Origin of the sequence: Vibrio sp. 2-Bac 85 (assembly GCF_037546705.1) — a bacterium.
GTDB lineage: Bacteria > Pseudomonadota > Gammaproteobacteria > Enterobacterales > Psychromonadaceae > Psychromonas.
Genome location: NZ_JALAAB010000005.1, coordinates 173,015 through 253,844 on the forward strand (window position 1 = coordinate 173,015; position 80,830 = coordinate 253,844).

Annotated in this window: 68 protein-coding genes, 1 pseudogene and 1 riboswitch (1 of these 70 only partly in view); of the genes and pseudogenes, 31 read left to right on the top strand and 38 right to left on the bottom strand. The window is 37.3% G+C overall.

Annotated features, from left to right (window positions below; all coding sequences use genetic code 11):
• Window positions 1-930, bottom strand: a pseudogene (locus tag MT390_RS07800) (pyridoxal phosphate-dependent class III aminotransferase); it reaches 1,958 nt to the left of the window's first position.
• Window positions 931-1,442: 512 nt separating this feature from the next.
• Between MT390_RS07800 and MT390_RS07805 the strand changes: the two are divergent.
• The 3 genes from MT390_RS07805 to MT390_RS07815 all read left to right on the top strand — a co-directional run bounded on the left by MT390_RS07805 (window position 1,443) and on the right by MT390_RS07815 (window position 4,919).
• Window positions 1,443-2,177, top strand: coding sequence for a response regulator (locus MT390_RS07805; RefSeq protein WP_499440502.1), 735 nt, complete (start codon window positions 1,443-1,445; stop codon window positions 2,175-2,177).
• Window positions 2,177-3,610 carry an ATP-binding protein gene (locus MT390_RS07810; RefSeq protein ID WP_166370179.1) on the top strand — a complete coding sequence of 478 codons (1,434 nt, stop codon included), beginning with the start codon at window positions 2,177-2,179 and terminating at the stop codon, window positions 3,608-3,610. The genes MT390_RS07805 and MT390_RS07810 overlap by 1 nt, the downstream gene beginning before the upstream one ends.
• Before the next feature lie 67 nt (window positions 3,611-3,677).
• Window positions 3,678-4,919, top strand: a complete 1,242-nt coding sequence (locus MT390_RS07815) for an ABC transporter substrate-binding protein (RefSeq protein WP_499440503.1) — start codon at window positions 3,678-3,680, stop codon at window positions 4,917-4,919.
• Between the two features lie 420 nt (window positions 4,920-5,339).
• Here the strand turns inward: MT390_RS07815 and ptsG are convergent, their stop codons facing one another.
• The 9 genes from ptsG to MT390_RS07860 all read right to left on the bottom strand — a co-directional run bounded on the left by ptsG (window position 5,340) and on the right by MT390_RS07860 (window position 16,462).
• The gene (ptsG, locus tag MT390_RS07820; RefSeq protein WP_499440504.1) at window positions 5,340-6,746 is read right to left on the bottom strand and encodes a PTS glucose transporter subunit IIBC; all 1,407 of its coding nucleotides are present in this window, start codon (window positions 6,744-6,746) and stop codon (window positions 5,340-5,342) included.
• 515 nt (window positions 6,747-7,261) lie between these two features.
• The gene (gene dbpA / locus MT390_RS07825; protein ID WP_499440505.1) at window positions 7,262-8,650 is read right to left on the bottom strand and encodes an ATP-dependent RNA helicase DbpA; all 1,389 of its coding nucleotides are present in this window, start codon (window positions 8,648-8,650) and stop codon (window positions 7,262-7,264) included.
• 217 nt (window positions 8,651-8,867) lie between these two features.
• Window positions 8,868-10,568, bottom strand: coding sequence for a S1 family serine peptidase (locus MT390_RS07830; protein ID WP_499440507.1), 1,701 nt, complete (start codon window positions 10,566-10,568; stop codon window positions 8,868-8,870).
• Window positions 10,569-10,718: 150 nt separating this feature from the next.
• Entirely contained in the window at window positions 10,719-11,066 is a 348-nt protein-coding gene (locus MT390_RS07835; RefSeq protein ID WP_166370173.1) for a putative quinol monooxygenase, read from the bottom strand.
• A gap of 389 nt (window positions 11,067-11,455) precedes the next feature.
• Window positions 11,456-11,914: an NfeD family protein gene (locus tag MT390_RS07840; protein WP_499440508.1), complete on the bottom strand. Its 459-nt coding sequence runs from the start codon at window positions 11,912-11,914 to the stop codon at window positions 11,456-11,458.
• A 2-nt stretch (window positions 11,915-11,916) separates the two neighbouring features.
• Complete coding sequence (locus MT390_RS07845; protein WP_299659677.1) at window positions 11,917-12,852, bottom strand: SPFH domain-containing protein; 936 nt, start codon at window positions 12,850-12,852, stop codon at window positions 11,917-11,919.
• Between the two features lie 420 nt (window positions 12,853-13,272).
• Window positions 13,273-13,839: an elongation factor P-like protein EfpL gene (gene efpL, locus MT390_RS07850; protein ID WP_299659679.1), complete on the bottom strand. Its 567-nt coding sequence runs from the start codon at window positions 13,837-13,839 to the stop codon at window positions 13,273-13,275.
• Between the two features lie 23 nt (window positions 13,840-13,862).
• Window positions 13,863-14,189, bottom strand: coding sequence for a TusE/DsrC/DsvC family sulfur relay protein (locus MT390_RS07855; protein WP_499440509.1), 327 nt, complete (start codon window positions 14,187-14,189; stop codon window positions 13,863-13,865).
• Between the two features lie 80 nt (window positions 14,190-14,269).
• The gene (locus MT390_RS07860; RefSeq protein WP_299659684.1) at window positions 14,270-16,462 is read right to left on the bottom strand and encodes an FUSC family membrane protein; all 2,193 of its coding nucleotides are present in this window, start codon (window positions 16,460-16,462) and stop codon (window positions 14,270-14,272) included.
• Between the two features lie 281 nt (window positions 16,463-16,743).
• Between MT390_RS07860 and folD the strand changes: the two genes are divergently transcribed.
• Entirely contained in the window at window positions 16,744-17,598 is an 855-nt protein-coding gene (gene folD / locus MT390_RS07865) for a bifunctional methylenetetrahydrofolate dehydrogenase/methenyltetrahydrofolate cyclohydrolase FolD (protein ID WP_499440511.1), read from the top strand.
• Window positions 17,599-17,695: 97 nt separating this feature from the next.
• Here the strand turns inward: folD and trxB are convergent, their stop codons facing one another.
• Together trxB and rne are read right to left on the bottom strand one after the other, a co-directional pair.
• Entirely contained in the window at window positions 17,696-18,646 is a 951-nt protein-coding gene (trxB, locus tag MT390_RS07870) for a thioredoxin-disulfide reductase (protein ID WP_182691896.1), read from the bottom strand.
• A 169-nt stretch (window positions 18,647-18,815) separates the two neighbouring features.
• Window positions 18,816-21,914 carry a ribonuclease E gene (gene rne, locus MT390_RS07875; RefSeq protein WP_499440513.1) on the bottom strand — a complete coding sequence of 1,033 codons (3,099 nt, stop codon included), beginning with the start codon at window positions 21,912-21,914 and terminating at the stop codon, window positions 18,816-18,818.
• Window positions 21,915-22,244: 330 nt separating this feature from the next.
• Here rne and rluC point away from each other — a divergent pair, with 330 nt between their 5' ends.
• The 3 genes from rluC (at window position 22,245) to MT390_RS07890 (ending at window position 24,977) form a co-directional block, all read left to right on the top strand.
• Window positions 22,245-23,183 carry a 23S rRNA pseudouridine(955/2504/2580) synthase RluC gene (rluC, locus tag MT390_RS07880; RefSeq protein ID WP_166370155.1) on the top strand — a complete coding sequence of 313 codons (939 nt, stop codon included), beginning with the start codon at window positions 22,245-22,247 and terminating at the stop codon, window positions 23,181-23,183.
• 1 nt (window position 23,184) lies between these two features.
• A complete protein-coding gene (locus tag MT390_RS07885) occupies window positions 23,185-23,829 on the top strand; it encodes an HAD-IA family hydrolase (RefSeq protein WP_499440515.1) in 645 nt (214 codons plus the stop codon).
• A gap of 170 nt (window positions 23,830-23,999) precedes the next feature.
• The gene (locus MT390_RS07890; RefSeq protein ID WP_499440517.1) at window positions 24,000-24,977 is read left to right on the top strand and encodes a glycosyl transferase family protein; all 978 of its coding nucleotides are present in this window, start codon (window positions 24,000-24,002) and stop codon (window positions 24,975-24,977) included.
• A gap of 114 nt (window positions 24,978-25,091) precedes the next feature.
• Here MT390_RS07890 and MT390_RS07895 read toward each other — a convergent pair whose 3' ends face one another.
• From MT390_RS07895 to MT390_RS07905, 3 genes are all read right to left on the bottom strand, one after another.
• Window positions 25,092-26,036, bottom strand: coding sequence for a CsiV family protein (locus MT390_RS07895; protein ID WP_499440519.1), 945 nt, complete (start codon window positions 26,034-26,036; stop codon window positions 25,092-25,094).
• A 21-nt stretch (window positions 26,037-26,057) separates the two neighbouring features.
• Window positions 26,058-29,537, bottom strand: coding sequence for a transcription-repair coupling factor (gene mfd / locus MT390_RS07900; protein ID WP_499440521.1), 3,480 nt, complete (start codon window positions 29,535-29,537; stop codon window positions 26,058-26,060).
• A 78-nt stretch (window positions 29,538-29,615) separates the two neighbouring features.
• The gene (locus MT390_RS07905) at window positions 29,616-30,173 is read right to left on the bottom strand and encodes a PilZ domain-containing protein (protein WP_166370145.1); all 558 of its coding nucleotides are present in this window, start codon (window positions 30,171-30,173) and stop codon (window positions 29,616-29,618) included.
• 356 nt (window positions 30,174-30,529) lie between these two features.
• On the opposite strand from MT390_RS07905, the gene MT390_RS07910 reads away from it, so the two are divergent.
• The 3 genes from MT390_RS07910 to lolE are packed head-to-tail and all read left to right on the top strand — an operon-like array spanning window position 30,530 to window position 33,673.
• A complete protein-coding gene (locus MT390_RS07910; RefSeq protein WP_499440523.1) occupies window positions 30,530-31,756 on the top strand; it encodes a lipoprotein-releasing ABC transporter permease subunit in 1,227 nt (408 codons plus the stop codon).
• Window positions 31,749-32,432 carry a lipoprotein-releasing ABC transporter ATP-binding protein LolD gene (gene lolD, locus MT390_RS07915; RefSeq protein WP_499440525.1) on the top strand — a complete coding sequence of 228 codons (684 nt, stop codon included), beginning with the start codon at window positions 31,749-31,751 and terminating at the stop codon, window positions 32,430-32,432. Before MT390_RS07910 ends, lolD begins: the two co-directional genes overlap by 8 nt.
• Window positions 32,432-33,673: a lipoprotein-releasing ABC transporter permease subunit LolE gene (gene lolE / locus MT390_RS07920; protein ID WP_166370139.1), complete on the top strand. Its 1,242-nt coding sequence runs from the start codon at window positions 32,432-32,434 to the stop codon at window positions 33,671-33,673. The genes lolD and lolE overlap by 1 nt, the downstream gene beginning before the upstream one ends.
• A 308-nt stretch (window positions 33,674-33,981) precedes the next feature.
• Here the strand turns inward: lolE and MT390_RS07925 are convergent, their stop codons facing one another.
• From MT390_RS07925 to trhP, 12 genes are all read right to left on the bottom strand, one after another.
• A complete protein-coding gene (locus MT390_RS07925; protein WP_028867605.1) occupies window positions 33,982-34,638 on the bottom strand; it encodes a Bax inhibitor-1/YccA family protein in 657 nt (218 codons plus the stop codon).
• A gap of 253 nt (window positions 34,639-34,891) precedes the next feature.
• Window positions 34,892-35,644, bottom strand: a complete 753-nt coding sequence (tpiA, locus tag MT390_RS07930; RefSeq protein WP_166370137.1) for a triose-phosphate isomerase — start codon at window positions 35,642-35,644, stop codon at window positions 34,892-34,894.
• A gap of 253 nt (window positions 35,645-35,897) precedes the next feature.
• Window positions 35,898-36,839: a tRNA 2-thiocytidine(32) synthetase TtcA gene (gene ttcA, locus MT390_RS07935; protein ID WP_499440528.1), complete on the bottom strand. Its 942-nt coding sequence runs from the start codon at window positions 36,837-36,839 to the stop codon at window positions 35,898-35,900.
• Window positions 36,840-36,928: 89 nt separating this feature from the next.
• Window positions 36,929-38,776 (bottom strand): EAL domain-containing protein, encoded by a 1,848-nt coding sequence (locus MT390_RS07940; protein ID WP_166370133.1) that lies wholly within the window; start codon window positions 38,774-38,776, stop codon window positions 36,929-36,931.
• 242 nt (window positions 38,777-39,018) lie between these two features.
• On the bottom strand, window positions 39,019-39,828 hold the full coding sequence (locus MT390_RS07945; protein ID WP_205962976.1) for an ATP-binding cassette domain-containing protein: 810 nt from the start codon (window positions 39,826-39,828) through the stop codon (window positions 39,019-39,021).
• A complete protein-coding gene (locus tag MT390_RS07950) occupies window positions 39,801-40,811 on the bottom strand; it encodes an oligopeptide/dipeptide ABC transporter ATP-binding protein (protein WP_166370131.1) in 1,011 nt (336 codons plus the stop codon). The genes MT390_RS07945 and MT390_RS07950 overlap by 28 nt, the downstream gene beginning before the upstream one ends.
• Window positions 40,811-41,701: an ABC transporter permease subunit gene (locus MT390_RS07955; protein WP_166370129.1), complete on the bottom strand. Its 891-nt coding sequence runs from the start codon at window positions 41,699-41,701 to the stop codon at window positions 40,811-40,813. Before MT390_RS07955 ends, MT390_RS07950 begins: the two co-directional genes overlap by 1 nt.
• Window positions 41,688-42,662 carry an ABC transporter permease subunit gene (locus MT390_RS07960; RefSeq protein WP_166370127.1) on the bottom strand — a complete coding sequence of 325 codons (975 nt, stop codon included), beginning with the start codon at window positions 42,660-42,662 and terminating at the stop codon, window positions 41,688-41,690. Before MT390_RS07960 ends, MT390_RS07955 begins: the two co-directional genes overlap by 14 nt.
• Window position 42,663: 1 nt before the next feature.
• Entirely contained in the window at window positions 42,664-44,268 is a 1,605-nt protein-coding gene (locus MT390_RS07965; RefSeq protein WP_499440530.1) for an ABC transporter substrate-binding protein, read from the bottom strand.
• 306 nt (window positions 44,269-44,574) lie between these two features.
• A complete protein-coding gene (locus tag MT390_RS07970) occupies window positions 44,575-45,909 on the bottom strand; it encodes an MATE family efflux transporter (RefSeq protein WP_499440532.1) in 1,335 nt (444 codons plus the stop codon).
• A complete protein-coding gene (locus tag MT390_RS07975; RefSeq protein WP_499440533.1) occupies window positions 45,906-46,157 on the bottom strand; it encodes a YfhL family 4Fe-4S dicluster ferredoxin in 252 nt (83 codons plus the stop codon). Before MT390_RS07975 ends, MT390_RS07970 begins: the two co-directional genes overlap by 4 nt.
• Before the next feature lies 1 nt (window position 46,158).
• On the bottom strand, window positions 46,159-47,532 hold the full coding sequence (gene trhP, locus MT390_RS07980; RefSeq protein WP_499440534.1) for a prephenate-dependent tRNA uridine(34) hydroxylase TrhP: 1,374 nt from the start codon (window positions 47,530-47,532) through the stop codon (window positions 46,159-46,161).
• Window positions 47,533-47,768: 236 nt separating this feature from the next.
• On the opposite strand from trhP, the gene proQ reads away from it, so the two are divergent.
• The 3 genes from proQ to MT390_RS07995 all read left to right on the top strand — a co-directional run bounded on the left by proQ (window position 47,769) and on the right by MT390_RS07995 (window position 52,135).
• Window positions 47,769-48,398 carry an RNA chaperone ProQ gene (gene proQ, locus MT390_RS07985; RefSeq protein WP_166370117.1) on the top strand — a complete coding sequence of 210 codons (630 nt, stop codon included), beginning with the start codon at window positions 47,769-47,771 and terminating at the stop codon, window positions 48,396-48,398.
• A gap of 11 nt (window positions 48,399-48,409) precedes the next feature.
• Window positions 48,410-50,404, top strand: coding sequence for a carboxy terminal-processing peptidase (gene prc, locus MT390_RS07990; RefSeq protein WP_499440536.1), 1,995 nt, complete (start codon window positions 48,410-48,412; stop codon window positions 50,402-50,404).
• A gap of 69 nt (window positions 50,405-50,473) precedes the next feature.
• On the top strand, window positions 50,474-52,135 hold the full coding sequence (locus MT390_RS07995; RefSeq protein ID WP_499440538.1) for an AMP-binding protein: 1,662 nt from the start codon (window positions 50,474-50,476) through the stop codon (window positions 52,133-52,135).
• Window positions 52,136-52,425: 290 nt separating this feature from the next.
• Here MT390_RS07995 and MT390_RS08000 read toward each other — a convergent pair whose 3' ends face one another.
• On the bottom strand, window positions 52,426-53,166 hold the full coding sequence (locus MT390_RS08000; RefSeq protein ID WP_166370111.1) for a UDP-2,3-diacylglucosamine diphosphatase: 741 nt from the start codon (window positions 53,164-53,166) through the stop codon (window positions 52,426-52,428).
• Between the two features lie 6 nt (window positions 53,167-53,172).
• On the bottom strand, window positions 53,173-53,667 hold the full coding sequence (locus tag MT390_RS08005; protein ID WP_499440540.1) for a peptidylprolyl isomerase: 495 nt from the start codon (window positions 53,665-53,667) through the stop codon (window positions 53,173-53,175).
• A 128-nt stretch (window positions 53,668-53,795) separates the two neighbouring features.
• On the opposite strand from MT390_RS08005, the gene cysS reads away from it, so the two are divergent.
• Window positions 53,796-55,199 carry a cysteine--tRNA ligase gene (gene cysS / locus MT390_RS08010; protein WP_499440541.1) on the top strand — a complete coding sequence of 468 codons (1,404 nt, stop codon included), beginning with the start codon at window positions 53,796-53,798 and terminating at the stop codon, window positions 55,197-55,199.
• A 202-nt stretch (window positions 55,200-55,401) separates the two neighbouring features.
• Here the strand turns inward: cysS and MT390_RS08015 are convergent, their stop codons facing one another.
• The 6 genes from MT390_RS08015 to MT390_RS08040 all read right to left on the bottom strand — a co-directional run bounded on the left by MT390_RS08015 (window position 55,402) and on the right by MT390_RS08040 (window position 61,936).
• Entirely contained in the window at window positions 55,402-55,599 is a 198-nt protein-coding gene (locus MT390_RS08015; protein ID WP_240923570.1) for a DUF2496 domain-containing protein, read from the bottom strand.
• Window positions 55,589-56,158 (bottom strand): primosomal replication protein PriC, encoded by a 570-nt coding sequence (gene priC, locus MT390_RS08020; RefSeq protein WP_166370105.1) that lies wholly within the window; start codon window positions 56,156-56,158, stop codon window positions 55,589-55,591. Before priC ends, MT390_RS08015 begins: the two co-directional genes overlap by 11 nt.
• Window positions 56,143-56,925, bottom strand: coding sequence for a TSUP family transporter (locus MT390_RS08025; protein ID WP_499440543.1), 783 nt, complete (start codon window positions 56,923-56,925; stop codon window positions 56,143-56,145). The genes priC and MT390_RS08025 overlap by 16 nt, the downstream gene beginning before the upstream one ends.
• Window position 56,926: 1 nt before the next feature.
• Window positions 56,927-58,984, bottom strand: coding sequence for an ATP-dependent DNA helicase DinG (gene dinG / locus MT390_RS08030; RefSeq protein WP_499440544.1), 2,058 nt, complete (start codon window positions 58,982-58,984; stop codon window positions 56,927-56,929).
• 327 nt (window positions 58,985-59,311) lie between these two features.
• Window positions 59,312-59,947, bottom strand: a complete 636-nt coding sequence (gene narL, locus MT390_RS08035; RefSeq protein ID WP_166370099.1) for a two-component system response regulator NarL — start codon at window positions 59,945-59,947, stop codon at window positions 59,312-59,314.
• A 297-nt stretch (window positions 59,948-60,244) separates the two neighbouring features.
• Window positions 60,245-61,936, bottom strand: a complete 1,692-nt coding sequence (locus MT390_RS08040; RefSeq protein WP_499440545.1) for a histidine kinase — start codon at window positions 61,934-61,936, stop codon at window positions 60,245-60,247.
• A 64-nt stretch (window positions 61,937-62,000) separates the two neighbouring features.
• Window positions 62,001-62,153: riboswitch (molybdenum cofactor riboswitch) on the top strand.
• Between MT390_RS08040 and moaA the strand changes: the two genes are divergently transcribed.
• The 14 genes from moaA to modC all read left to right on the top strand — a co-directional run bounded on the left by moaA (window position 62,138) and on the right by modC (window position 73,410).
• Window positions 62,138-63,121, top strand: coding sequence for a GTP 3',8-cyclase MoaA (moaA, locus tag MT390_RS08045; protein ID WP_499440567.1), 984 nt, complete (start codon window positions 62,138-62,140; stop codon window positions 63,119-63,121). It overlaps the preceding riboswitch by 16 nt.
• Window positions 63,122-63,287: 166 nt before the next feature.
• The gene (napF, locus tag MT390_RS08050) at window positions 63,288-63,770 is read left to right on the top strand and encodes a ferredoxin-type protein NapF (RefSeq protein WP_166370093.1); all 483 of its coding nucleotides are present in this window, start codon (window positions 63,288-63,290) and stop codon (window positions 63,768-63,770) included.
• The gene (locus tag MT390_RS08055) at window positions 63,767-64,042 is read left to right on the top strand and encodes a chaperone NapD (RefSeq protein WP_299659815.1); all 276 of its coding nucleotides are present in this window, start codon (window positions 63,767-63,769) and stop codon (window positions 64,040-64,042) included. Before napF ends, MT390_RS08055 begins: the two co-directional genes overlap by 4 nt.
• Complete coding sequence (gene napA / locus MT390_RS08060) at window positions 64,039-66,534, top strand: nitrate reductase catalytic subunit NapA (RefSeq protein ID WP_166370089.1); 2,496 nt, start codon at window positions 64,039-64,041, stop codon at window positions 66,532-66,534. Before MT390_RS08055 ends, napA begins: the two co-directional genes overlap by 4 nt.
• Window positions 66,535-66,648: 114 nt before the next feature.
• Window positions 66,649-67,116, top strand: coding sequence for a nitrate reductase cytochrome c-type subunit (locus tag MT390_RS08065; RefSeq protein ID WP_499440547.1), 468 nt, complete (start codon window positions 66,649-66,651; stop codon window positions 67,114-67,116).
• Window positions 67,117-67,131: 15 nt separating this feature from the next.
• The gene (locus MT390_RS08070; RefSeq protein WP_028870390.1) at window positions 67,132-67,707 is read left to right on the top strand and encodes a NapC/NirT family cytochrome c; all 576 of its coding nucleotides are present in this window, start codon (window positions 67,132-67,134) and stop codon (window positions 67,705-67,707) included.
• Window positions 67,708-67,891: 184 nt separating this feature from the next.
• Window positions 67,892-68,701, top strand: a complete 810-nt coding sequence (mobA, locus tag MT390_RS08075) for a molybdenum cofactor guanylyltransferase (protein WP_499440548.1) — start codon at window positions 67,892-67,894, stop codon at window positions 68,699-68,701.
• A gap of 255 nt (window positions 68,702-68,956) precedes the next feature.
• Window positions 68,957-69,475, top strand: a complete 519-nt coding sequence (moaB, locus tag MT390_RS08080; RefSeq protein WP_499440549.1) for a molybdenum cofactor biosynthesis protein B — start codon at window positions 68,957-68,959, stop codon at window positions 69,473-69,475.
• Window positions 69,475-69,957: a cyclic pyranopterin monophosphate synthase MoaC gene (moaC, locus tag MT390_RS08085; protein WP_166370079.1), complete on the top strand. Its 483-nt coding sequence runs from the start codon at window positions 69,475-69,477 to the stop codon at window positions 69,955-69,957. Before moaB ends, moaC begins: the two co-directional genes overlap by 1 nt.
• A gap of 9 nt (window positions 69,958-69,966) precedes the next feature.
• Complete coding sequence (locus MT390_RS08090; protein ID WP_499440551.1) at window positions 69,967-70,215, top strand: MoaD/ThiS family protein; 249 nt, start codon at window positions 69,967-69,969, stop codon at window positions 70,213-70,215.
• Entirely contained in the window at window positions 70,216-70,665 is a 450-nt protein-coding gene (gene moaE / locus MT390_RS08095; protein WP_499440553.1) for a molybdopterin synthase catalytic subunit MoaE, read from the top strand.
• A gap of 126 nt (window positions 70,666-70,791) precedes the next feature.
• Complete coding sequence (gene modA / locus MT390_RS08100; protein ID WP_499440555.1) at window positions 70,792-71,616, top strand: molybdate ABC transporter substrate-binding protein; 825 nt, start codon at window positions 70,792-70,794, stop codon at window positions 71,614-71,616.
• Complete coding sequence (modB, locus tag MT390_RS08105) at window positions 71,616-72,302, top strand: molybdate ABC transporter permease subunit (protein ID WP_499440556.1); 687 nt, start codon at window positions 71,616-71,618, stop codon at window positions 72,300-72,302. Before modA ends, modB begins: the two co-directional genes overlap by 1 nt.
• On the top strand, window positions 72,295-73,410 hold the full coding sequence (gene modC, locus MT390_RS08110) for a molybdenum ABC transporter ATP-binding protein (protein ID WP_499440558.1): 1,116 nt from the start codon (window positions 72,295-72,297) through the stop codon (window positions 73,408-73,410). The genes modB and modC overlap by 8 nt, the downstream gene beginning before the upstream one ends.
• A 74-nt stretch (window positions 73,411-73,484) precedes the next feature.
• Here the strand turns inward: modC and MT390_RS08115 are convergent, their stop codons facing one another.
• Together MT390_RS08115 and ubiU are read right to left on the bottom strand one after the other, a co-directional pair.
• Window positions 73,485-74,363, bottom strand: coding sequence for a U32 family peptidase (locus MT390_RS08115; protein ID WP_299668953.1), 879 nt, complete (start codon window positions 74,361-74,363; stop codon window positions 73,485-73,487).
• Window positions 74,364-74,392: 29 nt separating this feature from the next.
• The gene (ubiU, locus tag MT390_RS08120; RefSeq protein ID WP_499440559.1) at window positions 74,393-75,388 is read right to left on the bottom strand and encodes a ubiquinone anaerobic biosynthesis protein UbiU; all 996 of its coding nucleotides are present in this window, start codon (window positions 75,386-75,388) and stop codon (window positions 74,393-74,395) included.
• A 290-nt stretch (window positions 75,389-75,678) separates the two neighbouring features.
• Between ubiU and ubiT the strand changes: the two genes are divergently transcribed.
• Together ubiT and MT390_RS08130 are read left to right on the top strand one after the other, a co-directional pair.
• Window positions 75,679-76,215: a ubiquinone anaerobic biosynthesis accessory factor UbiT gene (gene ubiT, locus MT390_RS08125; protein ID WP_499440561.1), complete on the top strand. Its 537-nt coding sequence runs from the start codon at window positions 75,679-75,681 to the stop codon at window positions 76,213-76,215.
• Between the two features lie 121 nt (window positions 76,216-76,336).
• On the top strand, window positions 76,337-76,630 hold the full coding sequence (locus MT390_RS08130) for a YkgJ family cysteine cluster protein (RefSeq protein WP_166370437.1): 294 nt from the start codon (window positions 76,337-76,339) through the stop codon (window positions 76,628-76,630).
• Between the two features lie 154 nt (window positions 76,631-76,784).
• On the opposite strand, the gene epd is transcribed toward MT390_RS08130, so the two are convergent.
• Window positions 76,785-77,801 (bottom strand): erythrose-4-phosphate dehydrogenase, encoded by a 1,017-nt coding sequence (gene epd / locus MT390_RS08135; RefSeq protein WP_166370061.1) that lies wholly within the window; start codon window positions 77,799-77,801, stop codon window positions 76,785-76,787.
• A gap of 604 nt (window positions 77,802-78,405) precedes the next feature.
• Here epd and MT390_RS08140 point away from each other — a divergent pair.
• Window positions 78,406-79,983 carry a BCCT family transporter gene (locus MT390_RS08140; RefSeq protein WP_166370059.1) on the top strand — a complete coding sequence of 526 codons (1,578 nt, stop codon included), beginning with the start codon at window positions 78,406-78,408 and terminating at the stop codon, window positions 79,981-79,983.
• Window positions 79,984-80,830: the final 847 nt, after the last annotated feature.

An 80,830-nucleotide genomic window follows, 5' to 3' on the forward strand; every position in this document is an offset into this window, starting at 1 on the left:
GCCGCCAATGGCTTTAGACAAGATAAGTACATCAGGTTCAATACCTGATTCTTCAAACGCAAAGTGGTCACCACTGCGGCCAATACCACATTGAATTTCGTCAAAAATCAATAAAATGCCATGTTCAGTTGCAATACGACGCAATTCTTGTAGCCATTTTTTGGGAGCGGGTAATACGCCACCTTCACCCTGAATTGGTTCAACGATGATGGCAGCAGGTTTAGTGATACCTGATTCATCATCACATAAGACAGATTCAAGATAACGAATGCTTTGCGCAGCGCCTTCCTCACCACCTAAACCAAATTTACAACGGAAGTTGTATGGGAAAGGCATAAAATGTACGTCTGACATTAATCCAGTGCGACGACTTTTAGAGCTTAAGTTACCCGTTAAAGATAAAGAACCATTAGTCATACCATGGTAAGCACCGTGAAATGAAATCATGGTATTACGCTTGGTGTATAACTTAGCTAGTTTGATAGCGGCTTCTACTGCATCAGCGCCAGATGGTCCACAAAATTGAATACGCGCTGTTTTAGCAAAGTTAGTCGGTAGAAATTGCATCACCGCTTTGATGAATGCATCTTTGCTAGGTGTTGTTAAATCCAATGTTTGGTAAGGCACACCAGCATTGATTTGGTTAATCAATACTTGGTTGATTTCACTGTGGTTGTAACCTAAGGGTAATGCACCAGCGCCCGCTAAACAGTCTAGATATATTTGTCCTTTAGTATCCTCAATAATCGCACCACGGCCACTTTTGATAGCAATAGGTAAACGTCTAGGATATGAACGAACTTCAGATTCATAATGTTCTTGGCTTAATAACATTTCATCTGGTGTTAAGTCATACGGTGTTGTAATAACAGGGACTTCTAGTTCGTTTGTTAATTTGCACTCCGGTGCTAAATTAAGGACGTTTTGCATTATACGCTCCACTAATTGGAAATAAATAAAGTACGAAAATTGGTTTATCAGCAGATAAACAGAATTGTGTAAATAAGGTATAGCAATAAATTTAATTACGAATATACGTTGCACTACAAGATTTTAAGCGTCTTAGCTCAAGGTTCTACTGTGCGTCCAGGATACTGTAATAAGTATTGATTTTGAGGTGTGAAATAACGATTCAAAGGTTCAGATGAGTCAATGTAAGTGTGTTGCATTGTTTGAGCCTCCGTGTTTGGTTAGTCGTTATAATAAAATAGGTTGAGTGTTAAAACGCGCGCATTTTATCATCCATTTTTGCTATAGCAAGGGTAAAAACTAACTAAAATTAACCTTTTTTATTAACATACTGATTAATAATTATATTTTTTATATAAAGTGTAAAAAATAAACACTTTAAACGCACTCGAGGTTTCCTATCTTTAACACTACCCAATGTTGGGTTATTTGGGTATTCTTCGCACATAAATAGTAATAAAGTGGGGGTAATAGTGAGTAACATAAAACAGATATTAGTCGTTGATGATGATCAAGATATTAGAGAATTATTAGCACAGTACCTTTCGAAAAATAGCTTTGATGTGATCACCGCTGCGGAAGGCATTGAAATGGATTCGTTATTAACACAACATATACCAGACTTAATTATTTTAGATATTATGTTACCAGGTGATGATGGATTTACGCTGTGTCAACGCATCCGTCAGCATTCGAATGTACCGATTATAATGCTCACTGCAAACTCCGATGAAATGGATAGAGTATTAGGTTTAGAAATCGGTGCAGATGATTATATTGCCAAGCCTTTTAGTCCTCGTGAATTGTTAGCACGTATTAAAGCGCTATTAAGACGCACTCATTTTTCTCAACAACAAAATAATGAGCAAAAAAATCAAGAAAGTAAGCGTTTCTATTCTTTTGCTCATTGGCAATTAGATACACAACAGCAAGTGCTAATAGATGACCATCAAAATGTATTCACATTAACTGGGGCGGACTTTCAATTGTTAATGTTATTTATTCACAGTAACAATCAGCCTATTTCTAGAGACCAAATCTGCCAAGCATTACATGGTCGAGATGCCTTTGCTAATGAGCGTGGTATTGATGTCCATGTCAGTCGTTTACGACATTTTTTAGGTGATGATGCCAAAGCACCGAATATAATTAAAACCGTGCGTGGTAAAGGTTATCTATTTATTGCACCGCTCAAAAGTGCTGATTAATGTCGATGTTTAAATTGTTTTTTCGCTCACTTATATCGCGCATGTTATTACTGACGATTTGCTCTGTTGTCGCAGGGCAAGCTATTAGCAGCTTTTTTTGGGTTCACCAATTCTCAGAGAGTGAAAAAAAATCGGTGATTGCTAATGCTCAACATCTCGCTGAAAGTGCGCTAAGTACCGTCGTATTTTTTAATGATTTACCCCTTAAATATCGTCATCTTGTGCTCGAGCAATTGCGGGGCATGGGAGGGAGTCGTTTTTTTGTTTCTCTGAACAGTGAAAAAATAGATATTAATCCTATTCAAGACAGCAAATTAAAAAGGCAAGTCATTGCAACCGTTAGTGAAGTATTAACAACGGGTATCGCTGGTGATAAGAATTTGGAAATTGAATTCTCGTCTCCAGATGATTTACACGTATTAAAGAATGATATTCTATTAAAGGATCTGCCTCCGTCATGGGGCGCTTATTCGCTCATTATTCCTACTGCTGAGCCTCCTATATTGGTGTTGCAAATAGAAGTAGAAAGTAATGAGTGGCTATATCTTGCCGCTATTTTACCTCCTCCTTATTTACTTTCGGATAATCAGTTGATCTCAGCGCAACAGATTTTGACCCTGTTCTTTACAACATTATTATTATTGTTATTTATCTATTTATTATTTAGGCAACAAACTAAACCCTTACAGAAATTAGCGAAGGCTGTCTCTGTAATGAGTATTGACCTAGACCAAGCGCCACTTAAGGAACACGGGGCCACCGAAATCGTTGATGCAACACGTGCTTTTAATCGTATGCAACAAAAGTTACAACGTTACATACAAGATCGCGAGTTGTTATTTCGCTCTATTTCACATGATTTAAAAACGCCCATTACTCGTTTGCGATTGCGTGCCGAATTATTAGATGATGAGCAACAAACAGAGCGCTTTAACCATGATTTAGACGATTTAGAGATACTGGTAAAAGGCGCGATACAAAGCGTTCAAGACACAGATATTCATGAAAATATTCAGTATGTTGATGTGCTTAAGTTATTATTACAAATTAGTGAAAATCGTAGTGAAAAAATCGTGATCCAACCGGCTAGTATTTCTCCTTATCAAGGCAAACCTTTAGCGTTAAAACGTTGCTTATCTAACTTAATTGAAAATGGCGTTAAATATGGCGGCAAGGTTAATGTGCAAGTGATTGACAGTGATGAAAAATTAGAAATTATTATTCAAGATAATGGGCCTGGTATTCCAGAGCATGAACTAAAAACCATCTTTCAACCCTATAAGCGCTTGCATAATGATGACCAAGGACATGGACTTGGACTGGGTATTGCGCGTAATATTATTCATGCTCATAATGGTGATTTACATCTGATCAATCGTGAGCAGGGCGGGTTGGAAGTTGTGATTATCTTCCCGCGCAATTACAAAAAATAAATTGAATGGTCATCTGACCCTAACTTAAAACGCTGGGTGAAAATAGCAATTGCGATTAATGAGACAAATGAAACTGAAAAAAATACTGCCGTTAATTCCTCTATTGTTGAGTATGCCAAGCAATGCAAACTCTTTGGAGGTATTGCACTGGTGGACTGCTCCCGGTGAGTTTGAAGCACAAAAGGTGCTGAAGCAGGCATTAGCAAAACAAGGCATAAGCTGGCAAGACTTTGCGATTGTAGGGTCTGGCGGCGGCAGTGCGATGCGAGTATTACAAATGCGTGCATTATCCGGTAATCCACCCGATGCAGCGCAAATCAAAGGTCCTGACATTGCTGAATGGTCAAAAATAGGCATGTTAAAAGAAGTTGATAATATTTTAAATAACAAATTATGGGACAAAAATATTCCAGATGTGGTGAAGCAAACTATCACCTATCAAGGCCACTATATGGCATTGCCACTGAATATTCATCGCGTCAATTGGTTGTGGTTAAATAAGGCTATTTTTGATCAACTTAAGCTCTCTCCCCCTACTACATGGGATGAGTTCTTTAGTATTGCAGATAAAATCCAAGCGGCAGGTTATATTGCACTGTCTCACGGCGGTACAAGTTGGGAGGATAATTTATTATTCGAATCGGTTGCGTTGTCGATCTTAGGGGCTGAAAAATACAAACGTGCTTTTGTAGAGTTTGATGAATCGATTCTTATTTCCTCTGACATGATCGACGCGTTTAGATTGTTTAAACGGTTACATCAATATGTCGATAAAGGTATGGTCGGTAAAAATTGGGAAATTGCCAGTCAAATGCTTACCGATAAAAAAGCTGGCATGTTATTCATGGGTGATTGGGCAAAAGGCTTATGGCACACTTCTGGTAAAGTGGCTAATGAGGATTACTTGTGTGTGGATGTCCCTGAAAGCAAAAACTTGTTTAGTTACAATATTGACAGCTTTGTTTTCTTTAAAAAGCAACATCAAAATGGTGATAATTTAAATACGGAAATATTAGCAAATACACTTCTCTCAGAGCAATTACAGCGTGATTTTAATATTGATAAAGGTTCTATTCCAGTGCGAACGGATATTGATATTAGTGATTTTGATGCCTGTAGCCATAAATCATACAGTGACTTTAAACAGTCCGCTTTAGTCCCTTCTTTTTCTCAAAATATTGCCACAAGCAGCTTTTTACAAAGTGAAATGAGGAAAGTGATCAGTACTTATTTTAAGAGTGACAATCTCAGCGCAGAACAAGTAACTAAACAATTAGCGTTAGCCATTAGAGCCGTTAATAAAAAGTAAGATAGACTTATTAAGCTCGTGACTGTTCAATATGGAAAAACAAGTTAGTCGAGAGACGAACAGATTCAAGCATCAAGTTGAACATATAACGGGCTAAATCGAGTTTTCATTCCTATCTATAACAAAAACTATAACAAAAATCTATAACAGCCTATAGCTACCAATAACACTAACCAATAACAAAGCTAAGGTTCATTTTAACAAGCATAAATGACTAGCTATTTGCTTTGCTTAAATTGTTATTTGGCATTGTCTAAATGTCCGAGCTAGGCCTTGAATAATGCATATGAGTAGTAACTGAAATAGATATAAGCCATAGAGGACACAAAGAGATAAAATCCATAAATAAAACCAATAGACAAAAAAATAGGCATCTCGAAGATGCCTATTTTATATTGGGTAGAAACTTGTGCCTTAAGGTTATTTACCTAAGTAAGCTTCCATATCTGTTTTTAAGTTATCTGATTTAGTACCAAAGATAGCTTGTACACCATTACCAGAAACGACCACTCCAGCAGCACCTAGTTTTTTAAGACCAGCTTGGTCAACAAGAGCAATATCAGCAACACTAATACGTAAACGTGTGATACATGCATCTAAGTTAACGATGTTTGCTTTACCGCCAAATGCAGTAACTAATGCAGAAGACATTTCTTCATTGTTTAATTTAGCCGTTGTAGCTTGTTCTTCATCTTCACGACCAGGTGTTTTTAAGTTCATTGCACGGATCACGATGCGGAATAAAGAGTAATAAATAGCAGCGTAGATAAGACCAACAACAACAAAGTAGATAAGTTTTTGTGAGTTAGCTGAAAGTACTAAGAAATCGATTAAACCATGTGAAAATGATGTACCGTGAACCATACCTAACAGGTTAGTTACAACAAATGCTGAACCAGCTAGTAATGCATGAATTGCGTATAATACGGGTGCAACAAACATGAATGAGAATTCGATTGGTTCAGTAATACCTGTTAAGAATGATGTTAACGCAGCGGATACCATGATACCCATTACTTTTGCACGATTTTCTGGTTTTGCAGAGTGTGCAATAGCAATCGCAGCGGCTGGTAAACCAAACATTTTAAACATGTAACCGCCAGCTAATTGACCAAAGCCATTACCAGCTGCACGTGAAGCATCATCAGCAGACAAGTAACAAGTTAAAATGCCGTTTAATTGCTCACCGTTTGAGTTAACACAAGAACCTGCTTCGAAGAAGAAAGGTACATTCCAGATATGGTGTAAACCAAATGGAATTAATGAACGCTCAACTACACCGTAGATACCAAAAGCTACCGTTGGATTTTGGTTTGCAGCCCAGTGAGAGAATGAAGCAATGCCTGCGCCAATTGGAGGCCAGATAATCGATAAAATAGCACCCATGATAATTGCCACAAAACCAGTCATAATCGGTACAGCACGTTTACCAGCAAAGAAACCTAAGTAATCAGGTAATGTGATGTTGAAAAAGCGATTATACATCGCAGCAGCAATACCACCGGCAACAATACCACCCAATACCCCTGTGTTCGCGCCTGGTGCTAATGTTTCAATAGTTTGCATCATGATGTAATAACCAACTGCAGCAGCAAGACCGGCTACACCATCATTTTTAGTAAAACCAAGTGCTACACCAATAGCAAATAGTAACGCCATGTTACCAAATACTGCGCCACCTGCTTGTTCCATCAATTGTGATACAACATCAGGTAGAATACTAAATTTAGCAGCACCTACGCCTAATAAGATACCTGCGATAGGTAACACTGATACAGGAAGCATTAAAGACTTCCCTACTTTTTGTAAATTCCCAAATATATTCATAGATTACTCCAAGGTGGTTAAGTTTTGATAAAATATCTGTAGTGATATTTGATGACGGGAGTGTAGCGATCGAAATGCAAAATAAATGTGTAAATGATCACATAAAATAAGAAGTTACGTTTACTTACATTGTAGATGGTGCTGTTGCAATATGTTACAAATTAAAATTTGAAACAGCCTTTTTTATAGTCTAGGGATATCGCAAGTTAATGATGTTTATTGCTGCAGAAAGTGTTTATAAACAAGTCATATTTGAAGAGAGTGGCTGAAAGTAATTATAGGAGAAAATTTAGGGGTTATAGGTTATAGGATTAGATAAGCCTCTAAATATTTCCCGCTTAGAGGAGGCATAGACTAAACGGGAAATTTATTTTTAAGACGCTAGATTCGTATAATTACTTTATTCCAGTAAAAATATCACAAGTCGTTAATTTTAAATGAAAAAAATTAATCACTACATGATATTTCTAGCGTGGTAATCGGTAATCGGTATTGGGTAATTGATAATTGCTAAGTTAGCCTCTTACTACCATTACACGGAACTTTCTGCCTTTTAGTTTTCCTTCGCTCAGTTTTTTAAATGCAACCTTTAGTAATGCTCGGTTGACTGCAACATAAGACCAGTTATCGGCAACGTAAATTTTACCAACTTGTTGTCCGGTAATACCATCTTGGCCAGTTAATGCACCCACGATATCACCTGGGCGAATTTTTTGTTTTTTCCCACCTTCAATACGAATTGTGATCATCTCTGATGGTGGTGGTGTTACTTCAAGTAAAGAGGCATCGGGTAGCGGGCTAGCACTGATATTACGGTCTAGAATATCTTCTAATAACTTAATACGGTAATCATCTTTATTGCTAAAGAAAGTAAAGGCTAATCCTTTGCTACCCGCACGACCCGTGCGACCAATACGGTGAACATGTACTTCTTGGTCATGAGCAACATGGAAGTTGAATACCGCACTTAAATTGTCAATATCCAAACCACGAGCAGCAACATCGGTTGCGACTAAAATGCGTGCACTTTTATTGGCAAAGCGTATTAATGCTTGGTCGCGATCTTTCTGCTCTAAATCACCATGTAATGCAATGGCACTATAGCCTCGGTTAGCGAGTTCTTCAGCAACTTCAGTCACTTCTCGTTTTGTATTACAAAACACAACAGTAGATTCAGGTTGGTGACGATTTAATAACAAACGTAACGCGATCATCCTTTCTTGGTTATTTTGTACCGAATAAAATGTTTGCTCGATGATGTTATTATCGTGTGTGGTTGCAACAGTTACTTGCTTTGGTGCATTCATAATACGCTGTGCAATTTTTTGTATCTGCTCAGGGTAAGTGGCACTAAATAGGAGTGTTTGGCGTTGTTTCGGGCTGTGCTCTATGATGCTATCAATGGCGTCTTGAAAGCCCATTTCTAACATTCTGTCCGCTTCATCAAGAACTAATACGCTAACATGCTCAAGGTTTAAAGAACCTCTGCTTAAATGATCTTGAAGTCGGCCAGGCGTACCTACGATAATATGAGCCCCGTGCTCTAAAGAAGCTGCCTGTGGGCTCAGTGGCGTACCACCACAGAGTGTCATTACTTTGATGTTATGGATTGACCTTGCTAGTTTTCTAATATCCGTCGCTACTTGATCTGCTAATTCACGAGTAGGACATACAACTAATGACTGGATCCTAAATTGTTTTACGTTTAAACGGTGTAAAATACCCAACGTAAACGCAGCTGTTTTACCTGAGCCCGTTTTACCCTGCGCAATCACATCTTCTCCATTTAGAATTAATGGTAAAGATTGAGCCTGTATTTCAGTCATCTTTAGGTAGTTTAAAGAGTCTAAATTGCTTAATAGGCTGTTTGATAGTGGCAAGGATGCAAAAGAGGTTTCACTCACGATAATAATTTCCTGATAGGGTAATGATAATGATCGCTACCATAACAGTTTGTCTGCTTAGTCACAAAATAATGTTGTAAAAATAAGCCGCTAAAATGCCACAATAACCAGTAAACGTCTCTATAAAACTTCTAAAGGTTGTAAAAGTTTTAAAGAACATTGTTTTCAAAAATAGTTTAAAAAAACTCAGCAAATTGGTTATTGATAGCAATAATGGTCATTGTGGTCGTTGAAAATAAAATAAACGCTGTTTATAACAGGCGAGTAACAACAATAAAAATAGACTCAAGTATTGTAAACTACCTCCGCCGCCTGAGCTTTTTGAAACAGAAGCATTAGTAAAAACTAAAGTAGGTGCGGTGATATCATTACTACCCACTTCACCTGGTTTTTGAAAACGGATATTGTGGATAAATGCTTTATCAGACCCACTGTTAATACTACTATCTTTTGAGTATTGCCAAGTAACAAGGTTGGTTGTGCCTGATAATGAGTAGGTTTTTGATGAAAATTGTTGATCGCCCGAAATCCTATCCATTTCAACGCCGTTAATCAGTAACGTTAATGTATCGTAGCCATCTTCGGAATTGACTGCCCAATCAAAATGTAAACTTCCTTGCCCTGATATAATAGCGACAAATTGAGTTTGTTGATTCGCGTTGATAGCGGGTGAGCTTAAATAGTTAACATCATTGACAACTAACCAAGGTGACGAGTTTGATTGATACCACCTAATTTGATTATTATTAGGCAGTGATACCGCATCTGCACTGACTTTATGCATGGCGATTGCTGTTAATAATATAGGCGGATTAGTGATTGTACTAACACCTGTTTCAATCTCAATATTGGCTGAATCTTCACTATTATAGGAGCCGCTATTAGGGCTATAGGTTAAGTTTAATGTGCAGGTTGCTTGCGTCGCTAAATTGTCACAATTGTTACTTTCTAATTCAAACAGAGTGTCATTTGTAAGAGAGAATATAGGAGAAAACGATTGTTCTGACTGGTTTTGTATCAATATTTCAAAGGTATTACTTTCATCAATATCTGCCACAAAATAGTGGGTATCTGTGAGTGCTGTAATGCCTGTGATGTTAGACTCTATCCAATCTTGATAGTTAGATACTTTAGTATAAACACCCGCCGTCTGAGGTTGAGCGCATCCTTGACCAAAACTGACAATACCAATTTGTTGAACAGTTTCGGTGGCCGATTCAACTAATAACGGTCCGCCACTATCACCTTGGCAAGAATCTAAACCACCATTGTTCACATCACCCGCACAGATCATGTTATCTGTAATGTTTGGCATGACACTACTGCAACTTTGTGAAGATAAAAGTGGCAGTGTTACCTGCCTAAGGATACTTGGGTAGCTTACGGGTATATCTTGACTCTCGCCTTTAGAGGCATAGGCAATAGTAGATCCCCATCCGATAGCAGTAGCCATAATATTATCTACACTAATAGATTGTGCTGTTTCTAAGCTAGATAAACGGCTAACGGTTTGCTGTGTTAACGTTTCAGATAGTTTTAATAAAGCGATATCATTATTAAATGTTTTTTCATTAAAAGCAGGGTGGATGATAATTTTAGTTATATTTGTGGAAGTGGTACTAGGGTTGGAAGATAAATTATATTCACCCACGGTGGCAATGATCTTACTTGCTGTTTGATCAATAACACAATGTGCAGCAGTCAGTACCCATTGTTTATCGATTAAAGTACCGGCACAAAAATGTTGTTTACTTGACTGGTATTTTAAACTAACCACCCAAGGGTAATCAGACTGTTCTGAAACCTGATCTCCACCGACGATTCGACTAGATATTTGAGACTCATCAGCCAATACATAAAATGATGGTAATAATAAAAACCAAAGGCTAAAAAGGTTATACAGTTTATATTTTTTCATTTTATCTCTGTCCACGTTAAGGCAATTAATGCATGTAAAGTGTATGTAAATTACTTCTGCATATACTTTTTCTATGACTTTATTATGAATTTTATTGGCTGAATTAAGCCTCAAAACTTAATTGTATTAATAATTATATATTTAATCTTTCTATAGGGTGGGAGCGTCATAGTGATGTGGTTGGTCACTATAAACACACACATTATGATCCTCAACCAAACCTGCTTCATCGACACATTGTTGTTGAAAAAACGCAAGGATCTCTTGACGTTGGCAATGAGCTTCAAAGGCGGCTTTATTTTCCCAAATTTCATTAAAAACCAGTGGAAAGCTGTCGCCCGAAGCAAACTCATTTTCTATTTTTCTGGTCACGAGATATTGTAAACAACCATCTTCTCTTAGTGTATTTGGCTCGAGAGATTGCAATATTTTGAATAGTGCTTCTTCTTTACCAGGTTTGGCTTTAAACATGGCGATACAATAAATTTTTTGTGACATGGATTATCCTGATTGAATTCAAATAATAAGAGTAATAAATTAAAACGATATTACTGATTAGTCCTTTAATTAACAACTTTATAGCAAGACTAATTAATAAAAAAGCACTTAGTTATTTCTTTGTGAGTGCTTTTAGGGACGTAATGCTTTTATTTCATTGGTAAATAGGGATGCAAAGGTTAAGTTGGCTTGAGGTCATGGTGACTAAGCATGTGTAGCGAATAGTGATAAGCATAAAAATACTGCAAATTAATGAAGCGTGCAGACAAGAATCCTAATTTGCAGAGATGATCCTACGGCTCTTTGGCCTGAGTATGAGCCGATGGGTTAATGGAAACTATTAATTTAGATAAATAAATATCTAATGAAATATTTGAGTTCGATTAAGCTCAGCCTTTAACCGCTTCAACAGTTAATAAGCCCACTTCCATTTTTACGATACTTACTTCAGTACCTGCAGTTAGGGGGTATTTTGCTTTAACTTGCCAATCAATCCCCGAGTAACGGTGGATGATCCTTTTCCCCACTGCTAAATCTTCTGATAAAGTAAATTGGTGACCTATCATGTCATTGTTAGCTTGATTTAACGTTACATTATTTTGCATACGTTTCATCGGTTTCCAACTGATCACCGCGACAATACTAGAGATGATGGCGATCGCTAGCAATGCGCTCAGCATTGTTTCCGATAGCATTCCTAGCAACATCAATAAACCTGTAATTATTGTACCAATGCCAATAAAAAATAGTACAAAGGTTGAGAAACCTAATACTAGTACTTCGGTTGCTAACATGATCAACCCTAGTACTATTAATATTTCTGGCAGGTGAGAAAGTAAGTAGTCCATAATTAGCCTTTATTTAAGCTATTAATAATGGTCATAGCTTGTGCAACCATTGATGCCGCATCGTTGCCACTATCAGGTAATAACACAACAGACGATTCTTTTGCGATCGCCGCTTTTGCTTCAATTGCTTTAGTCGCTAAATCGAGTTGAATCGCCTTTTGGCCTTCCTCTGTATTAGCCGCTTCACCGACCATACGTAAAGATTCTGCCTGTGCTTTTGCAACGGCAATAATTGCTTGTGCTTCACCTTGAGCTCGTAATACTTGCTCTTCTTTTTCCGCTTCAGCGTTTAAGACAACAGAACGTTTTTTACCTTCGGCAACGTTAATAGCAGCTTGACGATCACCCTCAGACTCTAAAATTTGAGCACGTTTAATACGTTCTGCTTTCATCTGTGTTTCCATTGCTTCCATTACTGTTTGCGGTGGTACGATATCTTTTATCTCATAACGTAAAACTTGTATGCCCCATGGACCAGATGCCTCATTAATAGCTGCAACTATGTTGGTATTGAGTACATCACGTTCTTCAAAGGTTTTATCTAATTCCATTTTACCTAATTCAGATCGCATGGTTGTTTGAGATAATTGCGTTACTGCAAACACATAATCATCTACGCCGTAACTGGCCTTCACCGGATCTAATACTCTGAAATACAAAACACCATCGACACTAAGAGAAATATTATCGCGTGTGATCGCACTTTGACTCGGTACATCGACAGCTTGTTCTTTTAAAGATCGATCAGCACCAATACGATCAATAAACGGAATAATAAAATTAAGTCCTGCTTCTCGAGTTGATTGGTATTTACCGAATCTTTCAATCATGTAAGCCCGATTTTGTGGAACAAAAATGATTGATGACTTTAAAATAACGATCACTAATACAAGAATGAAAATTTCAATTCTTAAAAAGTACTCAAACAAAATATCCATAGTAAATCCCATTTTTAGAAATAAATCAGTTAACAATCAATAGTCTTAAAATAGCAGGTTGCTTGGCACATTCATACTCTATTTACTTAGACATATAACATAATGGATTGTATTGCTTAGTTTAGTATTGAAGATGATCACGTTTTTAATGAAGGGGGAGGTTAAAAATTATTTAACTAGGGTATGACAAAGTAATTTATTGCTATGTAAAGCGCTGTGTAAAGTGCTATATAAATTGCGCTGTGTAAAGTGCTATATAAATTGCGGTGTAAAGAGAAGCCGGTTTAAAAACCGGCTTCCTAACAGGTAGGGTCATCTGAGTTGATTTAATTTACAGTCTGTACATTAACTTAAGCCTATATTTAACTTAGATCTACATTTAGCCTAAATCTTTCATTAAAACCAGAACCTGCATTAAAATTATGCACGACCCATAAATTTCTTCTCGGTAGTGTTCACGCGTATTTTGTCACCAGTGGAGATATGTTCAGGTACTTGCACGGTTAAACCAGTAGATAAAATAGCTGGTTTAGTACGTGCAGTCGCAGAACCACCTTTGATTGATGGGTCTGTTTCTACGATAGTTAAATCAACACTGGCAGGTAATTCAACACCTACTGGTGCGCCATCAACTATAACCACTTGTAGACCCTGTGTATTTTCATCAATAAACAAAACTTCATCAGCGATACTTTCTTTGTTTAAGTTGTATGGTGTGTAGTCTTCACTATCCATGAATACTAACTCATCACCATCAAGGTATGAAAACATAACATTACGACGAATTAAGTCAGCCAGTGTTAACATATCGCTGTCTTTAAACGTTTCGTCAGTTTTTGCGCCAGATACTACATCGTACATACGCATGCGGTATAAACTACCACCTGCACGCCCCTGAGGTACTGAACGCTCAATGTCTTTGATAATGTAAACACTGTTGTTAAATTCAACAGCTGTATTTTTTTTGATATCACTTGCCTTAGGCATATTATATTTCCTTTATGTAGTGCTTATATACATCGTGCTGGTTTAGGTAAACCGGCAATTTTAGTCGCTTGTTTCGCTGGACCGTCTGGGAATAATCGGTATAAATAACGGCTATTTATTTTCTCTGCTCCGTACTTGTTTTGCATCGCCTTTACTAATGCGCGTATGGCCGGAGAGGTATTAAACTGCTCATAAAAATCGCGTACAAAATAGATAACTTGCCAATGCTCATCGCTCATGGTGATATTTTCTAATTCTGCGATAGCAGCCGCTAGAGATACATCCCACCCCTTCGCATCAAGTAGGTAACCCTGCGCATCTGTTGCTATTTCTTGACCGTTAAATATCAAGTTTAATTCCTCTAAATAGTGAACGCTTAATGGGTGCAAAATTCTATATCAAAAATATTCAGTTGCCTATTCAAAAAATATTAATCTGACACTTTACTTTCAATTTGTTGCAGCAGTACCTGAATATCCATGGCGGTAAAAGCAATTAAACGTAATTGTTCAACGATTAATTTGGATTCATCTGACAACCCTTGTTTATAGGACTCAAAAGACTCAATCTCAATTTTATCAATAGCCGTCTGTTTTAACTCTGGGCGGTAGGTATATAAAATTTGTTCTGCTGTACTATCAAAAAGACGCTGTAATATTACTAAATCTTCATTGGTCTCTATTTTATGGCGATGTGAAGACAGTGCTGCCATATAGCAGTTAAGTGCATCACAACGGTTTACTAACCCATACATCTCTTGTTTAAGGTGCTGTTTGGAACTTGGCTCAAACAGCATGCTTTGCCAAGCCGTGGTTAAACCTGCATCAGCTTTAAATGAAGCAAAGCGGGTTTGTCTAAAAATCATACTTTCGCTACGCCCAAACTGGTACTGTTGAGATATCTGCTTGAAATAACGACTGCTATTAAGTAGTAAGCCATTGACCATCGCAGGAAAACGTTTGAACTGCCAATCAGGATAAATAACACTGATCGCTATTGCACTTAATACACAACCTATGATGGTTTCATAGATGCGCTCATACAACACATCGACTCCGGAAGGAGCGAGTAAGTTAGTTAAGAACATGACAAATAAGGTGATAAAAATAACCGCTAAACCATAGTTTGTTCTGACGTAGTTAATGAATAAAAAGGCGGACAAAATCATTAATACAATTTGTACTGGGTTATTTTCGATCAATATGAACGCCGGAAAGCACATTAAAATACCGAATAGCGTGCCAAAACTTCTTAAAACTAAACGTTTACGTGTCTCACTAAAACTAGGCTGGCAAACAAACAGCACCGTCGATAAAATCCAGAAGCCGTTGTGAAGTTCGAATTGCACTTGAATTAAATAGGCAAACACCAGCGATAAACTGATCCTTACCGCATGCTTATATACGCCAGTTTTTTGAAGATAAGCATTGTGAATACTTTTCCAGAACGAGTTTTGGGGGTGTTGTTCATTATCAACGATAATCGGGTAACTATGCCCTGATTTATTAAGTTCATGCATATCCCCCAAAGATACAAGTAAGCAATCTATGCCATCGAGGTTGTCGTAAATAGCTTGCAGCGCTTGCATTGCCTCTTGGTTATTATCAAATAATTGCAGTTTTTGCTTTAACAAATAAAGTTGGTCTGAAAGGGCATGAACGGTCCACTTCAGACGCCTTGAGTGTTGATATTGCTTTTTGTCATTGATGCTAGCACCCAGCATATGACAATCATCACTGAGTTGTAAAAACAGTTGATGGAAGCCTTCGAGAATTTGACTACGGCCAAAGGTATGTTCTAGTTGACTATATAAGTATTGGCTAGCGCTAATACGTTCATGTATTTGCTCTGCGACTAAATAGTATTGGTTTAATAAACTCAATTCACGCTGGTGGTTATTAGCTTGGTATTGGCCACGGATCATATCTCGTGATGATTCTAATCGCACCATTATGCTGATATTAAGCTGAGCTAATTTTTGTCGTGTTTCAGTGATGGCTTTTCGCGAATTACCTTTCTGAGCATCAAAGAGGTCTGATTTTTGATGCTGATAACGACTGATTGCATAAAATAGCTGTGCCAGTTGTTCTCGAATAGTGCGGTTAGGGCTAAAATGAGACCAAAAAATAGCAAATAATCCGTACCACAATACACCGATGGCTAATAACAATGGTTGTTCAAACCAAGCAACATTATCTCGATGCCCTATCATGGTGTAGATAGCAATTAAAATGGCACCAAAGCCAATTTTACTATAATGCATACCTAAACTCGCCAACATCATAAATGCAAAGGAAGATGTGCCTAAACCAATGGCAAAAAATAACGGGTAGGGTAGTAGCAATTCGACACTGGATGAGGCGATAAAAAAGCAGGCGATGACGGTTGCAATAAACTTTTGTCTATCTTTAGTATTCTCATCTACCTCTACAATGGCTGATGCCATTACCCCTAAACATAGTGACAGTGAAATGGCTAAATTCGATTGTTCAAAGAATCCAATATCGAGGTCAAATATGGCAGGGATAAAAGTACAGGTCATTGCAATCACGACTCTAAACCCAGAGTGGGCATTCGAGTCGGAAATTAAGCGTCTAACCATCAACGTTAAAGGGTTTTGCATAGATGCCTTCTCATGGTTTCAATACTCAATAATGTAAAGTGAGGTGTTGTTATTCACATAACTCTTGAGCAACATACTATTGAATACTTATATTAATATCAGCCTATTTTTCAAGTAACTAAATACGTTAACTAAAAAACCAACTAATTTTGATTTAAAGTCAGGATATTACCTTAAAACCCTAACCCTAAGTTACTAAATTTTGTATCTTTGATGTGACATCTTAAGTGACTTTTGCGACAATAGCGTGGAATTTTTTTAACTAAAAAGAGTAATGTTTGATGTCTGCACAAATCATTGATGGAAAAGCGATTGCCGCTGCGATTACCGATAAAGTAACTGCGGGCGTAAATGCACGGAAAGAAAAAGGATTACGCGTACCTGGACTTGCCGTTGTATTGGTAGGGGGCGATCCTGCTTCACAAATATATGTACAAAGTAAGCGCCGTACCTGTGAAAAAGTAGGGTTTACTTCGAAAGCTTATGATTTACCAGAATCAACTTCCCAAGAGACATTATTAGCATTAATAGACGAGTTGAATGACGATAAGACCATTGATGGTATTTTAGTGCAATTTCCATTGCCAGACGGGTTAGATGAAACATCGGTGATAGAGCGTATTGCGCCTAGCAAGGACGTGGATGGTTTTCATCCTTATAATGTCGGCCGTTTAGCACAACGTATTCCCCTATTAAGATCTTGTACTCCACGTGGTATGATCTCTATGATTGAAGCGATTGGTGTTGATATTCGTGGTATGCACGCCGTAGTTGTTGGTGCCTCAAACATAGTAGGTCGTCCGATGACGTTAGAGTTATTATTAGCGGGATGTACCACTACAACCTGCCATCGTTTTACTAGAGACCTCGAATACCATGTTCGTCAAGCTGAAGTTTTAGTAGTTGCACGTGGACAAGCCAACTTTATTCCCGGTGAATGGGTTAGAGAAGGTGCAATTGTATTAGATGTAGGTATTAATCGATTAGAAAATGGTAAAATAACCGGTGATGTAGAGTTTGATGTCGCTAAAGAAAGAGCGGCATGGATATCACCAGTACCTGGTGGTGTTGGGCCGATGACAGTAGCAACATTAATTGAAAATACGTTGTTCGCTTGTAATGAATTTCACTCGTAGACTGCGTAAATATTGTTAATTAATGTTTCAGTTTATGTTTCAGAAATAAAAAAGACTGCAAATGCAGTCTTTTTTGTACGATAGTTTGTAAATATTATTACAGGTTATCTAGGTATTTTTCTGCATCTAGTGCAGCCATACAACCTGTTCCTGCAGAAGTGATCGCTTGACGGTAAATATGGTCAGACACATCACCGGCGGCAAAAACACCTTCGATAGAAGTTTGAGTAGCATTACCTTCGCTACCTGTCTGTACTTTTAAGTAACCATGATTCATGTCTAATTGGCCTGCAAACATATCTGTGTTTGGCTTATGACCAATGGCAATAAACACACCCATTACTGCAAGTTCTTCGGTTTTGTCAGATAATGTATCTTTTAAACGTAATCCTGTTACGCCCATATCATCACCTAATACTTCATCTAAAGTACGGTCAGTATGTAAGATGATATTACCGTTTTTAACTTTTTCATTTAATCGGTCTAAAAGAATTTTCTCAGAACGGAAACCAGTACGGCGATGTATTAAATGTACTTCAGAAGCAATATTTGACAAGTATAATGCTTCTTCAACAGCCGTATTACCACCGCCCACAACCGCTACTTTTTGGTTACGGTAAAAGAAACCATCACAGGTTGCACAAGCAGAAACTCCGCGGCCTTTAAATGCTTCTTCAGAGTCTAACCCTAAATAACGAGCAGAAGCGCCCGTTGCAATGATCAACGCATCACACGTGTAAGTACCTGTATCGCCTTTTAATGTGAAAGGGCGTTTAGTTAATTCAACTTCGTTGATATGGTCAAAAATAATCTCTGTATCAAAACGTAAAGCATGTTCTTTCATACTTTCCATTAGACCAGGACCTGTCATATCCGCTGCGCCGCCAGGCCAGTTTTCTACTTCAGTTGTTGTTGTTAATTGTCCACCTTGTTGCATACCCGTGATCATAACAGGGTTAAGGTTTGCACGTGCGGCATAAACTGCGGCCGTGTAACCTGCAGGGCCAGATCCTAAAATTAACAATTTTTTATGTATAGTTTCGCTCATATCGTTACCTTGAATAATAAAAAGACTAGCCAGTTGTATTTTTTAAACTGCGCTAATTAATAATTGATAAAGTTTATTAATATTAAACTTTTGAAGTGACAATTTCAGTAAAAAAAAACGGATATCTCATCGAAATATCCGTTCTCATTGATAGGTAATAACTACTAAACTATAAAGACGTTTTTACCATTTCGCTACTAGCACGGTTACTTGCAAATGAACTACCAGCTTGTTGTGAAGCTTTCACAATTGCTTGACGTTCAGTAGCAGCTACAATTTGAATCTCTTTAGTTAAATCTAAAGGCTCTGAAATTGTTTTAACCATAGCTGAGGTTGATTTACCCTTAGCGTTGCTGACTGTTCCGTGAGAACTTGAGGTTGATTGATTACTAACAACCTTAGCTGCTGTTTCCAAAACAGGCGCAGTTTCAACTTCTTCTGCCTTAACTTCGGTTACCTCAACTTCAGTTTCTTCAACCTTAACTGCTTCAACTTTAACTTCAGCGGCAGTTTGCTCAGCTTTAGTTTCTTCAACCTTCACTTCGTCAAACTTAGTTTCCTCTACCTGAGGTTCTTCAATATTTGCTACTTCAACATTTGCAGCTTCAACTTCTACAGTGTCAACTGCATTAGTTTCTTCTGCAACAGGTTGTTCGCTATTCGTTGTCGCTAACTGCTCAGCTGCTTCTGATTTAACGGTTGCAGGTTTTTTTGTAACCGGTAAGATCTTTTCAGCTGCCGTTACAGGCACTTGTTGAACACTTTTTTGTAGTTGTTCAGCTTCCTGTTGAGGTGCTTGCTTATCCGCAATGTTATTAACATTTTCGGCAACAGGTACAGTGGCTTGTACTGAATTTTCTTCAATTGCTTGATCGTCTGATTCAGGGTAACGGCTAGTTACTGCTACTTCATCTGCATTATCTTGGTTACGTTTGTTATTACGTTGTCCATTGTTACGTAAGTAACGTGAACGACGACTAGGGATCGCAACAGGAGTATGTGCTTCTTGATTAGCTTGCTCAGATATCTCGTTCTCTTTTAGGTCTTTAGCATCATTAGCAGCAGGTGTTTCTGTTGCTGGAGTTTGCTTAGTCTCTTCAGGAGATTTTTTAACCTTAGCTTTCGGTTTTTTCGTTTCTACTACTGGTTGATTATTTGCTTCAACTTTTACATCAGCCATATCTGCGCTTTCTACCTTGCTAGTTTCGACTGCATTTTCAGGCTGTTGAACACGAACTTTCTTACGCATGTTACGACGTTTACGACGTGCGACGATAACTTCTTGGTTATTACCTTTGTCGTTATTATCTTGAGCCGGTTTTGCTTCGTTCTCGTATTTTTTAGTCTGTTGTGTTGCTTTGCGATCTGGAGACTTACGATTAGTGCGGCGATCAGTACTGTTGTCCGTTGTTTTATCGTTACGATCAGTGCGGTCGTTACGAGGATTGCGGTTACGGCTTTGATTGCTTTTAGTATTACGTGGGTTACGCGTATTACTAGGTTGCTCTTTTTTCTGTTCTGGTTTAGGAGAAGTTTCTGCTTTTACTTCTGGCTCTTTTTTTGAATCATCACTAAAGAATTTTGCAATAGATTGCACTATCTTAGTGAATAAAGAAGTCGTTGGAGTAACTACAGCTTGTGGTGCGGCTTTTGTTTCAACAGCAGCTGTTTCTTTATTTGGCGCACTAAAGCCTGTTAATAAAGGTTCCTCGATCTCATTACTTTCTATTTGAGCGATATTAGGAATATAAACTGTGTGTTGTTTTTCAAGTGCATCGTAATTGATGTCTTCTTTACCATCTTTACGCGTACGCTTCACTTCAAAATGAGGAGTAAGCAGATTTGCGTCTGGTATGATGTAAACTTCACAATTATGACGATTTTCGATTTTAGCAACTGATTTTCGTTTTTCATTTAACAAATAAGCAGCGACGGCAACCGGTACACGCGCTTGAATTTGAGCAGTGTTTTCTTTTAGACCCTCTTCTTCAATCAAACGTAGGATTGCAAGAGATAAAGAGTCATTATCACGAATTGTGCCTTGACCATGACAGCGCGGACAAACACGTGATGCTGATTCACCTAAAGAAGGGCGAATACGTTGACGAGACATTTCCATTAGACCAAAACGAGAAATTCGGCCTAATTGAATACGCGCTCTATCTTGACGTACAGATTCACGCATTCTGTTTTCAACTTCACGTTGATGACGAGCTGGTGTCATATCAATGAAATCGATAACTACTAAACCACCAAGGTCACGTAAGCGTAATTGGCGAGCGATCTCTTCAGCAGCTTCTAAGTTGGTATTAAATGCTGTTTCTTCAATATCGCCACCACGTGTTGCACGCGCAGAGTTGATATCGATAGACGTTAGTGCTTCAGTTGGGTCAATAACAATTGAGCCACCAGAAGGTAAACGAACTTCACGTTGAAAAGCAGATTCAATTTGGCTTTCAACTTGGTAATGTGTAAATAGTGGGATTTCACCTTGATATAGTTTAAGGCGATTAACGTAATCAGGGCGGATCATTTCGATATGATTTTTGGCTAATTCAAAAGTCTTAGCATGGTCAATCACAATCTCGCCAATATCACGGCGAAGATAATCACGAATTGAACGAACAATAACGTTACTTTCACGATGGATTAAAAAAGGAGCTGCTTTGGTTTTAGAAGCTTGATCAATAGCTTGCCAGTGATTAACCAGAACGTTTAAATCCCATTCTAATTCTTCAGCTGATTTACCAACGCCTGCGGTACGTACAATCAAACCCATACCATTTGGTAATTTAAGGTCAGATAATGCTGCTTTTAATTCAGTACGCTCATCACCTTCAATGCGACGTGAAATTCCGCCAGCTCTTGGGTTATTTGGCATTAGGACTAAATAGCTACCTGCTAAACTAATAAAGGTAGTTAGTGCTGCACCTTTATTACCACGTTCTTCTTTTTCGATTTGAATAATAACTTCTTGGCCTTCTTTAATAACATCTTTGATGTTAGGGCGACCTTTGAATGAATATCCTTCTGGAAAGTAGTTTCGAGCAATTTCTTTAAGTGGTAAGAAACCATGGCGGTCAGCGCCATAGTCTACAAATGCTGCTTCTAAACTTGCTTCAACACGTGTTATTTTACCTTTATAAATGTTTGCTTTCTTTTGTTCGTGACCTGGACTTTCGATATCAAGGTCGTACAGTTTTTGCCCATCAACGAGGGCGACACGTAACTCTTCTGCTTGAGTTGCGTTGATTAACATTCTTTTCATTTGTGAACTCTTGTTTTATTTTTTTCGTTATTTTTATATGTACTAACTGTTTTTGCATGCTTGACCTCATGTCTGGTTATACAATCTCTCGACTGGAAGTATTCTGAGGTGCGTTACAAAGCGGATACAAAAAAGTGTTAAATCAAAAATAATTTAACACTGCAGCGTTACATTCTAATCATTTGATTTGCTTTCGTAAATGCTATGCCTACTAGCGCTTTTAAAATCATAAAATCACGAGGCATTAACTTTGTTATTGTCGCATTTATATCTACTTACAAGCAACAAAGTTTTTACATATTATGTGATTAGGCGTGATAAACTTAACGAATGGAACAGATAAATCACTCAGTACGCATTATTGACATCGCTCAAGAAAATGCACAACAACGTATCGATAACTTTCTTCGCTTACACCTTAAGGGCGTGCCTAAAAGCATGATCTATAGAATTGTACGCAAGGGAGAAGTTCGTGTTAATAAAAAACGCATCAAACCCGATTACAAACTACAGGTAGGCGATAGTGTTCGTATCCCGCCAGTAAAAGTGGATCCGGAAAATGCATTACCGTCCCCTAAACTCAACAGCATCAAAAATTTAGAGTCAGAGATTGTGTATGAAGATGATGGTTTAATCATTCTTAATAAACCTTCTGGACTTGCGGTTCATGGTGGCAGTGGTCTAGATTTTGGTGCAATTGAAGGGTTACGCGCCTTACGTCCCGAAGCCCGATTTTTAGAGTTGGTACATCGCCTTGATAAAGCCACGTCAGGTTGTTTATTAATTGCTAAAAAACGCAGTGTATTACGTGCGTTACATGAACAACTTCGTCAAAAAACCATGAAAAAGCAATATTTTGCTTTAGTAAAAGGGCAGTGGAATATAAAAGACCGCTTAGTCCGTGAGCCGTTATTAAAAATACCTCAAGATTCTGTGGTTAAAGTGAGCCCATTAGGGAAAGCTTCAGAAACACATTTTAAAATTGTTCAGCGTTATGAAGGCGCAACCTTAGTTGAAGCGAGTCCTGTTACTGGACGAACGCATCAAATACGTGTTCATGCGGCATGTAAAGGACATAATATTGCCTGTGATGAACGTTATGGCGATAAAACTTTTGATAGTAATATGAAGTCATTAGGTTTAAACCGATTATTTCTACACGCTGCGCATATTACTTTTTTCCATCCTGTGCTAGAGAAAAGAATGACGGTGAGTGCCCCTCTTTGCCCGCGTTTAGAAGAATTATTAGGTAAATTACAGCGAAGCTAATATGAAACATCCATTAATTATTTTTGACTGGGATGGGACCTTAATGGATTCCATCGATAAAATTGTGCTGTGTATGCAGCAAGCAGCAAAAAATCAACAACAAGTTGTGCCTACAGAACAGGCAGTTAAGAATATTATTGGTTTAAGTTTATTAAAAGCAATGCAGCAGTTGTTTCCCTCGTTATTATTATCACAGCAAGCTTCACTGGTTGAGGCTTATCGTGAGCAATATAATACAATGCATCATATCGATACCCCTTTTTACGACGGAATCGCAGAGTTATTAACTCATCTGAAAGTACAGGGTTATGTTCTTGCGGTTGCAACGGGTAAGGGGCGTAATGGCCTTAACCGCATGATGCAAAAAACAAATACTGAACATCTATTCTCTGCAACCATATGTGCCGACGAATCGAACTCAAAACCGGATCCATTAATGATTCATTCATTATTAAAAGAATTGAATTTCAGCCCTTCACAGGCATTAATGATAGGTGACTCGAGTTACGATTTAGACATGGCAGCTAATGCGGGTGTTAAAAGTTTAGGTGTGAGTTACGGCGTACACGGACGAGACAAGTTAATGTTATCTAACCCCATTGCCGTTGTTGATTGTTTGGTATCGCAATTACATCGATATATTTAACCTCAGTTCTAGATAATGGAAGCACTCCTATATTTAAATTCATAAAGTTATATTACTTACTATAAAGTGCAGCTAGTGTTTTGCTTATCCTGAATAGAGAATTTTTAATTATGTTAGTCATTTTTTAAATATAGTTTTGGTAAAACGGCCATAGATTAATAAGGATCATAATGTTTAGCGAATATATAAAATTAACCGGTCGTGGTGAAAAAGGCCGTCGTTCATTGACGATGGATGAAGCACAACAAGCATTGACTGATTATTTAGAAGGTAGGGCAAGTTTATTACAATTGGCCGTATTGTTAATGTTACAACGTGTCCGCTGTGAAACACCCGAAGAAGCTGCAGGATATATTGCCGCATTACGTAATAAAGTGCCGAGAGAATGGCAGGGTTTATCTGTGGATCTGGATTGGCCATGTTTTGCTGGTAAAAAAAGACAGCCACCTTGGTTATTGCTAGCCGCAAAAGTATTAGCCGCTAATTGTGTTAAAATTTTACTACATGGGCATATGAGTGTTGATTTGGTGAAATATCAAGTCGAGTCCGCTTGCCCTGTTTTGAATATTACTATTGCAGATACAGCTGAAAAAGCACAATTGGCTTTGCAAAGTGACGCCTTAGTTTATGTTCCTTTATCTGCCTATTGCCCTGAATTAATTGAGCTATTAGCGCTAAGAGAGCAAGTTGGTTTGCGTACTCCCCTTAATACTGTGGCGCGCAGTGTTAACCCAAGTAATGCTCCCTATAGCATTCATGGTGTATTTCATAAAAGTTACGAAAAAATACATGCACAAGCAGCGCTGTTAAATAATGAACATAGTATTATTGCTTTTAAAGGTGAAGGCGGAGAAAGTGAAGTCAACCCTCGTGTTTCAACGTTGGCTTGTGGTGTTACGCAAATCAATGGTAAAGCACAATATATTGAGCAAGATTGGCCTACGTATTTAGAGGACTTCACCGGTGCACATACTGAGGTATCAGCAGAATACCTATTAAAAGTATGGAAAAAAGAGATTGATGATGCCTATGGTGATGCTGCTGTGATCACCACTATTGCAATGGTTTTGAAGCAGATGCAACCTGACTCTTCTCAAGATGAAGCATTACAAAAAGCCAAACAATTATGGGAAGGTAGGACTTTATAAATTTTCAGCTAATTAATCAGCTAATCAAAGTTCTCCGCTAACTAATAGATATAATTGAACACAAAAAAGGAAGCTAATTAGCTTCCTTTTTTGTTTAGTCGATAAACGTTGAGATTATCTAATTTTACGAATTTGTACAATCATGCCAAAAAGAGGATGATCTAAGTAATGGATCTCACCACTGCGTAAACGTCTTGTTTGGTCAAATAAAGTTTCGGTGACGACGGTTTTTGTTTTAACACGTTGTTGAGGCAATGCCTGATCTACAACTTGAACTGCATCATCCGCTGTACCAGAAATATCCGTTTCCAATTGTGGGTTGGCTAATACAGATTTTGAAGATGACACTTCTTTTTGCGTTTCGGTACGCACAATTAATTGACTTTCAATTTCTAAGTAACGTTGAACATAAAGTAAGAAATTACCATCTATCTCATATAAATCCCTAATTGCATTGTCTTTTTGTAACTCATCCAGTACATCTAATTTATCCGTTGCTGCAATAAGAAGAGGGTCTGTTTCCTGGGGGTTATTAAGTTGTGCTTTTGCTGCGTCTGCCGCTTCTTGTCTTTTTTGTGCAATGATTTCTTCTTTATAGATATCTAATGCATAGTTCTCACCAGCAAAAAGGTGAATAGGTAATGCATTTTGTTTACTCTGTACTGGCATGCGCCATGCAACATGTAATAAAGGCTTAAATAATTGATGGTTTTTAAGTCGGTTCAATTGTGACTTAAGTCTAAGATGATTACTGCTCAACCGCTGTAATCGATTCCCACCACTGATCATTTGTGCATCTGTAATTTGTACTGGGTTCTGTTCATGTAAACACGGATTATCACCCAAACAGTTTGTTGCTTGCTTAGCTTTTAATACCTCGAGGCGATCTCGTTTTTTTATGTAAACATTATTTTGATCTAATTGCTCACTGAGTTTTTGAACGTCAACATTACGCTTAAAAACGAGTATTTCAACATCAAACCAACGGTCACCAGCTGCTTGTATGTTAAATGAACATAGTGATGCGACGACTAATAATAAAGTAGAGCGAAAATTCAAAAGGTTGTCCTTTTATGAGATTTATTTGACAAGGTGTAATTTAAAGCTATCAAGTAATTGTTTCAACCAGTTTATGCGTTCTGCACTACTTTCAAGCGACATTGTGAATTTTAATTTACTGGGTCCGTCTAGTTTAAAGGTATTTGATTGCGTTTGCAGTAATGAAACAAGAAACATTGGATCCACTTTGGTATGTTCAGTAAAGGTGACTGCACCACCAAGTGCATGCGCTTCAATTCTCGCAATGCCAAGTTTTGAACAACGTTGCTTAATAGAGGTGACCGCTATTAAATTTTTAGTTGAATCTGGTAATAAGCCAAATCGGTCAATAAGTTCAACTTGGATTTCATTTAATTCATTATTATTCTTACTATTAGCAATACGTTTATATAACGATAAACGTGTATTCACATCGGCAATATAATCGTCGGGAATGAGTGCAGGTATGCGCAGTTCTACTTCTGCTTGTGTCGCTAATAAGTGTTCTAAACTAGGTTCTTGCCCATTTCGTAAAGCCTCTACTGCTTGGTTAAGCATATCCATATACAAATTAAAACCAATACTGGTAATCTGTCCGGATTGTTCATCACCTAATAACTCACCAGCACCACGTATTTCTAAATCGTGTGTTGCTAGTGTGAAACCTGCCCCTAACGTATCTAATGAACCAATCGCCTGTAAACGTTTTTTTGCATCTTTAGTCATTAATTTTGGCGTTGGGGTTAATAAATACGCGTAAGCTTGATGGTGGGAACGACCTACACGACCACGCAATTGGTGTAATTGTGCTAAACCTAGGTGATCTGCTCGATTTATAATGATCGTATTCGCCGTTGGAATATCGATACCCGTTTCGATAATAGTGGTACACACCAACACATTTTGGCGTTGATGATAAAAGTCTGACATCACTCGCTCAAGTTGTTGTTCATTCATTTGACCGTGAGCCGTTGAAATCCTAGCTTGTGGTAATAGTTGTTGTAAATCAGCCGCAGCTTTATCAATGGTCTCAACATTATTGTGCAAAAAGTACACTTGACCACCGCGCATAATTTCACGTGTAATAGCATCACTGATGGTCTGATCACTGCGTTGCTGTACGAATGTTTTTACTGCTAAACGTTTCGCAGGCGGTGACGCGATAATTGATAAATCTCGCATACCATTCATGGACATATTTAGAGTACGCGGGATCGGCGTTGCGGTCAGAGTGAGGATATCAATTTGTGCACGTAGGCGTTTGATCTTCTCTTTTTGGCGTACTCCAAAGCGATGTTCCTCATCGATAATTAATAATCCTAGGTCAGCAAACTTAATGCCATCACTTAATAGCTTATGGGTACCTATTAATATATCGATTTTACCATCGGCAGCCTCTTGTAAAATTTGTTTTTGTTCTTTGGCTGTTTTAAAGCGAGATAATACCTCGACTCTTACTGGCCAATTAGCGAATCGATCTCGAAAGTTTTCGAAATGTTGTTGCGCAAGTAGGGTGGTAGGGACTAATAAAGCCACTTGTCTTGCATTGTCCGTTGCCATGAATGCTGCGCGCATTGCGACTTCCGTTTTACCAAAACCTACATCGCCACAGACTAACCTATCCATGGGTTGCGATGAACACATATCCGATATGACAGCATTGATGGACAGTGCTTGGTCATGGGTTTCTTCGAAGGGAAAATCATCACTGAACGCTGCATAATTAGCTTTATTTAATTGATATTTATAACCTTTTTTTGCTGCACGTTGCGCGTAAATTTCTAATAATTCAGCGGCGACGTCACGTACTTTTTCGGCCGCACGTTTTTTCGCCTTGGCCCAAGTATCGTTACCTAATTTACTGATAGGCGCGGTTTCTACATCACTACCGCTATAACGCCCAATTAAATGCAACGAAGTAACCGGTACGTAAAGTTTGTCTCCGCGTAAATATTCAAGGGTCACAAACTCATTAACATTACCCGCCACTTCAATGGTTTGAAGGCCTAAATAACGAGCAACACCATGGTCAATGTGAACCACGGGTTGACCTACTTTTAACTCTGCTAAATTACGTACTATATGTTCAGAGTTTTCTTCATTTTGTTTGTCTTGGTTTTGACGCCTACGTTGGGTTATTTTATTTCCAAGTAATTCCGTTTCAGTAATAAATGCAAATTCACTGTCTATGATTAAAAAGCTATGTTCAACGCGACTCACTGTGATGAATACTTTACTTTTACTTTTAATACATTCGGAGATGTTTGAGATTGATTTAATAGCAAGCTTAAGCGGGTGTAATAGTTCTAACAACGCTTCTTTTCGCCCAGCTGATTCAACACTTAATACTACCTTACCGGAAAATTGTTTAATAAACTGTTCAATATTTTCCAGTGGTGCTTTGGCTTTATGATGTATTTTAATATCTGGTAAAGTAGTGAAAGGCAGATTGGTTTTCCCTGCCTTCGGTAACGCAAATGAGGTTGGCTGTAATTGATACTTAGGAAAAGCATTGATCTTTTTAAAGCATTGCTCTTGACGAAGGTATAATTCAATTGGTTGCAATAATGGACGTAATAAATCTACTCCACGTTCTTCAAAACGATGCGCAATGGTTTTCCAAAAATCATCCATCGCCTTTTGTATATCACCGACAACGCATAAACGTGTTTGTTTAGGGAAATAATCAAATAAAGTGGCTGTTTCATTAAAAAATAACGGTAAATAATACTCGATACCAGCGGGCAAATTGGTTTGCGAAATTTGTTGGTAGATAGAGTCAGCACTAGTACATATTTTCGCTGGAAACTTATCGCTATAAGCAGACTTAAACTGGCTTATTGCTTCTTTATCCGTTGCAAACTCATGCGCGGGCAATAATTTTATCTGTTTAATGGTGGGTAATGAACGTTGCGTTTCTGTATCAAATGGGCGTATCGAATCAACTTCGTCATCAAAAAAATCAATACGATAAGGTGTATCACTAGCCATCGGATAAACGTCTAACAAAGAGCCTCGAGCACAAAACTCACCGTGTTCTCTTACTTGATCAACGGCATAATAACCAGCTTCTTGTAATTGTTCGCGAAGTAATTGCAACTCTAATTTTTGCGAAGTTTTAACCACTAACGTATGTTGTTTTAAATAACTAGGTGGTGCTAATCTTAATAATAACGTCGTGATTGGAACGATTAATATGCCATCTTTCATGGATGGTAATTGATACAAGGTTTCTATACGTGTGGATATAATGTCTTGATGTGGTGAAAAATGATCATAGGGCAAGGTTTCCCAATCGGGAAATAAATTCACCTCATATTTGTTTTCTGCAAAGTAAAGTAACTCTTGATGCAGCTTAATAGCACTCGGTGTGTCATTAACGATCACAACTAAAGGAGATTTTTGCGGGTTAGCTTGAGCGCATTGATTAATGACAAAACTTTGGCTACTACCTACTAAATTGCCAAATTGTTGCGTATCAGTAGATGATTTTAAAGGCGGTATCTCGAGTAAATTTTTCATATTATTGACTTTTCTTCATTACTTTATTCTGATGATTATTGCGATATTAAACAGATTGCTGATGACTGTTTTAAGTTATTAACTATTTAATTCACGCTGTTTTGCTCGATTTTTAAGTTGTTGTGATTGCACGTGTAAGCTGGCTCTAATTAATAGTTCTCGATCTTGTTCTCGAATAAAGGTGTAGTTAAAAACACATTCGCTTTCTGAGCTATCTGAAACACAGGCATAACAGTATATGGCAGAGGATTCTTCAGGTAAAAATATTTTTAATCTAACATTATCACCCACTGCCCATTTATCACTGCCAGCAACAATGATACTTCCAGCACTGAATTTAATGCTTTGATGACGAGCCTGTTGCTCATCCTGTTGTGTTAACACATAACTTAATAACGTATTTATTTTTTGATTTTGAGCTTGTAAAAAATGCCAAAGAGCTTGCGTATTTTCACTATTAAGTTTTAAAGGGGCTAGCATACTGACATCAGCTTGCGCCAGATCACTGGCCATTCTAAATGGGCCCGGTATCTCTTCTTCAAAGGCGCCTTGGTCAATGGGTAATTGAGTTTCATTAACAGGGTGCAAGTTAATGGAAAGTGTATGCTGCACTAAAAAATATTCGTTATTATCCATGTTTGCTAACCAAGTCATTATTGAGTGTGAGTGAAACTATTTTGTAAGAGTTTTGTCTGTCTTAGCGATTAAAGATACATTAGAATGGCGACTATTAAAATGTAATCAATGAGATAAGTCTATATTGAGGCTTAATTCTGGTTACAGAGATCGCAGTTATTTATTAAATATCTTGTTAGTCATGTTATTTACAATATCGATAGCTTTGTATCATTCAATTGATCAGTGTAGTAATAACTAATTATTGTTAGATAATTTATCTTAGAAATCCGTGCACAGTAGGGTATTGACTCGCTTTGCTTATCTCCATTTTAATTATAAGTGGCGTCATCATAAACAACTATTAAAAGGCAGTTATGTTTTATCCTTTAAGTGTATTTATCGGTTTACGGTATACAAAATCTAAACGTAATAATCAATTTGTATCGTTTGTTTCAATATTTTCAACTGGTGGCATTATTTTAGGCGTATTAGCATTAGTTACCGTCTTATCCGTTATGAATGGTTTCGAAGGGGAATTAAAACAGCGTATCCTTGGCGCGATCCCACAGGCTAAACTTAGTAACCAAGCAAAGACCATTGACCATTGGCAACAACGTGTTGATGCAATTCCTGAAGATCCCCTCGTCATTGCTATTGAACCGATGATTAATGCTGAAGCGATATTGCAAAGCACAACGGCTTTGCAAGGTGTGAAGTTAGAAGGTATCTACCCGCAGAAATATAACAGTAAAATAGTCAAAAACAATATCTTTATGGGTGGCCTAGAGCTGTTGAAACCTAGTCAATATAACATCATTATTGGCGACCAATTAGCAAAGCAATTAAATGTGGGTATTGGTGACAAAGTACGCGTCATTTCCACCAGAGGGGCTCGTTATACACCAATTGGTCAAGTTCCTAGTCAGCGTAATTTTACCGTTGTTGGTTTATTTGATGTGGGTTCTGACGTTGATAAGTACTTGGTATTAATGCATGTCCAAGATGCGGCACGTTTAATTCGTATTCAAACAGATCAAGTGACGGATCTGCGTTTTTATTTTACCGAACCCTTTGCCGTTGAAAATTGGCAGCCTCCAGTACTCGAAAAAGATGAAATCTTATTAGACTGGCGTAGTACGCACGGTGAACTTTTTGCCGCAGTTAAAATGGAAAGGAATATGATTTGGTTATTATTGTGTTTAATTATTGCGGTCGCTGCATTTAATATCTTATCCTCATCGGTGATGGTGGTAACGGATAAAAGCGCCGAAGTTGCGATATTAAAAACCCTAGGGATTCAAGCGTCTACGATCAACCTTATTTTTATTATTCAAGGTGCTTTCAGTGGCATTCTTGGCGCATTATTAGGGACAGGTTTAGGTTTGTTATTAAGTACTTACATTAATGAAGTGATGTCATTTTTAGGACTGCATCTATTAGCGAATGCTTCCGGTGGTACTCGACTCTTACCCGTTATACACGAACCATTTCAAATAGTATCGATTATGCTTGGTGCTATGTTGTTAAGTTTATTAGCCACTTTATACCCTGCATATAGAGCAGGAACAGTGAGCCCAGTCGAGGCATTAAGATATGAATAATTCAATTATAGTTTGTCAGAACTTAAGTAAAATATATCAAGAAGGGCGCCTAGCCACGACTGTGTTACAAGGTGTCAATTTGACCGTGGAAAAAGGAGAGTTACTAGCTATTGTAGGTACTTCTGGATCAGGTAAAAGTACGTTATTACATTTACTTGGGGCACTGGATGCCCCGTCTACTGGAGAGGTTATTTTTAATGATAATAACATTCATAAACTCTCTTCAAAGCAGCAAGCGAAGTGGCGTAACCAAGAGCTAGGTTTTGTTTACCAATTTCATCACTTATTATCAGAGTTCACTGCATTAGAAAATGTTGCCATGCCATTATTGATTGCAGGTGAGCCAGTTAAAATTGCGCAACAAAAAGCAACTGCATTATTAGAAAGAGTGGGGCTTAGTGAACGCATTCAACATCGACCTGCTGAATTATCTGGCGGTGAAAGGCAACGTGTTGCAATAGCACGTGCATTAATTAATAAACCTTCTCTTGTCTTAGCTGATGAACCTACCGGAAATTTAGATGCTAAAAGTGCAGAGTCTGTTTATCAGTTATTACGAGAATTAAATAGTGAACTTGGTACCGCTTTTATTGTGGTGACTCATGACCAACAGTTAGCCAATAAATTGCACAGACAATTATACATGGCGAACGGTATTTTACAGGACACTCCGTAATGTTTAGACCTTTACCATTATTTATTGGGCTACGTTATAGCAAAGCAAAACATAAAAATAAGTTTGTATCCTTCATTTCAATGGCTTCTATATTTGGCATTATTTTAGGTGTTGCTGTCTTAATTGTTGGCCTTTCAGCGATGAATGGCTTTGAAAAAGCATTACGAGATCAATTGTTAACCGTGATCCCGCATGCGGAATTAGAAGTTGTTAAAGGGGAGTTTAAAGATGAAACGGCTATTCTTTCTAAAATAAGAGCACATCCAGGTGTACTAGGTGCAAGCCCTTACATAGTGATGAATGCCCTGTTGCAAAAAGATATTAATATGAAAGCATTGCAAATGCGCGCCATTACTCCTGAAAGTGAAACGCAAGTGACCGCGATAGAGCAGTATATTAAACAAGGAGGCTGGGAGTTATTAAGCGCAGATGAAAACAGTCTTATTCTAGGTGAGCCGGTTGCCAAACAACTAGGCATTGAGGTAGGGCAATCTTTATCATTATTATTACCTCAAATTGGCTCAACGAAGCTTAAAGCTCCACGCAAGTTTACCTTTATCTTAACGGGTACCTTTAAAATGGGTGGGCAAGTTGATACTACATTGGGTTTTATCCATATCAACACGGCTAAAAAAATGCTTAACCTTAACCATGCTACAGGTATTGCCTTTAAAGTTGAGGATGTTTTAAAAGCACAGGTTCTGTCACGAGAGGTGGCGTATAGTATCCCTGTGTATATGTATATTAAAAGTTGGATCACAAGTCAAGGCTACTTATATCAAGATATTCAAATGGTTAAATCATTGATGTACGTTATTTTATTATTAGTAGTTGCCGTTGCTTGTTTTAATATTGTATCCACATTGGTAATGGCTGTGAATGAAAAACGCAGTGACATTGCTATCTTAAAAACAATGGGGATGGGGAAGTGGTCTCTACGTGCTATTTTTATGGTTCAAGGTGCGTTTAATGGCCTCATGGGAAGCCTACTAGGCGCGTTACTGGGTATCTACTTAGCTAGTAATTTAAGTCAGTTCTTTAGTGCGGTTGAAAATATTTTAGGTAGAAAGTTTATTTCTGGGGATATCTATTTTATTGATTATTTACCCTCACAAATCAACTATGACCAAGTGATCATTATTACACTGATTGCTTTTGTTATGAGTATCGTTGCAACGATATACCCCGCATGGACCGCGAGTAATATTGAACCTGCAAAAGAGTTAGGTTACAGCCACTAACCACTTGCCACTTTATCTCGATGGCCGTAAATCATGATGATCACAGGCCATCTAATCTATAGCATTACCATTTAAGAATGTAGCTATTTAGACACCTATATAGTCATTTAACCGTATATGCCACCTATATCAGTTTTACGGTAGCTATTAACCGTATATGTAGTAATCAGGTAACAATCTAACAAACCTTTCTTATGTTCACGTTAATAAATAAGCAAAAAAAAGCGCATTAATAAATGCGCTTTTAAGAATATATCAGTAATTTAGTAAGCTAAAGTAGCATCTAAAATACTATCGGAGACTGATCATTAATCGTCTAAAATACCAAGAATGCTTAATAAGTGGATAAAGATATTAAAGATGTTTAAGTATAAAGAAACAGTCGCTCTAATGTAGTTAGTTTCACCACCGTTAATGATACGGCTAGTATCAAACAGAATAAAACCAGACATTATCATGACTACAACACTACTGATCACTAATTGGAAAAGTGGGATCTGTAGGAAAATATTAGCAATAATTGCAACAATTACAGCAATCATACCTGCCATTAAAAATCCGCCCATAAATGAGAAATCTTTTCGGCTAGTTAATACGTAAGCTGATAATGCAAAGAATATTATTGCGGTAGTACCAAGTGCCTGCATAATTAAAGCAGGGCCGTTTGGCATTGTTAGGTAATGGTTTAGCATATTACCTAGTGACGCACCCATCACACCAGTAAACATGAATACCCAGAATATACCCTTGCTAGAATTCGCTGTTTTAGACACTACAAATAAAAGACCAAATCCAACTAGCATTAAGACAAGTGACATCATTGGGCCGATACCTACCATTGTCGCAATAGTTGCAGTGACTGCACTAAACGCTAATGTCATGCCTAATAGCATATAGGTATTCTTTAATACTTTATTAATTGAAACTCCAACACCTTGTGCTTTAGTGTTAATTGAAGAATTCATAATTTACTCCGTTGAATAATGATTGTTAACAACATCATAACATCAGATTTTTTGCTTGTGCAGTATTTTTTATTGAGATAATGAAATAGCAGAAAGTTTTTAACTGCAAGCCATACCAGTGCGCATATTTGCTTGATCATTGTTATTGCTTAAAAGAGGGTATTATTGCGTTGTGTTTGATTGGAGAGCTTGAAATTAAAAAAGGCACTATAAAAGTGCCTTATTAGTATTGGGACATAGAGGTAGAAAGTGCTTATTTAGCGCCTTCGATAATACCTACAAATTCCTCAATGATTAGTGCTGCACCACCTACTAAACCACCGTCGATGTCTGCTTGAGCAAATAGCTCTTTTGCACTGTTTGCTTTAACACTACCACCGTAAAGGATCTGTACTTTCTCAGCAACAACTTCACTTTGCGCTTTTAACCAAGAACGGATATGTGCATGAACTTCTTGTGCTTGCTCAGAAGTTGCAACTTTACCTGTACCGATAGCCCAAACTGGTTCGTAAGCGATTACTGAGTTTTCTAATGCTGCGATACCAGTAACATCAACCACTGCTTTAAGTTGAGTTTCAACAACAGCAAAAGTTTTATCAGTTTCACGTTCTTCTAGTGTTTCACCGATACATAATACAGGTACTAAACCATTTTCTTGAATCGCAACAAATTTAGCTGCAACAACTGCATCAGTTTCGTTGTGGTATTGACGACGCTCTGAGTGACCTACTAGACTATATTTAGCGCCAAACTCTTTAACCATAACAGGTGAAGTCTCACCTGTGAATGCGCCTGCAACATTTGTGCTCACATCTTGTGCACCAAATTCAATGCTGCTGTCTGCTGTTAGGTTTGCAACTTGTTCAATAAAAATTGCTGGTGGGCATACTGCAACTTCAACATTAGTTGCTGCATCTGCTGCACTTTCGATACCTTTGATCAATGTAGCTACTGATTCTTTTGTACCGTTTAGTTTCCAGTTACCCATTACAAGAGGTGTTCTCATGTTTGACTCCGTTTTTTATATTGAAAGTTATATTAAAAGTAAAATTGAAAAAATTATATTGAAAATTAAATTAAAGCTTTATGTTCTTAAATAAGCTGGTGACCATGAGTTAGTCTCTCACTAATTCACATCATTCTTTGATTATGCGCGTAAATTATCTCTTATCGACCGTAAATACAAGGCTAGGTTGACTTAAAGGCTACTCTTTATTGGGTTAAATCAATAAAGAGTTTAATTTAACTGAGTAACAAGATTAATTGACCTCTGTAATTTGCACTGCTTGATGCTGTTTATAAAATTCGTTGTCAGCTGTTACTTGGTTTGATAATTGCTCACTGGCTGGTTGTTTAAATGATTCCTTATCAAAGGCAATATCTCCGCCATCAATCACACCGGAATCCTTAGTAATGGATTTAAAATCAAATAAGCTAGTATCTGCTAAATGCGAAGGAACCACGTTTTGCATAGCAGTAAACATAGTTTCTAAACGACCTGGATAATTGACTTCCCAATCATTGAGCATATCTTTTGTTAATTGACGCTGTAAATTAGGCTGAGAACCACATAAATTACATGGAATAATTGGGAATTTTTGCAGTGTAGCAAACGCTTCAATATCTTTTTCTTTACAGTAAGCAAGCGGACGAATAACTACATGCTCACCATTGTCTGAAACAAGTTTGGCCGGCATCGACTTGAGTTTGCCTGCAAAAAATAAGTTAAGCATCATGGTTGCTAACATATCATCGCGGTGGTGACCGAGTGCAATTTTAGTGGCGCCAAGCTCTTTCGCAGTCTTGTATAAAATGCCTCGGCGTAAACGCGAACAAAGGCTACAAGTAGTTTTTCCGGGTTGTAGCTTTTCTTTAACGATACTGTAAGTATCTTGTTCTACTATTTTGTAGTCAACACCTAATGAGTCAAGGTATTGCGGCAATATATGCTCAGGAAAGCCTGGTTGTTTTTGATCTAAGTTAACCGCAATGATATCAAAGTTGATAGGCGCAACGGCTTTAAGCTGGCTTAGCATTTCCAATAGGGTGTAGCTGTCTTTACCACCAGATAAACAGACCATGATTTTATCACCATCTTCGATCATATTATAATCTGCAATGGCTTGTCCGGTTTGTCTACGCAACACTTTATTTAATTTTTTAAGGTTGAATTGATCTTTTTCTGAGAGTTGTTGCGTCATGGTATGCCTTGTTAATGGAGTATTAAAACAAGGCGCATTGTATAAAAAGAGGGGCGCAGATGCAAAGAGTAAAGGTCCCGCTAATGCATCTATAATGGAGTCGGCTCGGCGATTAAATAACCTTGTATCCCATCGATATACATGCTTTCAAGGATTTGCTTTTGTTCTAAGTGCTCAATACCTTCAGCGATAACTTGGCACTCCATTCGATGTGCAACATCAATGATCATGCGAATAAATTGTTGATTTGCACTATCTGATTCGAGGTTAGTAATTAAACTTGCGTCAAGTTTAATATAATCAGGTTTTAACTCTTCAAATAAACGAAAAGAACTGATCCCTTTGCCGAAATTGCAAATGGCAGAACGACTTCCCGCTCTTTTGAGCATATTAAAAACACGTTTACTCGCAATCAAGTTATGGCCTAATAAACTTTCAGGAACTTCAAATACCAAGGAACCAGCTACATCGGGCTCTCTTAATAATAATCGCTCTAGCCATACCATAAAGCTACTATTGTGCATCGCCGAAGAACTAAGGTTTATACCCCATCTAGTGCTATATTCTGTACGAAGACGACTACGATAAATTATCTTTTCAAGAATTATCTTTTCAAGTTTAATTATCGTATCAGTACGTTGTGCCATGGAAAAAACAGTATCAGTTGGAATGGTGTTGTTATGTTCACTGACAAAACGTGTAAATATTTCCTGATATCCTTTCATATTACGATGAATAGCTTGAACAGGTTGTTGTAAAAAAGTGAATGAACGATTAGTTATGATATCAGTAATAATTGATCGCCAATGCTGTTCACCGACTTGCAGTGTTTGGTTATCTATATTCTCTTCAAAAGCCCATGCATTAATACCACTGGTTTGAGCCTTTGCCAGTGCAATATCGGCTCGTGCTAACACATGCTCGGGTAATTGATTGGAGGAAATTAAAGTCATGCCATTAAAGGCAACATTTTCAAGGTTGTTAAGTAGTTGATATTGATCAAACTTTAGTTTTAGTTCATTGGCTAATTGCTGCGCATCGCCAATACTCATGCTATGACTAATAAAAGCAAATTCAGATCCTGAAATCCTAAATAAATGGATATCTTTATATTTATCAAGAACACCGTTAATGATATTTGCAACATTTACAACAAATTGATCGCCTTGTTGAAATCCACGGTGCATGTTAACCACTGATAACTCAAACAGTCGAATGATAGATAGGATGGCATGTTTACGATTACTTTCATCGGATAAAAACTCAGTAAGTTCTTTCCTAAATACATGGCGATTATTTAAGCCTGTTAATGAGTCCGCATTTATTTGTTGCGATAATAACGAGATCTTTTCTTTTTTACTGTGCAAAGCAGAATCAAATAGACGTCTTTGTTCAATGAGTTCGATAGTGACCTTTTTAAAAGGTGTTATTTTAGATTTTTCATTAACGATTTCATTGACTAAGGCACTTTCTATTTTTTTTAGTAATCGAAATGAAATGGTATGATACAACAGCAAAGTGATAATAAGTGCGCTGACAATCAGCACTATAATAGATTGATATAATTTAAATAGTTCCGCATGAACACTTGTATATTGAATGCTTTGATTTTCAGTTGGGCTGTTAAAATTAGAAATCGGGGAGGGTAGTAAATTATTGAAAAGCTGGTTGACTGCTTTTTGACTATAAACAAGCGGGCTATTAAGACGGCTATTATTAATTTTTATATAACTAAATTGACTAAGTTCGAGGCTTTCTTCTAGCTCACCAATACTAGTAATAGTTGGTAATAAAGCTAGCTGAGAGTACGTTTTAGGTAGTTGTTGTTGCTCTAGTAGTATCGTGTTAAACGCACTTTTAGTTGCAATGATTAATGCCAAAGCTATCAATAAAGTGATCAAAGTAGAGATCCAAAGGCTTTTTTTATAATCGTTCACTTAACCTTCTCCTCGCATTAAAAACTGATTGTTATTGATAAGTGGTTATTAATATTGTTATTAATAAATAGCTATTAGTCTTTTTTATAAAGATGAAATAAAATGCTGATTATTATCTTTAATATAAGCTATTCAATACGTTCCTATGACAAAGCTTGCTCAATATAGAAAATAAGAAATGCTTCAAGCGGGATAGTATAGACCAAAAGTGGTAGTTTATTTACTTTTTTATTGAATAAATGTTATTTTCGATAGTCTGGTTGGTGACTTAATAACAAATATTTTGTTTGCTCTTCCTGTGGCGACTCACAAACGCTCTTAGCTGTACCTTTTTCAATGATTTTCCCCTGATGTAATACCAGGATTTGATCACTCATGTGTTTGACTAAATGCATATTATGCGCAACAAAAATATAACTAGTTCCTTTAGCTTTTTGTATCTTTAGTAACAGGTTAACGATTTTAAATCGCAATGAAATATCTAATGTAGATAAAATTTCATCGGCAATAATAATATCAGGATTTAAAATCATAGCGCGTGCGATGGCCACTTGATGCTTTTGTACACTGGATAACATATTAGGGTAAAAAGCTAAATAATCAGGTAACAATCCTACTAATTTTAAGGTTTCCAGAATTTGCTGATGGCGTTGTTTGTCATTTAAATCTGTATTTAATTGTAAAGGTGCATGTAGTATTTTCCCTACCGTCGTTTTAGGGTTTAACGAGCTACTTGGGTCTTGAAAAATCATGCGTATGGATAAACAACGTTGCTGAGAGTTAAGCGAACTAAGATGTTGTCCTTTTACGTAAATATCGCCGGAGTTTGCTATTAACATACCACCAATCGTCCTGACTAACGCACTTTTTCCGGATCCACTTTCACCAACTACTGCCAATGTTTGACCAGGCTCTAGGGTGAAACTGACAGGTCCGAAAGCAAGTTGCTCTCGACTACTGAGAATACCCGTTGCATGTTTAAAACTTTTACACAGATTCGTCACTTTTAATAACGGCTGCACATTTAGCTCACTTTGGTTGGATAGTGACATCGGAAACTATGACCTTTTTTAGTCGTTAAAGTAGGGTTTTCAACACATATTTTTTGTGCTCTAGGGCACCGAGGCCCTAGTCGGCAACCGATTGGCAATTGGTTCGAAGAAGGAATATTACCGGGTAACGTGTACAGTTGCGCTTTATGCTCATTAAATTGTACATTATTGATTAATGTTTTTAACATAGATTGTGTATAGGGGTGCATGGCACTGCCCATTATTTGCTTATAAGATCCTGATTCAACCGTTTGTCCACAATAAACTAAGGTCATATAATCGGATATGTTACTGGTATTGGCAAAATTATTACTTAATATAAGCAGAGTCGTATTATTTAATTGGTTAAGTTTATATAACAAGCGAAAAATTTGTGATTGAGTAACTGCTTCCATTGCAGTGGTTGGTTCATCGGCAATAATTAAACGTGGACTATTAGCAATCGCCATGGCAATCATCACTTTCTGGCAAACACCCTCTGAAAGTTGGTGTGGGAAACAATTTAATACTGCCACATCATTCTGAATACCTACTTTGTGTAACAACTCTTTAATTTGTAAGCGTCGTGACTGTACGTTTACTTTTTTAATCTTGGTCAATATTAAACGAAAGCGTTGTTTCCACGTTTTTTTGGGTAATACTGATTCAATTTGAACGCGTATTTTTTGACTTGGATCGAGATAAGAGCTGGGCTCTTGAAAAATAACTGAAATTTCTTTACCTAGAATTTGACGTCGTTCTTTATGCGTGAGTTTTGATAAATCCGTCTTGCCTAAAAACATTCGATCAGCTGTAACCGTCCAGTTGCTATTATGTAAGCCTAATATCGCTTTAGTGATCAGTGTTTTCCCCGAGCCAGACTCACCAATTAAACCGTGAATAGAACCATCTACTATATTCAGAGAAGCCTTGTCGATTACTCGAATTTTTCCCTGTGCAGTATCAATGTCAATACTTAGGTTTCTGATATCCAATAAAGCCATTATTCTTCACCTTCAAGTACAGCGTGCCGTAAACCTTCTGAAAATACATTTACGATAATAATTACTGCGAAAATAGCAATCCCTGGAAAAGTAACCAACCAAGGAGAAAGGTAGATGAGTTCCATACTGCTTGCGATTAAAGATCCCAATTCAGTTTGAGGTAATTGCGCACCAAAACCTAAAAAGCCTAGTGTCGCAATTTCGATAATCGCCATGGTAAATAAACGGTTAATAATAGTAACGGTAGGCTCTAAAATATTAGGTAAAATACCGTATCTAAATAAACGCGTTTTTGTTGCCCCATCAAGTTGTATTGCAACAATATATTGTTTACTTAACTCTTGTTCAATGGCCAAAAAACTAGAACGTATAAATTGCGGCAGTAATGAAAGAGAGATAGCAATCAGGCAGTTAGTGTAACTAGGTCCAAAGATGGTGATCAGTATTAATGCTGAAAGCAATGTTGGAATCGCTAATAAAGCATCTAATAAATGATGTAAGACACTTGCTTTAACACCTTTTGTAAGAGCGGCTGCAGCCCCGATCAGCATGCCAATAATACCGACCAAAAGTGTAATGATTAATGCTCCGCCTAAAGTCAGTTGCAGTCCATGAAATAAACGAGAGAGAGAGTCCCTACCTAAATCATCGGTTCCCAAAATATGATTGGTATTGCCTCCTTCGACCCAATAAGGGGGTAATAACATACTATCAGGGTTTTGCGCCAAGGGAGAATGAGGTACAAACCAAGGGGCAAATAGAGAGATAATAATCAAAACAATCATTAACCACATAGCCACCACTGCAATTGTTTTGGTTTTAAAAATAGACCAAATATAACCTAATGGTGATTGAATTTTATCTTCATTAAAGCCGTTATTTATCAGCATATAAGGAACCTCGTCTTAATGGGCTAATAACAACCATGAGAATTTCGATGAAAATACTGAAGGATAAAATAAATCCGCTAATAATTAATATACCAGCAGGTAATACTAAATAGTCGCCTGTTTTCAATGAAATAAATAACCATTTACCTATACCATTTAAGTTAAATACAATTTCAATGGTCATCGCAAAAGAGATAATGGTGCTTAATTGCAGTCGTAATTGCGGAATAATAGGAGGTAGCGCATTTTTTAATGCATGTGCAAAAACGATTTTTGTTCGAGAAAAACCTTTTGCATAGGCTGCTTGTATATAATTGCTTCGCATCACCATAGTCATGGAGTGACGGGTTAAACGTACAATCTCAGTGATTAAGAAAAAGGATAAAACTAATGCAGGCAGAATTAAATGTGCAACACGGTCTATAAATGCGAATAGCTCATATTGTTCGGTTACCATTAATGTATCAATTAACAAAAATCCCGTCACAACCGGCACCTCATAGATCAAACTGAGATTACCATCAACGGGCAATACTTGCCCCCATACACTAGGCAGTAATACCGCCATTACTCCGACCCAAAAAACTGGCAATGCGAGCCCCATGATCGCAATAGTCATGATTGCATAATCTAAACGAGTATTTCTAAATAAACCGGCTAATAAACCCAGTGGAATAGCGATAATACTAGAGAAAATTAATGCAGTGAAACAAAGCTCAAGTGTTGACGCGAAAAATATTAATCCACGCTCGAGTAAGGATTGATTATCCACGGAAGAATAACCGAGATCACCATTCATAATTTGCCATAAGTAAGCAAAATATTGCTTTATATAACCATTAGAGTTAACAACTGTTTCGCTGTTAACTGAGACAATACGATCGGTAGCAAATGCAATGATAGTCAAAATCAGTGCAGTGATTAATAGCAGGTTTAGACGTCTTAATAAAAATGACAGCATCTTAATTCAAATCTTGTTTAATGGCATTTTGGAAATTAATACCCGTTAAAGGATTAACTTCCACATTTAAAATTGACTTCGAGATAGCATCTAACCTTAATACATGTGCGATAGGCAGGTAAGGACGTTGCTTGTAAACTTCGTCTTGTATCTGATAATAGTTTTTTATACGTTGTGCAAAATTAGACTCTGTTATCGACTGATCTAATAATACTTGCACCTTAGGTGAGCACCAATGGCTACTATTACCACTTTCAGCTGATGAATTACAGCTTAGGAGTGGTCTAAAAATACTATCAGGATCGTCAATATGAACATTAATGCCGGTTAAATAAGTATCATAATCACCACTTCGTAAGCGTGCTTTTAAAGCGGCACCACTTAAATTAATGATATCTGTTTTAATACCTATGTCATTGAGGTTCGCTTGTATTAATTCTGCTGTTTTATGAAAATTAGGGTTAAATACATCGGAACTATCTGGTAATAAAATAGTTAATGTCTTAGAAAAGTCATAATTTAATAAGGTTAAATTTTGACGCGCTTTTTCTGGATCATATAAGTCTTCCTCAAAACGCGGTTTTAATGCCCATGATTGTTTACTTAATAATGTATCCGTTTGTATTGCGCTACGAAAATAGACAGCCTGTAAAATGGTTTTTTTATCAATAGCTTGTGACAGCGCTTGACGAACTTGATTGTGTTCTAAAATAGGGCGCTCAGTATTAAATGCCCACAGTGCGATATTAGCCGTTGATTTACTATTTAAGGTAATATTTTTGTTTTTACTTATGGTTTCTAACTGGCTTGCCGCAGGATAAGAGATTGCATCGCACTCTCCCGATAATAATTTTGTGTATCGTTTTGTTGCACTAGGATTGGTAAAATAAATTAAGTTTTCAATATTAGTCATTGATTGCCAATAAAGCGGATGTTTTTTGTAACGAATAGTGCCATTACTATCAAAGCTTTTAAATTTAAAAGGCCCGGTACCAATAGGCTGAAAATCGATATTTTCCTGCTGACCTTGTTTTATCAATTGGTCTGCATATTGTTTTGAATGAATCACTGCATAATGTGCAGCAAGGTTTGCTAACAGTGTTACATCGGGTTTGCTTAAAACAAATTCAACCGTATAGTCATCAATCTTATTTATCTCTGATAGCAGATCCGTGAAGGGATGATTATAAAAATAGTTTTCCGTCTGTTTATTCACTTTATGATACGCATCTTGAACATTAAGCATGCGATTAAAACTAAATAAGACATCATCTGCATTTAAAAAGCGCGTTGGTTTAAAAAATTCTGTTTGATGAAAGCTAATATTGTGACGTAATGAAAAGCGATAGCGTAATTTATCATCACTACGTTGCCAACTTTCAGCTAAATCAGGAATAAATTTATTAGTTTTAGGATCAATGGTCACTAAGCGGCTATAAATTTGATGTGTGGTCGCATCTAAGCTCGCAATATCATGACTAATTTGAGGATTAAACGAAGTAGGTAAACTTTCTGTGCAATAGATAAGAGTATTTTGTGTTAGTGCTTTATTTTGATAACAGCCGCTAAGGGTTGTGATAAAGAACAATAAGCATATTAAACGCATAAAGCTATTCTATTCCATTAGAGTGAGGTGTGTAATTTAACATTAGCGCCGCTTAATTAACATATTAAATGTGGGTAAACCTATTCGTTCCTGTTAAAGATGGCAATAAAGTATCGGTTTAATGCATTAGGTCATCTTTATGCCTAGAATTCGTTCAACCCATTATTTACTGATTGTTACATCTTAGCTTACAGATCGTTGTAGTTTAAAGAGTAAGCACTATAAAGCTATTTATTCTGCCTGATGACTTTTAATTAGCGACTTTTAATTAGTTACTTTTAATTTGTTATTTTTAATTAATGACCTTTATGTAAGTACTTCTAACTTAGTGGCAATACGGTAGCACAGTAAAATCGCGGTTAAGCCAAATATAATGCTACCTAATGCTTGTCCAATCAATATTCCTTGAGCGCCATAATAATAGGCTCCAACACTAACAAAAGGAATAGTGCCTAAGGACATTTTTCCAAGATTCAATAATGTAGCCATTTTAGGGCGACCCACATTATTAAGAAAAGACATCGCGACTAAGTTCATTGCCACAAATATAAAACTAACGCTAACATACTGACAAAAAAAGCGGATTAACATCGCCGTATCCGACCCTGCATTAAACAAAGAAACGAGGTATTCTTGCAATAGTGAGAGGGTTAATGCTAAAACAAAAACGTATTTAATAATAAAATTAAGTGATTGATTTAAAGTTGTTTTAACACGTTTAAATTGCTTTGCACCTAAGTTTTGACTGATGATTGGGCCAATTGCGCCAGGCATAGCAAACAACATTACAAAAGCGACGGGGATCAAGCGACTAATAATTGCCCAACCAGCAACATAACTCCCGCCAAATTTAGCCATTTCATAAGTAATATATAAATGACTTAGTGGCGTGGCGACTTGAGTTAAGGAAGCGGGAATCGCAACTGCGGTGATATTTTTTGTGTGTCTGATAAAGTCATAAAATGTAATACGAGTAATAAACCCACAAACCATAATTAGGTAAAAAGCAGCAACCAATAACATCACACTTCTCGCGACGATTGCAGCAAAAGCTGCCCCTTCAATATTTAACTTAAAATAAAAGATAAACAGAGGATCAAGAATAACATTGCACACACCGCCTGCTAGGGTGCAATACATGCCTAACTTAGCTTTACCTAATGAGCGTAGTGTTGCTGTGATCTGCATTGCGAGAGCAATCAGTGGAAAAGAAAAAATGGTTATTTTTAGATAAGCAATGGCCGCATCTAAAGCAACACCATTAGCACCTATTAATGTTAATAGTTGCTTAGCATTTAAAAAAATAGTGACCGTGATTAGACAACTAATTACCAAGGTTATTAGATAACAGCTCATTGAAGCCTGTTTAGCTTGCTGTTGATGGCCTTGACCTATTAACTTAGCAACAACAGCTGAGTTAGCAATGACCATAGCGATAGTCAATGAGGTGGTAAAAAATAATAGGGCTGCTGCATAGGCAATGGCAGCAACCAAGTGAGGTTGGTTTAATAAACTAATAAAATAGATATTAATCAAATCAACAACAAAAAACACACTCAAGGCAACCGCATTGGTCAGCGCCATTTTTAATATATGCTCAGGAATATTGCCTTGCGTAAATTTAGGCGCGATTGAGTTCATTGATTAACGTGTAAACCTGCAAATTTATCCAACAATTGTTGCTGCGTTTCAACATGGTTAGGATCGATAATGATACAGTTGATAGGGCAAACTGCGACGCAAGTTGCCTGTTCATAAAAACCAACACACTCTGTACATAAATCTGGATTAATTTCATATGTTTCAGCCCCAAAGGTGATTGCTTCATTAGGGCATTCTGGATCGCACATATCACAATTGATGCAACTGTCTTCTATTAATAAAGCCATGTTATTTACTATGCGGGTTGCGAGTGTCTGTACCCTGTGTCAAGTTTCTCATCAGTAAACCGTGGCTTAAATCGATCTCTTTTGGCACTGGAATATATAAAACATGACCCGAACCCGGCGCTACATCCACTAATTCACCTTTACGGTTATGCAACTCTTCTAACTTAAAGTTGATGTTACCCTGCGGGGTCATTAGCTCTAGCTTGTCACCCACTAAGAATTTGTTTTTAACATTTATTTCTGCAAGACCCTGTTGGTTACGACCGGTGATTTCTCCCACAAATTGTTGGGTTTCACTGATTGAATAGCCGTAATCATAGTTTTGGTATTGATCATGGGTATGGCGGCTTAAAAAACCTTCTGTGTAACCACGATGTGCAAGGTTTTCTAATGAACTCATTAATGATGGGTCAAAAGGGCGTCCTGCAATGGCATCATCCATGGCTTTACGGTATACCTGAGCGGTACGAGCACAGTAATAGAAACTTTTTGTACGACCTTCAATTTTTAAAGAGTGTACACCCATCTTTAGGAGACGTTCTACATGTTGAATAGCACGTAGATCCTTTGAGTTCATGATATAAGTGCCGTGCTCATCTTCAAAGGCAGGCATATACTCGTTAGGTCTTCCTTCTTCTTGCAATAAGAAAATTTGATCCGTTGTAGTGCCGCTGCCAAGAGTAGGTTCTGGTTTATGGATAGCGACAATATCACCGGTTTCATTTTCGGTGGCTTCATGAGCATCATATTTCCAACGGCATGAATTAGTACAAGTCCCTTGATTGGGATCGCGTTTGTTAATGTAGCCTGATAGCAAACAACGACCAGAATACGCCATACAAAGTGCACCATGAACAAATACTTCGATTTCGATTTCAGGGCAATGGTAGCGAATATCTTCAATTTCATCCAAAGAAAGCTCACGTGATAAAATTACACGTTCAATCCCTTGTTGGTACCAAAACTTTACCGTAGCCCAGTTAACCGCGTTCGCTTGTACACTCAAATGAATTGGCATTTCTGGAAAAACTTCGCGTACCATCATGATTAAACCGGGGTCTGACATGATCAATGCATCGGGTTTTAAATCAACCACGGGCTTCATATCGCGGATAAAGGTTTTTAGTTTAGAGTTATGTGGTTGAATATTGCACACAACATATAATTTTTTACCCTGTGAATGGGCTTCATTAATGCCTATTTGAAGTTTTTCAAGATTGAATTCATTATTTCTAACTCGTAAGGAATAACGAGGTTGACCTGCATAAACAGCATCAGCGCCATAGGCAAAAGCGTAACGCATGTTCTTTAAACTACCTGCAGGGGATAATAATTCTGGTTTCATCTGAGCCTCTTCAATAACAAATTTGGACATTCCCACAAAAGGAAAGCGGGCATTCTACTTGTTTTTGTAAAAAAGGTGTAGCGGAAGGCTGGAAATATTGAGTATTGATGATAAATGGCAAAAAATGGTCGGAATAGGTGTACTGAGGTGATAATTAGTTTCACATTTAATAAACGCACCTCTATACTAGCGAATAATTTTCTTACTGATAATCAGAGATTTATTCTGGATATCTTTCAACATCGTTTTTAAATATTAGGTTTTACATGGAAAACACAGAAAAGTTTACAAATAACAAACAAATCATTGCCTTCTTAACGGAACAGTTTCCTGCTTGCTTTATTGCTAGTGCTGAGCCTGCAAAACCATTAAAAATTGGTGTGTTTCAAGAACTAGCAACTCGTTTAGAGAATGAAACTCGCGTCAGTAAAACACAGCTTCGTGGTGCATTACGTCAATACACAATGAGCTGGCGTTACTTGCACTGTGTAAAAGCAGGTGCAAAACGTGTCGATTTAGATGGTGTTGAAGGGGATGAAGTTTCTCAAGAGCATGCTGACCACGCACAATTGTCGCTAAAAGAAAGCAAAGAAAAAGCATTCGCTAACAAGAAAAAAACAGACACCAATAAAGCACCAGCTCGTGCTGCTAAAAAAGTGGCTGTACCAAGTCGTAAGAAAGAAGCGCCTAAAAAAGTAGCTAAAAAACCTGAGATTGATTTAAGTCAGTATAAAGAAGCTAATCATAATGAACTTAAAGTATCACAATCAGTCAAAGTTCTTTTAGGAAAATCGCCTGTTTCAGCAACCGTTGTTGAAATTTTAAAAGAAGAAGTTCAAGTGCAACTAGACTCAGGAATGGTTGTGAAAGTTAAAGCTAAGCATTTAATCGTATAAAAGGTATTTTAATGAATAAACTCTTTCGTCATGCATTAATTCTATCCCAAATCATTTTTATTGGAGCAGCTTTTGCTTCTTCTTCAAATGTAGATTTAAAAGATATCCCGCAATTGCATCAAGAGTCTCAACATGCAAAAGTGGCGAAACGAGTGAGCGATTTATTTAGTCGCTCTCATTATAAATATATGCCTTTAGATGATCAGTTGTCTGAAAAAGTGTTCAATCGTTATATTGAACAGCTTGATTACAATAAACAGATCTTCATGCAAAGTGATATTGATGCGATTAAAGTTTATCAACATTCATTTGATGATAATCTTAAATTTGGTCAACTTGAACCTGCCTACAAAATCTACCAACTTAATTTAACGCGCCGTTTTGAACGTTTTACCTACGCTTTGTCGTTACTAGACAAAGAAATCACTTTTGATACTGAAGAAGAATATCAATATGATCGTAGTAAAGCAGAATGGGCAAAAGATAAACAAGCGTTAGATAGCCTCTGGCATGCACGTGTTAAGTCGGACGCATTAACGCTTAAGCTAGCTGATAAAAAGTGGCCTGAAATTAAAACGTTATTAACTAAACGTTATACTTATGCGCTTAAACATTTAACACAAACTGAAAGTGAAGATGTATTTCAAGCTTTCATGAATGCCTATGCACATACCATCGAGCCACATACTAGCTACTTATCACCGCGTAATGCCGAACGTTTTAAAATGGAAATGAATCTTTCACTTGAAGGAATTGGTGCTGTTTTACAACTTGAAGATGATTACACAGTGATCCGCAGTTTAGTTCCAGGCGGTCCTGCAGATAAATCAAAGCAACTTGCTAAAGATGATAAAATTATTGGTGTTGGTCAAGAAGGCGAAAAAATTGTCGACGTAGTCGGCTGGCGCTTAGATGATATTGTTGAACTTATTAAAGGACCGAAAGGTACTACTGTTCAATTACAAATTTTATCGGGTAAAGCCGGTGATACCAATAAAGTCATTGAAATTGTACGCGAAAAAATCCACCTAGAAGACAGAGAAGCTAAATCTTCAGTACAAGTGATTAATGGTGAAAATATTGGGGTGATCACTATTCCAAGTTTTTACATTAAGCTGAGTGAAGATGTAGAGCGCGAATTGGATATATTAGCTAAAAAAGACGTTAAAGGCATAGTGATTGATTTACGTAACAATGGCGGCGGCGCATTAAGCGAAGCTACATTGTTAACTGGGTTATTCATTAAAACGGGCCCTGTTGTTCAAGTGCGAGATAGTCGTCAGCAAATTGCTGTGCAAGCCGATGATGATGACAATATTGCTTATAATGGCCCCTTGACGGTACTTGTTAATCGTAATAGTGCTTCTGCATCGGAAATTTTTGCCGCTGCATTACAGGATTATGGTCGTGCAATTATAATTGGTGAGCAAAGCTTTGGTAAAGGCACCGTGCAGCAACATCGTCGTATCGCTCGTTACTACGATACCAACCAAGATGCGGTGGGGTCAGTACAATATACTATTGCAAAGTTTTACCGTATTAATGGCGGTAGCACACAAAATAAAGGGGTTATCCCTGATATTACTTTCCCAAGCGGTATCGACCCACAAGATACCGGTGAAAGTTTAGAAAAAAATGCATTACCTTGGGATAATATCCGTTCTGCTAAATATCGTAAAGTGGCTGATTTAGATAAAAAAATTAAAAAATTAACAGAAACTCATCAATTACGCATCAAGAAAGAAGTTGAATTTAGTTATTTAGCGGATGATATTGCAGAGTATCGTGCCGATAAAGATAAAACCAGTATTTCGCTAGTTGAAAAAGTACGTGTTAATGAACGTGAAGTTAAAGAAGCAGAAGGTTTACAGCGTACAAATGAGCGACTCAAGCGTGCAGGGTTAAAAGAGGTCACGTCTTTAGACGATATTCCGGATGATTTTGAGCCCCTTGACGCATTTTTGATAGAAGCTAGCCACATTACGTTAGATTACGCTAATCTATAGGTAACTGTTTGGTGTTAATAATAAAACCGACTTTTATAGTCGGTTTTTTTGTTTTTAAAAGGAGTTTTTATGTTTAAACCATGGCTAGATAAATACCCTGAAGGTATTAACAGTGAAATAGATGAAAGCTCATTGATTAATTTAGTTGATATGTTTGAACAAACATTTCAACAGCATCCAGAGCACATTGCTTTTATTAATATGGATGAAACGCTGACCTATGCCGAGTTAGATCTTCAATCAAGAAAAATTGCAGTATATTTGCAGCAAACCTCTCAACTTGCTAAGGGTGACCGTGTAGCCATCATGATGCCAAACCTGTTGCAATACCCTATTATTTTATTAGGTGTCTTAAGAGCGGGATTAGTGGTCGTCAATATAAACCCACTTTACACCGCATCAGAATTAAAGCATCAGCTTAATGACTCAGGTGCAAAAGCTATTTTTATTGTGTCTAATTATGCACAAACGTTACAGAGTATTGTTAAACAAACTCAAATCAAGCATGTGGTGTTAACTAAAATTGGCGATGCATTACCTTTATTAAAGAGAAAGTTAGTTAATTTTATTGTTTCCTATGTCAAACGAATGGTACCTAAGTATCAATTACCTAGTGCAAAAAGTTATCGTAATGCACTTAAAGAAGGTGAGAGAGGTCAATATATACGTCCTGTGATTAATTTAGATGATATCGCACTTATACAATATACAGGGGGGACCACAGGCGTTTCAAAAGGCGCGGTAATGACTCATCGTAATATGGCGGCTAGTTTAGCGCAGGCAGATGCTGTATTTGGTTTAACAGTTGATCAAGAAAGCGAAATAATGGTCACTGCATTGCCTCTTTATCATGCATTTGCACTAACGGTTAATTGTTTATTCTTTATTAAAAAAGGTGGTACTAACTTATTAATCACTAATCCTCGTGATCTAGATACTTTTATTAAAACCTTAAGTAAGTATAAATTTACCTATTTTACCGCATTAAATACATTATTTAATGCGTTATTACATCATCCTAAAATCAATGATGTTGATTTTTCTTCTTTAAAGATAACTATCGCTGGTGGCATGGCAACACAAACTAAAGTCGCTAATCTGTGGAAAGAAGTTACAGGTAGTACGGTTATTGAAGGCTATGGTTTAACGGAATGTGCTCCTATGGTGAGTGTTAACTCTTATAATGTGACGGCTCATGATGGTTCAATAGGGTTACCTATGCCCGGAACTGATTTACGCTTAGTCGATGATAATAATAACGTTATCGAAGATTATAATAGCCCTGGCGAAATAGAAATTAAAGGGCCTCAAGTCATGCCTCACTATTGGCAAAATGAGGAAGAAACCGCGTCAGCGTTTAATGATGGTTGGTTTAAAAGTGGTGATATTGGCTTATTTGATGAACAAGGTTTATTGCGTTTAGTGGACCGTAAAAAAGACATGATATTAGTGTCAGGTTTTAATGTGTACCCTAATGAAATAGAAGATACAGTGGTACAAATGCAAGGTGTCTCAGAAGCTGCTGTAGTGGGCATTAGTGACGAACAATCTGGCGAGAGCGTGAAACTGTTTGTGGTGTTAGATGATTATAAAGTTACCGTTGAGATGATTAAACAACATTGTGACCGTCAATTAACCCGATATAAACAACCGAAGTTAATAGAAATAGTCAGTGAATTACCGAAAAATAATGTGGGCAAAGTGCTACGCCGTTTATTAAAAGACAGATAATTGTCAGATAACTTATTGTGGCTAGTTCATGAGGGTTTGTGGTTAGCCCATGAAAATACATTCACAAACCGGTCACTACAATTTTCAAAGTAAGCAATAGCTATTCATTAATCAAGCATCCCATATCACCTATGGGAGCGTGGTTAATTTAATGCTTATTACCAACGATGACCATTACGATGACCATCATCATGATTGAGGCACTAAATAGTTAATCTCATTAAAATTAATTATCGGTATAAATGCCTCGCATCTAACCCCATAGTAACAAACGAATACGACGTGTGTTTTTATTGCTGATAATAATCAATGGGCAATACAACTAGGTTAATGCTATCAGGGTTAGCATCAACAAAACTTAAGTTGTTGTACCAGTCTCCCACATCAAAACGTTGCCCGGCTTTATCATTAACAGTGAAATCATGTACAAAAGCTTGGTGTGTGTGGCCATGAATCAAACGTTGTACTTGATGTAATGTCATCAAACGATGTACTTCTTGTTCTGTCACGCCCATCATATTTGTGTTTTTATAGACTTTTTTAGATTGGCTCGCCGTACGGATCTTCCAACCAATACGTTTGCGCAGTTTGAGTGGTAAGCAATTGAAAATAAATTGCATTACAGGGTTATGGATCACTTTACGCATGCGTTGATAATTTTTATCAAACAAACACAAGGTATCGCCGTGCATAATTAATGTTTTAGTTCCGTATAAATCTATCTCGGTATGCTCAGGCAACAAAGTCATTGAAGACTGCTGTGCATAACGTTTACCGATCATAAAGTCTCGGTTACCGTGAATATAGAAAATTTTAGTATTATTTTTTTTAGCGTAAGCCGTTAATTTCTGCGCAACTTCATCCATTAAAGGAGTGTGTTCATCATCCCCTATCCACACCTCAAACATATCACCAAGGATATAAAGTGTTTCAGCATTAGCGGCTTCTTTTTCAAGAAAAGCAAAAAAGGCATCGCTTATATGACGATGATTTTCGCTAAGATGTAGATCTGCAATGAATAAAGTGCGCATAATCAGTTACGCTACTGTTACGTTAGTAATAACAACGTCATCTAGCGGAACATTTTGGTGTACGTAATGTGCATTACCCGTTGCAACACCTTTAATTTTGTCTACAACATCTTCTCCCGCTACCACTTTAGCGAATACACAGTAGCCCCACCCATCTGTCGTTTCTGATTTAAAATCTAAGAACTTGTTATCGCCAACATTGATAAAAAATTGCGCAGAAGCTGAATGTGGTTCCATTGTACGAGCCATAGCAACAGAGTATTTTACGTTTGATAAACCGTTATTTGCTTCATTTTTAATTGGCTTTTGGCTATCTTTTTCTTCCATACCCGGTGCAAAACCACCGCCTTGAACCATAAAACCATCTATAACACGATGAAAAATAGTGTTATCGTAATGACCACTTGTTGCATATTTAATGAAGTTAGCCACTGTTTTAGGTGCTTTTTCTTCATTCATTTCTAATGCGATGTCGCCAAAATTTGTATGTAAAGTAATCATTGTTAATTCCTGTCTTCAAAAAGAGCATTATCATACCTCAACTCACGAATTCATTAAATACAAAGGATGAATTTGTCACTTGGTCAGGTTAGAATAGGCGTTTTTACAGTAATCGCATTGGATGGAAAATGTTAAAAATCTACAACACCTTAACTCGAAATAAAGAAGAATTTAAACCCCTTGTCGCTGGAAAAGTGGGAATGTATGTGTGTGGTGTTACCATCTATGATTACTGTCATATAGGACATGGCCGTACATTTGTTGCCTTTGATACCGTAGCGCGATACTTACGTTTTAGCGGCTATGACTTAACTTTTATTCGAAACATCACAGATGTCGACGATAAGATCATTAAGCGTGCTAATGAAAATGGTGAAACCTGTGATCAATTAACGACTCGTTTTACCGATGCGATGCACGCAGATTTTGATGCTTTAAATATGATCAGACCAGACATCGAGCCACGTGTTACTGATCACATGCCTGAAGTGATTGAAATGATAGCAACGCTGATAGAAAAAAATCATGCCTATGTTTCTGATTCTGGAGACGTACTTTTCTCAGTATCATCGTTTCCAGAATATGGCCAGTTAAGCGGTCAAAATCTTGAAATGTTGCAGGCCGGTTCTCGTGTTGAAGTTGAAGATAGTAAACATGACCCATTAGATTTTGTTCTATGGAAAATGGCTAAAGCTGGCGAACCATCTTGGTCATCTCCTTGGGGTGAAGGGCGCCCTGGTTGGCATATTGAATGTTCTGCGATGAATAAAAAACACTTAGGTGAAGTTTTTGATATTCATGGTGGTGGTTCTGATTTAAGTTTTCCACATCATGAAAATGAGATTGCTCAATCATGCTGTGCACACCACGGTGAATATGTGAATACTTGGATGCACTCGGGTATGGTGCAAGTTGATAAAGTAAAAATGTCTAAGTCTTTAAATAATTTTTTTACCATTAAAGATGTATTGGATGTCTATGACAGTGAATCTGTTCGTTACTTTTTAATTTCTGGGCATTACCGCAGCCAACTTAATTATTCAGAAGATAACTTGAAACAAGCAAGAGCAAGTTTAGAACGTTTATATACTGCGATACGTGATATAGAAGTCACTGATATTGAGATTGATCAAGCGATTAAAGACAGTAAGTTCTATCAAGGTTTTGTTAAAGCCATGGATGATGATTTTAACACTCCTGAAGCTTTAGCTGTATTGTTTGAACTGGCTAAAGAGTTGAATCGAGTTAAAGCGACTGAGCCTAAACAAGCGGTTCATTTGGCTAGCATGCTGGTTAAGTTTGCTAATGTTTTAGGGTTGTTAAGCCAAAATCCAAATCAGTTTTTACAAGGTGTTGGAAAAAATAATGAAGATGATCAACAAGTTACTGAGATAGACGCATTAATTTTACAACGTAATACAGCAAGGGCAAATAAAGATTGGCCAAGTGCCGATGATGCTCGTGATAAATTAGCTGCATTAAATGTGGTGCTTGAAGATGGCCCTAATGGTACAACTTGGCGTAAAGTTTAATTGCTAACCTTGCTGCCAATATCGGTAAATAATACCTTTAAACCTCAGCCTTTAAATAATACCTTTAAAAAATATGAGTAAACAAGACCTAACAAAAAAGGACATCATTTGATGTCCTTTTTTCGTTTAAGTTGATTTTAATGCTTCGATTAGCAGCGCTTATAAAATGAGTGTCTGTGTTTATGGCTTAGCGTTAAGGATCTTACTCTTGGGGATGTGTAAGTTGTTGACGTTGCTTGTTTTTAAAGTCACGTAAGGTTATTTCTAATGCTTTAATAGTAGCATCAAGTGGTAGGTCGTTTTCTTCTAACAATTGAATAAGATCCACGGCTAGTTTAATTTCCAAAGGGGCAGAAGCTAATCCTAAATCTGTGCTGTGTTTGTCTTTCTCATTCATCATTGTCTAAAGCTTCCATCTTAAACTCTAAGGCTTGTGTAAATTCGTTACATTTTTGGTAACGTTCTTTAAGCACGCTGACTCGTGATTTATGAATTTCTTTGTTACTGCTAACCACTGCCTGCTGGTAAAGGCTATTTTCTTCATTAATCATTGCTAATAGCCGCTTTTCATATTGATACTGGCGTTGCAATTGTTGGTAAACTTTTTCCTGTTGCGTCGAATAACGTTTATAGAGTCCTTCTGCTTTACCGGCATCGAGTTGGTTAACAATATTCAACAATGCAGAAAACTGATTAACGAAACGTTCACACTCATAATTAATAATCACCGTATCCATATTTTTATTAATTACGTAGCTAAGGTGATCAAATGTATTTTGGATCTGCTGGCAGTAACCTGACAAGGTTAAGCTACTCGTGGTGAACAAATGCACTTCAAAACGGAAAGACTTATTCTCCGTTAAGGTGATTTGTGCATCCCATTGTTGGCAGCGAGATGAAAGCGTAGCGAGTTGATCGGATAACGCGCTTAAATGTTTTAAATCTAGTGACTGAACCATGCGTTATATCCGAGGTTAATGGCCATAATAAGCACAATAATAATAAATAATGGGCGGATAAACTTTGCGCCAAAATAAATCGCAGAATGAGCTCCAATAAAAGCACCCAGCATTAAGCAAACGCCCATTGTTAACCCAATAAACCAATTAACTTGACCAAAATAGATAAAGGTTAATAGGGAAACAAAATTACTGGTGAAGTTCATTGCCTTAGCTAAACCACTGGATAATAGAATATTCAAGCGGTATAAGTGCATATTAGAGATAACCCAAAATGCCCCCGTTCCTGGGCCAGAAACGCCATCATAAAAACCTAAAAAAAAGCCTTGAATACGTTGAATTATTCTTAATAAAGGAGAGTTTTCAGGTAGCTCTGCGTTATCAATTTCTTTTACTCGACTAAATAAAGTATAAATTGCGACCGCTAAAATCACCAAAGGTAAAAACTTATTCAGAAATTCCGTGGAAATATAGTTTACTAAAATGGTCCCAAACATGGCGCCAATTAATGTACTGTAAAAGGTATGTTTCCAAAATTTGGGATTAAATAGCTTTTTACGGAAATAGGTATAAGCCGCTGTACCAGAAGCAAAACATGCGGATAATTTATTAGTTCCTAATGTCAGGTGAGGTGGCAAACCAACACTCAATAAAGTCGGTACAGTTAACATACCGCCTCCGCCAACTACTGCGTCGATAAAGCCAGCTATTAAACCAACTAATGCCAATAGCATCCAGCTACTGGGATCTAATACAAACTCTGTCATTTTATTTCTCTACATTTAAAGCAAAAGGGGGAAGGGCATCAATTAAACTTTTGCCATAGCGTTTGGTTATAACGCGCTTATCTAATAAGGTAATTTGTCCAGTATCTGTTTCTTTACGAATTAAACGCCCACAGGATTGTATCAATTTTTTACTGGCCTCTGGTATAGTGATTTGCATAAATGGATTGCCACCTTTTGAGGTGATCCATTCTGCATGTGCCTCTTCAACGGGAGAATCAGGTACTGCAAAGGGCAATTTTGTAATGATTAAATTGGTTAGATAATGCCCAGGTAAATCTAAGCCTTCCGCCAGACTACCGGTACCAAATAGAATGCTGGTTAGTCCCTGATCGCAGTTCTTTTTATGGCTGGTGATCATTTTAGTACGAGACGTTTCACCCTGTACTAACAGCGCTTTAGGATATTTTCGGCGTAACTTATCTGCTACTAGGTTCATTTGCCAATAAGAAGCAAATAATACTAAGTTGGCTTGTTTTTCTTGTATACGTTGAGTAATGTTATCGATTAATTCGTTATCAAATCCAGATTCAGTGGGATCCTTTTTCATATTGGCGACATTGAGAGGGATCGCAGGATAATCGAATGGAGACTTAAGGCGCAAGTATTGCGTGCCGTCATTATTCTTCAAACCTGATTGACGCATAAAATAATCAAAACTATTTAAAGAGGTTAAGGTTGCAGAGCATAAAATAACGCCAGCTGCTTGAGACCAGAGCATATATTCTAATAAACCACCTACTTCTAGGGGACTAGCACAAAGTGTGAATCCATCATTTTCATTGTTCACCCACGCAGCAATAGGCGCTTGATTAGTAGCACGTTCCTTGAGCAACATTTTCCAAAGAGCAAGTAGGTTTTCTAAACGTTGAATATAAAAACCTGTTTCGATTAAAATAGGCTCTGCATCGGATAATTTTATATTAGCGTCTTTTAACTCTTCCGATGTGATGGTAGATAGTTTATTGACCGCACTTAAACACTTTTTGGTCTCTTCCTTTAAACTAATCAATGAATTCACAATACCTTGAGGCACTTCACCCATGGCAAAACGATATTGATTCGACTTATTATAGTTAAGCGGGTTATGACGAAAATAGAGTTCTATTGTTTGTAAATCATTAACCATTTCGTTGGCACTTTCTAGCATAGTTAGGCCCGGTGTAATGGTAGTTTGACGATGTACAACACGATTAATATGTGTGCTTACTTGCTTGATTTTTTTTAGCCAATCTTGACTGCTTTTTATATTTACGCTTGCGCTCGAAAAGTCGCGTGATATTTTAGGTAAATGATGTGCCTCATCAAGTACATAAAAACAGGCATCGGGCTCAGGCAAGATAACGCCTCCCCCTAATTCCAAGTCTGCTAATAACAAGGCGTGGTTAACCACTATCACATCGGCTTTATTGATATTGTCTCGTGCTCGATGAAATGGACATTGTCTATGATTTGATAAGGCTTTTTTACAACTGTGTTTATCGGAAACTATTTGTTGCCAAATGCGACGAGGGATAGGCGTTGCCCAGCTATCTTGGTCGCCATTCCATTTACCATCTAAATATGCGTTACGCATTTTGCTTAATAATTCACTATCACCCGGTTGCGGTTTCTCTGTAAACAGAAGTGTTTGTTGAGATTCATCTTGCTGTTGGTTTAGTAGCTTATGCTCGCAACAATAGCGTTGTCGACCTTTGGCTAAAGTGAAGGTAAATTTATAATCACTGTGGCGTAGAAAAAACGGTAAATCTTTACTGATTAATTGTTCTTGTAAAGTCACTGTTGCGGTAGAGATAACTAGTTTCTTATTCAACCTTAAAGCTACTGGTAACCCTGCCAAGATGTAAGCTAAAGACTTACCTATTCCTGTGCCGGCTTCCGCCACCAGGATGCGTCGTGACTTATCATAGTTACCTGCTAAAACTTTCGCTATTTCAGCCACTAAATAATTTTGGGCTTTACGTGCTTTAAATTGCGGCAGGGCTTTTGTTATGAGTTCATAATTAGCTCTAATTTCTTTTTTTAGTGAGTCTGAAAGCATAAATATAGGTAGTCTTCTCGGCGCAATGGATAGGTGAAAATAAATATAATTAAAAGCAAAAAACCTTTATTTCGGAAGTTTACCAAAATAAAGGTTATATAGCTGTGGAATATTACTAAGGCGTTACTTTTCACGTGATATTAAATCGAGCTAATAAGCTCTAATAAATATTGCTAATGTCATTCTAGATAAGTAAAACGATACTGTTTTGATTATATATGCCTAATTACGTGAACCTAATTAGGCATCATTAAAAACTGAGCAGCCTAGTTTATTCAGCTACTCAGTTTTATTCATTTTTTACTTGGTATTTTAATCTAAGTTTGCTTATTTAGGTTGTTCTAAGAATAACACCGCCGCTTCAACGCGTGATTTTATGCCTAGTTTTTTCAGTAAACTTTTAACATGCACTTTTACCGTACCTTCTGAGATATTCAGGTTTTCTGAAATTTCTTTGTTACTTAAGCCTCGCGAAATTTCTTGCATTATTTGGCTCTCTCTACGAGTAAGAGAAGAAAGTTTATCTCGAATATTGTTTTCTTGATCCAAGCAATCTAGGTAAGGACGTAAATCGTCACTCACTACTAATTTACCTTGTTTGATATCATATAAATTCTCAAGTAAACGTTCAGGGTCGGTATCTTTTAAAAGATAGCCATCAGCACCTTGATTAATTAAGGAAATAACGTCTTGTTTAGCATCGGAAACCGTAAGCATGACAATTTTACTGGTGATGCCATCATTACGTAATGCTTTAAGGGTTTCTAAACCAGACACTGCCTTCATGTTTAGATCTAATAACACCATATCGGGATGTTGTTTTTTGACCATACTGACGGCTTCAATTCCGTTTGTTGCTTCATCAATTACCACAAAGTTTGGGTCAATACTGAGTAGTTGAGTGATGCCTTTACGCATAAGAGGGTGGTCATCAACAACAATAACTGTAGATACATTGTTCATTTGTGATTCCTTTAATTGGTCATGGTTAACGTGAAATTGCTCACAAGTATAAATGTAAACGATGAGTGGGGGTATACCTGTTATCAATCAAGATGAAAAAAGTTATTCGTGAGTCATAAATACCTATACACAATCTAAAATAAGAAAGTATTGAATTTGAGTATTTACATTAAGCCTATATATGATTCTTTGCTTAAACACTTGAGCTAGGGCATTAATAATATACCTTGAATAATAACAGGTATGTGAATTATAAGTGATTTATAATCATAGGTATAAAAAATTATGAATAATTACTCAAATTTTGAAGGTAAGTTTGACTTCGGTACCAACTGTTAGGTTTTTTATTCGTAAAACTGCATTAAGTTCTTCTGCACGTTGATTCATTATCTCAATACCGTAATGATTATTTTTACCCGGTTTATCTTCAATACCAATGCCATCATCACGTACGGTAATAATCACTTGCTTTTCTTCAATCACACAGCTGATCAAAATGTTATTACAATCAGCATGTTTCATTGCATTGATCATTGCTTCCCTAACTATTTGCAACATATGAATGTGTTGATTCGCATGAGTTTGAAAATTAGAATCGAATTTGCCCATCTTTATCTTGGCGGTTGTTTGTTTTTGTAGTTGTGAAGTCATAATAACAACGGCTTCTTTGAAGTCAGAGACACCGATGTTTAAGCGGAAAGTGGAGAGTAATGAACGCAACTGTACATAAGCTTCTGTGACTGCTTCTTCGATATTGTTAACGGATGTTTTTGCACCTTGATTGTCTTTATCGGCACTGGCCTCTAATTGGCGGCGTAAAACAGTACATTGAATTTTCAAAAAAGACAGAGCTTGCGCTATGGAGTCATGTAATTCTCGTGCAATAACGCCACGCTCTTCAACTAATAATAGTTTTTGTTCCTGCAAACTGTATTCTTCTTGGTACAGGGCACGAGCAAGTAAACTACTGAAACTATTAATCACGGAGTTATCTTCACTGTCGTTAGCCCCTTGAATATAATTTAAATAACCATACGGACTCCCGTTAATATTGATAGGGATACGTTTATTATTGCCCGTTTTTGTTGCACATCCAATGTCACTGTCAATTTCAATTCCATTCTCTAACTCCAAACATAACTTAGTTAAATTGGTTTGTTTAGCGAGTGCATTTAAGGCATCACGAATTATCGAGTGGGTTAGTTTAACGGTACTAAGTTGCTGCGAAATAGTGAACAAGAATTGAATCGTTTCGTTAGCTTTTTCTAGTTCTGTCTTTTTATCAAATACTTTTTTCTGCATCGCATTAATCAAGGATTCGAGTTCTGCAGACATACTTTGTAGGCCGGTTGAAAGAGCACCAATTTCGTTATCATTATCAGAAAAATTAACGTTAAAGTGATGATTTGAAATAGAATTAACATTGGTTTCAAGTTGATTGATAGGCGCAACGATATAACGTCGACAGTAAATAAGAAGAAATAAGGCGCTTGAGGCAATAAGTAAGAAAACGACCACTTCAGAAACTAAAATAAGTGATGATTCTTTTTTTAATAATTGCTGATATTGTTGAATGGTAAGTTGAGCGTGTTCTACAACGTGAGATAACTGAGTTTTTAATTCTTGATCTGAAAGTTGATATAATTGCTGCTGTAAAGTCAGTAGTTCAGCGCGTAGGTTGATATTTGATAAATGGATGTCACTGACATCTAAATATTTATTTTCTAATAGCTTATTAGCTAACAATGGCGAAAATCCATTAAGAGAAGAATGGATTTGGTCTCGGTCTGCTTGGTCTTCATAAAGGAAATGTATGGCTTTATGCTTGAGCGTGACTAAATTATTGATCGCTTCATTGTTGTTATCTTGACTATGGGAGGTAGTAATAAAGATAAGCGTATGTGTTCCTGCTATGATAAGTAGCAGTACGGAGAATGTTGAAATCACTCTTGTGATAGAAAGTGAATGAAATAGTAGATTAATCTTCATACATAGTTAAGAATAATAGGTAACGAGTTGATAGAGTCTCCTTGATATGGAGGATGATGTCATCTAATTTTTATAGCTCCGAGCTTGAATCGCTAAGTTTATCATAACTTTTAGTAAATATGCGAGGCAAGCCGCTTATCCCGTTAATGGATAAGAAGGGTAAACTTAGAAATGAGTTTGCCTCCCGTGTTTGGAAAGGAACTGACCATGCAATTAATAGATAAATACCAGCGTAAATTTGAATATTTACGGTTGTCGATCACCGATGAATGTAATTTCAAATGTAATTATTGTTTACCCGATGGATACCAACGAACCCATCAAAAACAATTTTTATCAGAAAGTGAAATTAAAAACTTAATCAATGCCTTTGCTGAACTAGGTACTACCAAAGTAAGAATTACCGGTGGAGAGCCAAGTTTACGTAAAGACTATGCGAATATTATTAAGCTGGTGGCTAACACCGATGGCATTAAAAAAGTCGCAACCACCACCAATGGTTTTAATTTAAGTAAACATGCCGTTGAATGGTATGAGGCAGGGTTAAGTGCGATCAATGTCAGTGTCGATAGTTTAGATGCCAATACCTTTAATCTTATTACCGGTAAAAATATCTTTCATAAAGTTATGGAAGGCGTAGAAGCCTGCGCAAAGGCTGGCTTTAAGCAAGTTAAAGTGAATAGTGTATTGATGAAAGGCTTAAATGATACGGATCTGACAACCTTTATTAATTGGATCAAACATCAACCGATTCAACTGCGCTTTATTGAATTGATGAAAACAGAAGATAATACCGAGTTTTTTAATCGTTATCATCTATCAGGTCAAAGCATAAAAGAAACGCTATTAAAGCAACAATGGGTACAAAAAACGCGTCACGCAAATGATGGTCCTGCAGAAGTATTTACCCACCCCGAACATCTCGGGGAGATAGGGTTGATCATGCCCTACAGTAAAGATTTTTGTGATAATTGTAATCGCTTACGTGTCTCTTCTGTGGGCCGATTACATTTATGTTTATTTGGCGAAGAGGGGGTTGAACTGCGTCATTTGTTACAAAATAAAACTGATAAAGAGCAATTAAAAGCAACAATTGTTGCTGCTTTGAAAGAGAAAAAGTCATCACATTTTCTTGATTTAGGACTGTCAGGAGGAACACCGCATTTAGCATCAATAGGCGGTTAGTTATTGAGTTGTCTAAATATTCTCCGCTATTTGCGGGGAATGTCTCAAACCTGCACAAATCTCTTGATCTATGTCAACTGCACTTCAACTACTCCCTTTTTTTTAAATGCTTCTGCTACAGTTACATCCATATTTAATTCACATTAATTTAACAATTAGTTTCAGTATGCCCGACATTGATTTACATAAACGCAATTTATTTCGTCGACAATCGGATTTGGTGATCAACAACTTGATGCCATGGATTGAAGACAGTCAACAATTTGTTAATAACTGCACCCAATGCAAAAGCTGTATTAGCAGTTGTCCTGAAAAAATCATTGTTCAGGGTGATGCAGGTTTTCCAGTGGTGGATTTTTCATTAGGGGAATGCACCTTTTGTGGAGAATGCGCGAAAAGCTGCGAAGAAGATATTTTTGTAGCGACAACAGAAACACCTTGGCATAAAAAAGCAATTATCGCAGAAAGCTGTCTAGCTAACCAAAACGTTTATTGTCGCAGTTGTGGTGAAAGTTGTCCCGAACAAGCCTTGAGTTTTAAAATTGGTATCAATGCTATACCAGAAATCGATTTAACATTATGTAATGGCTGTGGCGCCTGTTTTTCTCCCTGTCCAACTAGCGCCATTAGTATTAAGGAAGATAAATGAAAGAAGAAGAATTACATGTGTCGAGTTTAATCGTACATGTTAAATCTGAACAAATACTAGACCTAACTAACAGCATCAAGACGATGTCTAGAGCGGAATTAGTAACAGTGACAGAGCATGGAAAGGCGATTGTCATTATTGAAGCGGCTAATCAACGCCAAATAATGGAATGCATTGACCAAATTAACGACATTGACGGTGTAGTACACACTAGTCTTGTTTACCACGAGTTTGAAAAATCTACGCAAAATAACAGCGAGGAAATACAATGAAATTTACCAGACGTGAGTTTATGAAAGCACAAGCGGCAGCCTCAGCTGCTGCAGTTGCAGGCATAGCATTACCCGTATCAGCTAGTAATATTATAGCGAGTAAAGATGCGACTAAAATTAAATGGGAAAAAGCACCATGTCGCTTTTGTGGAACTGGCTGTAGTGTTTTAGTCGGTACACAGGAAGGCAAAGTGGTAGCAACACAGGGCGATCCTGAGTCTCCTGTTAATAAAGGCCTTAACTGTGTGAAAGGTTATTTCCTTTCTAAAATCATGTACGGTAAAGATCGTTTAACAACACCATTACTACGTATGACCAATGGTATTTATGATAAAAATGGTGAATTTGAACCTGTTTCTTGGGACGTTGCCTTTGATATTATGGCGGTTAAATTCAAAGATGCTTTGAAAAAAACAGGTCCTACTGCAGTAGGCATGTTTGGTTCTGGTCAGTGGACTGTAATGGAAGGTTATGCGGCTAGTAAATTAATGAAAGCAGGGTTTAGAACGAATAACCTTGATCCTAACGCTCGTCATTGTATGGCTTCTGCGGTAGGTGGTTTTATGCGTACTTTCGGTATCGATGAGCCAATGGGTTGTTATGATGACTTAGAAAATGCAGATGCATTTGTATTATGGGGATCGAATATGGCAGAAATGCACCCGATCCTATGGTCTCGATTAGCTGATCGTCGTTTAAGTAATCCAGATGTTAGCGTACATGTTTTATCTACTTATACACATCGTTCGTTTGAGTTAGCAGATAATGGCATGATCTTCACGCCACAAACTGACCTCGCAATACTTAACTTTATTGCAAACTACATTATTCAAAATGATGCGGTGAATAAAGACTTTGTTACTAAACATACTAACTTCCGTAAAGGAACAACCGATATCGGTTATGGACTTCGTCCAGAGCATCCTCTACAGCAGGCGGCTAAAAATCCAGACTCGGGCGCTTCAACGCCAATGAGCTTTGAAGAGTTTGCTGAGTACGTTTCTGAATTTGATGTCGAATATGCAGAAAAAATGTCAGGTGTACCTGCTGATAAACTGATAAAACTTGCTAAAATTTATGCCGATCCAAAAATTAAAGTAACTTCTTACTGGACGATGGGCTTCAATCAACATACACGTGGTGTATGGGCAAATAACTTGATGTACAACGTCCATTTATTAACGGGTAAAATTTCTCAACCAGGTTCTGGTCCGTTCTCTTTAACTGGCCAGCCTTCTGCTTGTGGTACTGCTCGTGAAGTAGGTACTTTCTCGCATCGTTTACCGGCTGATTTAGTGGTTAAAAACCCTAAACATCGTGCTACTGCAGAAAGAATCTGGAAGTTACCTGAAGGAACTATTGAAGCGAAGCCGGGTTACCATGCCGCTTTACAAAACCGTATGCTCAAAGACGGTAAATTAAATGCTTATTGGGTGATGTGTAATAACAACGTACAAGCGGCAGCGAATATAAACGAAGAAGTGATCCCAGGTTACCGTAACCCAGATAACTTTATCGTGGTATCTGACCCTTATCCAACCGTAACTGCACAATTAGGTGACTTAATTTTACCAACAGCGATGTGGGTAGAAAAAGAGGGTGCTTATGGTAATGCGGAACGTCGTACTCAAGTTTGGCATCAACAGGTTAAAGCTCCTGAGGGTGCAAAGTCTGACCTATGGCAAATGATGGAGTTTGCTAAACGTTTTAAAATTGAAGACGTATGGGATGCAGACTTGATTGCAAAAATGCCAGAAGTGAAAGGTAAAACCATGTACGACGTACTTTATCGTAATGGACAAGTCGATGCATTTGGTTTGGATGAAGTGAAAGATGATCAATTAAATGATGAAGCTCGTCATTTTGGTTTTTATGTGCAAAAAGGCCTATTTGAAGAATACGCAAGCTTTGGTCGTGGTCACGGACATGATTTAGCACCTTATGATAGATATCATGAAGTACGCGGTTTACGCTGGCCGGTAGTAGATGGAAAAGAAACACAATGGCGTTTCCGTGAAGGTTCAGATCCTTATGTTGAAAAGGGTACTGGTTACCAATTTTATGGACATGCAGATAAAAAAGCGATTATTTTTGCTCTACCTTATGAGCCTGCTGCAGAGTCGCCTGACGAAGAATATGACTTATGGTTAAGTACTGGTCGTGTACTAGAGCATTGGCATTCAGGTTCGATGACAAGGCGTGTACCGGAACTTTATAAAGCTTTCCCTGATGCGGTGGTATTTATGCACCCGGATGATGCCCAGCAACGTGGTTTACGTCGTGGAGACGAAATTGTAATGGCTTCAAGACGTGGTGAATTAACTTCTCGTGTTGAAACGCGTGGACGTAATCGTCCGCCTAAAGGTTTGGTATTTATGCCTTGGTTTGATGCTAAACAGTTAACTAATAAGTTAACTCTTGATGCAACTGATCCGTTATCAAAACAAACTGATTACAAAAAATGTGCTGTAAAAGTTACTAAAAAAGCGTAATTAAGCAACGCTAATAAAATAACGCTACTTTGATAATGCAAGTAGCGTAAGCAACACATGTACTCTATTAAATGGACTCTTTGTTATAAAAATATAACAAGATGGAGAAAAGCAATGAAAAAATTTATCACAGCGATTTTTACTGCATCAGTGATCGCATTATCTGCACCTAGTGCTTACAGTGCCGATGATGTTGTTATGTCAAATAGTGGTGGTGTGCCATCTCTACGTGGCTTAGTTGAAATATCAGATGTTAATCAATCTGAAGCACTTAAAAAAGTGCCAAGAGAACAGCACCTTATGGATCGTAACTATGTTCAGCAACCACCATTGATTCCACATTCTATCCGTGGTTATCAAGTGAATTTAAATGCTAACAAATGTTTGTCTTGTCATAGTTTTAAAAATGCAGGTGCGATGGGAGCGACTAAAGTCAGTGTAACTCACTTTATTACTCGTGAAGGTACAACATTGTCTGATGTTTCACCTCGCCGTTACTTTTGTTTACAGTGTCATGTGACACAAGCAGATGCTAAGCCTCTGGTTGATAATACATTCACACCGGTAGATTCATTACGCTAAGCGGGAGCACAAATTATGCTTAAACTATTAAAGCGTTTATGGGTGATCATGAAGTCACCTTCAACTGCCTCATTTGGATTTATTCTAGTGATTGGCTTTTTAGGTGGGATCATCTTTTGGGGTGGTTTTAATACCGGCATGGAAGCAACTAATACCGAAGCTTTTTGTTCTGGTTGTCATGCACCAATTGTTAAAGAAATCCGTGAAACTATCCATTATTCAAATCGCTCTGGTGTACGTGCTATTTGTTCGGATTGTCATGTGCCCCATAATTGGACAGATAAAATTGTACGTAAAGTACAGGCATCTAAAGAGTTGGTTGCATTTGCAATGGGTACCATTGATACGGATGAAAAATTTAAAGCTCGGCGTGCGCATTTAGCTAATCGTGAGTGGCAAAGGATGAAGGAAAATAACTCACAGGAATGTCGTAACTGTCATCAATTTGAATATATGGATTTCAGTGAACAAGGTAAACGTAGCGTGAGCCAACATTCAACGGCACTTGCTTCAGGAGACAAAACCTGTGTTGATTGTCACAAAGGTATTGCGCATCAATTACCTGACATGAAAGGCATAGAAGGCTGGTAAGTTAGAGGTTATACTAATATAAAAAAAGGAGCTTTGAGCTCCTTTTTTTATTGTCTAGAACCGCATACGCATAATGGTTACTAGGGAATAGTTACTAGGGTAATAGTTACTAAAATAATAGTTACTAAAATAACAGTTACTAGACTAAATTAATTTTATAAACACAACACCATTAGGAAAAAATGTGAACATAGCGGGTATCGTATTAGCGGGTGGACAATCATCTAGAATGGGCCAAGACAAAGCAAAGCTCACAATTGAAGATCATACACTGTTATCGCGTGCAGTTAATTTATTACATGCTGCTGGATTTGACGATTGTTACGTTAGTGGTGATTATCAAGGGTTTAATTGTATCCCAGATACACAATCAGAGTTGGGCCCCATTGCAGGTATAGCGGCTTGTGCGACACAACTAAGTGGACTAAAACAGGCTTGCCCGTCAATTGATAATTCAGCGTATTCTGCTCCAGAATATTACGCCCCAAAACATTACGCCCCAAAAAATTATGTCCCAAAACATAGTACATCCGAGCATAAAGTCCCTGAATATAATGTCGCAGAACATTCAACTCCAGAATGGTCTACTGTAGAACATTGCAATACAAAACAAAGCAAAAAATACGATGCGCTGTTTATTATGCCAGTGGATATGCCGTTATTAGCTGCAGAAGATTGTAAAAAATTGCTGCAACATTTTATAAAGCAATTTACAAATCAATCCATTACAGGTAAACAAGGCGTATATTACAAAGAAACGACGTTTCCAATGTTATTATCGCTGAATGATACATTAATAACCTATTTAAACGACGCGCTTAACTCTGTTCATAAAAAGCAGCGTTCTTTATATCGTTTAATTGAAACGTTAAATATAGAGGGGATAAGTCAACAGCAAGTTGATCTATTTAGATTTGAAAATACCAATACGCCGGAGCAATGGCAGCGGTGCTTAGTAACCTATAACAAAATGCAGACGGTCAAATTTAAATAGTCTCTACACAATTTTAAAAAATACTTAGGCACTGATATAACTCAATTTGATACAACAAAAAATCAAGTACAGTGTCACCCATGTTTTAAAGTAGCTGTTACAGAAAACCTGTATTCAGAAAAACCGGCATAGAAACATTAAAGCAGTTATTTTCTGATAAAAATAAGTCACTTAATGAGTGTGATAGCTAGTATTTCAAATGCTACTCTTATTTAACCAGAACAAAGCAACCATTTAAAAATTATAAGGATTAACATGAGCCATCTATCAAGCAAAGAATTTACGCCTGCTAACATCGCAGTATTGACCGTTTCAGATACTCGTAACGAATCTACAGATACTTCAGGCGGTTACTTAGTTGAGGCTTTAAAAGCAGCAGGGCACCAACTTACAGATAAAAAAATAGTGATTGATGACCCTTATAAAATTCGTGCTGTTGTATCTCAATGGATAGCAGATGAAAAGACCGAAGTGATCATGATCACCGGTGGCACTGGGTTTACTGCTCGCGATACAACGCCTGAAGCTGTATCTGTATTGTTTGATAAACAGGTGGAAGGTTTTGGTGAGTTATTTCGTGCAGTGTCTTACCAAGAAATTGGTTCTTCTACGATTCAAAGTCGTGCATTAGCTGGGTTTGCTAATAATACCGTTATTTTTTGTATGCCTGGTTCAACAGGGGCATGTAAAACGGCATGGACAAAAATTATTGTTGAGCAAATCAATGCACAGCATAAACCATGTAACTTTATGCCGCATTTAGGAGCTGAATAATGTCTGCAACTTTTACGCACATTAACCAAGATGGTAAAGCGAACATGGTCGATGTTACTGCTAAAGAAGTAACCGTTCGTCAGGCAATTGCCGAAGCTTATGTGGATATGTCACCGGAAACACTTGCTTTAATTGTTAATGGTCAACACCATAAAGGTGATGTATTTGCGACTGCACGTATTGCAGGTATTATGGCTGCCAAAAAAACCTCAGATTTAATACCACTTTGCCACCCATTGGCATTAACAAAAGTGGAAGTAAATATCACAGCAGAAACAGATATGAATCGAGTACGTATTGAAAGTTTATGTAAATTATCTGGCAAAACCGGTGTTGAAATGGAAGCTCTAACAGCTGCTTCAGTTGCTGCATTAACCATTTACGACATGTGTAAAGCGATTCAAAAAGATATGGTTATTTCTGCAGTAAAACTATTAGAGAAAACAGGTGGTAAGTCAGGCCACTTTAAAGCTGCGGAATAGGGAGCTAGGATGATTAAAGTACTATTTTTTGCCAAGTTAAGTGAACAGCTGGGTGTTAGAGAATTACAAGTTGATGCAGAAAATGCTGAAGATACTAAGCAACTATTTGCTTATTTGTTAAACCATAAAGCTGAATGGGCGCCGATTTTAACTTCCCAACCTTGTTTAAAAGCAGTTAATCAAGCGATGGTCGCTAATGATGTTGCACTAAAAGACGGTGACGAAGTAGCTTATTTTCCTCCCGTTACAGGAGGTTAAATGATTAGTGTTCAGGAGTTAGATTTCAACCAACAGGTTGAGTACGATCGCTTAAAAAGCACCACTAAAATAGGTGCTATCGTAACATTTACCGGATTGGTTCGAGATATTAACGAAGGTCAACAAGTCAGTGATCTCGCATTAGAACATTATCCTGGTATGACAGAAAAATGTTTACAGGATATTGTCGAACAAGCACAGCAACGTTGGAATATCATTGACTTTAGCGTTATCCACCGTGTTGGTCAATTGGCTATTTCTGACCAAATCGTGTTTGTAGGCATTGCAAGCCAACATCGTGGTGATGCGTTTGCAGCTTGTGAATTCATTATGGATTATTTGAAAACACAGGCACCATTTTGGAAAAAAGAAACCATGGCAAACGGTGAAACTAAATGGGTAGATGCAAGAGAACACGATCAACATGCACTGACGAAGTGGCAAAGTTAATCGCTAGTTAGTGAAGCTGTCTTTAAAACTTAAGCTAATGCGGTTGAAAGTATATTCAAGGTAGCAAGTGGCATATTAAGGTAAAAAACAGATAAGACCGCATACGTAATACCAAGGTGAAAATCAATGTTGAAAAGATTAAATAAGCGTTTTCTATATTTTGCTATATTGCTTGTTAGCTCATTAATGGCTGCTAATGTGATAGCAGCAACAGTCGCAGTAAAAGAAGTAAAGCCGGTTACCTCTGTGAATAATCAAAATACGCCTGAAAATATTAAAGCGCTTAATCTTGAACCCTTAAATATTGCCGTTGCCAGTAATTTTAAAGTAGCCGCGTTAGACATTGCTCGACAGTTCACTAAGCAGTTTGCCATTGAGGTTCATATCTCTAGTGCTTCCACCGCGACACTTTACCAACAAATCTTACGTGGCGCTCCCTTTGACCTGTTTTTATCGGCGGACCAAAAGCATGTGAAATTATTGATTGATGCGAATAAAACGGCACAGCACCTTGGTTTCATCTATGCTCAAGGACGCTTAGTGTTTTGGCAACCAGCACTTAATCATCAACCTACGTTAGATGATTTTATAACTTATCAAGATAGGCTTGCTATTGCTAACCCTAAATTTGCACCCTATGGCATTGCAGCCCAACAAGCATTAACGTTTACTGAAAAATGGCAATCGCAACCCTACGTTATGGGTAATAATATCAATCAAGCTTTCCAGTTTGTGGACTCTAAAAGTGTTGCCGCGGGCTTAGTCTCTTACGCTGCAGTGATTCAAAAACAGCAAGCACATTATGTGTTGATTCCTCTGCAATGGCACCAACCTATTACACAATATGGTGTGATCACAAATGATCAAAAAAACCAGCAAGCTGAATTATTTAAGCAATTTTTACTGTCCTCCACGATACAAAAGCAAATTGCACAGCAAGGTTATAATTAATGCTTAGCCCAGGTGACTATCAAGCAATTTGGCTGACTTTAAAGTTAGCAGGATTAACTACTTTTTTGTTGATGATAATGGCACCGCCTTTAGCTTGGTGGTTAGCGCGCAGTCAAGCTAAATTACGTCCTTTAATTGAGTCGCTGGTGGCATTGCCATTAGTATTGCCGCCAACTGTTCTTGGTTTTTACCTGTTAATCGCCTTTTCACCGGAGCACTTTTTAGGGCAGTGGTGGTTGGGTTTTAGTGAAACCTCATTGGCTTTTTCTTTTACAGGTTTAGTCATTGCTTCAGTGATCTATTCATTACCCTTTGTAGTTCAGCCATTACAGAGTGCTTTTGTCCACCTTGATAAAACATATTTAGAAGTCAGTTCCACCCTTGGTTATGGAAAGTATGAACGGTTATATAAAATAATTTTTCCTATGTTATTGCCTAGTTTTATTATTTCTGGTGCATTGGGATTTGCACATACCATTGGCGAATTTGGCGTGGTTTTGATGATTGGTGGGAACATTCCAGGGGAAACGCAGGTCTTATCTATCTTGTTATTTGACCATGTGGAATCTTTACAATATAGCTCTGCGCATCAACTTTCATTTATTTTATTAGTATTTTCAATGTCACTGCTGGTGGTCATTTATGGTTTCTTGCAAAAGCGTCAGCAACGGGTATTAAATGCTTAAGTTCGATATTCAAAAAAACTTCAAAATTAACAGTACTTCAAATCATAAAACTAGAACGTTGCACTTTAAAGGTGAATTAAACTTATCCGGTGTATGTGCTATTTTTGGTGATTCTGGTGCGGGTAAGACAACCTTATTACGTTGTTTAATTGGTTTAGAAGAATGCACCGGGCAGATCAGTTTTCAACAACAACAGTGGTTGAACCAACCCGAAAGCAATAAGGCGAAATCTAAAAGTACTGTTCATAAACCATTGCGGGTGGCGACAGAGAAAAGAAACATTGGCGTGGTCTTTCAAGAGCCTAGATTATTTCCGCATTTAAACGTGCAACAAAATCTACAACTGGCGGTTAATAAATCTGAAAACAGCGCCTTTACTATTCAAAAACTGGCTCAGAACTTAGGATTTACGGAGTTGTTAAATCACCAAACTACACAACTTTCCGGAGGGCAAAAGCAACGCATCGCTATTGCGCGTGCTTTATTAACGAATCCACAATTGTTAGTGATGGATGAACCTCTTTCGTCATTAGATGCCAGTAGCAAACAGTTGTTATTACCCTTTATTAAACAGATCAGTGAACATATTCCCATTTTGTACATTACTCACTCTGAACATGAACTTTTTTATCTGAGTAAACAAATGATATTGGTTAATAATGGTGAAATAGAAGCAATCGGTGAGCCGCAACAACTGTTTTTAGACAGTGAATTATCATTGATTAAGTTTGCTCAGCAAGGTTTGATTTTAAACGTATTAGTTAAACAATTTGATCCAGTCGAAGGGTTAATAAAAGGCTGCTTAGATGGGCAAACTTTATACATATCAGCAGACCAAGCTCCATTAACAAAGCAAATACAGGTGAAAATTAATAGCCGAGATGTGATCATCGCACTTAAACCGATTGAAGGAAGTTCTTTATTAAATTGTCTCACTGCACAGGTGATTGATTTCTCTCAGGATCAACAAAAAGCAGTGATATTAACATTAAAAATTAACTCACAGTTTATCTATGCTTATATAACCTTACGCTCATTTAACAAGCTTAATCTGGCTATCGGCAGTAACGTTTTTGCGCATGTAAAAACCATGAGTATTATTAATTAGGTACGCCATCATAGAGCCTCCACAGCAATGCGGCGGCTGATATAACGGCTAATATAAGGGCACTGGTTGAATACTTATTGCTGTAAAGAAAGGCCAGCTATTTGATGCCAATATCCATTACATTGTAAGTTATCGTGTTTAATTGTTTGTGAGTCGCCTAGGATCTGCTGCTTAAACTGCTGTAAAGTCGCTAAGCTATCTAACGAGCTTGGACTAACGCGTACAACATCAACCAATCCTCGCATGCTTTCAACATCATTTAACAAGTTATAGCAATAACCTGATTGTGTTTGTATCCCATTTAAAACAAAGACTTGTTGTCCTTCTTGAGTGCTTGTAATACGACCTTGCGGGTATTTAATACAACATAACTCGCAATCATCTTTAGCTTTATTTTCTGAACGAGCGGTAAAACAACGCGCGGAATAAGCGAGTGGTAAATGACCATGGGCAAAGACTTCCACTTCAAAATGTTCGCGGATCCCCATTGCTTGTGCATCAATCAATGCTTTTTGTAACCAATCACGCGAAAGCTCTACTGGCATTACCCAGCGTTGCATTCCTTGGTTAACAAATAATTTAAGCACATGTGCGTTATAACAATTAATCGCTGGGCCACAAACAAAGGGGACTTTCTTTTCAGATAATAATTGAATCGCTCCAATATCGTTTGCTTCAACCGAAAGTTCGCCATTTTCACAAAGTTGCTTTAATACTTTTACTTCAGAAGGTGCCTCTAAAAGCGCCATACTTGATAATACAATTTCTTTACCCTGATTATTTAAGGCTTTAGCTAGGTATATCCAGTCACGTGCTTTTAACTCACGACGTTTACTACACACAGTTTCACCCAAATAAATAATATCAGCATCACTGCTTAGTGCTTGTTGATAAAAGTCTTCAGTGGTTTGTTTTGGCCAGTAATATAATAAAGGCCCTAATGATAATTTCATAAATTTCCCTGTTTTAAACCGTTAGCACACTATTGCCAGTCACGATGGTAGGCACCTAAAGTAGTTTGGCTGCCCTCTGAAACATTCGCTAATACTGCATCCCAATCTTTTTTAACTTGGTATTGTTGCGGAGCTTGTTGATAGCTATCAATTGCGGCTCGCCAAACACGCGTAATTTGTTCAACATAAGCAGGGCTGCGTTGACGGCCTTCAATTTTGACCGAGGTAATAGCGGTTTCCATTAATTCAGGGATCATCGATAAAGTATTAAGACTGGTGGGTTCCTCTAGTGCGTGGTAAAGCTGATCATCTACGGTAAATTTACCTTTACATAAGGTTGGATAACCGGCTTTTTCGTTGCTTTGGTAGCGATCAATCAGAATATTATTTAAACGAGACTCTAATCCATTATCTGTTTCTTGCCAGCGAACATACTTTGCAGGAGAGCATGCGCCCACCGTATTAGGTGATTCACCGGTAAAGTAAGAGGATAAATAGCAACGGCCTTCCGCCATAATGCATAAACTACCAAAGGCAAACACTTCTAAATCAACATCGGTATTACGTGATAACTGTTTTACTTGATGAATAGATAGCACTCTTGGTAGAACAACGCGTTTGATATTAAAGTTTTTTTGATAAAAATCGATGGCAGCGGTATTAGTGGCTGATGCTTGTACCGATAAATGTAACTCTAATTCTGGGTATTTATTAGCGGCATAATCCAAAGTTGCAATATCAGCAATAATTGCGGCATTTGCGCCTAAATCAACACATTTGTCGACGGCATTAAACCATCGTTTTTGTTCACCCGGGTGGGCAAAAGTATTAATAGCAACATGTAAATGTTTGTTATGGTCACGAACATACTGTGCCCCTTTAGCCAACTTTTTGTCGTTAAAATTTAAACCAGCAAAATGACGAGCGTTGGTATCATCTTTTAATCCCACATAGACGGCATCTGCACCACAATCGATAGCGGTTTTTAATGCGGGCAAACTACCTGCTGGACATAAAAGCTCCATGTTATTTCCTTTATGAATTTTCAATGGGCTTATTGTAAAAAAAGTGATGAGAGTTTTATTGATATAGGGCAGGCAAACACGATTCATTTAGTTATCTTGAGTTGTTTTATTCTGTTCTGAGTTAATCACTTACAAATAATCGTCCAATTGATAACTGTTAAATTGATTTAAGCTAAGTAGTTCTTTTAAAGGCGGGTTTATAATCAGCAGAATTTACGGTTGTTTGCCTTTTATCATTTTTTTAGTCTATTTAGATTCCTAGAAAAAGCCTGCATTTAATAAGGAAATCCATGTTCACTCCATTACGCAATAAAATACAGCAACAGTTGGTTGTTAAAACGCCGTCTTTGTTAGCATTACCGAGTCGTTTTTTACCTTTTTCAGTTCAGCAAAAGTGTTTAAGTAGCATTGTTAGTTGTGTGTTTAAAGAAGCTATTGAAGATGGGGACCTTGAATTTTTACAACATAAATGGTTAAAAGTGACCATTAGCGACTTAAATCTGAGTTGGTACTTAAGCTTTGAAAATAACCATATTATTATCAAGCAAAATGCACCACAAACGGATGTCTCTTTTAGCGCAACGGTGAATGACTTAATTTTAGTTGCGGGCCGAAAAGAAGATCCTGATACTTTATTTTTTCAACGCCGTTTAAGCATTGAAGGTGATACCGAGCTGGGCTTAGAAGTTAAAAATTTAATGGATAATATTGAGTTTGAACAGTTACCGTCATTGGCAGAAAAAACCTTAGCGCACTTCTCAAGCTTTGTAAAAACAGGACTAGCCTTGAATACCGAGGACCTTTCAACTAAAAAAGTCGTTGCTTAATATAAAATCAGACTGTTTAAGTTAAAATCAGAGCGCTTAAGGTAAAAAATAAACATCAAACTATCTTTTACGTACAGAGCCCTATAGGCTTAGCGTTTTGATGTTAACTAATTGTGAAAAAATGACTAACCCGATCCCAATAAAAGAAGTAAATAGCCCTGATTTAACCTGCTCTAAATGTAAAGCCGCTTGTTGTCAGCTAGAGGTAATGTTGATTACAGATACGGGTGTACCTGAACGGTTTATTAAGCGCGACCAATGGGGAGGGGAAACCATGAAACGTTTAGAAGACGGTTGGTGTATTTGTGTTGATCGAGAAACAAAGCTGTGTACTATCTATGAAAATAGACCCTGGGTTTGTAGAATTTTTGAAATGGGATCTTATGAATGTAGCATAGAATTCATTGAAGCCTAGTTTATTAAAGAGTAGATTATTGAAGAGCAGTTTATTAAATAAGGGTAAATTGAATAATAGTTAATAAGCTATATTATGTCGAAGATGGTATGCGTATTAAAATGGTTTAGCATCTAAATACGTTTTATGTACCGTGTTCAGATGCTAACTATGACTATTCAGCTAATTTTTTAAAGTGTAGGCAAGTATCCAATAAACGATTTGCAAATCCCCATTCATTATCACACCACACCAATAGTTTAACTAAATGTCCATCACTCACTCTTGTCTGCGTTCCATCAATAATGCAAGAACGAGGATCATGATTAAAATCGACAGACACTAAAGGCGCTTCCGTATAACCTAAAATACCTTTTAATTCTGTTTCTGCTATTTGTTTCAAGCAGGCATTAATGTCCGCAATTGAGACTTTACTATCAACCGTGATACTCAGATCCATTGCGGTGACATTAATGGTTGGAACACGGACAGCAATGGCTTCAAACTTATTGGCAAACTTAGGTAAAATACGTTCAATACCCGCTGCTAATTTGGTATCCACTGGAATAATAGACTGGCTGGCGGCTCGTGTTCTGCGCAAATCATGGTGGTAAGAGTCGATCACTGGTTGGTCGTTCATCGCAGAGTGGATAGTGGTGATGGTGCCACACTTAATCGTAAATGCACTGTCTAAGCTAGCAATGACAGGCACAATACAGTTAGTGGTGCAGGATGCGCCAGATATATACTGCTCATCACCCGTTAATTGTTGGTGGTTAACACCATATACCACAGTGGCATCAACATCTTGGTCGGCAGGATGAGAGAAAATGACCTTTTTTGCGCCTGCTAATATATGTGCATCAGCGTCTGCTTTTGTACCATATAACCCAGTACAATCAATCACAATATCAATATCAAGCGCTTTCCAAGGTAGCTCATTGATCTCTTTAAATGCGAGCAACTGAATAGGGTGGTGTTCAATAATCAGTAAATCATGGCTTTGTGAAACTTCAAAAGGAAAGCGTCCATGGGTTGAGTCATATTGCGTTAAATGACAAATCGCTTCCGGTGTCGCCAACTCATTGATCGCGACAATATCGATTTGTGTTTGATGATTTCCCTCAAATAATGCACGTACAACACTACGTCCAATACGCCCATAACCATTTATTGCAATACGAAGTGACATTGACATTCCATTTGAAAAAAGTAAAAAAATCATTGTAATAAAAAAGCCAATAATTATCTATCAATTACCCATTATTAAGCGTTTCAAATTTCATTTTGAATAAAATTGATTAGATAATTATAACAATAAGTTATGCATTCATTATTTGAATCTAAGTGAGGCTGTAGTGAATCGAAGCTTGGTTGTTTTTATAATGATAATCAAAAATCTAATCAGGGATAACAAAAGAAGGGGGATTGTTAGCAAACTCGCTTTCAATGCAGACCAAGCATAATGATAAGTGTGCAGATTGAACCTAAACATAATTTTCAAACGCACAATAAGGACTATTGCTAAGAGAAATAAAATAAAAAAATAAATATTTGTAAATATTTTTTGGTTTTTAAATTCCTCTAAATAGCGGTATACGGGCAACAGCTTAGTTATTTAGTTCCTGAATAATGGTTGTTTTTAGCTTGATTTTAGATAAATATGATTTAATTGAGGCGGTTCCACTGAAATGTAACATTCATTTTGTTACTATGTTTCGCCGAAACACGTTTGTTATCATTTATTCGGTAATATGGATTAATAATTAAGAGCGGTTTGCTCTAAATGAGGAATAATGAGTTTAAATAAAGATAAATACAGTATCGATAACACCGATTACACTGTAGGTCAGGATAACGTTCAAAAATGGGGATTTGATGTTCATAATCCCGTTTTTGGATTTAGTGCAGGTTTAATCGCCCTGTTTTTAATTGCGATTATGTTAGTTGACCCAGAAGTTTCTAAAGCTGCATTAGATGGAATAAAATGGCAAATTATCGGCGCATTTGATGGCCTATTTATGTGGTCAGCAAATATATTTGTTATTTTCTGTTTGGTTTTAATTGTTTCACCCTACGGTAAAATCCGTCTAGGTGGAGATGATGCTAAAAGTGATTATACAACCATGTCATGGATTTCAATGCTCTTTGCCGCAGGTATGGGTATTGGATTGATGTTCTGGGGCGTTGCGGAACCTGTCGCGTATTTCACTGGTTGGTATGAAACACCATTAAATGTAACACCAAATACACCGGAAGCTGCAAAACTGGCGTTAGGCGCTACCATGTTCCATTGGGGTCTTCACCCATGGGCTATCTATGGTGTGGTTGCATTGTCATTAGCATTTTTTGCTTATAACAAAGGTTTACCACTTTCAATGCGATCTATTTTTTACCCTATCTTAGGTGATCGTACTTGGGGTATTGCTGGTCATATTGTTGATATTTTGGCTGTTATCGCTACCTTATTTGGTCTAGCAACGTCATTAGGTTTAGGTGCACAACAAGCTGCAAGTGGATTCCATCATGTATTTGGTATTGACTCTGGTTTAACCACACAGATTATTATCATTGTAGTGGTGACTCTGTTAGCGGTGGTTTCAGTTGTACGTGGTATCGATGGCGGTGTTAAAGTCATCAGTAATATCAATATGCTATTAGCTATTGTTTTAGTACTGTTTGTCGCGCTAGTGACACTTGCAGTTTCAATGGGGACTATTCCTACTACTGTAATGGGCTACATAGAAAACATTATTCCACTGAGTAATCCTATGGGTCGTGAAGACGAAGCTTGGATGCACGGTTGGACTGTTTTCTATTGGGCATGGTGGATTTCATGGTCACCATTTGTAGGTATGTTTATTGCTCGTATTTCTCGTGGTCGTACTGTCCGTGAGTTCTTAATGGCTGTACTTATCATTCCAACTACTGTGACTATTCTTTGGATGTCAGTATTTGGTGGTGTAGCTATCGATCAAGTGATTAATAATGTTGGTGAACTAGGTACTAACGGTTTAACTGAAGTACCATTAGCGATGTTCCAAATGTTTGACCAATTACCATTTGGTAGCATGCTTTCATTATTGGCTGTTGTGTTAGTGTTGGTATTCTTCATTACCTCTTCAGACTCTGGTTCTTTAGTGATCGATAGTATCACTGCCGGTGGTAAAGTTGATGCACCTGTTCCACAGCGTGTTTTCTGGGCGCTAATTGAAGGTGCGATTGCGGCTGCATTACTCTGGGTTGGTGGTACAGAAGCGATTCAGGCACTACAAGCTGGAGCAATTTCCACCGCATTACCATTCACTATTATTTTGTTAATTATGTGTGTTAGCTTAATAATGGGAATGAGAACGGAACCGCGTAATAAATAATTTATGTGTTAGTTGAAAACGTACTTAGATTAAAATGATAAGTAAGTTTTATAAGGCCGATTAATCGATGATTAATCGGCCTTTTTTGTTTTAAGTTTTGTTTAATGGCTTGATTCATAGCTTTTTACAAAAGCAATTAAACAGCGTTGATCAAATGAAGTGGAGGAGGTTGTATTTCTCTGCATTCAAGATACATCCTCCAGTAGCTAACTCGTTCGTAGTTCAAAGCAAGATATACATGATGGCCTTTGCTACGATTAACTGCGTCAATCCTATTTTTGCAATTGTATAAAGTTGTTTGTCTCACATAACTAGTTTTTAACGGATGTTACAACGCTATTTTACATCGAAAGTAAGAGGTTTGAGTTTCCTTAAATAGGGTAAATCGTGAGGAGAATATCTTCGTATCTTTTTATAAATTGGACATAAAGTCTTGATTGAACCCATTAGCGCCTAGCATTTGTTAACTTTAAGCTTGAAGTAGGCTTTTGGTTGTTAGAGAAAATAGGGAATATTATTTAACATTAATCAGAATAAGGGAATTAATTTAAGATATAAAATTGCATGCAATAGGTTGCAGTCTGTGCAAAATTTCTAATGAATAAATGATCTATTAACCAACAAGAATTATTCTCTACTCTGAGCAGTTATTTTCACTAATAAGATTGGTCAAAAATAGCTAAGGGTTATTTAACAACTAGTACTAGTTGCTAGTTTGTAATGGGTAATGGGAGATATCAAAACAAATGAATAAACAAAAAAATGCCGCTAACTATGTAAGTTAACGGCATTTTAGGTGATGAACCTTTTCCTATCGTCAAAACTATAAGTTAAAACGATAAGTTGA

What these genes read in the sequence shown, in the direction of transcription:
- MT390_RS07810 (WP_166370179.1), top strand. Translation starts at nt 2,177, where the DNA reads ATGTCGATGTTTAAATTGTTTTTTCGCTCACTTATATCGCGCATGTTA.
- MT390_RS07815 (WP_499440503.1), top strand. Translation starts at nt 3,678, where the DNA reads ATGAAACTGAAAAAAATACTGCCGTTAATTCCTCTATTGTTGAGTATG.
- ptsG (WP_499440504.1), bottom strand. Translation starts at nt 6,746, where the DNA reads ATGAATATATTTGGGAATTTACAAAAAGTAGGGAAGTCTTTAATGCTT.
- MT390_RS07830 (WP_499440507.1), bottom strand. Translation starts at nt 10,568, where the DNA reads ATGAAAAAATATAAACTGTATAACCTTTTTAGCCTTTGGTTTTTATTA.
- MT390_RS07835 (WP_166370173.1), bottom strand. Translation starts at nt 11,066, where the DNA reads ATGTCACAAAAAATTTATTGTATCGCCATGTTTAAAGCCAAACCTGGT.
- MT390_RS07840 (WP_499440508.1), bottom strand. Translation starts at nt 11,914, where the DNA reads ATGGACTACTTACTTTCTCACCTGCCAGAAATATTAATAGTACTAGGG.
- MT390_RS07845 (WP_299659677.1), bottom strand. Translation starts at nt 12,852, where the DNA reads ATGGATATTTTGTTTGAGTACTTTTTAAGAATTGAAATTTTCATTCTT.
- efpL (WP_299659679.1), bottom strand. Translation starts at nt 13,839, where the DNA reads ATGCCTAAGGCAAGTGATATCAAAAAAAATACAGCTGTTGAATTTAAC.
- MT390_RS07860 (WP_299659684.1), bottom strand. Translation starts at nt 16,462, where the DNA reads ATGCAAAACCCTTTAACGTTGATGGTTAGACGCTTAATTTCCGACTCG.
- folD (WP_499440511.1), top strand. Translation starts at nt 16,744, where the DNA reads ATGTCTGCACAAATCATTGATGGAAAAGCGATTGCCGCTGCGATTACC.
- trxB (WP_182691896.1), bottom strand. Translation starts at nt 18,646, where the DNA reads ATGAGCGAAACTATACATAAAAAATTGTTAATTTTAGGATCTGGCCCT.
- rne (WP_499440513.1), bottom strand. Translation starts at nt 21,914, where the DNA reads ATGAAAAGAATGTTAATCAACGCAACTCAAGCAGAAGAGTTACGTGTC.
- rluC (WP_166370155.1), top strand. Translation starts at nt 22,245, where the DNA reads ATGGAACAGATAAATCACTCAGTACGCATTATTGACATCGCTCAAGAA.
- MT390_RS07885 (WP_499440515.1), top strand. Translation starts at nt 23,185, where the DNA reads ATGAAACATCCATTAATTATTTTTGACTGGGATGGGACCTTAATGGAT.
- MT390_RS07890 (WP_499440517.1), top strand. Translation starts at nt 24,000, where the DNA reads ATGTTTAGCGAATATATAAAATTAACCGGTCGTGGTGAAAAAGGCCGT.
- mfd (WP_499440521.1), bottom strand. Translation starts at nt 29,537, where the DNA reads ATGAAAAATTTACTCGAGATACCGCCTTTAAAATCATCTACTGATACG.
- MT390_RS07905 (WP_166370145.1), bottom strand. Translation starts at nt 30,173, where the DNA reads ATGGATAATAACGAATATTTTTTAGTGCAGCATACACTTTCCATTAAC.
- MT390_RS07910 (WP_499440523.1), top strand. Translation starts at nt 30,530, where the DNA reads ATGTTTTATCCTTTAAGTGTATTTATCGGTTTACGGTATACAAAATCT.
- lolD (WP_499440525.1), top strand. Translation starts at nt 31,749, where the DNA reads ATGAATAATTCAATTATAGTTTGTCAGAACTTAAGTAAAATATATCAA.
- lolE (WP_166370139.1), top strand. Translation starts at nt 32,432, where the DNA reads ATGTTTAGACCTTTACCATTATTTATTGGGCTACGTTATAGCAAAGCA.
- MT390_RS07925 (WP_028867605.1), bottom strand. Translation starts at nt 34,638, where the DNA reads ATGAATTCTTCAATTAACACTAAAGCACAAGGTGTTGGAGTTTCAATT.
- tpiA (WP_166370137.1), bottom strand. Translation starts at nt 35,644, where the DNA reads ATGAGAACACCTCTTGTAATGGGTAACTGGAAACTAAACGGTACAAAA.
- ttcA (WP_499440528.1), bottom strand. Translation starts at nt 36,839, where the DNA reads ATGACGCAACAACTCTCAGAAAAAGATCAATTCAACCTTAAAAAATTA.
- MT390_RS07945 (WP_205962976.1), bottom strand. Translation starts at nt 39,828, where the DNA reads ATGTCACTATCCAACCAAAGTGAGCTAAATGTGCAGCCGTTATTAAAA.
- MT390_RS07950 (WP_166370131.1), bottom strand. Translation starts at nt 40,811, where the DNA reads ATGGCTTTATTGGATATCAGAAACCTAAGTATTGACATTGATACTGCA.
- MT390_RS07955 (WP_166370129.1), bottom strand. Translation starts at nt 41,701, where the DNA reads ATGCTGATAAATAACGGCTTTAATGAAGATAAAATTCAATCACCATTA.
- MT390_RS07960 (WP_166370127.1), bottom strand. Translation starts at nt 42,662, where the DNA reads ATGCTGTCATTTTTATTAAGACGTCTAAACCTGCTATTAATCACTGCA.
- MT390_RS07965 (WP_499440530.1), bottom strand. Translation starts at nt 44,268, where the DNA reads ATGCGTTTAATATGCTTATTGTTCTTTATCACAACCCTTAGCGGCTGT.
- MT390_RS07970 (WP_499440532.1), bottom strand. Translation starts at nt 45,909, where the DNA reads ATGAACTCAATCGCGCCTAAATTTACGCAAGGCAATATTCCTGAGCAT.
- MT390_RS07975 (WP_499440533.1), bottom strand. Translation starts at nt 46,157, where the DNA reads ATGGCTTTATTAATAGAAGACAGTTGCATCAATTGTGATATGTGCGAT.
- trhP (WP_499440534.1), bottom strand. Translation starts at nt 47,532, where the DNA reads ATGTCCAAATTTGTTATTGAAGAGGCTCAGATGAAACCAGAATTATTA.
- proQ (WP_166370117.1), top strand. Translation starts at nt 47,769, where the DNA reads ATGGAAAACACAGAAAAGTTTACAAATAACAAACAAATCATTGCCTTC.
- prc (WP_499440536.1), top strand. Translation starts at nt 48,410, where the DNA reads ATGAATAAACTCTTTCGTCATGCATTAATTCTATCCCAAATCATTTTT.
- MT390_RS07995 (WP_499440538.1), top strand. Translation starts at nt 50,474, where the DNA reads ATGTTTAAACCATGGCTAGATAAATACCCTGAAGGTATTAACAGTGAA.
- MT390_RS08000 (WP_166370111.1), bottom strand. Translation starts at nt 53,166, where the DNA reads ATGCGCACTTTATTCATTGCAGATCTACATCTTAGCGAAAATCATCGT.
- MT390_RS08005 (WP_499440540.1), bottom strand. Translation starts at nt 53,667, where the DNA reads ATGATTACTTTACATACAAATTTTGGCGACATCGCATTAGAAATGAAT.
- cysS (WP_499440541.1), top strand. Translation starts at nt 53,796, where the DNA reads ATGTTAAAAATCTACAACACCTTAACTCGAAATAAAGAAGAATTTAAA.
- MT390_RS08015 (WP_240923570.1), bottom strand. Translation starts at nt 55,599, where the DNA reads ATGATGAATGAGAAAGACAAACACAGCACAGATTTAGGATTAGCTTCT.
- priC (WP_166370105.1), bottom strand. Translation starts at nt 56,158, where the DNA reads ATGGTTCAGTCACTAGATTTAAAACATTTAAGCGCGTTATCCGATCAA.
- MT390_RS08025 (WP_499440543.1), bottom strand. Translation starts at nt 56,925, where the DNA reads ATGACAGAGTTTGTATTAGATCCCAGTAGCTGGATGCTATTGGCATTA.
- dinG (WP_499440544.1), bottom strand. Translation starts at nt 58,984, where the DNA reads ATGCTTTCAGACTCACTAAAAAAAGAAATTAGAGCTAATTATGAACTC.
- narL (WP_166370099.1), bottom strand. Translation starts at nt 59,947, where the DNA reads ATGAACAATGTATCTACAGTTATTGTTGTTGATGACCACCCTCTTATG.
- MT390_RS08040 (WP_499440545.1), bottom strand. Translation starts at nt 61,936, where the DNA reads ATGAAGATTAATCTACTATTTCATTCACTTTCTATCACAAGAGTGATT.
- napF (WP_166370093.1), top strand. Translation starts at nt 63,288, where the DNA reads ATGCCCGACATTGATTTACATAAACGCAATTTATTTCGTCGACAATCG.
- MT390_RS08055 (WP_299659815.1), top strand. Translation starts at nt 63,767, where the DNA reads ATGAAAGAAGAAGAATTACATGTGTCGAGTTTAATCGTACATGTTAAA.
- napA (WP_166370089.1), top strand. Translation starts at nt 64,039, where the DNA reads ATGAAATTTACCAGACGTGAGTTTATGAAAGCACAAGCGGCAGCCTCA.
- MT390_RS08065 (WP_499440547.1), top strand. Translation starts at nt 66,649, where the DNA reads ATGAAAAAATTTATCACAGCGATTTTTACTGCATCAGTGATCGCATTA.
- MT390_RS08070 (WP_028870390.1), top strand. Translation starts at nt 67,132, where the DNA reads ATGCTTAAACTATTAAAGCGTTTATGGGTGATCATGAAGTCACCTTCA.
- moaB (WP_499440549.1), top strand. Translation starts at nt 68,957, where the DNA reads ATGAGCCATCTATCAAGCAAAGAATTTACGCCTGCTAACATCGCAGTA.
- moaC (WP_166370079.1), top strand. Translation starts at nt 69,475, where the DNA reads ATGTCTGCAACTTTTACGCACATTAACCAAGATGGTAAAGCGAACATG.
- MT390_RS08090 (WP_499440551.1), top strand. Translation starts at nt 69,967, where the DNA reads ATGATTAAAGTACTATTTTTTGCCAAGTTAAGTGAACAGCTGGGTGTT.
- moaE (WP_499440553.1), top strand. Translation starts at nt 70,216, where the DNA reads ATGATTAGTGTTCAGGAGTTAGATTTCAACCAACAGGTTGAGTACGAT.
- modA (WP_499440555.1), top strand. Translation starts at nt 70,792, where the DNA reads ATGTTGAAAAGATTAAATAAGCGTTTTCTATATTTTGCTATATTGCTT.
- modB (WP_499440556.1), top strand. Translation starts at nt 71,616, where the DNA reads ATGCTTAGCCCAGGTGACTATCAAGCAATTTGGCTGACTTTAAAGTTA.
- modC (WP_499440558.1), top strand. Translation starts at nt 72,295, where the DNA reads ATGCTTAAGTTCGATATTCAAAAAAACTTCAAAATTAACAGTACTTCA.
- MT390_RS08115 (WP_299668953.1), bottom strand. Translation starts at nt 74,363, where the DNA reads ATGAAATTATCATTAGGGCCTTTATTATATTACTGGCCAAAACAAACC.
- ubiU (WP_499440559.1), bottom strand. Translation starts at nt 75,388, where the DNA reads ATGGAGCTTTTATGTCCAGCAGGTAGTTTGCCCGCATTAAAAACCGCT.
- ubiT (WP_499440561.1), top strand. Translation starts at nt 75,679, where the DNA reads ATGTTCACTCCATTACGCAATAAAATACAGCAACAGTTGGTTGTTAAA.
- MT390_RS08130 (WP_166370437.1), top strand. Translation starts at nt 76,337, where the DNA reads ATGACTAACCCGATCCCAATAAAAGAAGTAAATAGCCCTGATTTAACC.
- epd (WP_166370061.1), bottom strand. Translation starts at nt 77,801, where the DNA reads ATGTCACTTCGTATTGCAATAAATGGTTATGGGCGTATTGGACGTAGT.
- MT390_RS08140 (WP_166370059.1), top strand. Translation starts at nt 78,406, where the DNA reads ATGAGTTTAAATAAAGATAAATACAGTATCGATAACACCGATTACACT.